This is a genomic window from Lachnospiraceae bacterium JLR.KK002 (assembly GCA_036941025.1).
Classification (GTDB): domain Bacteria; phylum Bacillota; class Clostridia; order Lachnospirales; family Lachnospiraceae; genus Petralouisia.
In genome coordinates this window covers 3,640,001-3,755,343 of sequence record JAYMNP010000001.1, presented here as the reverse complement: position 1 = coordinate 3,755,343, position 115,343 = coordinate 3,640,001, and the positions used below count along the sequence as shown (strand labels likewise).

Here is a 115,343-nt window from a genome sequence, read left to right as displayed (position 1 = left end):
TCGTAGGAGGTAATCAGAATATCTTTCTCTTTGGCTGCCGCAAGGAGATGTGCCCGTTCTTTTGCTGTTCCGGTCAGAGCCACTGCATGAAGCTCCGGTGCAAACTTTTGGATTTCATTTTTCCAGTTGTACACAAGAGAGGCCGGACAGACAATCAGGGCAAAATTTCGGGATAACCCCGGTTCCTGCCGCTCTTTTTCCGTTTCCTCCATTTCCTGTTGTTCTGACAGCAGAAATGCAATCACCTGCAGAGTTTTTCCAAGGCCCATATCGTCTGCCAGGATTCCGCCAAACCCGTTGGCCTTTAAGGTCTTCAGCCACAGAAACCCCTGTTTCTGATATTCCCGCAGCACTTTTTCCAGAGAGTGGGGAACTTCAAAATCATTGTCCTCCACTGTTTTCATATTTCGTACCAGTGCCTTAAAATCTCTGTTTTTAACCGCATGAAAACCATTCCTGTCCTTCAGCTCTGCGTCCAGATAAAGGGCCCTGTATCTGGGTACCGAAATGTTTCCCTGTTCCCAGGCTCCGGCAGAAACAGAAAGACCTTTCTGTATATTGGACAGCACGGCCAGCCCATCGTCTTCCATACTCAGAAAATCTCCGCTTTTCAGCCGGACAAATCTGCGCTTTTTCTGGTAGGAAGAGAGGATTTCCAGCAGTTCGGACAGGGGCATTTCTTCACTGTTCAGCGTCAGTTCCAGCAGTTCACCTTTCAGGGACACGCCCACAGAGACTGCCGGAGCCGGATTTACCTGAATGGATTTCAGCCCGTCGCTGACATAGACTGTCCCCAACCGGGCCAGTTCCTCCAGGCCCTCGGTCAGGAGTGCATACAGTTTTTCATCGTCTCCGGACAGAATCATCTGCTTTTTATGGACGTCCGTATTCTGAAACCAGAGACGCACCTGTTCTTTCTGCTTCAGTTCCGCCAGCTCGTCCCGGTTCTCTATCACACGTGGTTTATCCAGAATATTATATTTTAACTCATCATACAGCACATACATCTCACATATTACGGTCTGCCTGTCCGGCGCATCCAGGTAGATTTCATATTCCGGCTCTGGCGGCAGGTACATTTTTTCCTGAAAGCTCTGCCTGTTCACCTGACAGTGCTCCTCCAGCACCGGCAGAAGATTCCGGCAAAAAGCAGGCAGTTCCCCTTTGGATATAAAAAAACTTTCATATTTATAGCTGCTCATATACTCCCAGAAAGGCCGGATATCCCGAACATGTTCCATGGAATCCCGGTAAATCACTCCGTCTTTCCACAGATAGGCATAATCGCTTCCATACGTATAAAATACTTCCTCCGCCTCCAGCAGCGCCCCGTCCGGCTGGCCCTGCACCGTCAGCCTGGGCTGATAAGGCTCATCGGAAAGCTGCCAGTTCTCTCCCTGGATGTAATTCAGTTCCACTGCAAAGGGTTCCGTTCCCACCGCCTGAAAAAAGCGGTCCATATTGCCGCTGTGAAGGGGAACAAAACGGTTCGCATTTTTGTCATAATAATTGCGTATCTGTCTTCCCCGGTTCTGATTCTCTACTTCCAGCATAAGGAACTCCGCCAGCGCTCTGCCCGTTTCCGTAAAGGCCTCCGGCGTATGGTAGAATTCCAGTTCTTTTCCGTAGGAAGCCCGTTCTCCCCGGCGCAAAGCGTCGGTAAAGGAAATGATATTTTTCAGTACATATTTCCTTTTATTTCCAATTCTGAATTCCGCATAAATCTGTCCGTATGACACGGACAGCCGAGGCTCCAGCTCCACGGTCCCGTTCATTTCCATCTGCCTGTATGCCAGACGTTCTCTCTCTTTATACTGGTTCAGCAGATGGGACAGCCCGTAGCTGCTGCTCCGTCCCGGCATGATTCCTTTACCGGCAGAAGATTCGGCGGATATATTTTTACTGTCCCTGTTCTGAATGTACTGCAGTAAAACTGCCGCGCAGTGCTTGCAGATTCCTTCATAACTGTAAAAAGCCGGACAGGTGCAGGTGATATGGGTAATTTCCGACTGTTCTTCATCCACACTGGCCAGTACCTGATACTGATTGATACCGCTGCCCTGAACTTTTGCCTGAATCCCCACCAGTTCCCGGCCCTCATCGTTTTTTGTTTCACATCGGATGGATTTCACGGAGCCAAGCCGCAGAAGCTCCTGCCCTCTGGTGTAACATACATTTTTTCCGCACAGTTCTTTTACCAGTTTTTTCTCAATCATAGGTTGCCTGCCTTTGCTGCTTCATATTATTTTAATTCCAAATGTACGGTATAGCCACGATTTACTATCAACCAGCGTATGTAAAATTCTGACTATGTAAATGATACTTTTCTCTGTTACATAATAAATTTTATAATTACGATAGTATTCTTTCCGAACACCCAATTCTGCCAACAATTCATCTTCATCCAGTTCATTTCTTTCTGGAAAATTCACCAGAGAATTTATTTTTGTGCGAATCCCCCTTATTGTATTTTCAGCAGCAGACGAATTTCCCAGTTCACAGGCAATGTAATCGCCAATATCTTCCATATCTTTCTCCGCCAGCTCCGTAATCTTAATTTGATATTGTCCCATTACTGTATTTCTTCTCCAGACGATCACACACAACATTAAAATCTTTTGTCTGTCCTTTTTTTATCTGCCTCAAACCCGCTATTACAATTTCCCGCACTTCCTTTTTCTGTTTTTCCACTTCTCTCTGATAGTCTTCTTTTATTACAAATGCCATGGTAATTTATCCTTTCTTTCTACTCTTATTTTAAAATGGCGGCAATAAACTAATCCCCAGTTTTTCTAACAATCCATTAACTTAAACTGCTAATTCTTTTACCATCATAAGGACATTTTTGCTCCAGACAATGCTTTTCTTATTTCACTTCCTTCATCAGAAAACTCCGTCAACCAACGTTTCAACTTATTCAGTTTTCCCGATTTGACTATACCCTCTGGCGTTTTTATCTCACTGATACTTTCCAAATCCATATTAATTTTTTCAAACTGCTTTTTTATATCTTCCTGCCCATTTTCAGACACTATATCTAAAATATCTTCTTGTATTTCAACAATATCCCCCTGTATCTCCATAATAATATTTCTAATCTGCTGTATATTAACAACATTCGATTGAGTTGCACTACTTTCCGAAGAAACATTATTCGTAAAAACAGGTTTAACTGTAATATGGTTCATATATGAATAAGGACCTGTTTCCTCTGGTTTCATTATGTCTATTCCTTCCAATAACTTAAGCACATTTACCTGTTTAAAACTCTCATAGCATTGCATAGTTTCTACTTTCTTATCCAGAGCTTTACATAACTTACTATAAGCAAATGTATATTGACATTCCGGTTCACAATTACAGGGAACAAACTCCTCTACATTAATCTTTTTAAAATCACAATTAATCTCATCTATAGTTTTTCTTATAGTATAAAGCAGTTCTCTTGCATGAACGGAATTTTCTCTGGCATTTACTTTTATTTCAATTTTCTTTTCTGCTATTGAATCTCTCATTATAACACTTGCATATGCTGTTTTGTGTATTAAATATACGCCTTTTCGCCAACACATGGATTTGCCATTAATAATTGCAATATATTCATTAATATTGACTATAAATCTGGTCATAATACCAGCTGGTATAAAATCATAACTATATTGTATTCTAATACAGGAGGTATTATTAAAATCCCATCCATCTGGACACTCAATTGAAGTATTTTCCAAAAGTTCAGCCACTAAATAACTCTCCTTATTTAGTTCATAACATAATTGAAATTTTTCCATAATCTTTAATAAAAAAACATGCTTATCTTCAGGGTATAATTCAAAATCCTTCCATATTAATGGCAAATCACTTATTTTTAAAACACCATTTCTATTTCGAAGAACATTTTCCTGTGAATCCAATATCTTGTAAACGGCTGAAGTTGCCCACTCTGGCGACAATATTACAATACCTTTTAGAAAGGTATCATTCTGATAATGCAAAATAACGCCTAAATCATGCAAATATTGGCTCAAACTTTTTCCTTCTTCTACACCGGCATTATGCTTAAAACATATTTTTTTATACTCATCATATGTAATATATTTCTTATCACTTATTTTCTCTATCTCCTCACGAACATCATACCATGACTTCAACCACTTTTCTTTTGTAATCTGCAAAGCACTTGCATGCTTAACTATATATGTCCTCAATCTTTTTATATTAATATTATCTTTACAACTTATATCTAAAATCGCCTGTATCTGTGGATATTTTTCTTTATATTCCTTAAAATCTATTCTATTAATCCTGGTAGTATTTTTATCACACTTATTTATACAGATAATTATTGGACTATCTTCCGCAAAACTCTCTATCGTTTTCAACCAATAATCTATTCTTCCGTATTCTTCTTCTGCTCTGGCATCCCATACAAAAATATAAAGAGACCGTTTTGTTAGAAAAAACTGATGCGTAGAGTGATAAATCTCCTGACCACCAAAATCCCATATATTTAATGTATATTCCTTCTTGTTTTTATTATATACCCATCTTTTTACATCTATGCCTTCTGTTGAATCCTTTTTTTCTTTATAAATATTATTTGTAATCCTATCCAGCAAACAACTCTTTCCAACATTCCCCTGCCCTACAATAATCATTTTAGATTCATTAAAGAAATACGTTTCTTGTTGATTTTGTTGCCTGCAAATAAACGATATTAAATTATAAGGCGATTGCTTCTTCATTTCTTCAGGGATGCTAGCTGCAAGAGGAGTCATGGCAATATTAAAAAATTTCAGCTCTTTCAAATTCAATAACGACTCTGGAATCATTTCAACTTCCGACCTTACCAAATGTAATCCTTTAAGTGAAGTCAAATTTCCCATCTCAATTGGTAAACTTTTAACTTTAGAGCCTGATAAAAAAATTTCTTCTAACTTTTTCATTTTGCAAATTTTTGACAACTCATTCGTATTCGAGCATTCAATACCAATTGCCCTGATATTTTTATTAATTAAATTATTGGGTATACTTGTAAAGCAACATCCAAAACAATCTAAATACCTCAATTGCGGTAATTGTTTTAATGCTTTAGGTATCCGGACATCGGTAATATTGCAAATAGACAAAGCTTCTAAATTTGTTAACTCTCCTATTTTTTCCGAGATTTCAAGATATGTATTTATATGATCATTTTTTTCAGCTCTGTTTCCCAAATATAAAACTTTTAAAGAATGCAAATTCCATAACTCATCAGGCAATTCTTTCAATCCACAATTAGACAGATCTAAAGAATCCCATTTGTTCTCCCTGGCGTCTTTTAATAACTCTATTATTTGATCTTTATCAAGTGTTTCATAATTTCTTTCGTAACAAAGTATTTTATCATAGTGAACTCCAAATGTACCTGATATCGTTATTTTTCTTGCTGAATATTCTTCTGTATCCAACTTTTTTCTCCAAAGTATTTCCATATTACTCTTCCCTCAGTCAATTTCACTCTCTGTTTTAATTATTCACACGTAATTCAATAAATCTCCCGCCATTTGCAATTTTTTTACATTTATCCAACATTCTGCTAAAATCTTCATTTATAATTATTACACAAAGGCATCTGCAAGCATAAGGACCAGATCTCCTTCCCATTTCTCATAATGTATATGGCCTCTTTTGTCATATAAAAATAATTATATGATTATTTTTATACAATTATACCCCTGTTATTCCCCCGCGTAAAGGATTTCTGCAAAGATTGGGAAACAAACGTAACTATTCAGCCTTCCGGCTTCATAGTTATGGAATCCGACCCATTTAAAGTTTGCTTTCAGCAAAGGGCCGGATTCCTTGCAGTTTTACACTACTGGCTGCTAACTGCGCAACAAATGCGCAGTTGCAGGCTGAATAGTTACAAACAAACGTAACAAAACAGAAGAACCCTGCTGATTTTCCATCTCACTCCGGAACTCAGCAGGGTTCATTCATTTGTTATCTAATCTTAAACTACCTGTTTCTTGGCCACAAAAATCGGAAAAGTATCGGTACCCTTCAGCTCTTTGCCTTCGGAAACCCTTACTTTCTTATCTGTAATAATGTATTCTGCCTGAACGCCTTCTTCAATGACAGTATCCTGCATCAGGACTGCATTTTTAACTTTGGCTCCCTTGCCGATCTTCACTCCACGGAACAGAATGCAGTTTTCAATTTCTCCTTCGATAACGCAACCGTCAGCCACCATAACGTTCCGTGCAGAAGCACCGTTTACATAGCGGGTGGGGTTATCGTCACGTATTTTTGTATAAATGGGGCTCTCGCCAAACAGTGCTTCCAGATTTTCATTATCCAGAAGTTTCATATTTGCATCGAAATAACCTTTCAGACAGTCAATCCGTGCAGCATATTCTTTGTACTCGTATCCCATTACTTTCATTTCATCCAGATGTGGAACCAGAATATCACGCTCCAGATAAGTACTGCCCCTCTTAAATGCTTCGCTGATAAGGTTAATCAGATACTCACGCTCAAATACATATACATTCATGGAGAAATTCTTCGCACCGGTTTCCTGGGAATTGATATGTATCCTCTTTACACGGTCGCCTTCCAAATCAAGGGTATAATACATGCCCTTATTCAGTTCGTCCGCTTTGAGAATGCTTTCCGGCAGATTTTCCTTCGTATATGCAATCGTAACGTCCGCCTCACTTGCAATATGAGCGTCCAGCAATGCTTTAAAATCAAAATTAAATGCGATATTGGTATCTGACATCACCACATATTTTTCTTTCTGAGATTTCAGAAATCCAACAATACTGGCAATCATGCCTACCCGACCGGTGTAAACACCCATATTTTTCTGAGCAAAGGGCGGGAAAATATTCAGTCCGCCGTTCTTACGGGACAAATCCCATTCACGTCCGGAACCGAGGTGGTCCAGCAATGAGAAATAATTTTCACGCACCAGCACGGTAATATTATCAATACCGCAGTTCACCATACTGGACAGTACGAAATCTATCATACGGTAACGTCCTGCAAAAGGAATGGAAGCCATCAGACGCTCGCTGGTCAGTTCTGGTACAAGCTCATCATAGGCATTGGGGAAAATAATGCCCAGTGCATTTGTGTTATTGGAATTTGTCATTGTTTATCACCATCCTTTACATTATCACTGACCATGGCATTGGGTCCGATGACAGCATCGTCGCCTACATAAACGCCAGGCCCAACGGTTGCCACGCCTGCTTCGTCGCCTTCCGGCATCTGTCCCACCATAGCATTCTGTCCGATAATTACATTTTCTGCTATGATGCAGTGTTTTACCTGAGCGCCTGCTTTGATAATGGTATTGCCCATTACCACTGCGTCTTCCACATAAGCGCCTTCCTCCACCTTCACACCTGCAAAGAGGATGGAATGCTTCACATTTCCTGAAATATTGCACCCGTCTGTAATCATGGAATTTTCCACATGGGCGCCCGTATTGATTTTATGTCCGGTCATACCGCTGTTCCGGCTGTAAATCTTCCACTTTTCATCGAAAAGGTTAATGCCGCTGTGTTCCGGGTCCAGAACCTCCATATTTGCTTCCCAGAGAGAAGAAATGGTTCCCACGTCTTTCCAGTAGCCGTTAAAGTGATATGCGTACATTTTCCGCCCGTCCTTCAGCAGGTTGGGGATAATGTTATTGCCGAAATCATTTTCCGAAGCGGGGTCTTCCTCATCCTCGATAAGATATTTCCTGAGAATATCCCAGTTGAAAATATAAATTCCCATAGAAGCCAGATTGGATTTAGGCTCTTTGGGCTTTTCCTGAAACTCTGTAATTTTGTCATCCTCATCTGCCACCATCAGACCGAACCTGGAGGCCTCCTCCCAGGGTACCTCCATAACAGCTACTGAGAATTCTGCCCCTTTTTCCTTATGGAACCGAAGGAAATCGCTGTAATCCTGTTTGCAGATCTGGTCACCGGAAAGAATAATGACATATTCCGGGTCATAGCGGTCAATAAAAGAAATATTCTGATATATTGCGTTTGCAGTTCCTTTATACCAGTCAGAGCCGGATGCCTGCTGATAGGGCGGAAGTACGTGTACGCCTCCGTACAGACGGTCCAGGTCCCAGGGCTGTCCATTTCCAATATACTCGTTCAAAATCAGCGGCTGGTACTGTGTCAGAATACCTACCGTATCAATTCCGGAGTTCACACAGTTTGACAGTGGAAAATCAATTATACGATATTTCCCGCCAAAGGGAACTGCAGGTTTTGCCAGCTTCTGGGTCAGTGCATAAAGGCGGGAACCCTGACCACCGGCAAGAAGCATTGCAATCATTTCTTTACCCATTTTTTCTCTCCTTTTCCTGTTAATTATTATCTCAACATGCACATATCTGTCTCTTATACGTCCGGCTTCCGGATGATTTGTACAAATATGCCATAGCTGATAACCACATAACATGACATTTTCCAACAATTTTCCTTTTCTGGCAAATAGCGGAATAACCTATTGTTATTATTGTACAGGATTATATGTTTTTTGTAAATAAATTATTGCGATTTTAATAAAAAACCAGCAACCACCCGGCCATAGCCTGTAAGACAGGTGAATCATGCTCGGATGTATGTGCACAGAATACAGGCTATGAACGGAGCGCCCCTTTTTCGTTTCTTATGACAGGTCTGTAATTTTCCCGGCAAATTGTATATAATAGAAACTGTACCTGTCTCAGTTAATACATAAAAATACGTATCGCACGAGTGCGCATTTGGAGGACAATATCATGCCTGGATTTACCACTCATTATCTGTTTGGCCTGAACACCTGGAAGCAGATGGCTCCCAATTCTCTGAAACAGACCATACGCCAGAATCATGCTGCTTTCAGCCTGGGGCTGCAGGGGCCCGATCTGTTTTTTTATTTCCTGCCTTCCTATCTTATCCATAAAAACAATATTGGCTCCGTGGCCCATACGGAGCAGCCAAACTCCTTTCTCCATCATCTGCTGAACAGCCGCAGGCTGTTTTCCGACAAAAAAGAACGGCAGATTGCCGAAGCCTATATTGCGGGCTTTCTGGGCCATTACCTGCTGGATACCCACTGTCACCCCTATGTCTACTGGAAAACCGGATTCCAGGAAAAGAATAACCGATACCATGGCCGCCATATGAGCCTGGAAACAGAAATCGACACAACGCTGCTGGCATTATACCGACGCTGTCCGCCTGCCGCTTTCCGTCAGAACCGGGTAATTTCCCTTTCACCTGCGGAAATACGCACCATTTCCAGGATACTGTATAATGTATACACTCAGACTTATCCACATATTGCTGTACATCGTCTTACCATGCACGCCGCCATCCGCTCCATTCAGCTTGGTACCAGATTTTTTCACGACCCTGCCGGATGGAAAAAGCCTGTCATCAGCAAACTGGAGCAGTGGATTCTGGGATACCCGCTGTTTTCCACCATGATTCCGGATGAAAAACCTTCTGTCCACAAAGACCCTCTGAATCTGCGCCACTGCCTGTGGAACAATCCCTGGGCCCCCTCCCTGTTCTCCGACGCTTCCTTTCCGGATTTGATGGAAGCTGCCGGAGAACGGTACAGGGAAACGCTCACTGCTTTGTATGCACTGTTTCAGGAACGGCCTTTCACCCCCGCGGAGACCCTTGGGATTCACAGGCTGTCAAAAAGCCTTGGAAATAACTCCTACCACAGCGGTCTTGATGCGGGAATACCCAGTTAAATTTGGAATTCCACATATTTTAACGCTTCACAGCAATATAGTTTTTTTCTATAAGACAAAAAAATCCTGAATCTGGCCCAGTATGGTATTTACAAGCCGGGTTCTGGCCTCTACGCTGGCCCAGGCAATATGAGGCGTAATCAGCAGTTTTCCGCTGTCTTTGATTTCTTTCAGGGGATTTTCCGGACTCATGGGTTCCACACAAAGCACATCCAGTCCGGCCGCCATAATTTCTCCGTTTTTCAAAGCGTCTGCCAGATCCTGTTCTGCCACAATGGGGCCTCTCCCCAGGTTCAGGAAAATGGCAGACTTTTTCATTTTTTCAAAAGCCTTTTTATCCATCAGCCCTTCTGTTTCCGGCGTCAGCGGGGCATGAACGGATACTATGTCAGATTTTGCCAGCAGTTCGTCCAGTTCCACCCGCTGGTATCCCGGCTGATTATTTTTTCCGGAGGTGGAATAGTAAATCACATTGCAGCCAAAAATTTTTGCTGCTTCCGCCACCCTTCTGCCGATGGCGCCCATGCCGATAATTCCCCATGTCTTCCCGTCCAGCTCTGTAAATTTTTTATCAAAATGAGTAAAAATCCGGTCTCCCACGTATTTTTCCGATTTTACATACTTGTCGTAATAGGGCAGATGTTCCAGCAGGTAAAACAGCAGTGCAAAGGTATGCTGGGTCACGCATTCGGTGGAATAGCCTGCCACATTGCGCCATGCAATTCCCCGTTTATCCAGATAATCTTTGTCCAGATTATTAGTACCGGTTGCCGCCACACATACCAGTTTCAGATTTTTGGCATTCCCGATGGTCTGTTCATTTACCGGAACCTTGTTTACAATAATAACATCCGCGTCCCTTACCCGCTGACCGGCTTCTTCAGGTGTGGAAAAGTCATATTTTACCACTTCTCCCAATGCTTCGTATCCGGATAAGTCCATGTCTTCTCCAATTGTCTTTGCATCCAAAAATATAATCTTCATTTTATTTCCTCCTCTATGGTTAGTTTGATTGAAAACCGTTCTTTTTGCGATTCTGAAATTTCCCCTGTGGAACCGTCCGGTTTATTGCCGGCTTTTATGGGAAACCCTGCGGCATTTTCCGGATTATCACTGGCTTTTATGGGAAACTCTGCGGCGTTTTCCGGATTATCACTGGCTTTCATGGCAAGCTCTGTGATATATCCGCAGCCATTCTGTACCTGGTACTCAAAATACCCCCTGGGCGGCTCTGCAAATCCTTCCATAATGGACATAATCGTCCCGCCATGGACTGTAAATCCCACGGTTTCCCATTGATGTTCCTGTGCGGTACGGATACACCGGAAAAAGGCTTCCCGGCACCGGCGCCGGAATGCATCCGGCTCCTCTCCTCCCGGAAATCCTGTCTGTCCGCCACTGTCAAGAAATTTCTGATATGCAGGATTTCCATTTAGTTCCTGATAATTTTTATATTCAAATTCTCCAAAGTCCATTTCCCGCAAATCCGTTTCCGCAATGACCCGCCCCTTCTGGCTGAATACCTCCGGAAACAATGCCCGCGCGGTTTCCAGACAGCGGCGGCTTGGACTGACAAACATTCCTTCCGGCTCAGGCAGCAATCTGCCTCTCTCTCTCAGCCGTTCTTTTTCGGATTCCGGAATTCCCTCGTCGGTGCGTCCCACATACCGATGTTCCCGGTTGCCTCTGGTGGCTCCGTGGCGGATGAAATATATTTTCATGACAGGCTCCTTTTATTCTTTCCCTTTTACATTTTATCTGTTCAGTTCCTCCGGCGCATCGCTGTAATACTTCTGATTTTTACTTCCGGGCTTATCCGGTATGGTCATTTTCAGCTGTCCCGTTTCCAGCAGCGGATTCACATAATGAGACATCACGTAATAAATGGTTTTTATGCGAAGGTAGCTGGCAATTTCACTCCGGCTTCTGGGTATACTGCAAAATTCAATGATACCCTGCACTTCACCATCTGACAAAATTGCCATATCCATTCTGAGTATCTCCTGCTGTTCCTCTCTGTTATAAAAAGTAACGCAATGCCACTATCTGAAATACGTCTGTCCATCCGGTACCCATCTGGCATGACTGCCCTTCTGGCTTTTACTGATTACCAGTTTCCTCTCCATCTGCTCTTTCAACTCTGTCACATGGGAAATAATACCTACCAGACGGGTATCTCCTGCCAGCTCATTCAGAATTCCGATGGCTCTGCGTCTGGCTTCTTCATCCAGGGAACCGAATCCCTCGTCGATAAACATGGTGTCCAGGTGTACCCGGCCTGCAGTATTGCGAATCACATCCGCCATGCCAAGGGCCATGGAAAGGGCTGCCAGAAATGACTCTCCCCCGGAAAGGGTTTTTACGTCCCGCACCCGGTCCGTTACCAGATCGTACACATCCAGATCCAGCCCGGCTTCTCCCTGTCTGCCAAGATTTTCCAGCTCCCGGCACCGCAGAATAAACTGACTGCCGTTTATCTTCACCAGCCGCCGGTTGGCCTCCCTGATAATGGAATGAAAATAGCGGCGCTGCACATAGGTCTGAAAATCCATCCGGATATGCTGTGCCAGATTGCCGTTGGCCGTTTTATCCAGATTGCTGACAAGCTCATACTGTTCTTTTAAAGATTTTCGCTGGTGTTCCAGTCTGCCAAGCTGCTGCCTGGCCTGGCTGTTCCGGCTTATGAAAGAAACAAGCTGCAATTTTTCCTGCTCCAGTTTCTGAGCCTGCTTCTTTAACTGCTGCTCCCGTTCCAGCACAGGAGCGGTATCCACCGGTTCCTTTCCCTCCGACTGCTGCTTTAACAGTTCCAGATTTTTCTGCTGTTCCGTCAGGATTCCCTGATTCCGGGCCAGTTCCTGCTGCAGCTTCTGTAAAGACTTCTCTGACCGGGACTTCTCGCTTTCCAGTCCGGCTTTTTCCTGTTCCGCCTGTTCCAGATGCTGTTTCAGTTCACGCTCTGAGGAAAAAGGCAGTTCCTCCAGCAGGGACTGTCCGGCCTGGGCGGCAGTCTCAAAAGCCAGCTTTGCTTCATACTGTTTCTGCGTAAATGCTTCTTTCTCCTGCTCCAGTCTTTCTTTCTCCTGCTGTAACTGCTGCTGCCTTTCCTTCAACTGCTGCAGTTTCTTTTCCTGCATTTTTCCTTCTTTTAACCGGGCCTTTGTCTGCTCCGCCTTTTCTCGGCAATCAGTCAGGGCCGAAGGAATCATTTCCGGATGAAATGCTCCGCCAAACATTCGTGCACCATCCTGTTCCAACCGGTATTTCTCCTTCTCGCAGGTTTCCTGCACCTTCTGAAATACTTCCCTGCACAGATTCAAGTCCTGGTCTGCCTGTTCCCGCTCCTTTTTGGCCTGTTCCACCTGTCGCCGGGTAACTGCTCCCTCGGACAGTTTCGCTTTTTGGGGATGAATCCGGGAACCGCATACGGGACAGGGTTCTCCCTCCCGGAGGGTTTCTGCAATCATTCCCACCTGTTCTCTGATAAAGCGCTGATTTTTTTCCTCGTATTCCCTGCTTTTTTCCTGAAATATCTGCAGAGATGTCTCTGTCTTTCGCCGCTGTTCTTCCCGCTTTCTTTCCTGATGATTCAGGCGTTTTAACGTTTCACTCATTTCTTCCAGCAAAGACTGACGGTCTGCCAGGGATTTCACCTGTTCCTCAAGCAAGGGCAGATTTACCGCTGTTTCTTCCAGAATCTGCTGCTGTTTCTGTGCCTGTTCCTGGGAAACAATTACCGTTTCCAGTTGCTGCTGCACCTGACGACAGTTACTTTCTACCTGTTTCTGGTGTTTTTGAGCCTGCGCTGCCGCCTGCTGTTTTTCTTTCAGCAGTGCATACTTCGGCAGATAACTGCGCCATCCGGCAATCTGCTCCGACAGTTCCGGCATTCGCCTCTCATATCTGCAGGTACTCTCCTGGAGCTCCACGATCTTTTTCTGCTCCTGCTCCTTTTGCTGCCGCACCTCTTTTCTGCCTCTGGCAATCTCACCCTCTGCTTCTTCTATCCGCTGAAATAACTGATTGATTTCCCTGGCCTGCCGGAGCTTCCAGGCATTTTCTTCCAGCTCTTTCCGAAGTGTCTCCTCCCTGGACCGTACTTCTGTTTCCCCGGCCTCCAGCTCCCGAATCAATGCGTCCAGACTTTCCAGTATCTGCTCCGGGTTTGTCTCCAGCAGACCGCGGCTTTCCTCCCATAAATTTCCGGCGGTACTGTCCGGCAGATACCGTACCCCCTGTATTTCATGGTCACAGAGCTTCCGGTTATCCTCAAGCTGCCCGTACAGGCATTTGCTCCGCTCCCGCAGTTTCATCTGGAGGGCAGCATAAACCCCGGTGTCAAATATTCTGGCAAATATTTCTTTCCGCTCTCTGGAAGAAGCATGGAGAAGCCGCAGAAATTCCCCCTGGGCAATCATGGCAGTCTGGGTGAACTGGGATGCTCCCAGGCCCAGAATTTCCACAATTTTCTCATTGATTTCCCTGATTTTCCCTGGAAATTCCTGTCCGTCCGGCAGCCACAGTGCAGCGGAAGCGGATTCTTTCGTCATGGCGTATGTTCCTTCTTTGTTCTTCCGTTTGCTCTGCCTCCGGTAATTGGGGTTGCGGCGAACTCTGTATTCTTCTTTCCCGCAGGAAAACGTAAATTCCACGAACGTGGGCGTTTCCGGCTCCGCGTACTGGCTGCGCATCATATCTCCTTCCCGCAGCCCGCCGCTGGTCTGGTCGTACAATGCATAGGTGATGGCGTCAAATATGGTGGTTTTTCCGGCTCCTGTGTCTCCGGTAATCAGAAACACCCCCTGGTTTCTGTCCCGAAAATCCAGAACTTCCTCTCCGGCATAAGAGCCAAAGGCTGACATAACAAGTTTTATGGGTTTCATCGTTCTCCTCCCGGTTCTTCCGGAATGTTTCTTATTTTCATTGTTCTCCTCCCAGTTCCTCCAGAACTTCTCCGATTAACCGTTCCTCTTCCTCTCCCAATGGCTGCCCCTGCATTTCCTGATAAAATCCCCGGAAAGCCTCCATGGGACTCAGAAAACTGCAGCTTTCCTCCTGGATTTCCAGAAGATTTCTGGTTCTGGTATTGTCGATGTTAATCTCCAGCAGATGTTCATAGACCTCCTCTAACTGCTCTCTGGGATGGTAAGGCTCCTTTTCATCCGTCAGGGTAACGCTGACAAAATCCCGGCGGTTTTCCTGGGTGGCTCTTCCGATAATTTCCTGCAGAAGTCCCCGTTCCCGCCGCACGTCATATACAGGCTCCAGGGGTATGGTTTCTATACGGATTTCTTCCCCCTTTTGTCCCAGCGCGGCCATGGTAATGGATTTCTTATGATGTTCCTCGCTGACAGAATATTTCAGGGGCGTCCCGCAGTAGCGGATATGAGGAAATTTTACTTTCTGAGGGCCGTGAATATGTCCCAGGGCAGCGTAGTCAAATTTTTCCACCACGGAGACGTCAATATTGTCCAGTCCTCCCACCATCAGCACAGACTGTTCCGAATCGCAGGTCTGAGTTTCCTGCCCTGTCCCGGTATAAAACTGATGGGACAGCAATACATTCCGTTTGCTGTAATCAATTTCCTCCCGCAGCAGGATTTCCCGCACCGCGCTTTCATAATCTGTCACCGTCCCTTCCTCAAACAGATGCCTCACATAGCCGGGCTTTAAAAAGGGCAGCAGATAGAAATTCACCTCTCCCCAGTCGTCCTCCAGCACAATCTTTTTCAGATGTTCCTCCGGCCGGGTGGGAGCCATTACCGACACATATATCCGATGCTTTTCCAGAAAAGAACTGGCGTAATTCAGCCGCTGGGCATTATCATGATTTCCGGCAATCACCAGAACCGGAATCTGAGGGCTCAATTCTGAAAGTTCCTGCAGAAATCTGTCAAAAATAGTATAAGCCTCTCCGGAAGGCACTGAGCGGTCAAAAATATCGCCGCAGATTAAAATCACATCCGGCCTGTGCAGGCCGGCCTGTTTCACAATCTGAGAAAGAACCGCCTGCTGATTATCTCTGAGGCTGTAATTGTATAATTGTCTGCCAATATGCAAATCCGACAGATGAAATATCTTCATATGCTATCTCCTCTCCGGCAATGCCGGGAATGTTCTTTCAGCAGTTTCTGACAGCCTGTCCATGATTCCTGTCATTCTCTTATCTGCCACATGCCAGACCCGCTGCAGGGGCCAGGGCAGTCCCAGAATATAGTCCCGGTCCTGTTCCTCCAGGCATTCAAGCTCTTTCAGAAATAATGCTTCATCCTGATACCGCTTCCGGCCAAAATCACAGGGAATATATTCAGCAGAACCATTCTCCACCGGTTCTGCCACTTTCCGGAAATGCACTTTTCCGTACCTCCCGTATTCTTTTACATAGGTGACTTTTTCCAGGGCAGTGCCTGCAGACGGTTCTTCCAGCAGAATCATCCCCTGCTCCAGATAATAACGCCATACCCTTTCTGCCACCTGTTTTTGGGACGCCGGGTAATCAATGGTTTCTGCAATCTGTTTTACGGTATAGCCCAAATCCGCCAGATGGCGGATGGCGCCGCCGTTTGCCATATCCTTTACAAAATCTGACAATGCCTTATTGAAATACTGCTGTCCCAAAAGCTGTCACCTCTTTTCACCGCATCCCGGATACTGTATTAAATCGTCTGTGTTTTACTGCACCCCAGATAACGTTTTAAATCTTCCATCTGTTTTCTGGCCTGCTGGTAGCCCTCCTCGTACAGTTTTGTCAGTTTTTCCGGGTCTGATTCCGTTCTTCCCACTCCGTGAGTGGTTTCCGGTGCGATTACAAACACCTCTCCCGCCTGTTCCCGCTCCATCAGCTTTTCCATACAGGCATTGTACCGTTCCGGTCTGGTTCTGATGTCTTCCACGATATTGGGATACTTTTTGTATAATTTTCTGGAAATATCCCCTGCTTTCTCCGGCTTTTTCACGTAACCCCGTTCTCTGGTGAGAATTACAATATTTTTATCACAGCCTTCTTCCATGGCATGTTCGTAGGGAATGGAGTCCGAAAGGCCGCCGTCCAGATAATACCGTCTGCCTACTTTCACCGGCTGAAACAGAATAGGCAGTGCGCAGCTTGCCACCAGCACGTCAAATTTCTCGTCTCTTCTGGGAACCTCCAGATATTCTGCTTTTCCTGTGTGAATATTCGTCACGCAGGCTTCCACTTTTCCCGGAAATGCCTCAAAGGCTTCATAGTCAAAGGCTTCCAGTTTGTTGGGCACTTCGTCAAACACAAAAGGAATGTTGTAATAATTCCTGTGTTTCAGCAGATGACGAATCCCCATATAGCGTTTGTCATTCATATATTTCTGAGCGATGGTCAGGTTCCTCCCTTTCTGCCCGGACAGGTAGGATACCCCGTAGGCAATTCCTGCCGACACCCCGATAAAATAATCGGGCATAATCTGTTCCTCTAAAAAAGCATCGGTGACGCCGCAGCTGAACACAGTTCTGCTTGCGCCGCCTTCCATGGTAATTCCTAATTTCATAATAACCTCATTTCTGTGTATAACATTTTGTCTGAACCATACAGCTTTTTTTACAAAAGCATATACCATAATCCCGGATATTCAGATATCCTTCTTCCAGCAATCCGGTATGATACGATTGCCGCTCTCTTTACATAATTCATAACGCTCCAGGGATTACAGACTTCCGTATTTCCAAACAGATAACCATCATACATGGTGTTTTTCCATATACTGAGTACAAGGGTTTTCCCAAAACGCCTGGACCGCGTAAACAGATTGACAGCCCCGCCTTTATCCAGCAAATCTTTTATAAAATATGTTTTATTTATATAGTAATATGATTATCTATCATACGTTTGTATCGCTCTATACCAACACTGATTGGTTTCTGTTCTGACATATATGCACCTCCAGTTCCGTCCCGTATATTCTATCGGATTTTCCCCGTATTTACAAGTAACAATTCGGCCTGCGACTTCCCTGTTACAGAATCCGTCTGAATTCACACCTTCTTACGGATTTCGCAGCAGATACAGATTCCTGGTCTGAACTGTTACGTTTACATTTTTCATCTTTTCCGGAATTTCTTGTCACCAGACCGTTTATCATGTATAATACATCAAAAGGGACTATAACCATACATTGAGGAGAGTGATTTTCATGAGTCAGTTACAGGAAATTCGTATGACCTATTCCGGTCTGCTTTCACAGAAAGACGGTAAAAAAATCGTCCGGATCATTTTTGAACGGGGAAAAGATTATGCAGAAGGAATTGTGCCTTCCGGTGTAATGGAAAAATCCTCCGGTTTCACACCGGAAGAACTGAAGCAGCTCAGTGAATATCTGATTTGCAACACAGATGATATTCTCACGAAAGCCAGGGAAGTGAACCCTCTCAGAAGCTGGATAAAAAAAGAATAACGTAAAGAAGCCCCTGTGCAGCCCGCACAGCACCTGTGATATTCGTTATCGGAATCAGTATCAGAACTTCTTTTTTGGCTTCGGCGCCGGCAGTTCTTCATACATGGCCTGAAATAATTCTGTCAGAAATTCTCTGTCATCCACATCTTCCACCAGTATCATTTCTTTTGCTCCTTTATACGGCGGCTCCAGAGGAGCGTCGGGAAGCAGTCTTCTGGCGGCTTTCACCGGTTTCACCAGAAACCGGTCGTCACAGATATACGCCGCAATTTTTCCCCGATAATAAATAATATATTCCCCCATCATCATACGATGGGTAATTTCTTCCAGACCAGATAACTGTTCCAGTATAAAATTCAGATATTCTTTGCCAGTGGCCATTGATTTTTCTCCTTCTCCTACTGGTTCGACTGATATCCGCACTTCGGGCACACATTCCCTTTCCGGTAATTGTAACCGCAGCGGTAACAGCATTTCACCTCATGCTTTTCCTTCGCCAGGTAGGCAATACTTCTGGACTCCGGTTTTTCTTTCAGATAGGACACAAATTTCCCCATAATATCTCCCAGAGCTTTCAAATCCTTCGGAGCAATTCCTCCCGGAATTTTAGTTCGGACTCCGTTGCTCCTGTCCAGATACAGTCCCCGGTTCAGAAGGCCTGTCATCCCTTCAATCCCCCGGATGGAACGGACTGGTATCATTTCACTGTTAAACACACTGTTATAAAAAATATGGTCCGGCGTCAGAATAAAACCTTCCTTTCCGTTTTTCCTTGCGGAGGAATCACAAATCAGAATGGGAAATTCATAGCGATCCCGGCCGGCGCCGTAGGTGTTCAGAGCCCTTGCCACAAGTTCTGCCTCTCTGGGGCCCCAGTCTCCGTTCATTACTTTCCGCACTTCATAGAAATGAAGTCGTTCGGAATCCCTGATTTTCCCCTTTAATTCTTCTCTCAGTTTTTCCACCAGCAATTCGCACTCATCCATTTTTATTTTAGTCAGACGCTTGTCAATCATCTCCAGCGTATTTGTTTTCAGTTCCGGCAGGAACGCTCCTCCTTCGATTTTCTCATAGGCCTCCGCCGCCTCATCAAAGGACATTCTCATAATATTGGGGCATATTCTGTCAATGACTTTTTCATCTATGGCACGGACTTTCTTCTCAATCATCTCAATGGCCGGCTCTGCCTGCTCTCTGGAAAATCCATCTTCTTTCAGTTTTTTCAGCATACGCATCAGACCGTTCCGGTCACTTTTTTCCGCCCGGCTCAGCATGGCGCTGATTTCCCGCTTCTCTGTAAGTCTCCGTTTTCCCTCCAGCACTTCCTGGTAGGTGGAAATATCCGCGTCCGCAAACTTGTCCAGCTTCTCTTTAAAGGTCTGGTACTGGCTGCGGTTCATATGTTCCGGCACAAGGGCAATCAGTTTTTTTACCTCCTCCTGTCCCTTCTGCTTCTTCACCTCATCCAGTGAATCCAGAAGTTCCTTCTTCACCGGTTCCGGAATTTCCCCCTGAGAAATCTCTTCCATCACACGTTTGATTACTCCGTATGGCTTATCCATACTTTCTGCGGCTTTCTGGCGCAGTTCTTCTTCCTCTTTCCGGAAAATTTCCTGTTTTATCTGCTTGGTAAATTTCTCTTTTTCAATCCAGTCCAGACGTTCGTCCGACTGAATCTGGCTGCGCAGAGTTTTTAACTGGAACAGGGACATTTTCTCCAGCGTCCGCATACGCGCCTTGTACCGTTCCCGGAAATTTCCTTCTTCCTCTTTAGGCGCTTTTTTTTCTTCCTGCTGTTTCCGGAATTTCAGAACAGATTCTTTTTCCCGGAACAGGAACTTCTTTCCGGAAGTTTCTTTGGGCAGAGCAGTTTCCTGACCGGACGAATCTCTGAGAGGGGTCTCCTTTTCTCCTGTATGTTCCGCCGGTTTTTGGGCGTCCTGTACCTTTGATTCCCTCTTCTTCCTTTCAGCAGCCTGCGCCTCTTTTCCGGTTTCGGCAGAGAGATGTTCCGATTCTTCCCTGGCGGATTCGGAGCGGGTATTCTCCTGTTCCGGCTGTCGAGGAGATATTTTTTCCTGGTCCCCGCGGCCGGAGGATATGTTCTCCTGTTCCGGCAAAGCTGTCTCCTGCCGGCCCGCAGAAGTCTCGTCAGATACCCGTGACGTGTCTTTTTTCTTTTTTCCGGATTTCCTGCTTTCTTCTTTTTCCCGCTGTCTTCTTTCCAGCAGTTCTTCTATTTTTTCCCGGTAAGGCTCCGCTTTCAGAGGCGGGTAAAATCCATCCTCTATCTGTTCCGTTATGGCCTGCAGTTCTTCCTCGCTTTTTTCTTCCAGTTCCGCGCAGGCTTCCTCAATGGGGGGCAGTGCATGTTTTCCCCGCCGGGCTTCGAATTCGTTAAAATTACAGTTGGAGGTATGTTCCGCTCTGCTGCCCAGCAGCTCCTGATAATCTTCATAGGCCTCTTTGTCGCCGCCGAATTTCATGGCATAGCTAAGCCCTTCCCGCAGCAGCCTGCCCGGCTTCGGAGTATAAAACAGGTTGCAGTTGCTGCAGGTATAACTTCTGGCCAGATATACTTTTCCTTCCTCCGTCTCTACCGGAAACTCCCGGCCCTGAGGATATACAGCCATGTACAGTTTTCTTCCGCAGCCCGGACACTGATAACCGCTTATGTAGAAATTATTGCCCAAACGGGCGGTATTACGCTCCGCAGCTTTGATTTCACTTTTGGTAAATGTGGCCTTCTCCGCGCTCCAGCGGATGTTATGCCACAGGCCAAGGCCCTTTTCTTCCGGGGCTTCCTGCTCCTTTTCCTCTTTTACTTCCTCTGCCTTCCGCTTTCCTTCCTCCAGTGCGGCCTCCACTACTTCCTCGTAAGTCATCTGTATATTATTTCGGTAAAACCGGAAATAGTTGTCCTGAAATCCCGGTGTTATTTTCATATCCTTTAATATGGCGTAAAACAAGCCGTTTAACTGGCTGTAATCCTTATCCACTTTCAGCCCTTTAATCACGCCCCATTTTCCAAAGGCGTACAACGTCATATTTAATACATTGGTGACCACTTCATTTTCCGCCACCGGCTCCATATCTTCTTCCTTATTTGGCAGCTCAATCACATTTGTAATAACTTTTCCATTGTCAAAATTAAAAATCAGAGACCGGACATTTCCGGAGAGAATCAGGAAATTATTCAGCACCACAAAATTCCCTGTCCATACCACGTTGACCCCCATGGTGTTCAGCATCCGGCCGAATACTTTCTTCAGTTCACTGTTTGCTTTTAACTGAATCATGGCTTACACCTGTCCTTTCTGCTCTACCACAGCCCCAAATGGCATCAGAGCCAGCTTCGCCAGCTTAAACATCTGCAGTCCGAAGGGAATCCCAATCAGTGTTACGCACAGCAAACAGCCCCAAATGGCAAATCCCGCTGCCATGGGAATTCCCGATACAATCAGCCAGATAATATTAACCAGCAGGGAAACTGCCCCGCCGCCATAACGCACTTCTTTTCCAAAAGGGCAGAGACTCAGGCCTGCAAACTTAAAGCACTGCACGCCCACCGGAATCCCCACAATGGTAATACACCACAGACATCCGGCCAGCAGCCAGCCCAGACTGCTGAACAGTCCGCCAAAAATCATCCACAAAATATTTCCCAAACAATTCATATCATTCTGTCCTTTCTCTTTCGTTTCAGTGCCTGCTTTTTAAAATCATAACGCCTTTTGCAGGAAGAACTGCCTGTTCTCCGCGGCCGTATATTTTTCCTTCTGTCAGTTCCAGACACTGCTCCGGTATGGAAATTTCCTGTTCCTTCTCTCCGTGGTTCAGTAAAAACAGATATTCCGCCTGTTCTCCCGTTCGTCTGACTGCCTCCACTTCTTCCGGCAGCTCCGCCGCCGATGCAATCTGCTGTTCCCGGCAGAGTTCCCGGATAAAATCCCGGTAAAATTCATCTCCGGAACAGGTTCCCACATAATATGCCTTTCCCATTCCAAAGGAATTGCATGTGACCACCGGGGTTCCTTCGTAAAAATCTTCCTGATACTCCGCCAGCGTCTCCGCCCCTTCCAGGTGCATGATATCACAGAGAATTTCAGCGGAATATTCCTGATTCCTGTATATAAACCGATTATTTCTGTGCTCCGGCAGAGCATCGCTTTCTTCTACCCATACGCCCAGAATATCCCGAAGTCTGCCGGGATAACCGCCGGTGATAACCCGGTCATTTTCGTCCACATATCCGCTGAAACAGGTAGTGACAAAGGCGCCGCCTTTCTTTACAAATTCCCGTATCCGTTCATCCACGCCGGGTTTTGTCATATATAAAAGGGGAGCAATTACCAGCTTATAGCCGGACAAATCATCTTCTTCCCCGATAATATCCACGGGTATATTCTGCCGGTGCAGGGCCGTGTAATAATGGAGCACCTGCTCCTTATAGTTCAGATTTACACTGGGGCCTGCGGAATACTCTGCCGCCCACCAGTTTTCCCAGTCAAATATCAGGGCTGTCTCTGCACGGATACCGGAGCCGATAATCTCATTTCCCATCTGCTCCAGCTCCCGGCCCAGCTCTGCCACTTCCCGGAACACTCTGGTATGTTCATGGCCTGCATGGCTGATAACCGCGCCATGGTATTTTTCACAGGAGCCAATGCTGCGCTTCATCTGGAAAAACAGCACTGCGTCGGAACCGTGAGCCACTGCCTGATAACTCCAAAGACGCATGACGCCCGGCCGTTTCAGTGCATTAAAAGGCTGCCAGTTCTGCTGACTTGGAGTCTGCTCCATCAATATGAAAGGTTTTCCGCCCCCTGCGCCCCGCATCAGGTCATGATAAAAGGCCGTCTGGCTGAAAGAATCTTCATTGGAGGGATAGTTATCCCAGGAAATAAAATCCAGATATTTTCCCCATTTCCGGTAATCCAGAGGTTTGTAAGCCCCCATCAGGTTTGTGGTCACCGGAATGTCCGGGGTATGTTTTTTTACTGCTTCGTATTCCAGCCGGAAGCATTCCAGAATACTGTCCGAGTTAAATCTGCGATAGTCCAGGCTGATGGTCTGGGCCGTGGTCCGCTCTGATTCCATATGCTCGCTGCGCAAATCCGGCAGCACAATTTCTTCCCAGTCATAAAAGGTATGTCCCCAGAAAGCAGTAGTCCAGGCATGGTTTAGTTTTTCCAGAGTACCGTATCTTTTTTTCAGCCATTCCCGAAAGGCCTTTTCGCAGTTTTCGCAGTAACATTCCCCGCCGTATTCATTGGAAATATGCCATGCAACGATATTATCGTAATTCTGATACCGCTCTGCCAGCCGTTCCGCCAGTTTCACCGAATACTTCCGGTATACCGGACTGTTGGGGCAGGAATTGTGCCTTCCTCCGAATTTCCGCCGGACGCCCCGTTCATCGGTTCGCAGAATTTCGGGGTATTTCCTGGCCATCCAGGCCGGATGGGCCCCGGTACTGGTGGCCAGACAGACTTTCATATTATTTGCCCTGGCCAGTTCCATAATTTTATCCAGTTTATCAAAACAGTATGTCTCCTCCGAAGGCTGCAAAGCCGCCCAGGAAAATACATTTAATGTCAGAGTATCAATGTGCGCCAGCTTCAGCAGACGCATATCTTCTTCCCAGGTTTCCTCCGGCCACTGTTCCGGATTGTAATCCCCGCCATAAGCGATTTTATCCTGGTTCCACACTTTATCCCACATCTGTTGTTCTCCTTTGTCTATCTGAATTTATATATTTTTGCAGAGCTTTTCTTTCTGTCTGGTAATCCATGACAAATCACTACGCTGATTTGTCATGGACCGGTACATGTATGGTGCCAGAGCATATGCCCCATCGCCCCAGGCGATCTGAAATGGGCATATGCAGTTACTGTTACTGTTCGCACTCAGGTCTCCTCCCATCTCGCCTTCAGGTCTCCTCCCATCTCGCCTTCAGGTCTCCTCCCATCTCGCCTTCAGGTCTCCTCCCATCTTCGATGGGGCCCTCCTCAAGGCAAACGATGGGGCCCTCTTCAAGGCAAACGATGGGGCCCTCCTCAAGGCAAACGATGGGGCCCTCCTCAGTGCATATTATACCATATTCATGCAAACACACAAAGATTTTTCTTGCAGATTTCCTTCCTGAGGTATAAAATATTACTGTTCCACTTCAAACTGTCACAAAGGAGTGATACTATGCCGCAGAATATTGATACCATTATTTTTGATTTAGACGGAACTTTACTGGATACTTTAACAGATTTGACCAACAGCGTAAATTATGCCATGGAGCGCTTCGGCTTCCCGCTCCATTCTGAGGATGCAGTCCGCCAGATGGTGGGAAACGGCGTTACGGTCCTTATGGAAAAAGCCATCCCCGGCGGACATGAGTTCCCGGAATTTGACCGCTGCCTGAAAGAGTTTCAGGAACATTATGCTGCTCACAAAAAAGATTTTACCAGGCCTTTCCCCGGTATTATAGATTTCTTAAAAAAGGCTTCTGAATCCGGTTACAAACTGGCCGTTGTGTCCAACAAATTTGATTTGGCTGTCAAAGGCCTGTGTGAGGATTTCTTTACGCCCTACATTACCTCAGCCATCGGGGAATCTCCGCAGGTAGCCCGCAAACCTGCTCCGGACACGGTGTTTGCCGCCATGAAAGAACTTCAGTCCCCGGCGGAACGCTGTGTGTACGTGGGTGATTCCGACGTGGATATTATCACCGCCGGAAATTCCGGCATTCCCTGTATCTGCGTAAGCTGGGGCTTCCGCAGCCGGGAGTTTCTCATGGAACACGGGGCAGAATACATTGCTGATAATGCGGAAGACTTGTGGAAGATTCTGGGTGAGATGGAGTCTCAGTAACGTACAGAGTAAAACGTCCGGTTTCCCTGAGGTTGAGGGAACCGGACATTTTACCCTGATGTATACAATGGAATGTATCCGCAGGTTCTTTTCTTAAGGCATGGTTTTCTTTTCCAGGGGAGGGTGTAAATATTTCTGTGTCTATGGAGGAAAAATCCTTCCGATAAAAATTGGTAGTGTAAATAAGTTTGTGTTTTTGGAAATAAATGGCTCCCTTTTGGTAAGAATCAGGATATGCAAATTCTTATCGAAAAGGAGTGTTTTTATGCCAGTAGCAAAGGAACAGATTCGACAGATTATCTCAGAAAACAACTTAAACAGCGTCACCGATGTCTATGCCCTCCTCAGGGACAGTTTTAAGGACATTCTACAGGAACTGATGGAGGCTGAGTTGGATGCGGCCCTCGGCTATGAGAAAAACAACAGGGGAGACTTGCAGACGGACAACAAACGCAATGGGCATTCCCCCAAAAACCTCAAGAGCCAGTATGGAGAATTCCAGATTGACGTGCCCAGGGACCGGAATGGGGAGTTTGAGCCGAAGCTGATACCGAAATACCAGCGGGACATCTCGGGGATTGAAGAAAAGGTGATTTCCCTGTATGCTCGCGGGATGAGCACCCGGGATATCCATGACCAGCTGAATGACCTGTATGGGATCGAATTATCAGCGGAGATGGTCAGCAGGATTACAGATAAGATTCTTCCACAGGTCAGGGAGTGACAGTCCCGCCCCCTGAACCCGGTATACCCATTTGTATTCATGGACTGCATCCACTACAAAGTCCGGGAGGATGGGCGGATACTAAGCCGTGCAGCCTATGTTGTGCCGGGCGTGACGACTGAAGGCTACAAGGAGATCCTGAGCATTACCGTCGGGGCAAACGAGACCGGCAGGTTCTGGCTGGGGATGCTGAACGACCTGCACAACCGGGGCGTGAAGGACGTGCTGTTTTTCTGCGTGGACGGACTGCCTGGGTTCAAAGAGGCCATACAGGCGGTATTTCCAAAGGCAGAGATACAGCGGTGCGTCATCCACATGCTGCGCAACTCGTTCAAATACGTCAGTTACAAAGACCTGAAAAGATTCGCCTCCGACTTCAAGGCGACCTACAATGCCCCAAACGAGGCGGCGGCCTGTGCAGAACTGGAAAACGTGAAAGAAACATGGGGGAAGAAATACCCCTACGCCGTCAGCAGCTGGGAGAACAACTGGGAAGACGTCAGCCCCTTCTTTCAGTTCCCGGATGAAATCCGCCGGATTATGTATACCACCAACATCATAGAGGGGCTGAACCGCCAGTACCGGAAAGTGACCAGGACAAAGAGCGTGTTCCCCAGCGACGCGTCCCTGGAGAAGATGCTATATCTGGCAAGCCGGAATGTCACGAAGAAATGGACGCAGAGATATCGGAACTGGGACCAGGTCCTGAACCAGCTGACAGTCCTGTACGGAGAGCGTCTCACGCAATACCTGTAAAAAAAACCGGGATGGCAATATTTGGAAACACCTGCCATCCCAGCCTTATTCCATCGGCATTGATAGTATTGCCAGAAAATCCCAGTCTTATTCCGGAGGCCGGGTGTGGGCAGAGCCCACGAAAGTGGCAGTCAAATACAATGCCTGTTTGCCATACAAAAAATCAGAAAAAATGTATAGAATCCGCCAGACTGGTTATACTATAAATAGAAGAAATAATTCGACAGCCCTAAAAACACAAAACCGACAAAATACTCTTACATATCTAATTCTTATCAGGAAAGTCTAAAGTTCATAGACACAAGATTTTTTACAGCCTCTCAAGAGCCAGCCTGCGTATTTTTGCGATCCGGTAATAATAACTTTTTAAAGAGACGTTATTCTGTTCGCACCATGCCTGGTTTGTCAGGCCGGAGGCCCTGCATTGCCGGATCACATCGAGCCAGTACTGAAATTTTACCTGCTTATCCGGAGTTAAAGTGGAAATGTCCATGAATATTCTCCTTTATCCAGATTTAGAGTTTTGGGAGTGGACTCTAAAAACTCTAACCCTAAGTTTACAGGAGAACGCCATATGTTTCACTACACGTTCTTATTTGACGCTTACACTATATCTGTCTGGCATCTTTATATTTCCATTTTCTATTCATATCTTAAAATTTATCTTGATTTTTCTTAGTCAGAGTTTCTATTCCCTTTTGACGTTCCAATTTACATATTACATCAGTTACCCGACTGTATACATCAAGAAAATCAGGTTTATTTTTTATACCCTTCATTTTATTATAAGCTTCACCCAACCTGGCAATCTGAGTTTTAAATGCTTCAAAATCCCCCAATTTCCTACCTGTCTCGGTCCATATTTGATGCAGTTCATCTATATCAATTTTTGTAATAAAAGACATCACATAAATATCCAATACATCCTTCATTCTTCTACATACACTCTCTCCTGAAATTGCATATAATTTGTCAGACAGCATTTTGGATAAACTTGCTCCTGTAATGGATATTCCATTCACATAGGAAATGTAAGGTCTGCTAAATCGGTTCTGCCTGACGCTTAAATCAATACTTGCGATCTTTTCTCCAATTTCATTGATAATTTTAAAACCGGCAGATTTTCTTTCAGCGAATGTTCTGTTGGCCTGGACATCTAAGGAAGAATCCACTTCTTTAACCGCATTTCTCAATGCTATTTCCATTCCCTCCATAGTTGGAAATTCACCAATCCAGTCTCCATCTATATCTCTGGTCGCTCTTTCAACCTTTGATGGATTATTATCCCTGATTGCAAGATTAAGAACCATCGCCCCTTTGAACACAATCGGCACACCTGCATTTGACAGTTCTTCCATCACCCTGTATAAAAATTCCATTAAATCCAAACACATCACCTACTCTTCATAATATTCAAGCGCCCATACCTTATATTTTTCAAATCTCTTTTTCAAATGCGCTGGCATTTCAAGTCCATCAAAACTCTCATTGTGTGCATCATAATAATTTGCCAAACTCTCCGTGATAATCTGCTCATCTCCATTTTGCTCTAAAAGGTCAATGATAGTCTGATTTACAGTAGTGCATAATAGTCCGTTTCGTTTTTCACACACAAGGGTCTCAAGAGATGGCACCAAAATCTGTTCCGCCCCATCTATATCTTGCTTTTTATCGACAAATATCTGTGCTGCCGATCTACATCCGCCATTTGTCAGACCCAAAAAATCCGCCGCCGTGTCAAAGGCAAGTACACATTCCACATCTGCTAATAAATTTCTTAGCTGGTCATTGTATGTGAAAACTGCCATTTATGCTCTCTCCTCTCCCATTAATTGTGTCATCTATTACTATTCTTACATCTCCAGAAACTTCCATAAAGAATAAATCTCTCCTAAATATTGTTCTGTGAATTCTCTTGCTGCACAAGCATATTTTACTGTATTCCGCTCTATTTTTTCTCCATACTCTTTCGTTCTTCTCTTATCATCACATATGTTTATGAATTCTTTCAAATTAGTTCCATTTTTCTGGCTATCCATCCATTTGTCAATATCAGCGGCATTCATTTTAGATTGATCCTGCATCTCTTTTATAATTTCAACCGGGTTATTGGAAAGAAAATAATGCAGTTCCATATCTGGCAAATAACTTTGAAATTGAATCATATTTTCGATATCTTTTAATCCCTTCTCACGGTATATCACCGCTTCATAATCACTCAATAACAGCTCTAAAAGCCTATAACAATCATATTGAAGATATATATGAATTTTATGTCCATCCTCCTTTAATCGCATACTATTGCATATATCAATATAGCTCATTTTCTTATTTCCCATCTGCGTAATTTTTTGAAACTGTTTCCCACAACTACATTGATAAAGACTGTTATCATCCTCTGCCGGCCGAATAATCTTCCCACATGCAGCACATCTAAGAAAATTATGCTTTTCTTCTATGCATACCAAAAACCTCTGCCATTCCTGTAAGTCGTCACACAGCCGCAAAAAATAAGAAAATGGATCTTGGCTGAAAAGCATCCTATCATTTTTATGATAATAATTTGTATGTTTATATATCGAAACTGCTGCCATTTCTATAATACACTGTTTCCTGTCATCCAGACTGTATATGCTGCCAGAAAAATAAAAATTCATTAAAAAGCTAATTGCAGACAGACAGCCATGATCATTCTTTTCATATTTCTTTCTTATTTCATCATGTGCCACCGTCTGAAACAACCAACTATTATTCAGTAATGCCTTGATTTCTGCAAAAACTGTCTTGACAGCAGGGTTTGCAATTTTAAAAAATGGCGCGAACTGATGTATTTCATCTGCCATCCGAAAATAATAAGCAAGCGGATAACCAATATCATGAAATAGCGCACTAACCAGAAAACTTTTGTAAATAATTTCTTTCAGCATCTTCCGTTTGTTTTCCTCGGACTCTGCTGTTATCGCTGGCAGAATAAAATAAGCATACTCATTGTTTTTGTCCATAACGCAGTCTGCAATGCAGTCGTCAAAATGAAAATCTTTCAAAAGCAAAAGTCCCAGATAAGCATTGCGGAACTGATGCTTGTAATGTTCCCGTATTCTTTTGGGCGCTCCTTCCGAAGAATGTTCCAGAAAAATACCATTTTCAATTGCTGCATAATTATTAACCAGTAAATGCTCCATACCTTTAATCCCTACAAATCTGGTAAGAATTTCATATACATTTTCAATCAGGTATACCTCTTTGGCTGCCTCTTCTTTATTATAAATTACTTGAAGGCTTTTATAAATTTTGGAGATTCCCTCTCTCGTCATCTGACACATCGGAAACTCTTCCACTTTATCCGGCTGTTCTGAAAACTCTGCAAAGATATCTTTCGCTTCTCTCTGGAAAAATTCATACATCTTTTCATCATTTAATTTTCTTTCCATTCCGCATCCTCTCTACAATCCATCTGCTTTTTACTTATAGGAATAATATTCTTCCCTATATTCCTGCGGCAATATAAATGCGTCAATATTATCAATCAGCTTCTTCTGATATCCAATCATGCTGGCATTTACCTGATCTGACACAAATTCTTTATAGCGTATTTTCATAAATTTTTTGTCTTTTAAATCTTTTAAAATATTCTCTGCGTCTTTTTTCCAATTAAATTTATGGTCGTCATAATCTTTTGAAATAAATTCCCAATTATGTAAGTCGTTTAATACAATGCTGACATTCCTATCCCCTCTTTTTAAAAAATCTTTAGCATCATTCAGGCATTCCACTGTTTTGCGTATTTGGGAAGCATCGAATGTAGTAACATAAAGTTCCTCAATTTCTGATATTTCTCCATTTTGGCGCATATTGTAGAATTCATTTAACAAAAACCGTTCCATATCTGTTAACCCTGGAGAACAATCTATCACAAACAGATTATTAATTTCGCAAGATATACACTTTTTCAGAAAAGAAAGCAAATCCTGTAAAAAAATAGAACCACTGATATCTGAATGCTGCCAGAAACGTCCACGAACATCATAATCCTGCCTTCGGTTCGCAACCGGATTAAGAAGAACCGCATACAAAACGGTGCCCTTATCTTTGTCTTCTAATATCTTATTGCATACTCTCTCATAATAACGCTCCTCATATTCGTCAAAATACTTCGGTTTTATTTCATCTGGAAATAATGCATAAGACATGCTTGTACCCAATCTGTCAATATCAATAAAAAAAATATTTTTATAGAATTTGTTCTGTGTGCAGTTATGCACACAATTTGCCAGCGCCACAGAAGTTTTTCCTGTTCCCCCTTTAAATGAATTTACCATAATAATCTTATTATCTGTATTTTTACCCATTATTTTCCTCCAATTTTGTATATAACTTCTGCATTTTTCTTATTGTATTCTCATCCAGCAAATGTATCCTCTGATCTGCGCAAATGCATTGGCGAAGTATCTCTATATTGTACAAATCAGATTCTGAAAATGTACGGACAGCATATTCATCAATGTCGTTTCGCTCTCTGATAAATTCCAGCATCTTTTGAAACTGCATAATTGCCGCAATATCTGCCGGGCTTGGCTTTTGTGGTTTTCCCTCTGCTTCTTCATAGTCCAACTGATATTTTGCGATTTCTGTCCTTTGCATATAATCCAGCATTAGCGCTGTTGGAATATTATCCGTTTCCTCATATAGCATCATCAGAAACTTTCTCTTGAACGTCTTGCTTTTATTTAAAAGCAAAAGTATATCTTCTATCAGCTTCCTATAATGATTCTCCCGCTCTGCATCCTCTTCCTGGTTATTTATAAAAAGCCTGCATTTCAAACAAATACTCTTGTTATGACAGGAAATCGTCAGATAAGGTATTTCTGATGTCTCGCCTTTGTCAGATAAAATACATGTTATATCATCTAATCCTGACACCTTCTCTAAAAACGGCTTTAAAAACACTTCCACAGAAGCTTCCCCGTCTTCTTTTAACAGCTTACGCTGACAACCCGCATGAAAATTCACTAATAGCATTTCCTGGCCTGACAAAATGCTGTGGTGCATCTGGAATTCTGACAAATGATACATATGCTGCATCAACTGCGGATTCGAAGAAAGAAGCACGACTGTACGATGTGAATCCGCGCTTATCTTCTGACGTATCTGATTTAATACAGACTGGTTTAATTCTTTTGTATCCCAAAATGCCAGTTTTACATCCTGGTTTAATTCCATATAGTGCATACTGTCCCATAAAATTTCCAGCACCTGAACTTGTTTTTCATCAAACATTTTCCCTACTTCAAACTGCTCAAAATCAAGCATCAGACGGTTGGGCTGATTGCGCCATTCCTTCAGTTTTGGTTTCTGGTACAGAATACTGCTATCTGCTAAAAAAAGGAGATCCGCATCGCAAATCATATGTTCGATATCATATTCCTGCCCATTGCTATACATTTCTTTCGTAAAACGGAATAGCACCTGAGGATATTCCACATCCATTTCCATATTTTCCTGCAATTGTTTTTTTAATTCTTCCTCTTTGTCACTGACGATATTCAGAATCACTTTATGTATCATGCTTTTTTCAGATTCCGCAAATCCCTTCAGCTTTCTTGTCATAGACATAATTTCACTAATATCATTGATGCCTACAATTGTTACATATACTTCAGATAAATATTTTTGACGCTCCATATAATCCAGCAAATCCTCATTCAAAAGGCGGATATTTATCCACGAACCTGCTGTATGTTCCCTTGTTTTCTCGAATATAATCTCCTGATTCATATTTTGAATACTGCTATAGTCAAGCTGATACAATTCTTCCTGTAACAACAAATAACAGACGGGAAACTCCATCACTTCCCTGCGGATCATCGCCCTGACTGTCTGTTCCCAGAATTCTCCTGCCTGAACAGCCAGTAATTCTCTGAATTCCTCATACTTTCTTTGCAATGAAATGAAATAATATCCCGCCAATGGATGATAAAAGGGCATCGAAATTTTACCATTTTCTTCTTTACAAAAGATCCTTTGCAAACGGCTTAGAAAATCCATGCCAAGGCACATCCGAGCTATTCCTTTATCCGATACACATCTTCCCATTAAAGCAAAATAGCATCTGACCAATTCTTCCTGACTCTTTGCGTAATGCCATAAATAAACTGGCGTATACTTACTGCCCTCTTCCTTTGCTTTCAAAAACAATTGCTGCAATTCTCCAAGTTTTTCCCGCAAAAACACTCTTTTTTCTTCCGTAAGACTCAGCAATTCCATTAATTCTCTGATTGTCTGAAACTCTGTTTCTATTTCCTGTTTCTCTGGATAAGAATATTTTTGCCTGCTGGCTGACAGTATTTCTTCCTCTTGCTTTACCCCTGAAAGGTTTTTTTCCACCTGCTGCATAGGTTCCTGTAAAAGTTCCTGCATTGCATATTCGTAAGAATTTTCATAATATTGATCCTCCTGCTTTTCCTGCGGCAAATCTTTGCGTTTTCTCCCGCCTCCTTTGAACAATTGTTCTATCTTTTCATCATATGGAACATTTTTAAATACACTTTTCAAGTCATTCTTTGACAGCCACTTCATAATATTCTGCCGGATTTCTACTGGAAATTCTACTTTTTTTTCTGTAATGCCTCCCATCAATTTTGTCTCTGCCAGTAAGGGATCTGAATTCCGTATTAATTTTTTTAAGTATTGCTTTTTCTTTGCTTTAGCTAAATACTTATCTAAATCCTTTGCATTGTCAGACTTTATACTCCACAGATCTAACTTATACAGCTTTTGAACTATTTTTGAAAATTTGAAATTTCCAGATTTATCAATACAGGAATCCAGATATACAAATAAGTCTTCCAAAACTATCTGTCTTGATTCCATAATGGTTTCCAGCACTTTTTTACAGTCATTATCCGGTTCCTGTCCAAATGCGGCTGTCAGACAATGCCAGAATATGTCCCTGTCTTCTGGTATCGCAGGATATTCCACAAAATCTTTCAGCGAATCAATCATCCTGACACTGTCATTGGAAAACAACACAATTCTTGACACATTTATGTCATTACGCAAAACCACCGCCTGTGAATACTCTTTCCTTTCAAACCATGCCATCGCGTAATCAGCTTCCTGTTTTAAAAATCCATCTACCAGGTTTTTTTCAATGTCTACAATAGCAATAAAATATTCCTTCCGACCTTTTGTCAGTAATTCAATATAGGCCCGCATATACCTGACAAATTTCCCTTCTATCATAAAAGCGTAAATTCCCCTTTCTCCTCTGGAAGTGTAACCACATATCCGCTGTCTGAAAGCCGAATCAGGCAATTAATTTCATCCAGATTATCAATCAAAGCCTGCTCATTCTGCCTGAATTCCTGAAACGGAACTTTCATATGCATTTTTTTTAACATCTTATCCATCTGATCATTCTTCTGAATACAAATCCCATATTTTTCCTGCAAAGAATCCAAAAAATTATCCAAATACGCGTACGTACTCTCTTCCTTTGCAAGATACAGCCTTACCAGAAATTCCAACAGGGACGGAGACAACGCAAAATATTTATGTCTGGAACGGGTCTTGGGAAATACAAATTCAATATCCTTTCCGCATGTATTAAGCGCCGAGGAAATTTTACTCAAAGCAGAACCTTTTCTGGCCTTGCTCATATCAATATAGCACATCACAAATTCTTCTGCCGAATACGGTTTTTCTTTTACCCCATCTAACGCAAACACTTTCCGAATAGACGGATACAGGGATGGCTTCGCATCCAGCTTAAAGTTGGAATTAAATACCTGCCTCACAAATTGTATCATTTCTTTTTTTCCATTTTTTCCTATTACAAAAATTTCATCATCTGAATTCTCAACCACAATATCCTGATCGTCCACCTGTTCCTCTTTCAAACATTTAATATAAAATTCTTTCAACTCTGTTTGGAACACAAAACGGATTTCCGAATAATTCTGTACACAAGCAAGGTGGTAGGCCTCGCCGTTGGATAAATGGCTGGAACCCTGACACAGCACATATCCCCGATTTGAAGTAATCGCTTTCTTATTTATAACAAATTGGATTACATAAAAATCCAACAATGTAGCCAGATAATCATATCGTTTATAAAAATCCAGATTTCGGAAAAATCTATGTTTCAACAGCTTGTATAAATCTTCCCTGAAATTCTTTCGGACATTCCTGAAATTACCTGATTTCAGCATATCAAGTTCGTAATTTCTTTTTTCTTCCCTTTTCCAGTCATCTCCGCCAAAATATTTCTCACAAATAGTGCTCATAAGATAACTCACCCCGTCTGCGCCACCGTACAGATACTCAAATAGTAAATTTTGCACTTCGCAGAAAACTTCCTCTTTCTCAATCCCCGGTATCATACAATAAAGGAGATGCCGCAGATTATATGAGGCGCTGCGCAGCATTTGCGGCTTCAATGGGAAATAATGATGGCTATTTTCACTAAACGAAATCATATCTTCTCCGGAAAACCGCTGAAAAAAATAATTAAACGACTCTTCCAGCTGTTTCTTCTTTTGCTCATCATCTTCTTCGCATATAAGGATTTTTTTATCAAAAAAATCTTTATATCTATACTGTTGTTCCTTTCCCCGCTTATCCTCCAGAAAAAATTCTGACAGAAAATTGTTAACTAACAAATATCTTGGCGTCTCTGGTCCCGAAATACCTATATAGGAAGCAAGTTCCCTCTCATTTACTTTATCGCCTGTGCCCATAGTCAACCCTCTTTTCTTATTTTAACCACTGTACTCTGTCCTTTCAAAAAATGATTTAAATGTTGGACACTCAATGAAAAATTGCACAATTCCTTCTGTCCCTGATCGTTAAATCTGACATGCATCCTTTCATAAGCGCCATTTTTTTTCTTCAAAATTTTCTGGTAAAATGAATTAATCCGGTATTCTTCCAATGACTTGCTATTATGGCTCAAATAATAGTAACCGTCTGCCATCATTAAATAACGGAACAATTTGTAATCTACCACAAGCGTAATCGCGTCAATTTTTTCATCTTCCTGAAATACATAACTGATGGAAAAACGATTTTGTTTCTCCGGCTTATGTGTTTCCATATCTAAATTTCCAAAATCCAGGCCATACCTGTGCCAAATCATGTCTATATTGCCAAGTTCAAATTCTGTCTGGATATCATCTCCAAACATCACCGGCGTATCCGCCACTTTCATGGCAATGTCGCTCTGCCCACGCCTTGTCAATCTTCCAAGGCCGCGCTTTAAGTAATAAAGCTCCTTGCTTTGGATCTCTGCCGAATCAATGAACGGCGTTCCCTGAAAAAAAGAAATAACATTTTGAAATTCCGTCAAATAATCTACTGCAAGCAGTTCATAAGGATTCTCTTTGCCATAAAAAAATCGTTTTCTCTTTTCCCTTCGGCATTCTTCCACTGAATTATATTTTAAGCCATCGTCTTTTGAGTTTTTAAACGCAGGATCCATACGGCTTATATTTAAAAGCACTTTATCCAAATGTTCTCCTTGATTAAAAACAGCATCTACAAAAAAATCTTCTGGCTTTTCCCTTTCTCCGCGTTCTCTGCAGCTATCACCAAATGTCACCATATAAGCCAACAACGACAACAATTCCCGGAATGTTACATGCTCTCCTATCAAACAGATTGCGTCACATATAATTCGCACACTTTCCATTCCTCTTTCTGACAACAGATAAGTTAGATTTTCCTGAAACGCACACTTTCCACAACACACACATTCCCTGTCTTCGCATGGTTTTCCGTCATAAGATAAAAAATCCCGCACAATTTTTTGAAATATCTTTTTATCCCGTGCAAGATTTCTTTTCTCAAAGTTTATAATTTTCACTCTCTCATTCTTCTGGGTAAGTTTTTCCATCAAAGATCGTTGATACTTAATCACACATTTTGTAAATATACCCACATTGGCTGCAATAATAATTCGCTCTTTTGTTTTGCCATCAATAATATCAGCAATTCTTTTCAATATTCTCTCTTTTTCCGTCTCTGGCTCAGCTGAAAAATCCATATACGGCTCGCAAAATCCGTATTCATCCAATTTTTTTCGCAGTGCCCGGATTAGCCGGGATTTTCCATCTCCGGCTTCTCCTGTCAGCAAAATAAATTGCAATTTATCAAGATGCAAAAGAATATCCTCTTCTTCTGGCAACGTAACTTGAAATCCCCCATCTGCTCTGCGTTCATCCATCATATTCACATGTCCTTGATATACAGAACAGTATTTTAATAAGTCGTCGATTTTTTCTGAAATATTCATACTTTTCACCTTTACCTGGTATTTTAGCTATAATTATATTCCATTCTTATTTTTCTGTAAAGGAAATTAATCCTATCATCAATTTACCAAATTGTAAATTGAGCAAATGCGATAAAAACAGTTTTTAGCCTGGCAAACTGTCCCTCAGACAGAGAACTCCCAGCCCACCCGCGGATTCGGATGGATACACGTCAAACCCTGGAAGCGACCTGTCCCCTCTCGCCTTAAGTAAGCCTTCACCTTCTCCCCATGCCTGTAGAGATTAGTAATGGATTTTCTCATTGGAACCCAACGCTTTGAAGTGGTTCCGTCATGATGACAGACCTTTTTGCAGACTTTAAATTCCTTTGGGTCGTTAATTGTCATCTCAATACGCAGGCTGCTGAATTAGTGTCTGCTGATTAAGCAAATATTTGCAACTTCCAACTCTTACATCTGCTCCAGTTACACCAAAATCGGATCAGATACAAAAGAGCATAAAGTATTCGCCTCTGAATCTTGAATAGATTCATCACAAATACAGATAATGCGACAGAAGTTAACTGCGTTTCCTCCAGCTTGGTGGTAATACAGTCCATGCCATAGCAGCGTTTGCTTAAGCTAAAAGTACGTTCCACTTCGATTCTGTCAGTATTATCCTGATACTCTTGTTTTTTATCAACTTTTACTGCAGCACTTGGTCTGCCCAGTTTTGGTCCTGACAGACGGATCCCATGCTCTTTGCAATAACTCCTGTTTTCTCTGGTCCGGTATATCTGATCTGCCAGCACACGTTTCGGATAATAACCGGTGCGTTCCTTGAAGCGTTCTACCGCTTCAATCAGGCAGGTGCTCTCGTTATATGCTTCAAACGATATTTTTTCGATGCGTCCGTATCCTTCACTGTCAAGGCTTAGATCAAACTTTGCACCAAATTCAACTGGGGCTTTTACTTTCCCCCTGACAATAGGACGAAGCCATGGCTGCGAGATGCTTACGATACGATGTTCCACTGAGTGTACTTTGTTATCGTACATGTACTTCTGCTGCTCGTACAGCGTGATGATAGTCAGATACAAACTAATTTCTTTATCTGTCATCGCATATCCGTCGCTCATGAACTTTTCCAGATATCCGATGTCTCTTGCAACGTAACCAAGCTGTTTGCGCAGTGCCTTCCTGATTTTCTTTGCACTATGTTTTTTACTTTTGGCAAATGAAAGATAATCTTTTCTGGCACGTCTTCTATAGCGTCTTGGCAGTGGAAGACCATAGGATTTGCAAAAACGGTAAATGATGGTTTCCAGTTTCTCCCTTGCTTCGTTCAGGAGTGAAATATCCTGGGGATAACGGATGTCTGCCGGTGCACAGGTTGCGTCCAGTGTCAGTGTTCCTTTGTTTGTGTCTTCTTTCAAAGCGTCATTATCGCCGGAGTTTCCGGAAGATGGTGGTGTATTGTTGTCATCATCTTTGTGAGCAAGAAGATACTCATTTACTTCCATCAGCATTTCAGCAGAAATGCGTTTGCGAAAAAGAACCAGTGTGCTTGCATCAAACGGAGCTTCTTCCTGATAGCCGGGAAGTCCGATAAAGTACTGCAGATATGGATTCTCTGTGATCTGTTCCACGAGTTCACGATCAGAATACTGGAACTTGGTCTGGATGATCAGGGCTCCTAACGCCATCCGAAATGGCTTGGCAACATTACCCGTACCACTCGGGAACAGTCTGGCATATTTTACTTCAAATTCATCCCATGGGATTCGGTCAGCCAGTTTGATCCAGCGGTTATCCGAGTTCATGTGGAGTCCCATAGGCTGGTTGAAATCGAGAAACGAGTGGTGTAACTTGTTAATAGGTTTGTACATTGATTTAGCCCCTTTATACATAAAATATGCAGAATAACTGCAAGAAAAACGGTTTGATTTTATCAAAATCCTTGCAGGTATTATACCATAAAATGCGGTAAAAGTCGGTAAAATCAAGTGTTTTAAACCTAATCAGCAGACACGAATTAATTTACCATACATCTTAATACTGATAGACTTCATTTTGAATTTGATTCTCCAGCCAATCGGAGGTTTGCAATAATCGTAGACTGCTTCTCCCGTAAATTTTAGAACGGAACGTGCCACAACCAGATATCATTATATACGGCAGAAGGCAGGATTAGAAAAATAAAAGTAATTTTTAGCCGGAAGACAATCTGGCTTTCCATTGACCAAATGACAGAACTATTTCAAAGGAATAATAATGTAACAAAAAACACATAAGAAATATTTTTAAGGAAAGAGAGTTGATATGGGAAGCAGTTTAGGCAAAATCTGCCTGTACTATTCCCATATAAAAAGCCGGAAATTCCGCTGTTTTTACGTCTTTCCGGCTTTGATTCACTGCTCCATTTTCTTCCTTCACCCGGCATTTTTTCTTATACGCTGCTTAGTCCAGCAGCATTACAACCAATGCCGCAATTCCCACTGCAATGGTAATCCCGCCGAATAAACAGCAGATTCTCCAGTAATTCTTCTGCTTTCCCTCATTTCCTTTATTCCGATAACTCATGATATAGGAAATAATGGCCATAATGGCAGAAATACTCAGTGCTGTTCCCAGATAGTCCAACAATTTCATACTTTTCCTCCTGTATATATGCTTTTCCTGATTCCGCTCCGGCTCAGTTCAGCCCCCGGAAGCCTTTCCCGATAATCTCACTGCTGTTGGTAATCATCATAAATGCATCCGGCTGATTCCATTTAATATAATTTCTGAGCTGAACCGCCTGGCCCCTTTTCATAACTGTCAGAATCACATATTTTCTGTTATGGGTATACGTCCCCTCCGCCTGAAAAATCGTGGCGCTCCGCACAAGCTCTTCATGAATAAAATCGCAGATAGGTTCCGGGTCGTCGCAGACAATGGTAAAATACTTGCACAGATTGATATTCTCAATGGTGGTATCAATTACCAGGGATTTTGCCATCAGTCCGCAGAAAGAAAACAGGCCGGTCTGGGCGTCAAATATAAAGCAGGCTGCCACGGTAATCATCAAATCCACCAGAAACAGAGCTGTCCCGATGTTGACGGTACTGTGCTTTTTCAGCACCATGGCTATAATGTCCGTACCGCCGCCGCTGGCCCCGATATTAAATAAAATAGCGGAGCTTAACGCCGGAAGGATAATGGCAAATATCAGTTCCAGTACCGGCTCATTCGTCATGGGGCGTGCCATGGGAAAATATTTCTCCAGCCCGCTCAGTCCCAGAGAAATCAGAATGCTCACATAAACGGTCTTGATGCCGAATTCACGTCCCAGCGCGACGAAGCCCACCACCAGCAGCGCCATATTGATGACAAAATTTATGGTGCCTGCACTGAGGGGCGTCACTGCGCTGAAAATGACCGCCATACCGGTGACTCCGCCAAAAGAAAAATTATTGGGGAATTTAAAAAAATGCACTCCCACCACCAGCAAAATTGCTGCGACTGTAATCATTGTATATTCAAATAACGCCAGCTTTACCTTATGTTGTTCCATAACCTCATACCTCTGCTCCTGTATCCTGCAAAAATCCTATTCCCCGTCTGTCTCTGGTTCCGGTGTCTCTCCGTCTGTCTCCGCTTCCGGCGTCTCTCCGTTTGTTTCATTTTCCGAAGTTTCATCTTCTGTTTCTGGTTCCGGTGTCTCTCCGTCCGCCTCAGTGTCTTCTGTATCCTCGTCCATCATTTCTTCCTCTTCCTGATAATATTCTTCCTGGGAAACTTCTTCCAGGTTTGCATTTTCACAGAGGAAATTTACCACTTTTTCCCGCACAATCTGCGTAATAATGCCGGCTTTTCCATAATCCGCTTCAAATTCTTCCACAGATTCATATTCATATTCTTCCGCCAGGGCTTTTGCTTCTTCCTGATAGCTGTCTTCTGTCACTGCAAGTCCTTCCTGGTCCGCAATGGCCTGAACCACAAGATACTCATTTGTCTGAGCTTCGGTTGCTTCTTCTACTGCACCTTCTCCCATTTCATCCAGAAATTCATCATATTCCATGCCCATCAGAGATGCATAAAACTGGTAGCCCTCCACGGTCTCATTATAAAAGAAATCATACAGCGCCTGAGGATAGCCTTCCACTTTTGCATTTTCCACAGCCAGTACAAGGGCGTCCTCACCTGCCGCCGAATCAGATTCCTCCTGAGCAGAAATCATTAAATCTGCATTTAAGTATTCCTCATATTCCGCTGTGGTATTATAATCTGAGACTTTTTTCACAAACTCATCATTGTATTCCGGAACAATGACTTCGCTGATTGTATTGATGGTCACCGTAAATTCCGCAGTCTTCCCGTTCAGCTCCGTATCCATTTCATTGTAATCCTCCGGAAAGGTTACCGGAAATGTAAATGCTTCTCCGGCATTTTTATCAACCAGATTTTTTTCAAACTCTTCCAGGAATTCTCCGGAGCCTATGACCAGATCAAAATCCTCTCCGGTTCCGCCGTCAAATGCTTCTCCGTCTATCACTCCGGTAAAATCAATATTGACGCTGTCCCCTTCCTGAGCCGCCCGATCTTTGATTTCCTTATACTCCGTATTTTCTTCCACCAGCTGCTGAATGGAAAATTCCACATCATCCCCGGACACCTCCGGTATGGGATACTTCACGTTCAGCCCTTTATACTCTCCCAGTTTCACATAATCTTCCGCTTTAAAATCCAGCACATCTTCCCCGGCTGTCTCTCCGGCGTCGTCTGATTCTTCTGTTTTTTCATCTTCTGTCTTCCTGGAAGCGCTGTCTTCCTGATTCTTTTTGCTGTTTCCGCAGCCGGTAAACACTGCCATTCCCAATAACAGCAGCAACGCTGCCAGATAACGTCTTTTTTTCATACTTTCCTCCATTTTTCTGCCTGTTCCGCAAAGATTTCCTATTACAACAACGCTATTTTAACACAAGATTTTGAAAAAATCATGAAAATTGTAATTTTTTTGAAGAATTGAAAACAGCAAATCGTTCCTGGAGGTGTTAAGCGTACTTCCTGGTCAGCCGGTAACCAGACATGCAAAGGATTGATCTGTGAACAGAATGTGGACAAAATGAAACGGATATCCAATAAAAACTGCCGGAAGAAGAATTCCTGAAAAATTCCTTCTCCCGGCAGTCCTCGATTCAAAAATTTTAATTTCCCTGCGGTCCGCAGTAAGGAGCCAGCTCCAGCCGCACAAACCAGCCCTGTTCATGGTCGCATACCGGACAGGTCATGGGTGCTTCTGTTCCTTCATACACATAGCCGCAGTTCAGGCACATCCATTTTGTCTCCACTTTGGACACAAACAACTGGTTTGCCTCCAGCAATCTGGCAAATTCTCCGAAACGGTCTCCGTGAATTTTCTCAATCTCCGCAATTTTGTGGAATTTTGCAGCAGCTTTGCCAAAGCCTTCTTCCTGAGCTTTGTCCCCAAAATGCTGATACACGTCGTCATGTTCTTCATACTCGTTATGCTGGGCCATTTTCAGCAGTTCCGTCATATTAGGGCTTAAATCCACGGGATAGGTACCGTCAATTTCAATGGTCTCTCCCGCCAGTTCCTTCAACTGATTGTAGAAAACTTCCGCATGTTCCTTTTCCTGGTCTGCAGTAAACCGGAATATTTTTTCAATCACATACAGCCCCTGCTGATGTGCCTGTCCGCCTGCAAAAGTATAGCGGTTTCTGGCCTGGCTTTCTCCGGCAAATGCGCGCATTAAATTTTTCATGGTTTCACTCTGCTTAAAATCTGTTGCCATAACTGTCTCCTGCCTTTCTTTCCATCCATTTTCCGGTGGACATTTACGCAGGTAGTATGTGCAGACATGGAAATTTTATGCAGGAACTGTCCATTAAATTTGCCTGGCTGCCTGAAATACCGGTTCAGATTCCGCTCTGAAATACTGTCAGGCATTTGCCTGCTCCTGACGCTCAAATCCATGAATCCAGTCGGCTTTCAGAAAGTAAATCAAAAATATAACGGAGCTCAGGCTCCAGGTCAGAGGATAGGCCCAGAACACCGTACGAATCACCGGAACCAGCTTCACCGCAACGGTAATATAGGTAATCCGAACCACACACCAGCACAGCAGCATAACCACCATGGGCACTATGGATTTCCCTGCGCCCCGGAAAATCCCCGCCAGGCAATGGGAAAATGCCAGCAGAAAATAAAAAAGCGTTACGGTTCTGGCCTGAGTGGTGCCAAACCGGATGACTGCCGGATTGCTGTCAAAAGCCTGAATCAGTGTGGGAATAAAAATATAAATACAGATTCCCACGATTTCCGCGGTAATGATGGAGCAGAAAATCCCGAATCTGGCTCCCTTTCTGGCACGCTCATACTCTCTGGCTCCCAGATTCTGGCTGATAAAGGTAGTCAGCGAAAGGGCAAAACAGGTGATGGGCAGAAAGCCAAAGCCCTCAATCTTGGAATATGCGCCGCAACCTGCCACAGCAGTCATGCCAAAAACATTGATATTGGACTGAACCACCACATTGGCCAGCGCGATAATGGAATTCTGTACTCCTGCCGGAAGTCCGTTGGAAATAATCTGGCGCATCATCCTTCCGTCAAACCTGATTTTACTCAGTTCAATCCGGTATTCTTCCTTTGTCCTCATCAGCCGTACCAGGCACAGAAAAGCACTGAAAAACTGTGAAATAATGGTAGCGGCTCCCGCAGCTCCCACTCCCATGTCCAGCACCGCAATAAACAGAAGATCCAGCACAATATTGGTAACAGAAGAAATAATCAGATAAATCAGCGGATGTCTGCTGTCTCCCACAGACTGCAGAATTCCCACAAAAACATTGTACATGACAAACCCTAAAGACCCTGCAAAATAAATTCTGAAATACAAAACGGAATTGGGGAACACCGTTTCCGGCGTCCCCATCCACGTCAGAATCTGAGGCGTAATCAAAACTCCTGCAACCGTCAGAAACACGCCCGCCGCCAGACCAAAGGCCACCAGCGTATGGACTGCCGCAGATACTTCCTCTGCCCTCCTGGCTCCGTAATAACGGGCAATGACCACACCTGCTCCCATGGCAATCCCGCTGAAAAAACCTACCATCAGAAAAATCAGGTTCCCGGAGGAACTGACTGCCGCAAGGGCATCGCTGCCTATAAAATTTCCTACAATCAGGGAATCTGCCGTATTATAAAGCTGCTGAAACAGGTTGCCCAGAAAAATCGGTATGGCAAAAGCGATAATCTTTTTCCAGATACTCCCTTCTGTCAGCAGCGTAGATGTTTTGTTCTGCATACGAATGATTCCCCCTCCTGTCTAAGATATTACAATTCCGCAGGAACCCCGCATTTTCAGAGGACATTCATAAGCACTCTGGGAACCGTTGGTGTCTATGTAGGAAATAGGACATTTCCTGCAGTCTCCTACGGTAAATTCTTCCGAAACCTCGAATTCCAGCACTGCTTTTTTCTTCCCGTGGGGGGATTCCTTCTGATTGATGTTTTTCCAGCTTAAAATCTGGCTGCAACCTCCGCATTTGTCCATACCCAGAGATACCATTCTGCCACAGGTAGGACAGGAATAATACATTTGGTCCATGGAGCCTCTCTGCTCCACCACTTCCGCCGGAAACTGTCGAATTAACTGTGCTCTGATATCATCCTTATCCATAATTTTCCTCCTTTTAACTGATATACTGATCCAGCTGGTGGGATACCTCCAATACACTGCCTAACAGAGATTTGGCATGTTCCGCATTGTCCAGGTTCTGCACGCTCAAATCTGCCGCCTGTACGGAGGAAGCTGTCACTTCCTGCGTGGTGGCGGAAAGGTGCATGATATTCTCCACTATCTGGTTATTTGCCTCTGACAGACTGCCCAGCATCTGGTCTATCTGAGCAATATCCTCAGTCAGAATATTTACATTTCCATTCATTTTATCAAAACTTTCGGAAGCCTGTTCAATCATCTTCTCCTGGTACTGCGCTGCATCCACAGACCTGGACACTGCCCCTGCCGCGGCCTGGGCGTCTTCTGACAGCTCATTGAGGATAGACGCTATGCTTTCCGTTTCTTCTTTGGTCCGCTCCGCAAGCTGGCGGATTTCATCTGCCACCACTGCAAATCCTCTGCCGGCTTCCCCCGCCCTGGCACTTTCAATAGACGCATTCAGAGCCAGCAGATTGGTCTGGCTGGAAATTTCAAAAATAGTATCCGTAATGGTTTTTACCGCTTCGGTGCGCTCCTGCAGTTTCTGCATGGACGCCGCCACTTCGCCGTTGGTGCCTGCAATCACATCAGACTGCTGCTTCAGATGATGCATAATCTCCAGACTCTGGCTGTTTAATGCTTCTGACTGTTTTGCCACCTGCACCATATTTTCCGAATGCTCCAGCGTGGTTCCGATGGAATCCTGAATATTCCGGGTCTGGATGGTCTGGGTCTGAATATTCTCCGCTGTGCTCTGATTACTGTCGGAAATATCCTTCATGGCACCGTTTACAATTTCTGTGGAAGCGTTCAGTTCATTTACAATCTGCACCACTTCTTCAGTACCTTTCCGCACTTCTTCCGCCACTTCCAGTACATTTTCCATTACCTTTTTCTGGCTTTCCTGCTCCCGCGTCAGGCTGTGCCTGGTGTCATGGTTAAATTTCTCCGCAAGCTGGGCCGTATAATAAATCAGGAACAGCATAACCGCTATGGCAACCGTAGCCCAGACCTGCTCCTGGGCTGCCTTTCCCTCATAAGTATGCGCAATCAGAATTTTATAGACCGTAATTCCCACATTCAGCATAAAACATGCAATACAGGATATAGCCGAAAATTTCCGGTTAAAAAACAGGATACAGGCGATATATGGAATCGCAGCCATAAACCGGACAAAAGAATCATCAAATGCCAGGGACATAAAAAACGCCACAATAAAGAGTCCCACAAACGTAAGATAACGGACATTGACGCCGTCAGGATCCCGTTTATTCCAGAACAGAGAAACCCCTGTAACCGCCATCACAATCACGGTAATGGTTCCGGCAAACCCCGTGGTCCGTTCCCCCTGCGCACAGGAAATCCAGACAAGGCACAGAATAAAGAAATAAAAAATCATATTACCAAAGGTCAGGAAATGATTTGCCCGTTTAATCTGATCTTCCTTCTTCGCATATGGATACTTTTTTCTTACACGTTCTTCCACAATCTCACCTTCCTTAAAAAATTTTTGCATATTTCTGTATGATTATAGCATATTTTAAGGAAAATTTAAATAATCTGTTCAAAATTAGCATAATATTGCTACAAAAAAACGCGTCTCTTATTCTATATAACCCAAAAACACGTTCCCGGCTTCTTCAAACATGGTGTTGCTGTCCTGTCTTCCCATTTTACGCACCACATTCAAATCCGGATAATACAGAAGCGTGTTATGTTCGTCATAGCCCACAATCAGCACCGCTCCCTGTTCTACCATGGCGAATACGGGAGTATTCAGGTTTACATAATACAATACCTGTTCTACCCCGCATCCTGTCAGATCAATCACCTTTCTACCGTTTAATGCTTCCTCCAGTATCTGTCTGGGCGTCTCTCCCTGAGCAACCAGGTCATCCACGTCGATATTAATTTCTTCCGTTCTCAGCAGATACGTCAGGCAGCGGGAAGCCGGATTGTCGCTTACTCCTGCCAGATCCACCGTACCCGGTCCGATGGCAGGCTGGACGCTTTTCCGGCCCCTCTGCCAGATATACTTCTGTTCCTGGCCGATTACCACGCCCATGGACTGGTCGGCAGAAATAATGGCTTCCTTCAGGGAAGGCGTGGAGAGAAGGATTTTCCCGCCGCTGTATACGTAATAGGTTTCCTGCTCACTGCCTGAATCCAGCTTTACAACTCTTTTTTCTTTCAGCACCACTTCCTTCGGCACCACCACCTGAGGCTGTCTTGCCGTTTTCTCCGAAGACGCTCCAAGAACAATCCGTACCTGGCACTGCTTTTTCTCAGTCTGGGTGGTTTCCAGAATAATTTTCCTGGAAGATTCCAGCTGCTGATTCTTTATCGTATCCTGCTCCACACTCTCATAGCCTGTTTCCGTGCGGATTTCCCTGTCCAGGAAAATGGTTTCCTGTTCCACATATGCTTTTGACACATAATATCCGCTTTTCTGGTAATCTTTAATCACCTGAGATTTTTTATCCACAATCACAATCCGGTACATGGGAATTCTGGTATTCCCGGCGGCATCTGTGACAATATCTTCTTTTCTGGCGGCTCCGTACACAAAATCGCTTTCCACGAATCCCACAGGTTTCAGATATTCTCCTTCATCCCCCTCAATGGTACGGCTTTCCTCCCCTTCCAAATCCATAATTTTCAATGTATGGGCCTGGTTCTGTTCCCCTTTTTCCTGCCAGGCAATATAGCGTCCGTCCTCGGACACCGCATAACTTCCCGTTTTCAGCCCTTCCATCACCTGTCTGGCGTCTCTGGCCGCAAGGTCAATGCGGTACAGCACGTCATCGGCCAGCAGATAGAAAATATTGCCGTCGCTTACATAGAAAAGATTTCCCCATTCCGCTTTCAGCATCTCCGGAGATTTGTAATAGGGAATAAACAGTTCTTCTTCGATGGTATTTCCCACGCTGTCATAGTGAAATACGCAGATTCCCGTCTGCCCCTCATGGAGCCCCCGGTTCATATATCCGTACACTACAAAATCCATGCTTCCCGTCTCATCAATTTTCATAATCTGAATCTGATGTGCGGAATGGTTCTCCCGGTCGGAAATTCCTTCCGGGCTGCGGAAGCTGTACACCTGGGAAAGGCTGTTTCTGTCGCTGTTGTAACTCCACAGTTCTCCCTCCTGAACAAAGGCAATGATATTCCCTTTTTCATTTGTCATATGCTCCACATCGGAAGACCGAATCCCCAGAAGCATTTTATTCCGCTCCACCCTTCCGTTTTCTCCCCGGAAAATCTGATTCATGGTACGCTCAAAATTGAGCAGATACATGCGGCCTGCCTGCTGGTCATAGCGGACCCTGTAATATTCTTCCACGTTATAATATTCCACTTCCCCGTTCTCTCCTGCGGCTGTCAGCACATAGGGAAGGATAATGGTATTGTAGGAGCTGCCCATTTCTTTAACGGAAGGTACCGGCTGTTCCAGGCGCTCTCCCTCAAAATCCGCCCAGCTTACCTGCCGCAGGCTGGAGTGGATGGTCACTTTCTGCAAAGTGGTATTGTCCCCCATACTGTCCGGCTCCAGGTAAGTGGCAAGGTTGTCCGCATACTCCTTATCAAAGGTCTGGTCATGGAAATCTTTTACAAACTCCAGGGATTCCCCGATATAACAGTCGCTTTCTCTGGCAATTCTGGTGTAGTAATACACCTGCTTTTCCTGGTATTTTACAGAGAGCACCAGCATATACTCCGTATCTTCTTCCAGAATATTCTGGAACTGCAGAGACAGATGTATTTCACCGTTTTTTTCCGAAAAATCAGCCAGATTTCCATTTTCAATCAGCCGCTCCATATTCATGGTACGCACTTCATAGGCCACTTCGTCAATCTGATTCTGGCATGTTTTTATCACCACAGGCAGGGACAGTTCCTTACCCAGAGGAGTGATGGTATCGCGCATTCCTGTTCCGTCCCTTTCGGATGTGTATCCGTACAGCTCATTGATTCTGGTATCTTCCCGCTGTAAATACACCACAGGCAGGGTGGCCGGGGCCATTTCCGATGTCATATCCATACTGTCCTGATGGCTGAACAGCCCTGTAATTCCGACGGTTACACAAAAAACCAATATTAATACAACTGTCTTTATCAAGCCTTTACGCATTCTGTTTGTCTCCCTTTCCATCCTGCAGTACAGCCAGTGTGGGCTCTGCGTGCAGAAATTCCATTACTTCCCGGTATCCCCTGCTGTCTTTTGCCTTTCCTTTTTTCACCGCGCGAATCAGGATATTTTTGGGCGTATGCTCCATATCAATAAATTCCAGAATCTGCACCTGATAGCCCCTGCTCTCCAGAATCTGCCCTCTGAGGGCGTCGGTAATCAATGCTGCCATCCGCTCTCTGATCAGGCCGTAGCCCAGCACCGGGGCCAGTAAATCATTCCGTATCTGGCGGTTCAGCTCGTGCTGGCAGCAGGGTACGGACAGAATTACCCTGGCGCCCCAGCGAATGGCCCGGTCCAGCGCATAATCGGTGGCTGTGTCGCAGGCATGGAGGGTAACTACCATGTCCACCTGGGTTACTCCTTCATAACCGGCAATATCCCCCACCTGAAATTCCAGTCCGTCGTATCCGTATTTTTCCGCCAGGCTGCTGCATGTCTCAATGACATCTCGTTTCAAATCCAGTCCGATAATATGCACCTGATATCCTTTTAATTCTTTCAGATAATGGTACATGGCAAAGGTCAGATAGGATTTGCCGCAGCCAAAATCCAGGATGGTCACTTCCCGGTCCTGGGGAAGCTGCGGCAGTATATCTTCAATAAACTCCAGAAAACGGTTAATCTGGCGAAATTTATCATATCTGGATTTAATAATCTTTCCTTCTTTTGTCTGCACGCCCAAATCCACCAGGAAATCCACTTTCCGCTCCGAATCCAGAATATAATTCTTCTTCCTGTTATGGGACAAATCCGTCTGTTTATGTCCCGGTATACAGTCCGGACAGCCGCCCTGCTGTTCTCCGGGCATTCTGCCGGCAGGACAGGCTTTTTCCTTTATGGTAATTTTTCCCTTTTTACTCACCAGCACATTAGCCTGTCCCTGCTGAGAAGTCAGAGCAAGCTGGCGGTATTCTGTGATTTGTTTCTCAATCTCTGCGGCTGCTTCCTCCATGGAATAATTCCTGTGGAAGACTTTCTGCTCCCGATATTCGCTGGCCTGGAATACCAGGCTGTTTTTTATCAGAACCGGACGGAAAACGATTCTGGCGGCGCTTTCCCGGCGGCGGGGGCCGCTGATAACCGCGTGAACAAGCTGTTCGTTAAAATATTTTTCCAGTAACTGGTGCAATTCAATCATAATGGGCCTTTCTCAATTTCAGTAACCATCTCTTCCGGCTCTGTATTTATCAAACATTATACACATTACTCCTGAAAGGTCAATCCTTTTTAAAAAGAACTCCCCGCAAAACTTACACAGTCCCGCAGGGAGTCTCCTTTCAGATACATGCAGCTCTGTGCACGTCTACCACCAGCGGCGGCAGCGTTTATGGCGGCATCTTCTCTGATACATTTCGTTAAACAGCAATACCTCTATCAGATTCTGCAGACCATTATTCCCCTGAGGCGGCCTGCCCGGAGGCGGTGGCGGCGGTCCCCAGCCCGGCCCCGGAGGCGGTGGCGGCGGTCCCCAGCCCGGTCCTGGCGGCGGCCCCGGAGGCCTTCTCTGTTCCACCATGCGGCCTTCTAACGGAAGTTCCTCGGCCTGCATATCGTCTGTTTCGTACTGTTCTGCCTCGTAAGGACCTGCCTCAAAGCTCTGGATATTCATCTGGCCGCCTGTGGCCCCGTCATAAATCCGGTTCACAATCTGCCGGAGCATGAGTTTATCCGGATATTCGTCGAACATCAGGCTGCCTTCATATTCCATCTTGTCGCATTCTTCTTCTACCAGCGCCTGGATGGATTTTACTTCTTTGGGATACATGTCTTTTAATTTCTGCATATCTTTTTCATATTCCAGTTCTTCCAGATATACATTCTGCATGGGATATGCCATGTAAAAAGGCATTTTGGGCATATTCCTGTCCGGCATCCGGTAAAACATTTCCTGTCTATAATCCACTGCTTTACTCCCATTTTTTCTGTCTCTATACTATATGCCCCGTTTCCGGTTGTGCTACACCGGATTGTCTGTTTCTTCCACAATAACACATTTGACGATATTTTTCTACTTTGCTATACTTATGATAACAGTTCGGCCCCGGCCTGTCCGGTGTAAACCGTGCCGGCATACATGAGTACACGACCCATACCGTGGTTATGGGCAAGGCGGCTGCTATCAGGCTGTTAATTTAATGACAATTCACAGAACGGAGGAAATTATGAAAGACACCAGTGCTATTCTTCTGGTCAGTTTCGGCACCAGCTATGCGGACAGCAGAAGGAAAACAATTGATAAAATACTGGAAAGAACTGCAGAAACCTTTCCGGACTATAAGATTTATCAGGCATGGACCAGCAAAATGATTCTTAAAATCCTGAGAGAGCGGGATAATCTCATCATTCCCACCATTGAGGAAGCCATGGCCGGACTGCAGGAAGACAACATTCGGACACTGATTGTACAGCCCACCCATTTCATCAACGGACTGGAAAATGAGCTTATGACGGAACTGGTCCGGCAGCATACTTCTTCCGAGCTGGACGTCCGGTTCGGCGCTCCTCTGCTCAGCAGCACCCAGGACCAGCAGCACGTCCTTCAGGCACTGTTCCGGGAATTTTCCTGGCTGCCGGAGGAAGAAGCGCTGGTATTTATGGGACACGGCACCACCCATTACGCCAACTCCGTGTACGCCGCCCTGGATTACATGATGAAAGATATGGGGCACCGCAACTTTTTTATGGGAACAGTGGAGTCTTATCCCGATCTTGATACTTTAATCCGGCAGGTAGCCCGCACCAATGCAAAAAAAGTCCATCTTGCGCCTTTTATGCTGGTGGCAGGAGACCATGCCAACCGGGATATGGCCGGTTCAGAGCCGGATTCCTGGAAGTCCCTGTTTGAAGCCGCAGGATACGAGGTGGAATGCCATCTGCGGGGACTGGGAGAATATAAGGCTATTCAGGATATTTACCTGAAACACCTCCAGGCAGCAATTGAGGGACAGCAGCCTCATTTTTTCCAGTAGGTATTTCCCTTCCGCGCCATAATTCCCTCGGAAATCATATCTCTGCGGATGGTACAGAAATCCTCGTGGAACCGGGCAATCAGCTCATTGATTTCCTTTTCTTCATATATTCTGCCGGGCTCAAACTGCCCGGCAATTTCTTCCAGACAAATCCGTTCTTTTTTCCGCTGAGCAGGAATGGATTTCAGCCTGCCATATTCAAAAAATGCGGAAATTACTTTCCTGCGGTAAGCCTCCTCCCGTTGTTTCTGTTCCTGTATCTCGTCCGATTCTTCTTTGATGATATCCAGAATATTGGCCATGAACACTTCCTGACGGATGGAATACATGGTATAATACTGCTCTTTGTAAGAAGTTACTGCTTTCACATCCTCCAGCTTTTTCAGATGAAAGGAAATCGTCGCAGGGGTAAGGCCGAGACGCTCTGCCAGACGCTCCACGTACATGTCTTCCTGTATCAGGGATTTCAGAATCTGCAGCCGGGACTTGTCCGCCAGGCATTTAAACAGTTTTACCGCATCGGTTTCCATCATTGTCCCGCCCTCCATAATTTATTAAATTTTCCTTTAATTTCTTCTATAGTTTCCAGTTTAATCGTTTCTGTCACAACCTTCTCCACATCCTCATGCTGTTTTGCTTTCTCTTTTGAAATCTTCCAGTTCGTCAGGGTCTCTTCCAGCTTTGCCAGATATTTTTCCCTTAACTGCTCTTCCGATTCCTGTCTGCTTATGGCTTCAAAAACTGTTTTGCAGATACCATAGATATTAATTCTGATTTTCATCAGATTGGCCTCGTCCTTCCGGTGAGTAGCTGCCAGCTCCCCTTCTTCCCGACGGAGTTTTTCCACAGAATCATCCAGATATTTCAGATATTCGTTCATTGTTTTCCTGCCTCCCTGTTTTAATTTTATATTTATCTAATCAGATATGGACACTATACCACCTGCTCAGGAAGATGTCAATATCCATTTTGATATTTATCTAATTACTTGTCTTCCAAGAAAGAATCCTGCTTTGCAGGATTCTCCGCGTGCGAGCGGATTGCGCAGCAATAGACTTCCTCTCCACGAGCTGCGCATCCCACCCGAAGGGCTTTATCTTACAGGAAGACACTTTCACGCTTTACCATGACAAAGTCTTTCCTGTAAGATAAAACAAAATCCCCCGGAAGGCCGAAACCTCCGGGGACTTTTGTTTTATTATTAAATACAGATTTAATATACGAAAACTGCTACGCCGAATGCCGGCAGGGGATATGCAAAGGAGAACGGACGGTTATCGCATTCCTCCTTTTCCGCTTTGTACACCAGCGGACGCTTTTCGCCCTCTCCGCCGTATTTCTTATCATCGCTGTTAAAAATCAGCTTATACTGCTTTTTCAGCGGCACTCCTACACGGTAATCTTCCCGCGCTACCGGTGTAAAGTTGCATACAAACAGCAGGTTATTTTTACCGCTGCGGCTCTTTCTCACAAAACTGAAAATACTTCTGAAATTATCGTCCGCATTAATCCACTCAAAGTTATCAAACCGGGTATCTGCTTCGTACATGGCCGGATATTTGGTGTAAATGTGGAGCAAATCTTTTACATAAGTCTGAAGCTGAAGATGTTCCGGTTCTTCCAGCAGGAACCAGTCAAGTTCCCGTTCCTCGCTCCATTCCCGGAGCTGGCCGAATTCCTGTCCCATAAACAGCAGTTTTTTGCCGGGATGGCCCATCATAAATCCATATCCTGCTTTCAGATTGGCAAATTTCTCTTTTCCTTCCCCTGGCATTTTGTTAATCATGGAGCACTTCAAATGTACCACCTCGTCATGAGACAGCACCAGAATATAATTTTCACTGTGGTTGTAGCTCATGGCAAAGGTCATCCGGTTATGATTGTCTTTCCGGAAATATGGGTCAAGTTTCATGTAATCCAGGAAATCATGCATCCAGCCCATATTCCATTTATAACTGAAATTCAGACCGTCATCTTCCACTTTTCCGGTCACTCTGGGCCATGCGGTAGATTCCTCCGCAATCATAACGGTTCCCGGATTTCTTCCCAGAATCAGCGTATTGATATGTTTGAAAAATTCGATTGCTTCCAGATTGTGGTTGCCGCCGTATTTATTGGCTACCCACTGGCCGTCCTGTTTGCCATAATCCAGATACAGCATGGAAGCCACTGCATCCACCCGCAGGCCATCCACATGGTAATGCTCAATCCACATCAGCGCACTGCCAATGAGGAAATTCTTCACTTCATTTTTACCGTAATCAAAAATCTTGGTGCCCCAGTCGGGATGTTCTCCCTTTTTCGGGTCTGCATATTCATAGAGGCAGGTGCCGTCAAATTCTGCCATACCATGGGCGTCTCTGGGGAAATGAGCCGGAACCCAGTCCAGAATCACGCCGATTCCATGCTTGTGCAGATAATCTACCAGGTAAGCGAAATCCTCCGGCGTTCCATACCGGGAAGTGGGAGCGTAATAACCGGTTACCTGATAGCCCCAGGAACCGTCAAAGGGATATTCTGAAATTCCCATCAGCTCCACATGGGTATATCCCATTTCCTTTACATACTCTGTGAGCCTTACCGCCAGTTCCCGGTAAGTGTAAAATCCTTCATCTTCCCTGCCCGGATGACGCATCCAGGAGCCGGGATGTACTTCATAAATAGCCATGGGCTGTGTATGCACATCTTTGCACGCCGCGCGCTTTTCCATCCATTTGCTGTCTGTCCACTTAAAGGCATTGATATCTGCCACTGCGGAAGCATTTCCCGGCCGCAGTTCCGCATAATTTGCAAAAGGGTCTGCCTTGTAGAGCTTTCTGCCGTCCGGAGTTTCAATATAGAATTTATACAAAGCCCCCAGCTGCACCCCAGGAATAAACAACTCATAGATTCCCATAGGCTCCAGACGGGTCATTTCATTTGCGTCTTCTTTCCACTCATTAAAATCTCCTATTACGGAAACTTTTGCCGCGTTGGGCGCCCACACTGCAAAATACACACCTTTTTTCCCTTTTTCCGTAACGGGATGTGCGCCCAGTTTCTTATAAATATCATAATGTGTTGCCTGTCCAAAATAGTACATATCCAAATCTGAAAAACGTTCCATCACTATCACTCCTGTTTCCAATATTTTATTCCTCAAAGTCTTTTTCTCTCAGATAGAGATATCCTTCGGGGCTGAACTTCTTTCCGCCAAATAATTTTTTCAATCCACCTCTTTCCGCACTGCTGATGGCCATATCCACAATTTCTTTCACTTCCGTTAATGTTGTGGCCTCATCCAGTTTCTGTATGTTGCTGATACGGTTGTAAAGTGCTAATATCCCCATATCATCAATTTCACATTCCTGCTCCTCTGCATATGCCTTTGCAAATTCCACCAGTTCATCGCTGGTAAACACAGGTATTTTTATCCGCTCTGTAAATTTTTTTGCAAAATTCACATCCTGGCTTAACACCTTCTCAATTCCTTTTCTGGTATCCTCCAGAATAAACAGAAGCCCGTCCGTATTCTGCTCCATCAAAAGAGAAAGTCTTGTGGCTGTTTCCGGAGATATTTCTCCTGCTTTTTCTATAATCAGATAGCCCCCTGCTATTTTTTTCAGCAGTTGGCTCAAATCCTTCTGATTCAGGGATTCTCCTGTAATTTTTCCAACTTTTCCTGCAGGATGGCTTCCGCTTTTCTGCACTGCCTTAATAATATCCGTTGCCAGCACCGTCTTCCCGCTGCCCCGGCCGCCCATAATCAGAATATTTCCGCTGGCGGAACTGCTGTCTTTCCCTTTCCGGTGCAGAGCGCCCTCTAACACCTGGCAAAGCTGCTGCTCCATTCCGGTTACCGGAACAAAATAGGAAAAGATTTCTTTCTGTTCCTCACTCAGCTTCCGAACCGGTTCTTCGGCAGGTTCCAGACGAATCTCCGGAATCCCTTCATGCTCTCCGGGAGACGTTGTTTTCACAACGGGAATATAAGAAGTTTCTTCTTCCAGTTCTGTCCTTACTTCCGGAATAGCCATTTCTTCCGGCCCGATTCTCACTTCCGGAATCATCGGTTCCTCCGGCCTGGTTCTCATTTCCGGAATCATCGGTTCCTCCGGCTCGGTTCTCACTTCCGGAATGGCCATTTCCTCCGGCCCGGTTCTCACTTCCGGAACCGGTACAGCTATCTCTTTTGCCTCCATCCCTGCTTCTGCAACCGGTTTTAGCGGTACCTGATTTTTCTCCTCCCTGGCCGCCTTTGCTGCCTGAAATACAGAGGCCAGATATCGTTCCGCATCTTTTTTCTCCGCTGCAGCCTCCGGAATCTCCACAGCTTCCAGGTTTTCTGCCGCAGGAATCCGGGGTTCTTCTTCCGGAACCGGAGATTTTTCTTCCGGAATCCGGGGTTCTTCTTCCGGAACCGGAGATTTTTCTTCCTGAATTCGGGGTTCTTCTTCCGGAATCGGAGATTTTTCTTCCGGAATCCAGGGTTCCTCCATATTCAGGGGCAACCCCTGCACTTCTGTTTCTGAATGTGCTGCCGGCTCCAAAACGACTCCCGGCACTTCTGTTTCCGGATGTACTGCCGGCTCCAGGACTGCTCCCGGCATTTCCGAAACCTGAGACAGTTCCGGCACTTCTGAAACCTGAGACAGTTCCGTATCCGGAATCGTCTGCGGCAGTTCAGGATACGATTCCGCTATCTCCGAAATTTCTTCCTGCACATATGCCTGTTCCGGCACTTCTGAAAATGTCTCCTGGGGATACATCTGCTCCGGGATTTCCGAAAATGTCTCCTGGGAATACATCTGCTCCGGGACTTCCGAAAATGTCTCCTGGGAATACATCTGCTCCGGAATTTCCGCCTCCGGATATGTCCCCTGCATGGAATACTCCGGCATATTCTCAGGGTAGCCCTCAGTTACTTCCGGCTCCGGCATATTCTCAGGGTAGTCCCCTGGCACAGCTTCTTCCGTCATGCCCTGTTCTTCCGGTTCAAATCCTTCTGTATTCTGCAGATAACGCTCTGCAAGCAATTCCTGGGGAGACACCCCTGCATTCAGTCTGGGAATGATCTGATTCAGCCGTTCCATCAATTCTTCCGCCTCCTGCAATGCCCGCGCCTTTGCAGATTCCAGCCTCCGCTGCTGGGCAACCGCCATGGCTGCTTCCGCCGCACGTCTTGTCTTCTCCCATTCTGTCAGAACATCTTCAATATTAATCTGCCCGTTTATCTGGGGTTCGTGCCAGCCTCCGCCGGGAACGGAAAGGCTTATCTGCCCGTCCCGGTCTTCTGCCAGCATTTCCTGAAAATCATTTTTCAGAGAACCGTCAATTTCCTCATCGGTCTCAATATGGCCATACCGTTCTTCTTCCGGTACCGGTTCTTCCTTTTCCTGAGACACCTGCAGATATGGAATTTCCTCCACCATTTTCTTGATATTATCCATAGTATCTGTAACGGTTTCTCTGGTGTCGGCATCCAGAATCTGCTGCATACTCTTCGCCAGTTCTTCCTGCAGGTTCAGCGTGTTAAACCGCCCGGTGTTGGAAGTAATATCCGGTATCGGAACCGCTTCCTGAACAATCTCCTCTGATTCGGGCTGTTCTGCCGCTTCTTCCACCGGTTCCCCCCAGCTCATCTTGAACTGGCGGTACTTCTCTTCCTGATACTTATTCAAAGGCTGGTACAGCATTTTCAGCTCCAGCGCTTTCTCCACATATTTTCCATCCCCAAACCAGAGTACCAGGTCGTCGCAGACTTCCACGCACCGCTCGCTGTTCCCGGAACGATGGTACAGATAGGCCAGTTCAAAGGCCCATTCTTCCTTATACTCCCTGTCTTTGAATTCTTCCAGTATATCTATCAGCTCCGGCAGAGAAGCCCCTTCCAGCTTCGCAATCTGGTAACGGAGCACATATTTCAGATTATCCTGTGGGGCCACCTCCAGAAATTCCTCGTAATATTCTTTCGCTTCTTCCAGTCTGCCCATCTTCATGGCAACCAGCGCCAGCCGGTAAATAATATTTCTTCCTACGGTCGCCCTGTCATAAGCCATGAGAAGAATCTCATGACTGTTCTCGTACTGTTTATTTCTGTCATATATTTCGCCAACCATACAAAGGGTTGCCGCACTCTTTACTTTCCTCCAGTTAATGGTATCTGCAATCTCCGCTGCTGTCCGGTAATCCTTTTCCTGTACCAGATTCCTTAACTGTTCCAGCTTGAGCTTATATTCGTATTTATCCAACGGTTTCACCTCAAATTTATCAAAAAGGTATAAAACTCCTGATTATCAGCCTGTTCCTTGCATTCTACCATATTTCACCCATAAATGTCAAAGTCAAATACTCCGCCTGCGGGGCGAGTGCGCATCTTAATTTGTTTCTACAGGAAGGCACTTTCACACTTTAGCGTGACAAGGTCTTTCCTGATAGAAGCAAAAAAACAGAAGCGCCCCTCAGGGTACTTCTGTTTTTTATGAAAAATTACCGGACTTTCAGAACAGGGACAGATCTTATGGTCTGTCTGCCTTATTTTTTTCATCCCTGTTCTCTTTTTTCGATTCCCTCAGCTTTCTCTGCTTTTTCACCGAATCTTCTTCCGGGAAACAAATCAGCCTGTTGGTTGCAGGGTCCAGCCGTTCCGCCCTGATATAACTCTCCGTATCCCTGGGAAGCTGCTTTTTCTTCAGGACCCAGGACAGAATATTTTTAATCACATAGAAAATCACCGCAAATACCGGAACACCGATAATCATGCCGGGAATACCGAAAATTCCGCCGAAGGTCAGAATGGCAAACACCACCCAGAAGGAAGATAATCCGGTGGAATCTCCCAGAATTTTTGGTCCGATGATATTTCCGTCTATCTGCTGAAGCACCACAATGAAAATAATAAAATACAGTCCTTTTATGGGATTTGCCAGCATAATCAGGATGGCGCTGGGCACTGCTCCAAGATAAGGCCCGAAAAAGGGAATTACATTTGTCACGCCTACAATTACGCTGACCAGCACCGTATAGGGCATTTTCATCAGATACAGGCAGGCAAAGCAGAGCAGTCCGATAATCAGAGAATCCAGGATTTTCCCGGAAATAAAGCCGCCGAATATTTCGTTGCTTTTATGGACGGTATGAATAATAGCGTTGGCTTTTTTAGCAGGAAAAACAGCATAAGTAATTTTCTTGCTCTGGCCGATAAAATCTTCTTTGCTCATCAGCACATAAATGGAAATAATAATGCCCACCACCACGTTAAACACCAGTTTTACGGCTATAATCACACCGGAAGTCAGTCCGGCAATGATATTCTTGGTCTGGGGAAGAAATTCTGTCTGTGCCCAGTTTTCAAAAAATTCCGTACCCTTTGTCAGTGCCGTTTCCAGATAACCGGAAATCTCGCTGTCCGAGCTTACATACTCGTTGAGCCAGTCCATAAAACTGTTGACCTGTCTGGGCAGAGTGCCAATCATGCCATTGATGCTCCGGTAAAGTTCCGGAATTACCATCTGCAGCAAAACGCCGATAATCACTGCCACAAACAGCAGCGCTCCTGCCACGCTTAAGCCGCGCACCATTTTGTCCGCTTTCTTCGGATTCTTCATTTTCTCCCGCATATAAGGCAGCAAATGGCGTTCCTCAAAATTCACAATCGGCGTCACCAGATATGCAAGAATCAGTCCGATAATGATGGGCTGCAGAATTACCATCATTTTATCCACAATTTTTGTAAATCCGTGATATCGGTAAATCAGAAAGAAAAATAAGATACTGGCCACAATGACCAGAAAGGAAGTCAGCCCCACAGCCATATAGGGCCTGATATTCCAGTTCGATTTTTCCTTTCTCTGTTTATTCTCCTGTTTGTCCAAAATAAAACTTCCTTTCTTCCCGCAGAGCCTCTCCTTTATTTCATCCGCCCCTGGACAGGCTCTCCGAAGCTGTCCTGCCCGGCGGACCGTTTTTGCAGCAGGCTATCCCTTATAATAATTAATCAGGCAGCCTTTTAAAATAATTGTGCGTTCATCTTCGGTCAGTTCACCCATGCCCAGGGTAAATTCTTTCAATTCTCCGTCTTTCACCACATAGGCCGGAATGTCCGTTTTCCTGTCCTCCACTGCCTGGCGGATATCCGGAATAAAAATATAATCTTCATTTGAGAAAGGCAATTCTCCCTCTGAAATCAGGAAGGGAAGCATACCCCAGTTAATCAGATTGGAGCGGTAGCGTTTCGTTGCATACTCGTTGGCGATATTCGCCCATCCCCCCAGCACCTTCTGGCAGGAGGCAGCCTGCTCCCTGGCGGAACCGTCTCCCGGTTTTACGGCAAAGATAGTGCTTCCAAATCCCAGCAGTCCGGCTTCTGATTTTTCTCCAAAGGCTTTTTCCGGAAATACTCTGTGAATGGCTTCCATGACCGGCCCCAGTTCTTCCACTGCCTCTATGGGGCAGGTACCTGCTTCCAGCGCCTTCTGGGCCTTCTGAATCTCTTTGGCCCGTCCCACATAGGCGGGATCTTTTCTGGACAGGGTGAACTCTGCCAGACCCAGAGGATTGGAGCGGTAGGAGGAAGTCTCTCCGGAAGGAATCAGCTCGTCCGTGGTGGTAACCGGGTCATGAATCTCGGAAACCACTTTTAATACCATATTCTGAGGCAGTTCGCTCATGGCCGGCCAGTCTTTGATATTGGGGCCGAATTTGATTTCCTGTGCGGGATCTGCAACCCCTTTGCTGTCGAACACCCGGTTCGCATAAATTCTGCTGTCAAAATGATATTTCGGATTAGTGTAGTATACGTCCATGTCGGTAGCTGCGGTAAGATATCCCTTATTTGCCGCTGTGGCTGCAATGGAACGGGCGTCCATCAGAGCCACGGAAGCAATCTGTCCGCTCTGGAGCTTGCTTCCTTCCCGGTTGGGGAAGTTCCTGGTGGAATGGCGGATGGAGAATCCGTTATTGCCCGGTGTATCTCCGGCGCCGAAACATGGCCCGCAGAAAGCCGTTTTCAGAATGGCGCCTGTTTCCATCAGTGTCTCTGCCGCACCTGTCTTCATCAGTTCCATATAAATGGGCATACTTGCCGGATATATACTCAGCGTAAACTCATCGGAACCAATGCTGGCTCCTTCCATAATATCCGCCGCCGCCGCAATATTTTCAAATCCGCCGCCGGCACAGCCCGCAATGATTCCCTGGTCCACATAGAGTTTCCCGTTCCGGACCTTATCTTTCAGAGTGAAATCCACCGCTCCGTCCAGACTCACCTGGGCTTTCTTCTCGCAGTCGTCCAGAATGTCCATAAGATTTGCATTTAATTCCTCAATGGTGTACGTATTACTGGGGTGGAAGGGCATGGCAATCATGGGCTTCACTTTACTCAAATCCACTTCTATCATGCCGTCGTAATAAACAGCCTGGCCGGGATTCAGCTCCTTAAATTCTTCTTTCCGTCCATGAATTTCATAGAATTCCCGGATTGTGTCATCTGTTCTCCAGATAGACGACAGACATGTGGTTTCTGTAGTCATAACGTCGATACCGATGCGGAAATCTGCACTTAAGGATGATACGCCGGGGCCCACAAATTCCATCACTTTATTATTCACATAACCGTTGGCAAATACTTCTCCGATAATGGCCAGAGCCACATCCTGAGGGCCCACTCCCTTCTGAGGTTTTCCGGTAAGATAAACTCCCACCACGCCCGGCATATTGATATCATAGGTTTTGTTCAGAAGCTGTTTTACCAGTTCCGGCCCTCCCTCTCCCATGGCCATGGTACCCAGCGCCCCGTAACGGGTATGGGAATCGGAGCCCAGAATCATTTTGCCGCCTCCTGCCAGCATTTCTCTGGCATACTGGTGGATAACTGCCTGATGAGGCGGTACATAGACGCCGCCGTATTTTTTGGCGCAGCTCAGCCCGAACATGTGGTCGTCTTCATTGATGGTCCCTCCCACTGCACACAGGGAATTGTGGCAGTTGGTCAGTACATAGGGAACCGGAAATTTCTCCAGTCCGGAGGCCCGTGCAGTCTGAATAATACCCACAAAAGTAATATCGTGGGACGTCAGTTTATCAAATTTAATTTTTAATTTCTCCATATTTCCGGAAGTATTGTGGTCTGCCAGAATTCCATATGCAATGGTGCTTCCGGCTGCTTCCTCTCTGGTTACTTCCTTACCGGTTTCTTTCCGGATGGCTGCCGCTGCCTGGGGGCCGTCGTCAATCAGCGTGGTACCGTTGACCAGATAAACCCCTCCGTCGTGTAATTTTATCATATTATTTCCTCCTGAATGATAATAAAGAATCTTTCCTGCTGAATGATGAAAGAAGCCAATGGAAACCTCCATCGGCTTGCTTCTCCTTACTAAAGTATTATACGGGTCTGTTACTGAAATTGCAAGGTAATTTTATTTTGAAAGGCCCTGGCTTGTAACTATTCAGCCTTCGGTTTCATAGTTACTGAATCCGGCCTGTTCCAGTTTGCCTTCGGCAAAGAGGCCGGATTCTTCTCAACCATTACACATTCTCACGGACTTTGCAGCAGGCGCAAAGTCCTGGGCTGAACTGTTCCCTGACTTTCAAAGTATGGATGACCATGGGGCCCGCCAGCCGACAGGCTGTGCATAATTTGGGTTTATCTGCAAAAGAACTCTTTTATCTTCCGGTACAGCAGCTTCATTTCCACCGGTTTGGTCAGATATTCATTCATCCCGATACTGGCCGCATACCTGCTGTCCTCCTGTGAAGCATTGGCTGTCAGGGCCATAATAGGCACGGTACCGGCGTCCTCCCGGTTCAGACCCCGGATTTTTCTGGTGGCCGTCAGTCCGTCCATCACCGGCATACGGATATCCATCAGTATAAGACGGTACCAGCCCGGCCGGGAAGCCCTGAATTTTTCCAGAGCCACCAGACCATTTTCTGCGGCGTCCACCACCAGGTTCCAGCCTTCCAGAATGGTCTGCACAATCTCCAGATTGATATCATTATCCTCCACCACCAGCACCCGCTGGCCCTGAAATCCTTCCGGTTCCACCTCCGTTACTTCTGCTTCTCTCCGGGGAAATTCCTCTGTGATTTTAAAGGGAAGTTCCACCTCAAAAGTGGTTCCCTCCGCAATTTTGCTTTCAAACTCTATGGTACCGCCCATAAGCTGTACCAGATTTCTGGTAATGGAAAGGCCCAGACCGCTGCTCTCAAACACCCGCCCTTCCGTGGCATTTTCCTGCTCAAAGGGCTCAAACAGCACTTTCTGAAATTCCTCGCTCATTCCGATTCCATTGTCTTCCACCTGAATCTTAAGAACTGCCTGTTCTCCACTCTTTTCTGTCTGCCGGGCGGTCAGGGAAATACGCCCTTCCTCTCTGGTAAACTGTATCGCGTTACTCAGAAGATTCAGAAGAATCTGCTTCAAATGCATGGCGTCGCCCAGATAAGCCTCCGCCACATTCTCTTCAATGGAAATATGTAACTCCTGCTTCTTTTCCTGCACCTGCACGGTTATCATGGAAGTGATTTCCTGCATCAGTTCCCGGAATCGGAACTCCTTCTCCACAATGACCAGTTTCCCGCTTTCAATTCTGGACATATCCAGAATATCATTGATCATAGACAGCAGAAATCTGGCAGAAAGGCCTATTTTCTCCAGGCACTCTCCAACCTTTCCGGAATCCTCAGGGCTGGCGGAAGCAATGGCAGACATCCCCATAATGGCGTTGATAGGAGTACGAATGTCATGGGACATTCTGGAAATAAAGTCTGCTTTGACCCGGTTGGCACTTTTGGCTTCCTCCAGTGCTTTCTGCAGTTCCTGCTTCTTCTGCTCATCTTTATTCCGGATTGCATTGATATCACGGGCAAAAATCATAATGCGGAAATCATTCTGATTCTCGGATACAAGCTGAATCAGGTTGGAATACCAGTGGCATTCCCCTCCTGTTTTCTCTCTCCGGTACTCAAAATACACCTGTTTTTCTTCTTCCAGCAGATGTTTCTGCAGGGTATACACCGACATGTTTTCAAGGTACTTTTCCCGGCATTCCGGGCAGACCTGTTCTTCCGCAATCTCCTCCACCAGTTCCCGGTAGCTCTTATCCATCAGTACTCTGGCCAGACCTGTATCCTCATACCGGAAATTATAAATTTCCCCGCGTACCAGATCCGCTTCGTAAATGTCGTCATACATGTTACGGATACTGATGGCAAATCGCTTGCTGACTTCCACCTGCTGCAGAACAGCATTCCGAATCTGTTCCTCCATGGCCTTTTGGTCGTCAATATTCCGGCTCAGAGAAATCTGCATAATATCCTCACTGTAAGGATTCTCAATACGGATAACATGGGTATCCGTCCAGTGGTAACTGCCGTCATCTCCCATCTGGAGGTGTTCCATGTATCTGGATCTCCCTCCCTCTCCGTACAGCTTCAGAAGACTGCTTCTGCTGAACTTCTCCACAAATGCCTCCCGGTAATCCGGATGCATGGTGGCTGCGCCGCTTTCTATCAGACTGTCAAAGGTTCCGGAAACAGGCGCGCAATGGCTGTCAAATCCTGCATACTCCACCATAAAATATGTATTTTGGGTAAGATTTACAGAAATTACCATGGTATAAATCTGAGATACTGCAATCTGCATCTGCTGCCTGCCAAGTTCTTTCTCCTGGTCCAGTTCTTCCATCATGTGATTGCTGATAGACACCAGACAGGCAGGAATCTCATCATTCCACATAATCTTTGTGGCAGACATATCCACAAATTTTCCAAAAGGCATGTCATAACTGGTTATGAAACTGCTCTCCCTGTCTCCCATAAGACATCCGGGACAGTTCCGGCAGCCGCAGTTCCATACGTCCTCACAAATATCTCCCAGTTGTATAAACGGCCTGATTTTCCTGAGCCGGTCATTCACGTATAAAATCTCATGGCTGTCCTGCGCCATGACAAAAACAGAAGCACCTGTTATATGATCCAGCACGTTTTCCATCTGGTTTTTCTTTTCCATAAAGTTTCCCATTCCTCGTGTCATATGATGCGGAATCTGTGTGTTGGGGTACATCCGCCGCATTTTACTTTGTTACAAAAATATGGTACTTACATTATAGAGCCTTTTTGCTGTTACTGCAATAAAAATTTATACTTCATTTTCTGAATCCGGCAGCCTCCGTACTTCCGGCTCCTGCTTAAAACGAATGGTGGCTTTAAACAAATCTCCGTCAAGATAGATTTCAAAGTTCCCTCCCATCAGGCCCGTCAGGCTTTTGGCAATGGAAAGGCCCAGGCCGCTGCCTTCCGTACTTCGGGAAATATCTCCCCGGATAAAACGCTCTGTCAGCTCATCCGCCTGTATGTTCAGGGGATTTTCCGAAATATTTTTGATGGAAAAGGACACTTCCTCCCCGTCTGCTTCCATATCCACATAGACCCGTGTATGTTCCATGGCATATTTTGCCACATTGTTGTAAAGATTTTCCAGAACACGCCAGATTCTTCGTCCATCCGCCATAATTACCACCGGCTCGCTGGGCAGTTTTGTGATTATGGTAAGGTTCCGGGCCTCGAATTTCTCATTGAACTCGCCCCCTGTCTGGTATACCAGCTCCACCAGATTAATCCGCTCCATTTCCAGCCTGATATTTCCGGAGCTGACCTTGGAGGCCTCCACCAGATCTTCGGTCAGCTGTTTCAGACGCTGGGATTTGCTGTCCAGCACCGCAATGTAATTCTGTACCCGCTCATTGGGCAGTTCCTCTCTTTTCAGCAAATCCACATAATTGATAATGGACGTGAGAGGCGTTTTAATATCATGGGAAACATTAGTTATTAAATCTGCCTTTAAGTGTTCGTTCCGCATACTGGCGTCCACTGCATGAAAGAGTCCGTCCCCGACAGCATTGACTGCTTCTGCCAGCCGCCGGTTATCTCCCGTCAGTTCTTCCAGGGCAATTTTGTACTCCAGATCTCCGTCGGAAATGTTCCGGATTCCTTCCAGAACCTTGTTGCGCTGAACGCCTTCCCGGATAATCAGCACGCCTTCCACTGCGCACAGCAGCAGGAAACACAGCGTTCCTCCTGTCAGCAGAGACTGGTCATAAGCATTGGCCAGCATAAGGGAAAAAATCAGAAAACATGCTGCCAGGTGCAGGCCAAACCAGAACAGCATCTTGGCAGAAGATTTTCTGGTTGTAAACATCATTCCGATGCCTTTTGCAAACCAGTGCAGAATGCTGCTGCTCCAGAGAACGCCCGCCCGGATTCTCCGTATAAAGCTAAGATAAAAAATCAGCAGAAAAGCTGTGTTGAAAAATGTCAGCACCCCGAACATAATCAGCAGCCCGGCCATCTGGTCGCTGCCAAATCTTGCAAACACTTCTCCAATCATCACAATGCAGGCAATCCCTTCCAGAACTGCCAGAATATATAAAACTTCCGTGGGTATACGGTCAAACAGATTCAGATATACTTTTCCGCCTTCTTCCCGCCTGCCCGCCGCCATGCTGAGATAAATCAGCGCAATCAGGCACATAACCAGACTGACAACCATCCCCAGAATGCCGAGATATATCCAGGGATGCAGCCGGTTATATTCTGCTTTTGCATCCAGAAAACTGTCCTGATGGGGAAACGACGTATCCACGCTGATAAACAGTACGCTGCCTTTTCCTCCGTACCTGGGCTCCAGCCTGTTGTAAAATATATCCTCCATTCCTTTTACATTGGTTTTCAGACGGATATCATGTTCCTGATAAAAGAGGTATTTTCCCTTTTTTTCTCCGTATTCTTCCAGCTGCATATTGACAGGTTCTGAAATATTCGTGTAAATGACGTCTTCATTTCCCCTGCTGATCAGGTAGCTTACATTGGTGCCGTCTTCCGTCAGATTATACAGATTCAGGCATTTTTTATACTGGTTGACTTCCTCTCCGATATTGTCAAGGGTATATTCCAGTGCGGCATAGGCGCTGCACATCTGCTCCATGGAGTACCTGCCTTTGAGAAAACTGTCCCATATTCCCGTCCCTTCCAGCGGCAGGTAATCCTCATCCGGAAATTCATAACTGATATTCTTCTGCACGTAGGACATATCCATGCTGTTTAAAAGCAGGGCCAGTTCTTCTCCGTCCAGCTCATACAAATCGCCCGTCATAACTTTTCGGATAATCTTATCCATTTTTTCGGAAGTCTCCGAATCCTCTGCCATCTGTTCGGAGGAGGTCTCCGCCACATCCATTTCTGTGGACATACTCTGCCCCTGAAGTTCCCGCATTACCCTGTTCCGGGAAACACTGTCTGTTCCTGCGGCAGACATCTGATTCATTCCTGAAGAGGGTACGCTGTAAGAACCACCGTAATAATGTTCCACATTCTGAATAATCACATCCTGCAGTTCTCTGGTCATTTCTCCCAGACCGGAAACTGTGATTTCCTCACTCAACACGGAGTTGCCGTTTTTATAAATATTCCGTTTCTGGTAAATTTCCCCGTCCACCGTATAAGAAGAGCTGAATTCAAAATCCGATTTGCTGTATCCTCTTGACCATTCGGATAAATCTCCCAGATGATACCGGATTCTGCTCTGCCCTTTTTCTTTTTTCCCTGCAGTCTGCCCTGCCATCTCCCGGCTGTCATAATAACTTTGGATATCCACTTCTTTTTCGCTGTCATAACTTCCGTCTGTTTCGAATTTTCTCCGCAAATCCGTAAAATCCAGAATTTCTTCTGCTGTCTCCTGAAATTTGGAAGAAAAATAGCCGGAAGACTCAAAGGATTTGTCCTTTACCTCTCCCAGATACAGAATATCTTTCTGATACAGCACAGCCAGAATCAGAATAGACAGTACCAGTATCACCGAGAATACCTGCTCTGCTGCAATCGCTGCAATTTTCAGTCCGGCAGAATATCGAATCTTTGTCACTTCACCACCGCTTTCATTTCTATGACGCTATTTTGATTTCTCTATCTTATACCCCACGCCCCAGACTACTTTCAGATATCTGGGTTCCTTGGGATTTATCTCTATTTTTTCTCTGATATGACGTATATGTACCGCCACCGTATTATCTGCCCCGATAGCGTCCTCGTTCCAGATGCTTTCATAAATCTGGTTGATGGAAAATACTTTTCCCTGATTTTTCACCAGCAGCAGCAGAATATTGTATTCGATGGGGGTAAGTTTTACCGGTTCGTCGTCTACGGTTACTTCCTTCAGGTCATCATTAATTACCAGGCCTCCCACCTGATACACCCGTTTACTGCTTTCCGCCGCATTTCCCAGCTGAGTATAGCGCCGGAGCTGGGATTTCACCCGTGCCACCAGTTCCAGGGGATTAAAGGGCTTGGTCACATAGTCGTCCGCACCGATGTTCAGCCCCAGAATCTTGTCCGCATCTTCGGATTTGGCTGACAGAATGATTATGGGAATGCTGCTGTCCTCCCGGATTTTCAATGTGGCCCGTATGCCGTCCAGTCTGGGCATCATTACATCTATAATCAGAAGATGCACTTCGTGCTCTTTCAGTACCTGCAGGGCCTGCTCTCCGTCATAGGCTTTGAGAATACGGTATCCTTCCTGCTGCAGATATATCTCTATGGCATCTACAATTTCTCTGTCGTCATCACAAACCAGAATACTTTTCATTTCATTCGCCTCGCTTTTTTCATCCATTATACCCGCAGGAACGGAAAATGGCAAAATTCTCCGGCTGAACTCACACTTGCCTGTGATATTTGTTTTATTATATCAGCGGATTGTTAAATTACAGTTGGGAATTTTATTAAGATTTTTTGAAATTGGCCGCCGGCATAAGACTGGCAAAATGCCCGGCCGGCTCGTAAATGAGCGGCCTGAACACTTTGAGGGCCGGGACATTCCCCTGACCGGGAATATGATATTTTTCACCGGAAACGCGCCTCCTGCCTGAAAAGTTTTCAGTTCACAGGATTCAGGATTTTCTTCCAAACAGAAAATGGCGTTCCTTTTTTTCCTGAGGGTGCTGTTCTCCCCCTTCTTTTTCTTCTCTCCATTTAAAGTATTCTGCATCCAGATCCACATGTATTTCCGGCAGCAGGGATTCTCCATCCAAATCCCCGGCCGGAGCAGACTCCGGCGTTCCCCCGGTTTCTTCTGCTGCTGCGGCTTTCAGCTCCTTTAACTCTGCCTCTGCCAGAGCCGCAAGACCTGCGCCTGCCTGGGCCAGAATGTCCTCCACGTCTGTTTCCATGACGCTTTCTGACCGGGCTCCGGAAACAGGCTCGGACATATCCTCCACTTCCGGCTCTTTCGTCCGGTTTCGGGCTGCTCTGCGGCGCAGATTCTCCGCAAATTCTTTTCCGGTCACCCGAATCATGCTGTCAGATTCTTCCTTTTTATGTTCCGATTCCTCTGAACCGAAATCATAAGATTTGCCTGTACGCTCAAAATAAGCCTGATTGATTTTAATTTCAGGCTTCACAGCAGAATAGGATTTGCCTTCGTTGGGAATCCGTTTTTCCTTCTTCCCTTCCACCTGATGGCGGTGTTCCTGCTCTGCCTGTTTATTTACTTCCTGAATCAGCTTCACGTATTTGTCCGTATCGGCAAAGTCCCGGAGCTGTCCTGTGAGCTCTAACTGATTGCGCCGCACGCGTTCCCGATGCGCTTCCATCTCCGCATTCATTTTATGGAAAATATTCCGGACTTCGTGGCTGGCGTCATCCATAATATAGCAGATTCGATTAATGGCGTCATCCGTATACATAATCGAGGCCGCATAAATATCATCCGCATGTCTGCTGGCCTTCTGAACAATTTCTTCACCGCGCTTTTCACAGCGGCGCTCTGCCATTTCATGCTTCTGGGATGTGACCTCATACTGGTCCATAGCCTCATAAACTGCCAGATTCAGTTTCTCCAGCAAATCAAAGACCGCCTTTTTTTCCACAATTATTTTCTCACTGTTTTCTCCGTACGGCGGGCTTTCTGAAAACAGCAGATGTATGCTTTTTAAAATATGTTCTAATTTATCCTGTACACTCATCATTCAATTCCCCTGTTCTGACTGATTAATTTTAACAGAATTCCTTTCCCGTTGCAAGAAAATTTCGGCAGCCTTACTTTTTCCATATCTTCTCTAAATTTTATGCACCGGCCGCCGAAACATACCATTGTGGAGCCGGATATCAGCGTCATCTGCGACAGAAACAAACTTACTGACCGGGGCTGCAGCGGCGCGCCGGACTGGGTAATTGAGATTGTCTCCTCCGGCAATTCCAGCCATGATTATGTGCGGAAACTGAATCTCTATGCAGACGCAGGGGTACAGGAGTACTGGATTGTGAATCCCATGGAAGAAACCGTTCTGATTTATCATCTGGAAGAAAGTAAATTTAAAGTACGTTCCTGTACCTTTCAGGACATGCTGGACGTAAACATTTTTGAAGACCTCCGGATTGACTTTTCATCTCTGGATTTGAAGTGACAGGTCGTTCCGTATCCCGTACAAAAGGAAGCATACGTCAGAATCGGAAATCACGCTGTCCGTTGTGGATATTTTTCAGATAATCCTCAACCTTTTCTCTGACTTTCGGATTGGTAATCACATCCAGTTCCTTTTCAATCAGTTTATCTCCGATTACTTTTGTCTCTTCCGCAGCATAATCTTCCAGATATTCTTTCAGGGTCATCAGTGCATTGGGATGGCAGCAGTTCACAATCTGTCCGCTTTTTAATAATGTCATAAACCGGTCTCCGGTTCTGCCTTCCCGGTAACATGCGGTGCAGAAACTGGGCACGTAATTCATTTCCATCAGCCATTTTACCACTTCGTCCAGGGTGCGGTTGTCGCTCACATCAAACTGAGCGGAGTTCTCTTCCTCCGGTTCCGGCTCCGCATAGCCGCCCACGCTTGTTCTGGAACCGCCGCTAATCTGGGAAATCCCCAGGTGGAGCACTTTCTCCCGGCAGGCCTGGCTCTCTCTGGTAGACACAATCATGCCGGTATAGGGCACCGCAATCCGGATACAGGCTACAATTTTGGCAAAAGTCTCATCGGTAATTCCATTGTCAAATGCATCCGGGTCGATATCGTCCGCCCGGCGCAGTCTGGGCACGCTGATGGTATGAGGGCCAACCCCTTTATATGCTTCCAGATGTTCCGCGTGCATCAGGATTCCGGCAAAATCATACCGATAGTTATTCAGGCCGAACAGTACGCCCAGGCCCACGTCGTCAATGCCTCCCTCCATGGCCCGGTCCATGGCTTCCGTATGATAGGCGTAGTCATGTTTCGGCCCGGTGGGGTGGAGTTTTTCATAGGATTCTTTGTGGTAAGTCTCCTGGAACAGAATATAGGTGCCGATACCGGCTTCCTTTAACTTCCGGTAATTTTCCACTGTGGTGGCGGCTATGTTCACATTGACGCGCCGGATGGCGCCGTTTTTATGTTTAATCCCGTAAATGGTATGGATACATTCCAGAATATACTCGATGGGATTGTGCACCGGGTCTTCGCCGGCTTCCAGCGCCAGCCTCTTATGGCCCATGTCCTGCAGCGCGGTAACCTCTTTTATAATTTCTTCCTGAGTCAGTTTCTTCCGGGCAATGTGTTTGTTTTTTGCGTGATAGGGACAGTATTCGCATCCGTTGACACAGTAATTGGACAGATAAAGAGGCGCGAACATTACGATACGGTTTCCGTAAAAATCCTTTTTAATCTGTTCTGCAAGGGCGAATATTTCCTGGTTTTTATCCTCCAGTTCACAGTCCAGAAGCACCATGGCCTCTTTATGGGAAAGGCCTTTGCGCTCCCTGGCCTTTGTGAGTATTTTGTCAATCAGTTCCCGGTCCTCTTTATGTTTTTCTCCGTATGTCAGAGAATCCAGAATTTCCTCATGACTGATAAATTCTTCTGCTTTCGGCGACATGATATGATACATATGTTTCCTCCCTGTTTTTTTATAAATTTTCGGGAAAATCTCCCCGTTCTGTTACAAGTTCATACCCAATCTTTTCCATCCTCCGCCCCAGACATTCTCTGCATTCGGCGGCTTCCTCGCCGGTACAGATTTTGTTGTCATACAGCTCGTATTTTTTCCGCACGGAGACCGGCGACAGATTGGGCATTACCACATTGGCCCCGGCCTGAATCCCTTTTTCCCGGCCCTGGGGGTCTATGGTTCCCAGGGATGTGGTGGCTGGCAGCAGCAGTTTGGGCAGCATAACCCGCAAAAGCCCGGTCAGAAACAGCGTCAGTTCCACTGTTCCCCCCGGCTCCCCGGCAAAGGGCGTTTCGTGATGGGGGACAAAAGGACCGATTCCCACCATATGGGGTTCCAGCTCCCGGATAAACAGCATATCTTCCGCAAGCTGTTCCGGCGTCTGGCCGGGGCTTCCCACCATAAATCCGGTTCCGGTCTGATAGCCGATTTCTTTCAGTTGAAACAGGCATTTCTTCCGGTGTTCCAGAGACAGTTCCGGCGGATGGAGTTTCCGGTAATGGGTATCTTCCGCTGTTTCATGACGGAGAAGATACCGGTCGGCTCCCGCCTGAAACAGCCCCAGACAACTTTCATAAGAACGCTCCCCCAGAGACAGGGTTACGGCGCAGTCCGGCCAGTTCTGTTTCATGGTACGGATAATATCCTCAAGCATTTCCTGGGAGAACCATCCATCCTCTCCTCCCTGGAGCACAAAGGTACGGAATCCCAGCTCATAGCCCTGACGACAGCATTCCAGAATCTGGTCTTTTGTCAGCCGGTATCTCTGAGCATTGCTGTTGCTTCTGCGAATGCCGCAGTAGTAACAGTCGTTTTTACAGTAATTGGTAAACTCAATCAGCCCTCTGGTGTAAACTTTATTGCCATAATATTTCTGCTGCCATTTCCTGGATTTTGCAAAAAGGTATTCTGCTGCTTCGGGGCTGCGGTTTGCAATCAGCCAAATCCATTCTTCTTTTGTGAGATGTGATGTTGCTTCCAGTTTGTCAATCAGTTGTCCGGCCTGTTTCATGGTCCCTCCCTGAAAATATTTCCTGATAAGTAAAAAGCGGACAGGTCCGCTTCAACTCCCTGAATCCCTCATTCTTGAGGGACCTGGGCGCTTTGCCGCGCCATTTGCGGTGCGTCAGAGCATACGCAGTATGCTGAACGTATCGCGTTTAAGCACAATTACGAAGTAATATTTTCCTCCTGTGCGAGTACCATCGCTTCGCTGGGTTGCCAGGTGCCAGTGGCACCTGATCGGCAACGACCGAAACGGAGTGTAGAAGACCCTGCGCATATTATTTTTTATCTTACATGAAGACACTTTCACGCTTTAGCGTGACAAGGTCTTTCCTGTAAGATGAAAAAAGTGTCCCATCTGAGCAAATCTGCAGAACATTAAAATTGATTATTCTGTGATTTTCCCCGATGGGACAGCACTGCCTTCCCGGCCCGGCTTTCGCCTGGCCAAAAAGAATCCTGTGATATGGAAATTCTGTAATATCTTCCTTTTGCTTTGCTGTACCGTCCCCTTCAGGCGCTCCTTGTGGTCTGGTCTGCTTTTATCTTCTTTTATTGCAGGAAAATGATTCCTTTTACTTTACAGGGGTTTCCGGTCAGAATTTCTTTCCGGTCACCTGTTTTTCCTATGGTAGCATGGTTTTGTGAAATTTTCAACAGGATAAATATAAATAATTTTCGTTTTTCACTGCAGCCCGTTCCGCTTCCTTCTCCGTTTTTTCACACTTCTGACTATCAGAATAATCAGCAGAATCAGTAAAATGAAAACCCCTGCTCCAATACAGAAAACTGCAACTGCAATTTTATTGGGATTGCTTATAACGGCCCCGATGCTGCTGTCATCTCTGATTATCTTACGGTTCTGAGTAGTACTGTAATATTCCGGTATTTCAGAATCTCCGCCCTTTTTTTCAAAGGAGTTCAGATATTCGGCCACACAGGCCCAGGCCTTCAGTTCCTGTCCGTCAATATACACAATATATTCTTCCATCTTATCCATGGGAATCTCATTGCCCTGAGCGTCCTTTGGCACAATAGAAAGAATTCCGTGGGACTGGTCTGTCACTGCTCCCAGCATCTGTCCGCTGTAAAGATCCGCTACCATCCGGTACAGTTTATCGTCCTCCAGTTCCTGCACCTTTCCGGACATGTCCTGCAGCTCTGTTTCCGTCACTCTGTTCATCATCATCCGGCTGGGATTGATGGTATAGGTAAGACCGCTGCTGTACAGCTGGGCTGTGGACATAATGGGGGAAATGGAAGCGTCCACTTCCGCCATGGTTTTCAGTTCCTCTCCTGTCAGATATGCGCTGATCAGAGGGTAACCCGGTACCCCGTCCGGCCCGATTCCCAGCGAAAGCACCTGAAATGCATCTGACACCGTGATATCTTTATCTTTGTAAAACGTATCGCGGATACAGCCGCTGGGAACCACTGCAATCTCTGCCGGATTTTCATCGCCTGTATCATGGCTGTTGACCACATACAGGTAAGCGTCTGTCAGAAGATTTCCCAGGGTTTCTTCCTGCAGCTTTTCACCCAGACCATTCATTTTTGTAAATTCCCAGGGATTGTGCACCAGTATCTGATCTCTGGTAAATCCAAACCTGGACAGATATTCAGAATCAATGGTAAGGCCCAGTTCCTCCACTTTCTTTCCCGCGTCCGCATGTTCCTTATAAGTTTCATCCATCAGGGTAAGCTGGTAGTCTTTAAGGCTCCAGCGGCCGTCTTCTGTCTGAACCATGCGCAGAGAACCCACGCGGGCGCCGTATTCTCCGGTGGATACAATGGCCGTATCCCCATGGATGATGGGCTCCTTAAGAATACTGTGGGTATGGCCGCTGATAATCAAATCCAGTTCCGGTACGCCTTTTGCCAGAAGTTCATCCTCTGATTTCTTCTCGTCCTCCCAGGTACCGCTGTGAGAAACGCATACAATCATATCCACATCTTCCTGGCTCTGAATCTCCTCCACCGTTTCCTTTACCGCTTCCACCGGATCACGGAATGTCAGTGCGCAGGTAGGCGCGCAGGCCAGAGCGTCCTTGCCGAATACGCCTGTTATGGCGATTTTGACGCCGCCTTTTTCTACTACAATATATGATTTGATTCCATAATCTTCAAAGGCTTCCTGCAACACGGCACCGTCTTCCGCCTGTTCTCCGGCCAGTGTGGCTTCCCAGTCAACGTTGCAGACCACCAGAGGCGGTACCCTGTCACCGCTTGCTTTTGCCTGACGGAGCATATCTGCAAGACCCTGGCTGCGGTAGTCAAACTCATGATTTCCCAGGGTGGTGGCGTCAGCCCCCAGATACCCCAGCATCCGCAGTTCCGCTGCCTGTGTGGTATACACGGTCTGATACAGGGTTCCCATGGAAAAATCCCCGCCATCCAGATACAGCAGATTTTCTTTTTCCTGCCGCTGTTCTTCCAGATAACTCATGATTCTGGCGGCACCTCCCACATCCTGTCCTTCTCCGTCTTCCTCCAGATAAAAGGGTTCCAGATGGGAATGGAGATCATGGGTAAACACCACATTGATTTCTTTTGGTTCTTCTGCCAATACACTCACTCCTGACGCTGCAATCCCAATCAGGGACAGCAGCAGTATATGCCTTATTTTTCTAATTATCCTCATAAACCTGTTTCTCCGCAATCCTTGAATTTGCAACAGTTCAGCCATAGCCTGCGTTTGCGAATGGCGCGGGCTTTACTGTTACTTAAATTTCTATCAGCTCATATTCCCGGCTGCCGATACCGATTTTTTCTCCGTGTTCCACACAGGATTTCCAGTTGGTATCCGGATGTGTGATATGGAAATGATCGTGGTTCTCATCATGGTCATGTTCTCTGTTCTCATGGAGAATGCTGCCGGCAATCACAGGCTGCCGGTTGCAGGCATCCGCACAGGCCACATCCAGCGCCACCGGGTCAAAGGAAGCAAACATCCCCACATCGGGAATAATGGGAATATCATTCTCCGCATGGCAGTCGCAGTTGGGGGATACGTCGCACACAATGGAAATATGGAAATGGGGACGTCCCTGGAGTACCGCTTTGCTGTATTCCGCCATTTTGCAGTTCAGCACGTCGTTGGATTTTCCAAAGCTGGGCTCAATGGCGTCTTTGGGGCAGACGCCGATACACCGACCGCAGCCCGCACATTTCTCGTGGTCGATACAGGCCTTTTTATCTGTAACGGTAACTCCCTGATGGGCGCAGACTCTGGTACACATGCCGCAGCCCACACAGTTTTCCTGATTTACATATGGCTTGCCCTCGCTGTGCATTTCCATTTTTCCCGCTCTGGAGCCGCAGCCCATACCGATATTTTTCAGGGCTCCGCCAAAGCCTGTCATTTCATGGCCTTTGAAATGATTCAGGGAAATAAAAACGTCGGCGTCCATGACCGCCCGCCCGATTTTAGCCTCTTTTATGTATTCTCCGTCTACAGGTACCAGAACTTCGTCCGTTCCTTTCAGACCGTCTCCGATAATCACATGGCAGCCTGTGGAAAAGGGGGTAAATCCGTTCTCATATGCAGTGTCCAGATGATCCAGTGCATTTTTCCGGCTTCCCACATACAGGGTATTGCAGTCTGTCAGAAATACTTTTCCGCCCAGCTCCTTTACCACGTCCGCTACGGCTCTGGCATAATTGGGACGCAGGAAAGCCAGGTTGCCCAGTTCTCCGAAATGTATCTTAATGGCTGCATATTTATCGGTAAAATCAATGTCTTTGATACCCGCTGTCAGAATCAGACGTTTTAATTTGTCCGGAATGTTTTCTGTAAATGAGGTTTTAAAGGTTGTAAAATATACTTTTGATTTTTCCATATGAAATTCTCCTTCTCTCATAATAATATTCGCTGACTGCTCCGATACCCGGCGTTTCCACGGGGTATATCCTATTCTACATCACTTGCAGTTTTTTTTCAATTTCTTCATAATTTCTTTCGAATTCTTTATGTTTCTTTTAGAAATTGTCCACAATTTGCACACATTTATATTCTATACTCAGTATATCAAATGAAGTTGATAGCTCAGACAGGCGCGCACCGTTATCAGCTTCGACAAACAACAATATAACTTCCATATACAGAAAGTTATCTTACATATATCGGTGCCACCGCCCAAGATGTGGCACCCCATGAAACATTTCATAAATTTACTCCCCCAAAAAGCGTTGCCTTTTGGCAACGCTTTCCTTCCGTCCATTTTCAGGGAACCGTTCATCTGCAGAAATCAGTCATGTTCCTGATATGTGATATTCCCGTCAATCAGCACATATTCTATATTTGTATCCGATACCATGGGATTGCCGTCTGCAATTACAATATCTCCGTCCTTACCGGCTTCCAGAGAACCCGTCCTGTCATCCACGCCGATATGTTTTGCCGCATTGATTGTGATTGCCTGCAAAGCGTCAAATTCATCCATTCCGGATTTCACTGCAAGGCCTGCGCAAAGGGCCAGATACTGCTGGGGAATCACCGGGGAATCGGTGATAATGGACACCTGACAGCCTGCTCTGGCCAGATCTCCCGGCGTCTCGAAACTCTTATTTTTCAATTCAAATTTGCTGGCATGGGTCAGTGTGGGGCCTACTGCCACAGGATATCCTTCTTTTGCCAGGTCTTCCGCAATCAGAGAACCGTCCGTGCAATGGTCAATGGTAAGGCCCACCTGAAATTCTTTTGCAATACGGATAGCGGTATAAATATCATTTGCCTGGTGGGCATGGGCTTTCAGAGGCAGTTCCCCTTTCAGAACAGGAATCAGCGCTTCCAGTTTGGCGTCCCAGGCAGGCTGTTTCAGTACATCATCTCCCGCCGCCTCTTTTCTTTTCATATATTCTCCGGTTTTTTCCAGCATAATCCGCAATATGGAAGCAGTGGTCATCCGCGAATAAATATCCTTGTCCTTGTAACAGCGTTTGGGATTCTCCCCGAATGCGCATTTCATGGCTGCTTTTTCTTTTATTACCATATCGTCAATTCGTTTTCCTGTGGTTTTGTATACCGTAAAGGTTCCTCCCAGCACGTTGGAACTTCCCGGCCCTGAAGCCACGCAGGTTACGCCGCCTTCCATTGCAAGGCGGATACTTTCATCCTGGGGATTCAGCCCGTCCACTGCGGAGAGCTGAGGGGTAACGGAATCTGTCATTTCATTATAATCCGCACCTTCAAATCCAATGGCATAGCCGTCCAGCCCCAGATGGCAGTGGGCCTCCACAAAACCAGGATATACCTCAAGGCCTGACGCATCCAGCACCTGGATATCCTGAAATTCTTCTTTTTCCAGTGCGGGCTCAATTCTGGTGATTTTCCCCTTTTCCACCAGAATATCCGCCACATATGGTTCTCTGTGAATCCCATCGTGAACAGTTCCCTGTTTTATTAATATGGTATGTTTCATGTTGCATTCCTCCTGAAGGGTTTTTACATATTATTGTATCACAATTACCATGCAGTACACGTCTTTTGCACTCAGGTTTCTTCCGTACATATTATACCACAATTGTCACCCAATACGCATTTTTTTGTACTCAGGTTAAATCCCTTATTATTGATACAGACCCATCAGCTTTTCTGCCTGTATATCCAGACTTTCCCCATAATCCGGCACACACGCAAGAACCGGGACTTTTCCGCGGCGTTCTATGACTCTGCGGTTGTCCTGCTCCATTGCATTCTCCGGGTGGAAATGGTTCAAAATCACACCTTTTGCCTCAATCTTTCTCATTTTCAGGTATTCCAGGGTCAGTATGGTATGGTTAATGGTGCCCAGACCTGCGTCTGCAACTACCAGACAGGGAAGCCGAAGTTCCCTGATAATATCCTCCAGCCACAGTTCATTTCCTGCCTCCTGACGCAACGGACACAGAATCCCTCCGCTGCCCTCCATGGTAATGTAGTCGTATTCCCGGCACAATGCTTCATACCTCCGGCATACCACGGAGCGTTCCATCGGATTTCCTTCCTGAACAGCTGCCAGGTGCGGAGAAACCGCCTGCTCGTAAATATAGGGAACCATGGATTCCAGTGGCTGGGCAATCCCGGAAACAGTTTTTACCCAGTCTGCATCTCCGGGTATAAGCCTTCCCTGGCTGTCTCGCTCATTTCCGCTGACCGCTGCTTTATAATATGCCCCTTTCACACCTGCTTCCTGCAAAATTTTTACCAGCAGGGCAGTAATGTAAGTCTTTCCCACATCCGTACCTGTTCCGGTTATAAAGATTCCCCTGCTCATACCTTTGCCACCTGATAGCCCAGTTCTTTCAGCATTTCCATATCCTTTTGGATGGTGATTCCCGCTGTGGTCAGCATATCACCCGTAATAGCCGCATTTGCGCCGGACCGGAAACATTCCCTTCCCTGGTCAGCCATCAGTCCTCTGCCTCCCGCCAGGCGGATAAATGATTCCGGCAGAATAAAACGGAACACCGCCACAATCCGGCACATATCATCTTCCGTAAGCCGGGGATTTTTTTCATACGGAGTGCCCGGAATGGGATTCAGCATATTGACCGGAATGGAATTTACCCCCAGATTCCGCAGAGCCAGTGCCAGGTCAATACGGTCTTCCATGGTTTCTCCCAGCCCCATAATACCACCGCTGCAGACACTCAGTCCGGCCGCTCCTGCAGCTTCCAGCGCCTGAATCTTATCCTGCCAGGTGTGGGTGGTACAGACTTCCGGAAAATATTTTTCGGAAGCCTCCAGATTATTATGTACCCGTTCTGCTCCGGCTGCTTTAATTTTTCGGAAATCTGCTTCTTCCAGCAGTCCGAAAGACACGCAGACTGAAATGTCCGCTGATTTTTTTATCTGCCGGATACTCTCGCAAATCTGTTCCACTTCTTCACTGCTCAGTTTTTTTCCGGATGTAACAATGGAATATCTGGGTACGCCTCGCCGGCTGTTGTACTCTGCCTGTTTTACCAGTTCCTCCGTGCCAAGCAGAGGATAGCTCTCCGCATGGGTCTGGTAAAAAGAAGACTGTGCGCAATATTTGCAGTTTTCAGAACATTTTCCACTCTTTCCATTGATAATTGTACATAAATCGAAATCGTTTCCGCAAAAAGCCCGGCGGATTTCATCGGCTCCTTCGCACAATTCTTCCAGGGGCTGCTCTGCCAGAAACAGGGCTTCCTTTTTATAAATCTGATATCCCTTCAAAACTTTTTCTTTCAGAATTCCAAGTCTGTTCTCCATAATTCTCCTCCGCTTTACTGTCAGAAATCTCTGTTCCGGATTTTACTCTGCCAGAGTACCCAGAATACTCCGGGAAGCCGGTACAAGACGGACAGCCAGTCCTGCTGCCAGAAAACAGAGCACCATATCTCCCGGCATGTCCAGAGGGAAACAGTCCGCCAGCACCATGGCAAAAGCTGTTTTCTCCCCCACATAGTAATTCAGCATCATATATTTGTATACCAGTCCGATTGCATATGTAACCACGAAACCTCCAAAGGCTGCAATTAAATACTTTCCATATCCCCGAATTCCGGATTTTTCCACAATCAGCCCCACCAGAAAAGCCGCCAGGATAAATCCCATCAGATAGCCGAAACTGGGCCGGAAAATATAGGCGATTCCGCCTCCTGCTGCAAAAATCGGCAGACCGCACAGCCCCAGCAGTACATATACGCCTACGCTGACTGCCCCCATTTTATACCCCAGTATCATTCCCGCCAGCAATACAAATAAAAACTGCAGGGTAAAATAGTCCATTCCCGGTACCGGAACCTGAATAAAAGCCCCTGCCGCTACCAGTGCTGTGAACATACCCCCGCAGACAATTTCTTTCACTGTTAATTTTTTTCCCATAATTTCCTCCTGTGCATTCTTCTTTTTCTCTTTCTGAGACAACTATACACAGGATTTTTTCAATTGTCAACTATTTTATTTTGTTGGTTTACATTTGTGGTGGCCATTTCCGTGATGGTCTTTTCCGCTATGGTGGCTGCCGCCTTCATGGCCGCAGCCTGATTCCATCTCTGTCAGTTCTTCTTCTCCCACCGCTTCCTGTCTGCCGTTTTCATATTGAGCCAGGAGGCGTCCAAGCTGGCACATGGGAATCGACTGGCATTCTTCCGCTGTCAGTTCTGAATTATACCGGGAGAGAAGCTGATACATCTGATATTTTCCCAGAGACATGTCATTCTCATGGGCAGACCTCACCGTGTCCATATCGGCGCTCCGGCACATACCGTGGTAATGGGTGGTTACTTCGCTGTTTTCCAGACCGGAAAGAAGCTCCTCTGCTTTTGATGAGGCTACCGTAACCGTCAGTTCCGCATCTCCCGTAAGATACTTCTGCATGGCCCTGCTTCCTACCAGCATCTCCACCGCCTCCAGATAATCCTTTCCCTCCAGTTCCAGATGTTCCAGAACAACCGCCCCTTCTTCATTCCGGCTTTCCGCAGCAGTCACACGATTTCTGCGGTTCAGTGTCAGTTCCACGGAAGGATTTACATCCACGCTCACATAAGATACCGGCATTTCCTGAAAATACCAGTTCCCGATTCCGACGCAGAGCAGCAAAAGGGCACAGGCCGAAACCAACGGTGCCAGGCTGACCCGGATAGAGCCTTTTACGGTTTTCCGCCTGTTCTGATTCAGATATTCTGATACGGACTGTTTCATCTGCTCTGTTGCACGTACCTGTCCAAACGCTTCCCGAATCTCGTCATGCACTGCCGCCACCTCCTAACTTCTGTTTCAGAATTTCCCGTCCCCGCGATAAAAGAGAATATATGGTATTTTCTTTTTTATGCAGCATAGTTCCTATTTCCCTGGCAGTATACCCTTCATAATAATGGAGATAAATTACGTCCTTGTATTTTGCCGGAAGCGCAAGCACTGTCTCCAGTATCTCCATCTGCTCCGGCTTCACACTGGCAGCTTCCTCTGCAAGCACTTCCAGCGGCACCGTCCCATGGCGAAACAGCTTTCTTTTCAAATCTTTACAGGCATTGAGTGTCACCCGAATCAGCCATGCTTTTTCATGTTCGGAATTTTCAAAGACCGCAGAATGGAGGACATACTTCAAAAATACCTCCTGAAGCACATCCTCCGTATCCTCATAGTTATTCAGATGTAAAAGGCAAATTCTCCGTATCATATCGGCGTACGTCTCTATTGCCTGTTCGACCTCCTGTTCGCCACGCATAAAGTATCCCCTTTGTTCTTCTTACCAGTGATGTCCTCCATGGTGTCCGTCGCCATGGTGTCCGCCGCCATTTCCATTGCCGCCGTTACCGTTCCAGTTGTCACAGATTCCGTCTCCGTTGGTATCAACATAATTGCCGCAGTGTCCGCTGCCGTTATGAGTACAGTAATCGCAGATTCCGTCTCCGTTGGCATCCGTATAATTGCCGCAGGCTCCGTTATGGGCGCAGTGGTCGCAGTATCCATCCCCATTGGCGTCCACATAGTAAGGACAGACAGCCGCTGTTGTACCGGCATCCGGATTCTCTGTTACATCTGCCGGCGCTTCCGTATCCGGAACATCGCTGTCATTGTTTTCATTTTCAGCAGGCGGTACATCGCTGCTGTCTTCCGGTTCATCTGCCGGCGCCACCACGGGCAGTATCACATCTTCCGGTTCAGTTACCTCTTCGCCTTTTTCATTGATTGTCTGAACAGCCTGTTTCAGCATATCTTCCGCTCCGGACTGTCTTACTTCCGCCTTCTGCTCCACCTGTTCCTTTTTCAGCGGTGCTTCCTGATTCTGCATACTGAACGCTGCTGCCGGAATGGTAATCCCAAGAACCGCGGCACAGGCTAATCCTGCAATCAATGCTTTCTTACGGTTTTTCATAATATGACCTCCTGATTTTCTCTGAATCATTATCATTTTTTATTTTCTACTTATAATACGATACGTTTTGGAAAATTCTTGCATCTCCGCAAAATAATTTTTTATTTTTATTATAACATAATCCGGACTGTTTTTCAGTAACATTTCAGTCCGGGCTTCCCTGTTACGTTTTTCATCTGAAAAAATAACAGGTATGGAATCTTTGCATTTTCTATGGTATAATGTTGATATTATATTGCCCCGTGCATAAACTGCACAGCAGCCGTGGCAGATTCATAGTTACTGCTCACACCGGAAGGAACGGAACAGTAACAATTCACAAACAGAAAGTGTAGAGAACAGCAATATGAGCGAAAACAAAGATTATCCTGTAACAAATTCAAATCAGAACAGAATAACAGATTCCGCCCGAAACCGGCAGAAGATTGCAGAACTGGAGCAGCGTATTGCCGAGCTGGAAAAATCTCTGCAGGAAGCAGAGGAGACCAACAGAGCAAAAAGTATTTTCCTGTCCAATATGTCTCACGATATCCGCACTCCCATGAATGCAATTATCGGAATGACCTCCATCGGACTGTCCCATATTGATGAAAAAACGAGAGTGCAGGACTGCCTTCTCAAAATCAAAACGTCCTCCACTCACCTGATGAGTCTGGTCAATGATGTGCTGGATATGTCCCGTATTGACAGCGGCCGGCTTTCCTTAAATGAAGAAGAATTTTCTCTGGCGGATCTGGTTCACGACATTGCCGTCATTGTACGTCCCCAGGCAGCCCAGAAGAATCAGAACCTCCAGATAGAAATCGGTCTGATTCAGGAAGAAAATCTCATCGGAGATCCCCTTCATCTGCGGCAGATTCTGGTTAATATTATCGGAAATGCCGTAAAGTACACTCAAAAAGAAGGAGAAATTCTGATTCAGTTCCGGCAGCGGCCCGCAGAGCCGGATTCCACCGGACGCAGGCAGGTATGGTTTGACTTTGTCTGCAAAGACAACGGAATGGGCATGAGTCAGGAATTTCTGGAGAAAATCTTTCTTCCTTTTGAAAGGGTAACCAACGCCGCCACCAGCAAAATCGAAGGAACCGGCCTTGGCATGTCTATTGTGAAAAATCTGGTAGACCGTATGGACGGACAGATTCGGGTGGAAAGCCAGGAAGGGAAAGGCAGTACGTTCCATGTAACCCTTCCGTTTACGGTGGCTCTCCAGAATCGGGAAGAACTGAATCTCCCGGCAGGGCAGCAAATCCTGGTGGCAGAAAACATGGAAAGCAGGCTGCCCCCGATTCTGGAATACCTGAAAGACGGAGGACTGGTGCCGGTTCATATGAAGCGCGGCGTGGATGTGGTTACATGGCTGACAGAGGAGCAGTATGAAAACCGTATGCCCTGTGCCATGCTGCTGGGACAGGAACTGGACGACATGCCGGTTCTGGAACTGGCCTCCCATGTACGCCATCTGGCAGGACAGGATTTTCCGATTCTTCTGGTATCGGAATCAGACTGGGCCCAGATGGAATATCAGGCCACCCGTGCAGGAATCAATGCTTTCGTTCCATGCCCGCTCTTTAAAAGCAGGCTGCTGGAGACCATTTCCGGTCTGACAAACCGGGAAGATATGGAAGAAGACCCCTACGCCAGCCCTGACATGGATTACAGCCAGTACCGTATTCTGCTGGTAGAGGATGTGGAGCTGAATCAGGAAATTGCGGTGGAAATTTTCTCCCTCATCGGCGTTCAGACAGAGGTGGCCGACAACGGCGCCCAGGCTGTGGAAAAATTTGCAGCTTCTCCGGAAGGCTATTATGACGTTATCTTCATGGATATTCAGATGCCCGTTCTGAACGGCTATGAAGCTACCAGAAAAATCAGGCAGCTTTCCAGAAAGGACGCGGAAAGTGTCTGGATTGTGGCCATGACTGCAAATGCCTTTGTGGAAGATATCCGTCTGTCGCGGGAAGCCGGAATGAACGAACACTGTTCCAAACCCGTAGATCCGGAACGTCTGCAGGAAATTTTACGCAACCGACTGAAACATAAATAGCGGTCAGGACGTCCGAAGCACTGCTTTGATGCCCTGATCAGATAACAGAAAAGAGTAGAAGGATTATGCAGCCATATCAGGAAGAATATATTGCCAGTTTAAAAGATATTTCTGCCCTCAGAACCCGTAAAAATCCGGGAAACCTCTCTTTTGACGAATATCTGGAGGAAGTCCTCCGGGACCGTATGCGGGCAGAGCAGAAAATAAAGCGTAATATGGAATTGCTGCGGGGAGAACTTTTCCCGGTTCTGGATCATATACATAACGCCGGTGAAGATAAACTGCAGGAGCTGCAGGACTTTGCAGACGCACTTTTATCCGGAAATAACAAAGACGCGCTGGATGCAGGGCTTTTCTGCCAGATTCACAAAGCGCTGCTTACCCTTGCCCGGCTGACCAGAGACCGAAATGCCATGATTCGGGAATTATACTGGCTGGGTATGGCCCACAACAACCAGTGCAACAAGCTGGTGGGACTTGACCTTTCCATCACGGAAAAATATACTTCTCAGATGCGGCTCTGTTTTACAGAAGCAGCCGCTTACCTGAAATATTATGATGAAATTGACGATACGGAGACACGGGGCTATATTCTGCGTTCCCGTGCGAATATGTCCCTGGGGAAATTTAAGTCTGCCAGTGAAAAAATCCGTATGATAAAGCGTACTCTGGAGATTCTGCAGGATAAGGAATACCAGAAAAAGGCTCCGGATCTCCCCTGGGATAAATACATTTACCTGACCCATCAGCAGATGGCGGCCAGCATTTCCCACAGCAGGGAAGCCACCATGACTTCCGAGGACGTGACCGATATTATGGAATCTGTCTATATTGTCCATGAGCGGAGGTTTCAGGAGGCTGCTTCCCGGAATGAACCCCCTCCCATCCGGCCACGTTTCGCCTATTATGCCATAGAATATTACTGCGGGCTGAACACTCTGGACGGCCTTTTGAATAAAATGGAACTTTTAATGGATAAAACAGATTTGACTGATTTTTCCACAGACAGCATGTATGGCATCATTTCTCTGCCTGCTTTTTACTGTCAGTATTTAACTGATTATCCGGAACGGATTCCAAAACGGACGGAATATCTCGAAAGCCTTTATCACCGGATTTTAAAGTATGTGGATTCTGTTCCGGAGGACTTTCAGAATGAGGCCCTGTTCCTCTATCTCCGTCAGCTTTCCGCCACCTTTCTGGAAACCGGAAACAGTATATCCTATAAAGATTTTCTGATGAAAATTCTGATGCGTTTTGCACCGGAAATCTTTGTTCATTCCTGGATTGTGGGTAAAGGCGCGGTTACCCTCTGCGGGATAATTCTGGAAGAAGAACCGGAGTTTTTCGACGATATTGACATGTTCCGGGAAATTTCTGACTCGGAAGAAAAGAAACAGCGCATTCTGAATTATGCCATGGAAGCCGGTATGCTGCATGATGTGGGCAAAGTGAACTTCATCAATCTGTATTCCCAGGCAGGACGCCAGTGGTTTGAAGAAGAATATGAAATGGCTCACCTTCACACGCTGGCGGGGGAGGCAGCCCTGTCTGCCAGGGAATCTACCCGGCCTTATGCAGCCATTGCTCACGGACATCATTCCTGGTACGACTGTACTCATGGATATCCGGATTCCTATCACCGGCTGGAATGCCAGTACCGTCAGATGACAGATATTATCGGCCTGATTGACTGGCTCCATGACGTTACGGATATGCAGTGTCTGTATATGGGATTTGACAAGACTTTTGACGAAGCCGTTGAGACAGCTCTTGGGCTGGAGGGCAAGCGGTTCTCTCCCCTTCTGACTGCCCGGCTGAGAGAGGAAAAAATTGCCGGACAGATTGAACGTTCTTTTTCCGAAGGACGCCGGGAGGCCTGGAAGCAGATTTATGACGGAATGAAACAGTAAAAAAACAGGGGCCGCAGCCCCTGTTTTTTTACTGTTTCACATCAATACGAACCAGTGCTTTTTTCAGCGCAATTTCCGCACGGGCTACGTCCACTTCCGCACCATGGCTGCGGAGACGTTCTTCCGCACGGGCTTTGGCCGCCTGTGCCCGGTTCACGTCAATCTCGTCGGGCCATTCGGCAATTTCCGCAAGAAACGTTACTTTTTCTCCCAGAATCTGCACAAAGCCTGCATGGACTGCCGCTTCTTTTTTGCCGTCCGCTTCTGTAATGGTTACAATTCCGGGAGCCAGTACGGTAGTCAGAGGGATATGGTGTTTGTATACACCCATCTCTCCGTCCACGGAAGTGAATTCCACCATGGAGGCTTCCCCTTTGTATAACACACGGTCCGGCGTGATGATTTCCAACTGAAAGTATTTATTTTCCTCTGCCATGTGCTCACCCCCCTATTTCATGCGGGCGCGAACTTCATCAATTGATCCTGCATTCAGGAAATGGCCTTCCGGAACATCGTCATGTTTTCCTTCCAGAATTTCCTTAAATCCTCTGAGGGTTTCTGCAATAGGCACATATTTTCCGTCCATTCCGGTAAACTGAGTTGCCACAAAGAAAGGCTGAGACAGGAATCTCTGTACTTTTCTTGCGCGGTTTACCACCAGCTTATCGTCTTCCGACAGCTCGTCCATACCGAGGATTGCAATGATATCCTGCAGTTCCTTGTATCTCTGTAAAATCTCCTGCACGCCGCGGGCCACTTCAAAATGCTCCTGTCCTACCACACGGGGGTCCAGAATACGCGAGGTGGAATCCAGCGGATCCACCGCCGGGTAAATACCAAGCTCCGCAATAGAACGGGATAATGTGGTAGTTGCGTCCAGATGGGCAAATGTAGTTGCGGGAGCCGGGTCTGTCAGGTCATCCGCCGGTACATAAACTGCCTGTACGGAAGTAATGGAACCGTTCTTTGTAGAAGTGATACGCTCCTGCAAAGCACCCATTTCTGTCTGCAGCGTAGGCTGATAACCTACGGCGGAAGGCATACGTCCCAGCAGTGCGGACACCTCGGAACCTGCCTGGGTAAAACGGAAAATATTATCAATAAACAGCAGCACGTCTTTTCCGCCTTTGTCACGGAAATACTCTGCCATGGTAAGTCCTGTCAGGCCTACACGCATACGTGCTCCAGGGGGCTCGTTCATCTGTCCGAACACCATACAGGTCTTGTCAATAACCCCGGACTCTTTCATTTCATAGTAAAGGTCGTTTCCTTCACGTGTTCTCTCACCTACGCCGGTAAATACGGAGTATCCGTCATGCTCTGTGGCAATGTTATGGATTAATTCCTGAATCAGCACGGTTTTGCCCACGCCGGCTCCGCCGAACAGACCAATCTTTCCACCTTTCTGGTAGGGGCAGAGCAGGTCAACGACTTTGATACCGGTCTCCAGCATTTCCGTGGAAGTAGCCTGTTCCTCAAATGTGGGAGCTTTTCTGTGAATCGGCATGTATTCCACATTTTTCGGCGGCGCTACTTCGTCAATGGGCTCGCCCAGCACATTGAACATACGTCCCAGTGTCTGCTCGCCAACCGGAATGGTAATAGAGGCTCCCGTTGCTTCCGCATCCATGCCCCGGACCAGTCCGTCTGTAGAACCCATGGCAATACACCTTACCGTATCATCACCCAGATGCTGAGAAACCTCCACAACCAGACGCTTTCCGCCTTCCAGCGGAATATTGATTGCTTCGTTGATTTCCGGCAGGCTGCCTTCAGAAAACTTGATATCCAAAACAGCACCGATAATCTGAGTGATTTTACCTATATTCTTATCTGCCATAATTTCACTCCTTAAAATTGTTGATGGCTGAATTTCACCTCAGCCTGATTTCATATCAGAAGTGCCTTACCGGCACTTCTGCCCGCGGCTGCCTCGCCGCCTCCGGCAGCTTCTTCCTCTGGCCCGGCCTGCGATAATCCCTCAGACTTCTGTTTCCCTCAGCCTGATTTCATATCAGAAGTGCCTTACCGGCACTTCTGCCCGCGGCTGCCTCGCCGCCTCCGCGGCTTCTTCCTTTGAGGCAGCCTGCGATAAACAGGCCATGTTCTTAAAGCGCTTTGCGCTTTAAGATATGGCCTCGGCGCCGGCAATAATCTCTGTCAGCTCCTGTGTAATAGAGCCCTGACGCGCTCTGTTATATTTCAATGTCAAATCACTGATCATTTCTTCTGCATTGCTTGTTGCGGAATCCATCGCCTGCATTCTGGCGCCGTTTTCACTGGCAACCGCTTCCACCAGCGCACCATAGAAAAGGCTTGTCATGTACTTGGGTATAATTAAATCCAGTGCCTCTTCCTCATTGGGCTCATAATTCATCAGCACATTGCTGTCCGCCTCTTTCAGTTCTGCTTCGTCAAATTCCACCGGAAGCAATTTCATCAGAGTGGGTTCATGGCTGACGGTATTTTTAAAATGGGTATATGCAAGGTAAATTTCCCCGATTTCCCCTCTGGTAAAAGCACCCAGAACTTCCTTGCAGATTGCGGAAGCATCTTCATAAGTGGGGCCCTCGATTACGTCCGAATAGTCCCCCTTCATCTCATAGCCTTTCCGCTGCAGGGATTCCTTCGCCTTACGCCCGATAATGTAAATCTGAGCTTCTTCTCTGGGAATACCGCTGTCGGTAACCAGCTTCACAATATTGGAATTGTATCCGCCGGCCAGTCCCCGGTTGGAGGCAATGGTAATGATTGCTTTCTTCTGAGAGCTTCCCGCTTTCAGATAGGGATGGCTCATATTTCCTGACCTTGCAAGCATTGAGGTTACAGTCTGATACATGTAATTAAAATATGGATTGGACTGCTCCGCACGGTTTTTCGCTTTCTGCAGTTTAACGGTAGAAACGAGCTTCATGGCTTTTGTGATTTGCTGCGTACTTTGTATGCTGCCTTTTCTTCTTTTAATGTCCCTCATGGACGCCATAAACATTCACCACCCGTCTACTTAAATTGTGCCTTACATTCCTCAATGGCTTTTACAAGTACGGTTTCCGTTTCTTCTTTGATTTCTTTATCTCTGCGGATTGATTCCGGAATTTCCGGATATTTGGTATCCACAAATTCAAACAGCTCCTGCTCGAATCTGAGAATGGATTCCACAGGTACATCCAGAAGATATTTCTTCGTAGCCGCATAAATAATCATAACCTGATATTCTACCGGCATGGGTCTGTACTGAGGCTGCTTTAACATTTCACGGATTCTTTCACCCTGTGCCAGCTTCTCCGTAGTATCCGCATCCAGTTCAGAGCCGAACTGAGCAAATGCTGCCAGCTCACGGTACTGTGCCAGCTCCACACGGATGGGAGCCGCAATCTTCTTCATAGCCTTAATCTGTGCGGAACCGCCTACTCGCGATACGGACAGACCCGCATTGATTGCCGGGCGGAAACCTGCGTTGAACATTTCTGTTTCCAGATAAATCTGACCGTCTGTAATGGAAATTACATTCGTGGGAATATAGGCGGAAACGTCTCCTGCCTGTGTCTCAATAATGGGCAGTGCTGTCAGAGAACCGCCTCCTAATTTTTCAGATAATCTGGCCGCACGTTCCAGCAGCCTGGAGTGCAGGTAAAATACGTCTCCGGGATACGCCTCACGTCCGGGCGGACGTCTCAGAAGCAGGGAAAGGGTACGGTATGCGGTAGCATGTTTGCTCAGGTCATCATAGACAACCAGCACATCCTCGCCTTTTTCCATCCACTCCTCACCAATCGCACATCCTGCATATGGTGCAATATACTGTAAGGGAGCCAGCTCGCTGGCAGTGGAAGCAACCACGGTGGTATAGTCCATAGCGCCAAACTCTTCAAATGTCTTTACAATAGTTGCAACGGTAGAAGCCTTCTGTCCAATGGCAACGTAAATACATTTTACACCCTGTCCCTTCTGGTTAATAATGGTATCCACCGCAATGGCTGTTTTTCCCGTCTGGCGGTCTCCGATGATCAGCTCACGCTGTCCCCGTCCGATAGGCACCATGGAGTCAATAGCCTTAATACCTGTCTGCAGCGGTGTATCTACGGACTTTCTGGAGATAACACCGGATGCCACTCTTTCTATCTGTCTGAATTTTGTGGTTTCAATGGGGCCCTTTCCGTCGATGGGCTGTCCCAGTGCGTTGACTACGCGTCCGGTCATGGCGTCGCCTACCGGAACCTCAACCACTCTTCCCGTTGTCTTAACGGTATCCCCTTCATTGATATTCTTATGGTCGCCCAGCAATACGGCGCCCACATTATCTTCTTCCAGGTTCAATACCATTCCATAGACTTCTCCGGGAAATTCCAATAACTCGCCCTGCATGGCATTTTCAAGACCGTGAATACGGGCAATTCCGTCTGCCACCTGAATTACCGTACCGACGTCCGATACTTCAAGCTGAGACGCATACCGTTTCACCTGCTCTTTTATAACTGAACTTATTTCCTCCGGTTTTAAATTCATGGAGCGCATTCACCTACTTTCAACTGTATTTTTGATAATTCCCTGGTAAGGCTCTGCAGTTTATGTTTCACACTGCTGTCCACCACTCTGTCACCAATCCGAATTACCATGCCGCCGATTAAACTTTCATCCACATCGTAATGCATTTCAAATTCCACATAGCGGGTGGTTTCCAGTAATTTCTGCTTAATCTGCTCTTTCTGACTGTCTGCAAGCGGCATGGGTGCAGTCACATAAGCAGTGCCGATGTTTTTATATTCCTTTACCTGGTCAATGAAATATGTGAATACAGATTCCATTTCACCATAGTGACCCCTGGAAACAAGCAGACGCATAAGCCCGGTGATTTCATCATGGGCTCTGCCCTTAAAAATCCGTTCCAGAATCTCTATTTTTTCTTCTTTTACGATTTTCGGGTGATTCATCAGTTTGGAAAGCTCGTTGTCTTCACGAAGAATCTGCTGTATGCTTCTTGCTTCTTCCAACATTTCATCCACCTGACCAGATTCCACAGCAAGCTCAAACAGTGCATCCCCATATGTTTTGGATACTAGCTTTGCCATGTGCTCTCACCTATTTCCTTCAATGTCTCCTCCACCAGCGCGTCCTGAATGGATGTATCAATGGAGGCTGTCACTACCTTGCCTGCCATCATGGAAGCAATGGTAATCATTTCCTGTTTTGCCTCGTCCATAATACGTTTCTTCTCCAGCAATGCTTCTTCGTTGGCACGTTTTATGATACGGGCAGCTTCTTCCTTCGCCTCATCTACAATCCTGGTTTCATTTTTCAGGGCTTTCTGGCGGGCCTCACTTAAGATTTCCTCAGCTTCTTTTTCGATTCCTCTGATTTTTGCATCATATTCCGCTTTGACAGCAGCAGCTTCTTCCCTGTCCTTCTTTGCGGTGTCAATATCATTCTTAATGCGGTCCTGTCTGTCCTTCAACATCTTCTTTGCCGGATTAAACAGCAGATAAGACATTAAGGTAAACAGAAACAATATGGCAAGAATCGAGAGAACCGTGTCATGCAAAAGCTGCGGATTTAAGCCAAATAACTGTTCCAAGGCCTGTCCTCCTTTCATCTGATTTGTGCTGCTTTCTGCACATTAAGGGATGCCCTTATTTTAACGGCTGCACAAACATCAGAAGGATTGCAACCAGCAAACCATACAGACCGGTTGTCTCCGCTACCGCCTGACCTAAAAGCATGGTAGAAGTAATGTCTGATTTTGCTCCCGGATTTCTTCCTACTGCGGATGCCGCATGTCCTGCTGCGATACCCTGTCCAATACCAGGTCCGATACCTGCGATAACCGCAAGACCTGCACCGATTGCTGAACAAGCTCTGATTAATTCTGCTCCTGTAATGTTATCCATAAGATTTTTCCTCCTTGCGTTTTCTTATAATTATTTCATTAATAAACTGGTTACGGATGTTACTCTTCCTCTCCGATTGCATTGCTGATGTATGTCATGGTCAGCATACAGAATACATACGTCTGGATACAGCCTGAAAATACATCAAAGTACGCATGTAATGCTCCTGGCCAGAAATATGCACCCTTTGACAGCAGCGCATAAATCAATGCCATAATAATGGTTCCTGACAGTACGTTTGCAAACAAACGCAGAGACAGAGAAATCGGCACTGCGATTTCACTGATCAGGTTAATCGGAAACCAGATTGGCAGCCATGGCGGCAGCGGGGAACACATATCTGTCCATATGGCCTTTGGCGTCTGATATTTAAACTGATTAAAATGAATCAGGATAAAACTCAGCAGCGCCAGCGGCAGGGTTACACCGTAATCCGCTGTGGGCGGCCGCAGTCCGAACAGGCCGGAAAGGTTGGACACCAGGATAAATATAAATATGGTTCCCACATAGTTGACAAATTTCCCGCCGCTTTTTCCCATAACGCCGTGAACCATGCCGTCCAGTTTTTCCACAATCAGTTCCACCACATTCTGAAAGCCTCCCGGTACATCTGATGCATGTTTCATGGCACGGTTGGCTGCAAGCGAAAACCCGATCAGAATTATCATAACAATTAAAATGCTCACATGGGTTGTGGTAATCCAGAAGGTATGTCCAAACAGCTCGTAGGAAAACAGACCGTGTACCATAATATCAATGTCTGCTCCGGAAGACAGTAAAATTGAACTCTGCACTCTCTCACCTCCTTTTATTTTCATGGCTGCAGGCGCTTTTCTCCTGCATGGCAATCATAAATTTATGTGTAACAGGCTGCAAATAAGCAGATACTTTCAGCCCCATCACCCCCGCAAACATGGCAAGTACGTTGCCCAGTTCAAAATACCAGACAACGATAACCCCAAGAACTACTGCCAGATAGCGCAGCACGGCATACAGAGACGCTTTTCGGTAAGAGCGTTTCTCTGCCATGGCCTCCACCGTATCAAGGATAACCACAGCCATATTGACTGCCAGCCCCATGGCCAGAATAATTCCCGCCCAAAGCCCCACGCTATACTGCACCTTATCTTCCACGAACCATACGCCGACAATCTGAATCATAAATCCGTAGAGCACTATGCCGAGCAACAGTTCCGGAAGGGCCTGATTAATCCTTCTTAACATGAACGGTATCCTTTTCTTTCTGATTATGCTGCTCCCCGGAAGTCCCATGACGCCGGGAAGATGTATCTTCGGAATAAATTTTCCTGGCCATAATGAAAATATTGCGGAATCCGGCCAGAGCTCCCACTGCAAACAACGGAATCGTAATCCAGTCTATGGAAAATTTCTTTCCGATGTAAACCCCTGCCAGCACACACAAAAAAATTGGTACCAGCATGTTGATTCCAAACTGCGTAATTAATGTGAGAGAACGATATACGCTTTTTTTGTATTTCACATGGGTACCTCCGCTGTCATACAGTAATTTCCATACATATGAAATTATTATATCCATTTTTTATGAAAATGTCTATCCATTTCTTGTATTTTTCACGTAACAGTTCCGCCATGGCCTGTTTCTGTGTGAATCATGCCCGCATGATTTAAATGGCGCGAGCTGAATTGTTACAGAACCATCTTCACTTCCCGGTTTGTATGGGTATACTGATAATACCGCACGCCTGCCGCATCCAGCATCCGCCTGGAAGCAATCACCGAAGGAGTGTCCCTGTATTTGTCACTGTCATATACCACGGTCCTGATACCTGCCTGGATAATCGCCTTGGCGCATTCATTGCAGGGAAACAGGGAAACATAGAGTTTCGCCCCTTCCAGGCTGCCGCCCCGGTAATTCAGAATAGCGTTTAATTCACTGTGGGTCGTATAGAAGTATTTATTGTCCAGGGGCTCCCCTTCCCGGTTCCAGGGAAATTCATCATCGGAACATCCCGCAGGGAACCCGTTGTAACCCATGGACAGAATTTTATTGTCCGGACTGACAATGCAGGCTCCCACCTGTGTGCCCGGATCTTTGGAGCGCATGGCGGAGAGCATTGCCACTCCCATAAAATACTCATCCCAGCTAAGATAATCCTGTCTCTTACTGCTCATATTACACCTCGCTTATTTTGTGCCGAAAATCCGGTCTCCCGCATCTCCCAGACCGGGAACGATATAACCATGGTCATTCAGCCCCTCATCCAGGGCTCCCACATACAAATCCACATCCGGATGGGCCTGCTTCATGGCCTCCACCCCTTCCGGCGCTGCGATAATACAGAGAAAATGTATATTTCTGACGCCTTTTTCCTTCAGCATCTGAATAGCAGCTACTGCGGAGCCTCCTGTGGCCAGCATGGGGTCCACTACAAACACTTCCCGCTCCGGACAGTCCTCCGGCAGTTTACAGTAATATTCCACGGGCTCCAGCGTGTCCGGATCCCGGTATAATCCGATATGGCCCACCTTTGCCGCCGGAATCATGGCCAGCATTCCGTCCACCATGCCAAGGCCTGCCCGCAGAATGGGAACTACCGCCAGTTTCTTTCCTTTTAATTCCCTGACAGTTGCAGTACAGATTGGCGTCTCAATCTCTATATCCGTAAGTTCCAGATTCCTGGTGGCCTCATAGCACATCAGCATGGCAATCTCTCCCACCATTCCCCGAAAATCCCTGGAACCGGTAGAACTTCTGCGCAGCCAGCCAATTTTATGCTGAATCAGCGGATGTTCCATAATTGTCACTTTTCCCATATGTTTCTTCTCCTTCGTTTATTAGATTTACCAGCTTTCGTATGGTTTTATTCAGGGTTTCATAGCAGATTCCATAGGACTGCAGCGTCCCTCCATAGGGATTGAGAATCTCCAGCTCATCTCCCGTTAAATCTGTCAGTACCTCCACATCCACGCCGGCGCTTTCTTCATATTCTTCCAGTATCTTCTGTTTCTGAGCAGCTTCCATGGTAATAATCAGATGTTCCGGAACCAGATCTTCCGGGGCAAGCTGTTTCGACATCTGATTTTCCCCATTGATACCGTTGCTGATTAACACCGCCTCCACCTTCTGGTTCAAAGGCTCCGGAAACAGCACCACCAGTCCCCGGCTCTCTATTTCCATGGGAAATTTCAGGATATATTCTTTCATAATGGCCTCTGCCATAGGTGCACGCGCTGTACCGCTGTTACATACGAAAATAATTTTACTGTATCTTTTCATACCCGCCACCTTTCCGGTCTCCGTTTATACTTCTATTACATGATGTCCGGCCGCTTTCAGCAGACGGTTCATAATCGCCTGTCCGATTCCGGCTGTGGAAAAACTTTCTGAATATATGATTTCCGCATTCAGCTCATCAAATTCCCTTAAAATTCTGTATAAATGCCGGGCAATGGTATCCTCATCCGCCCTGGTTCCAATGCTTTTTACAATGCCGTAACGGTATCCGCCTCTGGTCTCATCAGTACTTATAATTCCCACCGTTCTGCCTTTTACTTCCTCTTTCCCGGCCAGTTCATTGATTTTTTCCCGTACTTTTTCTCCGGCTCCGGACACCAGAATCAGTTCTCCTGCAGGGGCATAATGCCTGTACTTCATTCCCGGTGCTTTGGGACGAATCTCCGAATCTTCCGGATTAAGTCCCGGATCTGTCCGGAGTTCCCCGATTACACCCCGTATCATTTCTTCCGTAATATAGCCAGGCCTTAAAATCATGGGGATTTCCTCTGAAAAATCCACAATAGTAGACTCAAGGCCAATCCCCACCGGGCCTCCGTCCAGAATCATGGGAATCCGGCCCTCCATGTCCTGAGCCACATGTTCCGCTTCGGTGGGGCTCGGCCTGCCGGAACGGTTTGCGCTGGGCGCGGCGATAAATCCGCCGCCTGCTTCTATCAATGCCAGCGCCACCGGATGATCCGGCATACGCACCGCCACTGTCTTAAGGCCTCCGGTGGTTTCCAGCGGAACAGTTTCCTGTTTTTCAAAAATCATGGTCAGCGGCCCCGGCCAGAATATTTCTGCCAGCTTCCGGGCCTGTTCCGGCACCCTTACAGCAATTTGTTCCAATGCTTCCATACTGGAAATATGTACAATCAGCGGATTATCCGAGGGACGTCCTTTGGCTTCATAGATTCTGCGGGAAGCCTGTGGGTTCAGGGCATCCGCTCCCAGTCCATATACTGTCTCCGTGGGAAAGGCCACCAGTCCCCCCTGACAGATAATCTGACCTGCTGCATGGACGTATTCTCTGATTCGCTCTTTATTCTGTTTGCCTTCCGTAACATTTACAATTACTGTTTCCATATGATTACCTGAATGAATTCACACATTTTTATGGATGTTGCAGCAAATGCAAAATCCTGGTCTGAGCTGTTATGTTCCTTCTTTCCTGCCCGTCCGTTCTGTTTCTGAGTCTTATTATCCCATAATCAGGTAATCTTCGCAACCACTACATCATGTAGGAAAAGAACCATTTTCACACTATTGCAAAAATGGTTCTTCCTGATGCTTCTTATTCGGCAGTTGAATATAATCTATATTGTTTTTATATCCCGGTCAGTTATCCTGTTCCTATCAGCACTTTCTTTCCCTGAAATGCAAAACCATAACGATGAATCCGTGCTTTTGGAATTCCCCGTACAAGGAGCTGCGCTGCATAGTCTTTTTCCTCAATCTGGCGAAGGGCAGCTTCCACCGTATCCTGCAGCGTGGCTTCTTCGGTCTGGTCAAACACCTTAAATTCCAGTAACACCGCATCATCCTCTTTCGGATTTCTTGGCTCAAGCATCACATCATATCTGCCATAACCGCTCTCCCTGTTAGAGGTAATCACGTAACGTCTTCGCAAATCCACAAGCAGTCCAAGCACAAATCCATGGTAAAAACGTTCCGGCGTTCTGGATGAAGGTCTTTTTCCCGTATCAAAACTGCTGAATATTTCCAGGCTGATTTCATTCATATAGACATTCATTCCCCTGATATCACCCTGCAGCATTGCTCTGACAAAATCATTGTAATCTGCATCCACACTCCGGAACCATCCGCGCACCATACCATGAAACATCCGCTCCACCTCATAATTGGTAAGAGCCAGCTCATATCGGACCTCTTCACCATATTCCAGTTCTTCTTCTCCTTCATGATTCAGCACTTTCAAATATCCGGCTGCCAGAAGCAGGCTCCAGATTGCGGTCTCATTTTCATCCAGCTGATGATACGCAATTTGCTCATCCACAGGCGTCCGAATACTTCTTCCCTGCAGCAGTTCTTCAAACTTCTCCTTTATACTGCGGTTTCCCTCCCGCAGCAGCTTGCTTACCAGACTGTTTGAACTGGTATTCGCCCAATAAGTATGATACTTTCCGGTATCCAGAAAATTCAGAACAGACCATGGATTATAGATACCGGAATTTCCTCCGAAAATAAAACCGTCATACCAGCGCTTTACTTCTTCCTGTTCTGGTCCCAGACCACATTCATCCAGTGCTGCAAAAACCTCTTTTTCTGTAAAACCAAAAGAATCAGCGTACTCCTCCGATGTGGCAGAAACCACTTTTAAATTGTTAAGGTCCGAGAAAATGGACTCCTTACTGACTCTGGTAATTCCAGTCATAATGGCCCGCTCCAGCCATGGATTGGTTTTAAACATGGCATTGAACATACTCCTGGTAAAAGCAGCCAAATCCTTCCAGTAGCCGCCCACATACGCCTCCTGCATGGGAGTATCATACTCGTCCAGAAGAATAATAACCTTTTTTCCATAGTAGCGATACAGATATTTTGAAAGATAATGTACAGCCATTGTGGCGTCCACATCATCCATATCTGTGGTAATCCGGCTGAAAAACTCCCGTTCTCCCCCTTCCAGGCATTTTTCTTTCAGGAGAAATGAATATTTCATATATAATTCTGCAATCATCTGGCATATCTTTTTTCTGGTATCGGCATAATTAGCTTCTTTCACATTGGCAAACGACAGGCTAATCACAGGATATGTTCCCTGCAGCTTCTGATAATTTTTATCCTTCCAGATGGAAAGCCCCTCAAACAAATCTCCTCTGTTCTGATAATCCACCGAGAAGAACTGCTCTGTCATACTCATATTCAGGGTCTTTCCAAAACGACGGGGACGTGTAATCAGAGTTACATCATCTTTTCTCTCCCACCATTCACGGATAAAGTCTGTTTTATCCACATAAAAACAATGATTTGTAATCATTTTTTCAAAATTCTGCACCCCGATTGCTACCGTTCTCGCCATAACTGCCTCCTGAAAAAATTTCTTTTTATCAGTATAGCTGATTCTCCCCCGGATTGCAATTCCGTAAAAGGCTTCCTGTTATGGTGTTCCGCCCTGGCCCAGATATTCCAGGATTCCCTCTTTCACCGCCTCCGCCACCTTCTTCTGATATTCTTCCGTGGCCAGAAGGGCCGCTTCCTGGGAATTGCTCAGAAATCCGCATTCCACAATCACCGTGGGCGTTGGTGTTTTTTTCAGAAGATAATAGCTCTCATTTGCTTTCGCCTGCCGGTGGTTCTGAGGGTCCAGACTGGCCACCATGGTCTTCTGCAGGGTTTCCGCCAGTTTTTTCCCTTCAACAGACTGGCCGTAATAGAACACCTGAGCTCCTTTGACCGATTCGTCCGGATAACTGTTCTGGTGGATACTCACGGTAAATACCGGTTTTGTCTTCGTGATAATCTCGCAGCGTTTCCGCATGTCTTCCACCTTTTTGTTATTGGAGGACTGCTGATACAGGCCGTTTTCATCGGTACGGGTCATGACAATTTTAATCCCTTCCTGCTCCAGCAGCTTCTGCAGTTCTCTGGAAATTTTCAGGTTGATATCTTTTTCCTTCTCTTTGTTAATCCCGATTTTTCCGGGGTCGTCGCCCCCGTGTCCGGCGTCGATTACAATACAGATTTCTCCCTTCTGCGCCCGCATATTTTCCACCATATGGGCTCCCTCTCTCGCAAAAAAATATGCTCCCACCAGCAGCACCAGAGCCATCACAACTTCTATTCTCTTCTTCATATCCGATTCACCTGATTGTCTTTATCAATAAGATATGTCGGAACATAAAAGACTAGTACAGAAGTTTCCTTTCCCTCTTTTATTTTGCAGATTTTCTTCCCTCCAGTTTCCGGTTTAACCGTTCTGCTTCCCGGTATTCTTTCCAGAAAGAGAGCAGCAGCACTCCAAGATACACAAAAGCAACGGCCCCCACCATGCCAAGCACCTGTTTCAGACTGCCAAAGGAAAACCAGCCAAACCGGAAACCGCTGAACAGTACCACAATGTTCACATAGACATAATAGAGCAGAATCCGCACCAGCATGGATTTCCCGGATACCTCCCGCTCACCGTCCGCAGGTATCACCAGACTGCCCAGAGTGCAAATCAGAGAGAGGCCCAGAATCTGCCAGAGGATTTCCACCTGAAGATTCAGTTCCCGTCCATAATATACCGTAATATACAAAGCTGTCACAAACAGGATTCCCGTGGTAATCTTCACGAACAAAGACAGCATTGCCTCCAGTCGTTTCAGCATAATCTTTCCCTCCTTACACACCCAGCTTCTCTTTCAGCATCCCCACATACTGTCTGGAAATAATCACTTTTTCTCCGTTCTCCAGAAGGGCTTCATAACGTCCGCCGAAGGCCGGGGCCAGCCTCCGGATTTTATTCAGATTCAAAATGGAAGATTTGGATACCCGCAGGAACTCCCGTCCCGGCAGTTCTTCCAGCAGTTCATAGAGCCTGCTTTTCACCTGATATACCTCCGAACTGCAGTACGCAAACACTTTCTGATCCACTGCTTCAAAATAATACACATCTTCCGGCTCCACAAAAAACATGTTGTTGTCCTGATATACCGTAAGTTTGCCGCCGCCCTGTTTCATCTGGTTAATCAGTTTCATCAGATCTTCATTCAGAGAACTGCAGCGGATGATAATCTCATCTTCTTCCTCCGGCCCCGTATCCAAAATAGTCACTTTCATAATTAGCGGTCACTGATATCCTTTCTTTTCTGCACCAGTACAGTCAATATAAATGCAATTATACCACAGCCGGCCAGAAATAACACCTGAAAAAGGGAATCCACCGCTTTCCCGCCCATTTCCACCGTAATTCCCATGTATTCCCGGTATTCCGTCAGCAATTCTGCCGGGGTTCCCGCAAAAGTGGTTTCCAGCGCCTGTTCACAGCAGACGGTTCTCATCAGGGAGGCCCCATGAAATATGGGAATATATTTCAGCACTGCGGCCACACCTTCCGGCAGATTTCCCATGGGCAGATAAATGGCCCCCACAAATCCCACCAGCGTGCCCACCACAGTTCCGATTCCGGACCAGGCGCTGCTGCTTTTTACAAACAGCGTAAAGAAATACATTACCACTGCAAATACACACACATTCAGCACAATCAGACCTGTAATCCGCGCCAGGGCTCCAAAAGTCAGCCATGTTCCTCCGGTGGCTGCAATGTAACAAAGGGCGGCTCCCAGCGTCAGCATACACATAAGCACCCCCACCAGTACTGCCGAGGCCACATAGGACAGAGCAATCACACCCTGACTCACCGGAGCGGAATACAGGCTGGCCAGCCTGCTTTCAGATAAATCTGACACCCGGTTTCCAAGAACTGTCAGCGTAACAGTAACTGCATTTACAATCAGGATTCCCGCCAGTGTCCAGTACTGCACCAGTTCTTTCGCATGGGCTGCATCCAGATCCTTATTCCGGGCGCCACCGTACTGGTTCAGCAGATTTACCACACTTTCTTCATTCATATTTCCCAGAAATACCCCCATCAGCATCAGTACAATCAGCATGGACAGCAGTGAAAAAAACACTGCCCCTCTGTCTCTTAAAAATATCAGGCAGTTTCTCCTGGTCAGACTGAAAAATTTTTTCATGGCAATCTCCTTCCTGCGGCAGCTCCCACTGTTTCATGATTCTCCTGAATCTCCGTCACGTTCAGAAATACATCGTCCATGGTACCCTGCACCACCTCAAATCCCGCTATTTTCTGCTCCAGAGACTTTACCAGGGGAATGGCGGACAACGTATTGTCCATCCGTACCAGAATCCGTTCTTCCCGGAGCGCCCAGTTCAGGTTCCGGACGTCCAGTTCTGCCTGAATCTCCTGAGTATATTCTTTTTTGGGTACCAGATACAGTTTGTCTTTTGCATATTTTTCTTTCAGAAAAAAGGGCGTTCCATATTCCACAAAATGTCCCCGGTGCATAATCCCGATATGGTCTGCTTTTGCCGCTTCTTCCATGTAATGGGTGGTCAGAAATACCGTCATGTTCAAATCCTTTCGGAGACTGTGCACCGTTTCCCACATGGTTTTCCGGGTGGCCGGGTCAAGGCCTGTGGAAGGCTCATCCAGAAACAGAATATCCGGCGTGTGCATTAAGGCCCTTGCAATCTCACATTTTCGTTTCTGACCGCCGGACAGCTTTCCAAAGGGGCGTTTCAGTACATCCCCAAGCCCCAGAATTTCCGTTACACGGGCGAGGTTTTTCTTTAATTTTACCGTATCTTTCTCGTACAGGCCTCCTCGAATCAGCAGGTTCTCCTTTACGGTCAGTAATTTATCCAGACAGTTATTCTGATACACCACACCGATGTGATTTTTGATTTCCTCATTGTCTTTTCCCAGCTCAAACCCCTGAATCAGGGCTTTCCCTCCGGTGGGCTCCTGCAGGGTACAGAGCATATTGATGGTAGTGGATTTTCCCGCACCGTTCACGCCCAGAAATCCGAACAGCTCTCCCTGTTCCACGGAGAAGCTGATATCATCCACGGCCTTCACATCTCTGTAATATTTTTTCAGATGTTCCGCTGTTATGGCTGCTTTCATTTTGAATCCCTCCTTTTCCAGTTACTTTACCAGATAACAGAAGGAATACAAGGGCCGGATGGGTAACATGCAAAAGAGACAGGTCAACCTGCTAAAATAAAAGGTAACCTGCCTCTTTCTGTTCATCCTCTATCCCCAGAACTCATATTTGTTTCCCGGAAATCCATAACGGTTCCCGCCAGAATTATATTTCGTGGAATAGCTCAGGGCATTTGCCCTGGCATTATCGGCAATCTGCTCTCCCAGGAAAGCTGTTTTCGCGGTAAAGGTTCCGGACGCCCCGAATAATTTTTCCAGACTGTCCACATCCGCTTCCTTTAATTTGTCTTTATCCACACTTAAAGTTCCGTCTTTTTTGATGGTAATTCCCGCTGTTTTAAAGGCCTCGCTGTTCTCTGCGGCAGCATCCTGCAACATTTTACAGTAATAATAATCCATGGAAGAAGTACCGGACTTTAAATCCTTCAACGTACTGTTGTAGCGCTCCAGCAATTTTTCCACATGCTTCTGTATTTCCTCGCTGCTGCCGCTTTCTTTCGCCCTGGCAAACATGGAATCCTGCCCCTCCGCCAGAAATGCCTGTGCGCTCTGTGCCAGTTCCTCCGCTGCCTTTTCCAGCTTTTCGCAGTTCTTTTTCCGGAGCGGATTTGTATTTTTATCCACCCCGAACATATCTTCCAGGCTGTTCGTATTTTTGTTCAGATAATCAACCAGCGACATATTTACCGGTACTCCGGCTCTCCTTGCTGTTGTATTCAAAATCTGGTCTGTCACTCTCATCTTCATACCTCCGTTTCTGTTTCCTGCTGCAGCATTACCATAACTTTAAATGTATTTTGGCTTATTCTGATATCCATACTTCCCAGACAGCGCTCTGCAATCTCCTTTACATTTTTAAGACCGATTCCATGCTCCGTCTGCCCGGAAGACTCTGACCTTTTTCCGGTGGCGGGAAGCTCGCTGCCTTCCTCCCATTTCACCGCTCCGTCAAAGGTATTTTCCACCTCCAGCAGCAGAAACTGCTGTTTTCGTTTCAGGGAAAGGCAAATTCGGCGCTGCTGTTCATCCGCAAGTCTTTCACAGGCCTCCAGCGCATTATCCAGCAGATTGTTCAGAAGAATTCCCAAATCAAAAACCGGAATGGTGTCCTCCGGCCTGTAATAAAATTTCACCTGAAAATCAATTCCCAGAGCGGCAGCTTTCCGGTATTTGTCATTGATAACCACATCTGTTACCGGATTTCCCGTGGCAAACCGGTAGTCCAGAGTTCCCATGGTGTCCTCCAGCTTATCCATATACTGCTCTGCCGCCTGGTAATTCCCTCCGGCCGCCAGCCCTCTGATACTGGTCATATGATTTCTCATTTCATGGCGAACCTTACGGAGGCTTCCATAAAAACGTTCCGCTTCCTCCAGACGCTGTTTCAGCAATTTCATCTGCTGTTCTTCCACAAAATGTTTCTGCCGCTCCTGCTGCAGATGTTCATACCGCTGAAAAATGCAGATAGCTGACACTTCTCCCGCCCAGAGCAGCAATGCAATCACAGGCACTTTCCACAGCATGTCTTTCCTCTCCTCAAACAGAAAAAACATTCCCTGTTCCATTTTTATCATGGACAGCTCCAGCACAATCCGGGCCAGCATTGCTCCTGCAATGTTGAGGACAGACAGGAAAATCACATCCTGCCACTTCATGTCCCAGGATTTTCTGACTGTTTTTCCCAGAATTTCAATCATGGTGAAAAGCACCAGCCCGTAGACAAATACCAGAACTATCTGGCCCAGAGCAGTATTCCGGTAAACCAGACTCAGATAGTCCGGGGCCGCCGAATCCAGGGCCGCAAAAACTTTCTCACTGCCATACTGGTATATGCTGTTGGAAATCAGGAAGCTCAGCCCGTGAAACTGATAAAACAGCAGCAATACAAACACTGGTTTTTCCAGGCGCCTCTGATACCGCGCAAAAGCAAAAACCAGAATCAGAACCGCCGACAATGTATACCGCACCCATGCGGGTACTTCCGGCCACAGACCTGCCAGAACATTGACAATTGCCAGAATTCCCGTCAGGACAATATCTGAAACATGTTTCCCGGAACAGAAAACATGCCACATCACTGAAAAGCACAGAACCTGCACTATAATATGCAAAATTCCGGAAAGGCTGAGCAGCCATTCGTAATTTGCCTGATTCAATGGTATTCCTCCGCAATATAATTCAGGTACGCTTTCACAAACTCCTGATATTTGTATTTTGAGATTAACAGGGTATCGCCGTTTTTCATCCGCACCTCAGTCCGGCTGTACCGCTCCACATATTTCATATTTATCAGATAGCCTTTGTGTATCCGGAAAAATTGATTCGGAAGTTCTTCTTCAAGACGGCTGATTTTCCCATAAAAAATGATTTTCTCCTGAGCCAGGCACAGAATCACTTTGCGGTTGCTGCTTTCTGCATAATAAATATCTTCTGTAAGCACTTTTCTGGTGGTGGTCCCGGTGCGCACCAGCAGTTCCCCGGAGGATTCCCCCTTTCTGTCTGACAGACAATGATATTCCCGCACCGCCTGTTCCAGTACTGCTGCAAATTCCGGTTCCTTTATGGGTTTTACCAGAAACCAGAACGCATGAACGGAAAAGGCTTCCATGGCATATTCCGGATAGCCTGTCACAAAAATCAGCAGGGGCAGGCTTCCCAATATGCCTTTTCCCTTTTCTTCCGTCCGGTTTCTGACTTTCCTGGCCACTTCCATTCCATCCGTTTCCTTCATGGAAATATCAAGGAACAGAATATCCGGAAGTTCCTGCTCCAGATGTTTCAGCAGTGCCTCCCCGGACGAAAATTCTGTTATCCTGCAGTCCGGCTCATACAGTTCTGTCAGTTTACGCAGATAACTGCGCACATATGTTTCATCGTCACAGATTGCTATGTTCAATTTCTTTCACCTCATGACTTCCGGGAACCTGTTTCCGGTCATTTATGTTATCGGCGCTTTTTTTCCGGTTTTTCCGAAAATGCAGTGACCGGACATTTGGCTGTTGTGACTGGCCTGCCGCTTACATTTACCTATAATCATATCTATCTTCTTTTTCCCGGTATATATTCTCTGTCTTTTCTGTTTTTCGGCTTTTTTGGCTTTTTTATAAGAAAAAATGCCCGGCATTTTGTGGAAAACAATTTTGGGAAAATCCGCACAGAGTACGCCTGGCTGTTGTTAAGAGAACAAAGTGGGCAAGCCCACTTCAGCTCCCCTGTCCCTCAGTCTTGAGGGGATTGCACATTTTGTCGCGCCGAGTGCGGTCACGTAGTGACATCTTCCATTCGCACGAGTGCGCATCCCGCCCGGCCCAAACAGACATAAAAACTGGTACATAATCGTTTCCTCCTTCGTAAAACCCGCCGCGCTCATGATTTTTCTTCATGAACGCGGCGGGTTTTCGTTCCCTAGTTCACATATTTAATAATCGTATCCCAGGCGGAAGGCCGCTCCAGCCCCAGCTTCCAGTAAGCTGCTCCGGCCAGATTATTCTGCTTCATGACTTTCAGCTTCTCCTCCAGAGAAGCCTCGTTCTCAATCCACATTTTATACGTCTTACCTCCGTTTTCATACTCCGCAATGAACTGTCCGTCCTCGTCAGACCAGATGGGCTGGGCACCGTTAGTGGTATAACGGTTTTCCACCGTCTGCATACCTTCCTCCGTACAGGTAAAGGTATAGGGCAGATAATCCTCGGCAGCAGACTCCACATCCTCTCCGGCTCCTTCTTTCGGCGTCAGCTCCCAGATTCTGCTATAAAAAGGCATACCCAGAATGGTCTGTTCCGGCGGAACCTCTTTCAGGGTATTCTCCACACCCTCCCGCACAAAACCAATCGAAGCTACAGAGCCAATATCCTCAGAACCGCTGTAATGTTCATCGTACCCCATAATGATCACGTAATCCGCAAATAACGCCTGCTCTGCCCGGTTATAAAATGCAGTGTAATCTGTGGGCACATAATTATCCACGGAAAGCACCAGATTATTATTCTCACATTTCAGAGACAGTTCCCGGATAAACTGTATATATGCGTCCCCCACCTCGCCGCTCAGTGCCTCAAAGTCCAGATTAATTCCGTCCAGATCATATTCAATAGCCGCTGCAATAATCTGGCTGGTGAGGTAATCCCTGGTGGAACTGTGAGTCAGCACATAGGTACTGTCTGCATCCGGATTTTCCAGATTGCTGATTAACCCCCATACTTCCACATTGTTCTGGTGACAGTAATTAACGTAATCCCGGCTGGCCAGCGAATAAATATTTCCGTCGTTGTCATTCAGGTAAAACCAGGTGGGAGATATTACATTCACCCCTTTGGTGGACTGCAGAATACTGGAAATCTTTCCATTTGCTTCCTGGCTTGTCACCTGATGCCATCCCAGGCTCACCGGTCCCTCTTTCAGTAAATGGGAAAATACAGGCTCCTCAAATTCCCTTGCCAGAGTTTCCGTACCTGTTTCTCCCAGCCTTTTATTCTTCAGCCAGCCAATCATGCCATCTTCTGTGCAGACTCTGCTCCAGTCTTCTCCCGTATCCAGAATAGTCACCCTGCTGTCCTTTTCCAAATCTGCCACGATGGGGCTCTTAATACCGCCTTTCACACGGATTTCCGTCTTTTTCCGAACAGGAGCGGTCTGAATCTCTCCCCAGACTGAGGTGATTTTCACCCGATTGGGGCTCTGATACATGGCAAAATCCATATTGGTATATTTCTGTACAAAATCAAGCGCCAGATACATATGCTCTCCATCCACCCGGACAATCACATAGTCTGTGCTTTCATTTTTCCTGGTCACCGCATATTCCATGGCGCCTGCATTTACGGAAACAACATCCGTACCTGTTACATACCGCAGAATATTTTCGTTGTGATCCCAGTAAAACCGCTGATTCAGGTATTGCTGCACCAGTTTATAGTCCATATATACATGGCCGTCCCAGTATTTTGCCTGTTCTTCCAGAAGCTGATTGTCCAGAACCACCGCCAAATCCTCTTCATTCTGAACATTATAATATTCATTCAAATCGGCGCGTTCCTTACTGGGGCTGTATTTCTTAATCACCACGCTGAGCAGGGCCAGCAGAACCACCACTGTGATAAAAATAACTGCTGCCAGTACCGGCGTCATCCGATTCCGGCGCCTGCGTCTGTTTCTTCGGGAAGACCTGCGCGGACTCCGCCTGGCGGCTGCCCGTTCCCTCCTGCTTTCCGTATCTTCTGCTTTTCCTTCATTTCTCCCCGCCATTTCTTCCGGCGTCCTGTCCGTATCTGACATTTCATCCTCCTATGTAGAAAACCCCTCATGTAAAAACACAAGGGGTTATTCTCAAATTTTACTCAGTATCTGCAATGCGTCTTCCTTCAAAATCAGTTCATAATGTTCTTCGCAATACGCCCTGATTGCAGATGAATATTTTTCCTGATGTGCATATTCCGCCAAAATATTACATACCTTGTTGAATTCCTCCGGTGTATGCTGACTCTTACTGATAATCAGGTAATACTTCCGGTTCAGTTTATTTTTATACAGCACGTTGCAGCCATTATAGAATCCTTTCAGCACCCGTGCCAGCCGGTTTACTTCATCCAGCTCATCAAACACAAACAGCTTGGTGATGTCCACCACAAGAGGTTCTTTCTCTTCCTGCTTCTGTCGGATAGCCTTCTCAAGGGGAATAAAATCGTTGTCACAGTTGGCTGTTTCCGCCCCCTTGCTCTGCTCCTGCAGTTTGCGGACCAGATCCAGAATATCATCAGCTCCTGCTGTCTCGAACACTCTGTCGCTTTCCTCCCCTGTATATTCCTCCCTGGTATCGTCTTCCGGGTCGCCCGGTGCAAACTGGGAAAACCTGGTGTCCAGCTCTTCCGGATATTCCACCTTCGTTATAATCAGTATAATTGTATCCGCTGACAGAGGAATGGCTTCAATCATTAACGGAATGTCCTCTGCCTCAAATCCACATTCATAAGCTGCCTGCTGCATCATGTCCCGGAAAAGCATTTTGGCCTTCTCGGTTCCATACGCCAGTTCGCTTAACTTGAGCTGCCGATCCGCCAGATCTTCTCTGGTGAGCGTGCAGCGAATCTGGTTCTCATTTACCTTTTCAATTTTCATGTAATCCCTTCCTTCTTCTAAATGGCCACATCGGGAATTTATATATAAATACAACAATGAACAATATAAATTATACAGAAATCCAGTTATTTTCTGCTTTTTTATGGTACTCAAAGTATATTACATATTCTTGTATTTCGTCAAGTCGTACTCTCCCCGTTTTTCTAAAAAAAATATTAATTTTCTAAACATTTTTCAAAAGCTATTGCATTTGGTAATATTTGTATGCTATAAATGATTCAGAGATGTCAGTCCGGTTCCGACAGAAAGGAGCCCACAACATTTTTTTCGGCCTGCGGCTGCTTTTCCTTACCTATTATAACACTTTTTTTCTGAAAAGTAACCCGTCGCAGGGTCGGGAACTTATGGCAGAATTTTTCCAGATGATGGTTCTGCCAGTCTGTAAGGTCTTAAAGACACATTTCATCAAATGTTATCATGTATTTCCCCGTTTCTGTATCATCTTATTTCGCATACCGGTGCCTGAATAACGTATCGGGCTCAATAAATATAGTATGTGGAAATCCGATAAAATTAACCCGGAAACACGCAGACGTCTGACTGCTCATATTCAGATACATTTCATAAAACGTCGGTATTTCGGACTCTGTTCCTGCCCCGCCGGGGCATGATGGAACTTCTTACTATACATCTCAGCAGAAAGACCTTTTCAGACAAGCCAGAACTTTCGGAAAATCACTATTATAAATTGCTGTGCTGGCAGTTATGGAATATTCCATTCCATACTTTGGGATAAGAAAAAAGAACCTGGATTTTCCAAATGTTCTGTTTATTCCGGAAATATCTGAAATTTCCGGAAACATCTGTATGGGACAGCCCGTACCGCTGTTCCATCTGCAGATTTTGTTATATCACGAAATAACTTCATAGTCATGAAGAAGCAAAGGAGGGGGAATCGTTCAGGTATTTCATTTTGGATAAGTAGAGAAATCTTATTCACGAATCATATATAAACCGGATATTTTCGGCATATGCCGGATATATCCGTTACATTTGAGCAAAAGAAAAGGCGGGGTAATCACATGATTTCATATATGGTGATTACTCCGTTCCTTTATATTGCTCCGGACTTATTTTGCCAGAAAATCATTGATTTTATTTACCAGTGCATCCGGCTCTATTCCATGCACCATTGCCGCCTCTGCAATTGTTTCCATCTGGGATGAAGGACATCCAAGACAATGCATACCGATTTCCAGTAAAATCGGCGCAACATTTTCATCAATCTGAAGCAGTTCACCAATCATGGTTTCTTTTGTCACCTGAGCCATTTTTCTTACCTCCTTATCATTCATATACATCTTACAGTACATGCATTTTTATATTATAATACCATTCTGCCTGTTATGCAATGTTTTATTCAAAGAGTTTTTAAACAGAATCCGGCCCCTTTAAGATTTGCTTTCAGCAAAGGGCCGGATTCTCTGACCAAATTTATACTTATGCTCTGTCAGATTAAAGATTCATAGAGTTTTGTAATATCTTCCACACTGGTTTCTTTCGGATTTCCAGGTCTGCAGGCATCATCGTAAGCTGACTGTGCCAGGAAAGGAATGTCCTCTTTTTTCACAATTTCTTTTAAATCCTGCGGTATTCCCACATCCTGAGAAAGTTTCTTTACTGCCTCCACAGCAGCTTTCCGGTATTCTTCCTGACTCATGGAATCAACACCTTCCACACCCATGGCTCTGGCAATTTCACGGTATTTTTCTCCGGTAGCTTCCGCATTATATTCCATAACGGTAGGAAGAATAATTGCATTTGCCACACCGTGAGGGGTGTCATACAGTGCACCCAGCGGATGAGCCATGGAATGTACAATTCCAAGTCCCACATTGGAAAATCCCATTCCGGCCACATACTGTCCAAGGGCCATTCCTTCTCTGCCTTCCGGTGTATTTTCCACTGCGCCCCGCAGGCTTTTTGCAATAATTTCAATTGCCTTAATATGGAACATATCTGACAATTCCCATGCACCTGCTGTAATATAGCCTTCAATCGCATGGGTCAGCGCATCCATACCCGTAGCTGCTGTTAATCCTTTGGGCATGGAAGCCATCATATCGGAATCCACGAAAGCCACAACCGGAATATCTTTTGGATCCACGCACACCATTTTACGATTCTTTGCATCATCTGTAATTACATAATTAATGGTTACCTCTGCTGCTGTTCCTGCTGTAGTAGGCACTGCAAAAACAGGAACGGATTTATTCTGTGTAGGTGCAACACCTTCCAGACTTACCACATCAGCAAAATCCGGGTTATTGATAATGATACCGATGGCTTTTGCGGTATCCATGGAAGAGCCGCCGCCAATGGCAATCAGGTAATCTGCGCCTGATTTCTTACAGGCTTCCACACCTGTCTGTACATTTTCGATGGTTGGGTTCGGTTTGATGTTGGAATATAATTCATATGCCAGCCCCGCTTTATCCAATACATCCAATACTTTTTTTGTTACCCCGAATTTTACAAGATCCGGATCTGAACACACAAATGCTTTCTGAAATCCTCTTCCCTTTGCCTCTGTGGCAATCTCCTGGATTGCACCTGCCCCATGATACGATGTCTCGTTTAATACAAATCTGTTTGCCATTTTCCCTCTCCTTTCTGGTCATACGGTTCCACAATTGAAACTGTATTTCTATTATCTCTGAAATCTTCTGAAATTTCAATAGTTCTTTTCCAGTTTTCACACTTTTTTGGTGACAGTTCAGCCATAGCCTGTGTTCAGTGTAAGTCATGCCTGCATGTATGCGCGGAGAATGCAGGCTGTTCAAACATGGGCCGTTCAATAGCATACTTATTTAAAATTCATATATCAGGTTACAGGAATCCGGCGCGTCCTCGTCGATATATCCCGTATCCCGAAAACCTGCTTTCTCATATACCCGCATGGCTGCTTTTGCCTCTTTTTTCACGCATACTTCCACACAGGAATATTTCTGTTCTTCTCCCAGAATCTTTAAAATTTCCTGCAGAGCTTTTGTTCCATGTCCTTTTCCCTGAAATTTTTCGTCAATCATAAACTGCTGCAGATCATAACAGGCCGGTTCTTCATCCAAATCCCGAACCATGGCAAGTCCCACCAGTTCAGTTCCGTCGGATATGGCAAATACTTTTGCCCTGTCCTTTCGGTACACATATCCTCTCGCCAGAATTCCTATGGACCGGGCCACAAAAAATTTCTGTTCTTCCGCTACCTTTAACTCTGCTGCCTGAAGCCAGTTATTTTCATCAATTTCTTTTAATACTGTCATTTTTCCTCCATCTTATCCGTTCGCTCTGATTACGAATGTTTACAAATAAAAATATGTTTCGGTCTGATTTTATCTGTTTTTCTGACGGAATGCAAGGGACAGGTAAGGTAATATGTATAATTCTGATTAGAGCAGACAGGGTCTTTCCTGTAGAAATCGAGCAGAGAAGAAACATCTTCCTCCTGCTCGTCGCGCGCCCCGCCGCATAACGTCATAATTCCGCTGCACGGGGCTGTACATAAAAAAGAATGCGCTTACGCATTCTTCGCGCGCGAGCGGATTGCCTGGCAATAAATTTCATCTCCGCGAGCTGCGCATCCGCCCGGAGGGCTTTTCTCTTATAGGAAATCTATATACTTTAGCACTTCACAGTGACACGGTGTTTCCTATAAGAAAAAAAGCACCCCTTTACGGAGTGCTTTCTTTTCTGAAATGCCCGTTTTACGGGCCCTCATGAATGAGACATCGGGGATTCGAACCCCGGACAACTTGATTAAAAGTCAAGTGCTCTACCAACTGAGCTAATATCCCATGATATAATATTATCTGAAAATATCTTACTGACAAGTGCCCAGTTCCGGAATCGAACCAGAGACACGAGGATTTTCAGTCCTCTGCTCTACCAACTGAGCTAACTGGGCATTGACTGAAAAATTGCGGGGACAGGATTTGAACCTGTGACCTTCGGGTTATGAGCCCGACGAGCTTCCAGACTGCTCCACCCCGCGCTGATATTTAAACAAATAAAATACAGCAACTCTATTTTATTTGCCTAATGGATGGAGAAGGATTCGAACCTTCGAAGGCGTTGCCAACAGATTTACAGTCTGCCCCCTTTGGCCACTCGGGAATCCATCCATAATATGAAAATACAAAATTTTCAAGAGCCGATGATCGGACTCGAACCGATAACCTGCTGATTACAAATCAGCTGCTCTGCCAATTGAGCCACATCGGCCTGCAATCTTCGGATTACATCATCAATCAGAATACAGTATCCTGATTAACATGAACAATGGGACCTACAGGGCTCGAACCTGTGACCCTCTGCTTGTAAGGCAGATGCTCTCCCAGCTGAGCTAAGATCCCATATTCAAACGACCCAGAAGGGACTCGAACCCTCGACCTCCGCCGTGACAGGGCGGCGCTCTAACCAACTGAGCCACTAGGCCATCTACAAAAGTATAGCAAAAACATTACACTTTGTAAAGTAATATTTTCTGTACCCTGAAAAACCCATACAGCCTACAGCCCTTACATCTCCTCTTCCCGTCTTACATCTTCTTCCTTCTTTCTTCCTCTGGTCAAGCCCTCGACCGATTAGTAGCAGTCAGCTCCATCCATTGCTGCACTTCCACTCCTGCCCTATCTACCTCGTACTCTCCAAGGGGTCTTACTTCTTTCGAATGGGACATCTCATCTTGAGGGGGGCTTCACGCTTAGATGCCTTCAGCGTTTATCCCGTCCGGACTTGGCTACCCTGCCATGGCACTGGCATGCCAACAGATGCACCAGTGGTCCGTCCATCCCGGTCCTCTCGTACTGGGGACAGCTCCTCTCAGATCTCCTTCGCCCGCGCCGGATAGGGACCGAACTGTCTCACGACGTTCTGAACCCAGCTCGCGTACCGCTTTAATGGGCGAACAGCCCAACCCTTGGGACCTGCTGCAGCCCCAGGATGCGATGAGCCGACATCGAGGTGCCAAACCACTCCGTCGATGTGAACTCTTGGGAGTGATAAGCCTGTTATCCCCAGGGTAGCTTTTATCCGTTGAGCGATGGCAATCCCACGTTCTGCCACCGGATCACTAAGTCCTACTTTCGTACCTGCCCCACCCGTCGGTGTCGCAGTCAGGCTCCCTTCTGCCTTTGCACTCTCCAGATGGTTTCCGTCCATCCTGAGGGAACCTTTGAGCGCCTCCGATACCCTTTCGGAGGCGACCGCCCCAGTCAAACTCCCCGCCTGGCATTGTCCCACCGCCGGCTTACGGCGGCTGGTTAGAAACCCGGTACTGCAGGGGTGGTATCCCAACAGCGGCTCCGCATGGGCTGGCGCCCTTGCTTCTTAGCCTCCCACCTATCCTGTACATGCAGCACCAGATCCCAGTACCAGACTGGAGTAAAGCTCCATGGGGTCTTTCCGTCCTGGCGCGGGTAGCCAGCATCTTCACTGGCATTTCAATTTCACCGGGTGCATTGTCGAGACAGTGCTCAGATCATTACGCCTTTCGTGCGGGTCGGAACTTACCCGACAAGGAATTTCGCTACCTTAGGACCGTTATAGTTACGGCCGCCGTTTACCGGGGCTTGGATTCAGAGCTTCGCACCGCGATACCCTGAAGGGCACCGCAAATACTAACCCCTCCTCTTAACCTTCCGGCACCGGGCAGGCGTCAGCCCATATACTTCACCTTCCGGTTTTGCATAGACCTGTGTTTTTGCTAAACAGTTGCCTGAGCCTTTTCTCTGCGGCCTGCTTCCGCAGGCACCCCTTCTCCCGAAGTTACGGGGCCATTTTGCCGAGTTCCTTGACAATGCTTCTCCCGTCGGCCTTGGGATTCTCTCCCCATCCACCTGTGTCGGTTTACGGTACGGGTACAGGATAAACAATAGCGGCTTTTCCCGGTACGCGCTCCACATGCTTCGCTACTTTCTTTCGCTCCGCATCACAGCTTCGGCTTAACGGGGGGATTTGCCTCCCCGCCACCTCTTCTGCTTGCACCGGGCTTTCCGTTCCCGGCTCATGCTTCCCGCATACGTCCCCACAGTTCTGTTATCCCGCAGTACAGGAATATCAACCTGTTGTCCATCGGCTACGCCTTTCGGCCTCGCCTTAGGTCCCGACTTCCCCAGGGCAGATCAGCTTTACCCTGGAATCCTTGGATATTCGGCCGGAAGGATTCCCACCTTCCTCTCGCTACTCATTCCGGCATTCTCTCTTCCCGCCTCTCCACAGCTCCTTCCGGTACTGCTTCTTCGTGGCGGCAATGCTCCTCTACCGATGTATTACTACATCCCGCGGCTTCGGCGGCGTGTTTCAGCCCCGGACATTTTCGGCGCAGGACCTCTCGACCAGTGAGCTGTTACGCACTCTTTGAATGCATGGCTGCTTCTGAGCCAACATCCTGGTTGTCTTTGAAATCCCACATCCTTTCCCACTTAACACGCACTTGGGGGCCTTAGCCGGCGGTCCGGGCTCTTTCCCTTTTGACTGTCCAACTTATCTCGTACAGTCTGACTCCCATGAACCATCTTTACGGCATTCGGAGTTTGATATTCTTCGGTAAGCTTTGACGCCCCCTAGGAAATTCAGTGCTCTACCTCCGCAAGACTCTCATGAGGCTAGCCCTAAAGCTATTTCGAGGAGAACCAGCTATCTCCGGGTTCGATTGGAATTTCTCCCCTATCCACACCTCATCGCCACCCTTTTCAACGGATGTGCGTTCGGCCCTCCACTCCCTCTTACAGAAGCTTCAGCCTGGACATGGATAGATCACCCGGTTTCGGGTCTGCGCTGTCTGACTGTGGCCCTTTTAAGACCCGGTTTCCCTGCGGCTCCGCACCTTCAGTGCTTAACCTCGCCGGACAGCGCAACTCGCCGGACCGTTCTACAAAAAGTACGCGGTTCCGCTTCCGCGGTCCCACAGCTTGTAAACACAGGGTTTCAGGTTCTCTTTCACTCCCCTCCCGGGGTTCTTTTCACCTTTCCT

Annotated in this window: 93 protein-coding genes, 7 tRNA genes, 1 rRNA gene and 1 pseudogene (2 of these 102 running past the window's edge); 8 read left to right on the top strand and 94 right to left on the bottom strand. The window is 46.1% G+C overall.

The window, feature by feature from the left end; genetic code table 11:
* The 6 genes from VSQ32_18225 to VSQ32_18200 form a co-directional block, all read right to left on the bottom strand.
* Positions 1-2,216 carry the 5' portion of an SNF2 helicase associated domain-containing protein gene (locus tag VSQ32_18225; GenBank protein ID MEH2944726.1) on the bottom strand. Its footprint begins 1,081 nt before the window's first position, so 2,216 of the gene's 3,297 nt are visible here — the first part of the coding sequence; its start codon is at positions 2,214-2,216; its stop codon lies off the left edge, out of view.
* Between the two features lie 21 nt (positions 2,217-2,237).
* On the bottom strand, positions 2,238-2,573 hold the full coding sequence (locus VSQ32_18220; GenBank protein MEH2944725.1) for a type II toxin-antitoxin system RelE/ParE family toxin: 336 nt from the start codon (positions 2,571-2,573) through the stop codon (positions 2,238-2,240).
* Positions 2,554-2,727, bottom strand: coding sequence for a hypothetical protein (locus tag VSQ32_18215; GenBank protein MEH2944724.1), 174 nt, complete (start codon positions 2,725-2,727; stop codon positions 2,554-2,556). Before VSQ32_18215 ends, VSQ32_18220 begins: the two co-directional genes overlap by 20 nt.
* Positions 2,728-2,831: 104 nt before the next feature.
* Positions 2,832-5,447, bottom strand: a complete 2,616-nt coding sequence (locus tag VSQ32_18210; protein MEH2944723.1) for a COR domain-containing protein — start codon at positions 5,445-5,447, stop codon at positions 2,832-2,834.
* Positions 5,448-5,992: 545 nt separating this feature from the next.
* A complete protein-coding gene (gene glgD / locus VSQ32_18205) occupies positions 5,993-7,138 on the bottom strand; it encodes a glucose-1-phosphate adenylyltransferase subunit GlgD (GenBank protein ID MEH2944722.1) in 1,146 nt (381 codons plus the stop codon).
* Positions 7,135-8,340 carry a glucose-1-phosphate adenylyltransferase gene (locus tag VSQ32_18200; GenBank protein ID MEH2944721.1) on the bottom strand — a complete coding sequence of 402 codons (1,206 nt, stop codon included), beginning with the start codon at positions 8,338-8,340 and terminating at the stop codon, positions 7,135-7,137. The genes glgD and VSQ32_18200 overlap by 4 nt, the downstream gene beginning before the upstream one ends.
* Positions 8,341-8,776: 436 nt before the next feature.
* Here VSQ32_18200 and VSQ32_18195 point away from each other — a divergent pair, with 436 nt between their 5' ends.
* Positions 8,777-9,742 (top strand): zinc dependent phospholipase C family protein, encoded by a 966-nt coding sequence (locus VSQ32_18195; GenBank protein ID MEH2944720.1) that lies wholly within the window; start codon positions 8,777-8,779, stop codon positions 9,740-9,742.
* Positions 9,743-9,790: 48 nt separating this feature from the next.
* On the opposite strand, the gene VSQ32_18190 is transcribed toward VSQ32_18195, so the two are convergent.
* Genes VSQ32_18190 through VSQ32_18155 form a run of 8 tightly spaced genes read right to left on the bottom strand, consistent with a single transcriptional unit; the run spans position 9,791 to position 17,546 of the window.
* Positions 9,791-10,726 (bottom strand): D-2-hydroxyacid dehydrogenase, encoded by a 936-nt coding sequence (locus tag VSQ32_18190; GenBank protein MEH2944719.1) that lies wholly within the window; start codon positions 10,724-10,726, stop codon positions 9,791-9,793.
* On the bottom strand, positions 10,723-11,463 hold the full coding sequence (locus tag VSQ32_18185) for a histidine phosphatase family protein (GenBank protein ID MEH2944718.1): 741 nt from the start codon (positions 11,461-11,463) through the stop codon (positions 10,723-10,725). Before VSQ32_18185 ends, VSQ32_18190 begins: the two co-directional genes overlap by 4 nt.
* A 33-nt stretch (positions 11,464-11,496) precedes the next feature.
* Positions 11,497-11,733: a hypothetical protein gene (locus VSQ32_18180; GenBank protein ID MEH2944717.1), complete on the bottom strand. Its 237-nt coding sequence runs from the start codon at positions 11,731-11,733 to the stop codon at positions 11,497-11,499.
* Between the two features lie 51 nt (positions 11,734-11,784).
* Positions 11,785-14,625 (bottom strand): SMC family ATPase, encoded by a 2,841-nt coding sequence (locus VSQ32_18175; GenBank protein ID MEH2944716.1) that lies wholly within the window; start codon positions 14,623-14,625, stop codon positions 11,785-11,787.
* 37 nt (positions 14,626-14,662) lie between these two features.
* Positions 14,663-15,826, bottom strand: a complete 1,164-nt coding sequence (locus VSQ32_18170) for an exonuclease SbcCD subunit D (GenBank protein ID MEH2944715.1) — start codon at positions 15,824-15,826, stop codon at positions 14,663-14,665.
* 3 nt (positions 15,827-15,829) lie between these two features.
* Entirely contained in the window at positions 15,830-16,360 is a 531-nt protein-coding gene (locus tag VSQ32_18165; GenBank protein MEH2944714.1) for a hypothetical protein, read from the bottom strand.
* 38 nt (positions 16,361-16,398) lie between these two features.
* Positions 16,399-17,262: a patatin family protein gene (locus tag VSQ32_18160; protein MEH2944713.1), complete on the bottom strand. Its 864-nt coding sequence runs from the start codon at positions 17,260-17,262 to the stop codon at positions 16,399-16,401.
* A gap of 50 nt (positions 17,263-17,312) precedes the next feature.
* Positions 17,313-17,546, bottom strand: a complete 234-nt coding sequence (locus VSQ32_18155; GenBank protein MEH2944712.1) for a hypothetical protein — start codon at positions 17,544-17,546, stop codon at positions 17,313-17,315.
* A 358-nt stretch (positions 17,547-17,904) separates the two neighbouring features.
* Here VSQ32_18155 and VSQ32_18150 point away from each other — a divergent pair, with 358 nt between their 5' ends.
* Positions 17,905-18,165, top strand: coding sequence for a hypothetical protein (locus tag VSQ32_18150; protein ID MEH2944711.1), 261 nt, complete (start codon positions 17,905-17,907; stop codon positions 18,163-18,165).
* A gap of 60 nt (positions 18,166-18,225) precedes the next feature.
* Here VSQ32_18150 and VSQ32_18145 read toward each other — a convergent pair whose 3' ends face one another.
* From VSQ32_18145 to VSQ32_18130, 4 genes are read right to left on the bottom strand one after another with little or no spacing between them, the layout of a single operon-like run.
* Positions 18,226-18,546 (bottom strand): TfoX/Sxy family protein, encoded by a 321-nt coding sequence (locus VSQ32_18145; protein ID MEH2944710.1) that lies wholly within the window; start codon positions 18,544-18,546, stop codon positions 18,226-18,228.
* 17 nt (positions 18,547-18,563) lie between these two features.
* Positions 18,564-21,464 (bottom strand): hypothetical protein, encoded by a 2,901-nt coding sequence (locus VSQ32_18140; GenBank protein ID MEH2944709.1) that lies wholly within the window; start codon positions 21,462-21,464, stop codon positions 18,564-18,566.
* Between the two features lie 3 nt (positions 21,465-21,467).
* Positions 21,468-21,842, bottom strand: a complete 375-nt coding sequence (locus tag VSQ32_18135; protein MEH2944708.1) for a YccF domain-containing protein — start codon at positions 21,840-21,842, stop codon at positions 21,468-21,470.
* Between the two features lie 25 nt (positions 21,843-21,867).
* Positions 21,868-23,889: a beta-galactosidase gene (locus VSQ32_18130; GenBank protein ID MEH2944707.1), complete on the bottom strand. Its 2,022-nt coding sequence runs from the start codon at positions 23,887-23,889 to the stop codon at positions 21,868-21,870.
* A gap of 474 nt (positions 23,890-24,363) precedes the next feature.
* Between VSQ32_18130 and VSQ32_18125 the strand changes: the two genes are divergently transcribed.
* Positions 24,364-25,032, top strand: a complete 669-nt coding sequence (locus tag VSQ32_18125) for an HAD family hydrolase (protein ID MEH2944706.1) — start codon at positions 24,364-24,366, stop codon at positions 25,030-25,032.
* A gap of 265 nt (positions 25,033-25,297) precedes the next feature.
* Positions 25,298-26,512 (top strand): annotated as a pseudogene (locus VSQ32_18120) (IS256 family transposase).
* A 310-nt stretch (positions 26,513-26,822) separates the two neighbouring features.
* Here VSQ32_18120 and VSQ32_18115 read toward each other — a convergent pair.
* From VSQ32_18115 to VSQ32_18025, 19 genes are all read right to left on the bottom strand, one after another.
* On the bottom strand, positions 26,823-27,005 hold the full coding sequence (locus VSQ32_18115; GenBank protein ID MEH2944705.1) for a hypothetical protein: 183 nt from the start codon (positions 27,003-27,005) through the stop codon (positions 26,823-26,825).
* 160 nt (positions 27,006-27,165) lie between these two features.
* Positions 27,166-27,891, bottom strand: coding sequence for a nucleotidyl transferase AbiEii/AbiGii toxin family protein (locus VSQ32_18110; GenBank protein ID MEH2944704.1), 726 nt, complete (start codon positions 27,889-27,891; stop codon positions 27,166-27,168).
* An 18-nt stretch (positions 27,892-27,909) separates the two neighbouring features.
* Positions 27,910-28,320, bottom strand: coding sequence for a hypothetical protein (locus VSQ32_18105; protein MEH2944703.1), 411 nt, complete (start codon positions 28,318-28,320; stop codon positions 27,910-27,912).
* Between the two features lie 45 nt (positions 28,321-28,365).
* Positions 28,366-29,943 (bottom strand): hypothetical protein, encoded by a 1,578-nt coding sequence (locus VSQ32_18100; GenBank protein MEH2944702.1) that lies wholly within the window; start codon positions 29,941-29,943, stop codon positions 28,366-28,368.
* Positions 29,944-29,973: 30 nt separating this feature from the next.
* Positions 29,974-30,861, bottom strand: a complete 888-nt coding sequence (locus VSQ32_18095) for a hypothetical protein (protein ID MEH2944701.1) — start codon at positions 30,859-30,861, stop codon at positions 29,974-29,976.
* Positions 30,854-33,754 (bottom strand): hypothetical protein, encoded by a 2,901-nt coding sequence (locus VSQ32_18090; protein ID MEH2944700.1) that lies wholly within the window; start codon positions 33,752-33,754, stop codon positions 30,854-30,856. The genes VSQ32_18095 and VSQ32_18090 overlap by 8 nt, the downstream gene beginning before the upstream one ends.
* Positions 33,751-35,250, bottom strand: coding sequence for a hypothetical protein (locus VSQ32_18085; GenBank protein MEH2944699.1), 1,500 nt, complete (start codon positions 35,248-35,250; stop codon positions 33,751-33,753). Before VSQ32_18085 ends, VSQ32_18090 begins: the two co-directional genes overlap by 4 nt.
* Before the next feature lie 2 nt (positions 35,251-35,252).
* Complete coding sequence (locus VSQ32_18080; GenBank protein MEH2944698.1) at positions 35,253-36,803, bottom strand: hypothetical protein; 1,551 nt, start codon at positions 36,801-36,803, stop codon at positions 35,253-35,255.
* A gap of 401 nt (positions 36,804-37,204) precedes the next feature.
* The gene (locus VSQ32_18075) at positions 37,205-38,650 is read right to left on the bottom strand and encodes an IS5 family transposase (GenBank protein MEH2944697.1); all 1,446 of its coding nucleotides are present in this window, start codon (positions 38,648-38,650) and stop codon (positions 37,205-37,207) included.
* Between the two features lie 571 nt (positions 38,651-39,221).
* Positions 39,222-39,413, bottom strand: a complete 192-nt coding sequence (locus VSQ32_18070; protein MEH2944696.1) for a hypothetical protein — start codon at positions 39,411-39,413, stop codon at positions 39,222-39,224.
* A 43-nt stretch (positions 39,414-39,456) separates the two neighbouring features.
* Positions 39,457-40,317, bottom strand: coding sequence for a YitT family protein (locus VSQ32_18065; GenBank protein MEH2944695.1), 861 nt, complete (start codon positions 40,315-40,317; stop codon positions 39,457-39,459).
* A 36-nt stretch (positions 40,318-40,353) separates the two neighbouring features.
* Positions 40,354-41,661 carry a trigger factor gene (gene tig, locus VSQ32_18060; protein MEH2944694.1) on the bottom strand — a complete coding sequence of 436 codons (1,308 nt, stop codon included), beginning with the start codon at positions 41,659-41,661 and terminating at the stop codon, positions 40,354-40,356.
* 289 nt (positions 41,662-41,950) lie between these two features.
* Positions 41,951-42,559, bottom strand: a complete 609-nt coding sequence (locus VSQ32_18055) for a rubrerythrin family protein (GenBank protein MEH2944693.1) — start codon at positions 42,557-42,559, stop codon at positions 41,951-41,953.
* A 147-nt stretch (positions 42,560-42,706) separates the two neighbouring features.
* Positions 42,707-44,071 (bottom strand): MATE family efflux transporter, encoded by a 1,365-nt coding sequence (locus VSQ32_18050; GenBank protein ID MEH2944692.1) that lies wholly within the window; start codon positions 44,069-44,071, stop codon positions 42,707-42,709.
* 21 nt (positions 44,072-44,092) lie between these two features.
* The gene (locus VSQ32_18045; GenBank protein ID MEH2944691.1) at positions 44,093-44,446 is read right to left on the bottom strand and encodes a hypothetical protein; all 354 of its coding nucleotides are present in this window, start codon (positions 44,444-44,446) and stop codon (positions 44,093-44,095) included.
* Positions 44,447-44,459: 13 nt separating this feature from the next.
* Positions 44,460-45,971: a methyl-accepting chemotaxis protein gene (locus VSQ32_18040; GenBank protein MEH2944690.1), complete on the bottom strand. Its 1,512-nt coding sequence runs from the start codon at positions 45,969-45,971 to the stop codon at positions 44,460-44,462.
* Positions 45,972-46,088: 117 nt separating this feature from the next.
* Positions 46,089-48,617: a hypothetical protein gene (locus VSQ32_18035; protein MEH2944689.1), complete on the bottom strand. Its 2,529-nt coding sequence runs from the start codon at positions 48,615-48,617 to the stop codon at positions 46,089-46,091.
* Positions 48,610-49,815: an SAM-dependent methyltransferase gene (locus VSQ32_18030; GenBank protein MEH2944688.1), complete on the bottom strand. Its 1,206-nt coding sequence runs from the start codon at positions 49,813-49,815 to the stop codon at positions 48,610-48,612. Before VSQ32_18030 ends, VSQ32_18035 begins: the two co-directional genes overlap by 8 nt.
* 165 nt (positions 49,816-49,980) lie before the next feature.
* Positions 49,981-50,580: a hypothetical protein gene (locus VSQ32_18025; protein MEH2944687.1), complete on the bottom strand. Its 600-nt coding sequence runs from the start codon at positions 50,578-50,580 to the stop codon at positions 49,981-49,983.
* Positions 50,581-50,839: 259 nt separating this feature from the next.
* On the opposite strand from VSQ32_18025, the gene VSQ32_18020 reads away from it, so the two are divergent.
* Positions 50,840-51,646: a sirohydrochlorin cobaltochelatase gene (locus VSQ32_18020; protein ID MEH2944686.1), complete on the top strand. Its 807-nt coding sequence runs from the start codon at positions 50,840-50,842 to the stop codon at positions 51,644-51,646.
* Here the strand turns inward: VSQ32_18020 and VSQ32_18015 are convergent.
* From VSQ32_18015 to VSQ32_17970, 10 genes are all read right to left on the bottom strand, one after another.
* Positions 51,631-52,179 carry a metalloregulator ArsR/SmtB family transcription factor gene (locus VSQ32_18015; protein ID MEH2944685.1) on the bottom strand — a complete coding sequence of 183 codons (549 nt, stop codon included), beginning with the start codon at positions 52,177-52,179 and terminating at the stop codon, positions 51,631-51,633. The two genes, VSQ32_18020 and VSQ32_18015, sit on opposite strands and share 16 nt — an antisense overlap.
* The gene (locus VSQ32_18010; GenBank protein ID MEH2944684.1) at positions 52,176-52,526 is read right to left on the bottom strand and encodes a hypothetical protein; all 351 of its coding nucleotides are present in this window, start codon (positions 52,524-52,526) and stop codon (positions 52,176-52,178) included. Before VSQ32_18010 ends, VSQ32_18015 begins: the two co-directional genes overlap by 4 nt.
* Before the next feature lie 333 nt (positions 52,527-52,859).
* Positions 52,860-54,752 (bottom strand): 1,4-alpha-glucan branching protein GlgB, encoded by a 1,893-nt coding sequence (gene glgB, locus VSQ32_18005; protein MEH2944683.1) that lies wholly within the window; start codon positions 54,750-54,752, stop codon positions 52,860-52,862.
* A gap of 25 nt (positions 54,753-54,777) precedes the next feature.
* Positions 54,778-57,876, bottom strand: coding sequence for a hypothetical protein (locus VSQ32_18000; protein MEH2944682.1), 3,099 nt, complete (start codon positions 57,874-57,876; stop codon positions 54,778-54,780).
* Between the two features lie 267 nt (positions 57,877-58,143).
* The gene (locus VSQ32_17995; GenBank protein ID MEH2944681.1) at positions 58,144-59,499 is read right to left on the bottom strand and encodes an AI-2E family transporter; all 1,356 of its coding nucleotides are present in this window, start codon (positions 59,497-59,499) and stop codon (positions 58,144-58,146) included.
* 102 nt (positions 59,500-59,601) lie between these two features.
* A complete protein-coding gene (locus VSQ32_17990) occupies positions 59,602-61,908 on the bottom strand; it encodes a hydratase (protein ID MEH2944680.1) in 2,307 nt (768 codons plus the stop codon).
* A 359-nt stretch (positions 61,909-62,267) separates the two neighbouring features.
* Positions 62,268-64,634 (bottom strand): ATP-binding protein, encoded by a 2,367-nt coding sequence (locus VSQ32_17985; protein ID MEH2944679.1) that lies wholly within the window; start codon positions 64,632-64,634, stop codon positions 62,268-62,270.
* A gap of 129 nt (positions 64,635-64,763) precedes the next feature.
* Positions 64,764-67,544: an MFS domain-containing histidine kinase gene (locus VSQ32_17980; GenBank protein MEH2944678.1), complete on the bottom strand. Its 2,781-nt coding sequence runs from the start codon at positions 67,542-67,544 to the stop codon at positions 64,764-64,766.
* Positions 67,545-67,571: 27 nt separating this feature from the next.
* Positions 67,572-68,267 (bottom strand): response regulator transcription factor, encoded by a 696-nt coding sequence (locus VSQ32_17975; GenBank protein MEH2944677.1) that lies wholly within the window; start codon positions 68,265-68,267, stop codon positions 67,572-67,574.
* A gap of 304 nt (positions 68,268-68,571) precedes the next feature.
* The gene (locus tag VSQ32_17970; GenBank protein ID MEH2944676.1) at positions 68,572-69,648 is read right to left on the bottom strand and encodes a hypothetical protein; all 1,077 of its coding nucleotides are present in this window, start codon (positions 69,646-69,648) and stop codon (positions 68,572-68,574) included.
* 48 nt (positions 69,649-69,696) lie between these two features.
* On the opposite strand from VSQ32_17970, the gene VSQ32_17965 reads away from it, so the two are divergent.
* The gene (locus VSQ32_17965) at positions 69,697-70,086 is read left to right on the top strand and encodes a Uma2 family endonuclease (GenBank protein MEH2944675.1); all 390 of its coding nucleotides are present in this window, start codon (positions 69,697-69,699) and stop codon (positions 70,084-70,086) included.
* A 37-nt stretch (positions 70,087-70,123) separates the two neighbouring features.
* Here the strand turns inward: VSQ32_17965 and hydG are convergent, their stop codons facing one another.
* The 11 genes from hydG to VSQ32_17910 all read right to left on the bottom strand — a co-directional run bounded on the left by hydG (position 70,124) and on the right by VSQ32_17910 (position 82,437).
* Complete coding sequence (gene hydG, locus VSQ32_17960) at positions 70,124-71,542, bottom strand: [FeFe] hydrogenase H-cluster radical SAM maturase HydG (protein ID MEH2944674.1); 1,419 nt, start codon at positions 71,540-71,542, stop codon at positions 70,124-70,126.
* 19 nt (positions 71,543-71,561) lie between these two features.
* The gene (gene hydE, locus VSQ32_17955) at positions 71,562-72,614 is read right to left on the bottom strand and encodes a [FeFe] hydrogenase H-cluster radical SAM maturase HydE (protein ID MEH2944673.1); all 1,053 of its coding nucleotides are present in this window, start codon (positions 72,612-72,614) and stop codon (positions 71,562-71,564) included.
* A 678-nt stretch (positions 72,615-73,292) separates the two neighbouring features.
* Complete coding sequence (locus tag VSQ32_17950; GenBank protein MEH2944672.1) at positions 73,293-75,248, bottom strand: bifunctional UDP-sugar hydrolase/5'-nucleotidase; 1,956 nt, start codon at positions 75,246-75,248, stop codon at positions 73,293-73,295.
* 82 nt (positions 75,249-75,330) lie between these two features.
* Positions 75,331-76,446: a DUF362 domain-containing protein gene (locus VSQ32_17945; GenBank protein ID MEH2944671.1), complete on the bottom strand. Its 1,116-nt coding sequence runs from the start codon at positions 76,444-76,446 to the stop codon at positions 75,331-75,333.
* Between the two features lie 408 nt (positions 76,447-76,854).
* The gene (locus tag VSQ32_17940) at positions 76,855-78,027 is read right to left on the bottom strand and encodes an amidohydrolase (GenBank protein ID MEH2944670.1); all 1,173 of its coding nucleotides are present in this window, start codon (positions 78,025-78,027) and stop codon (positions 76,855-76,857) included.
* Positions 78,028-78,174: 147 nt separating this feature from the next.
* A complete protein-coding gene (gene bioD, locus VSQ32_17935; GenBank protein ID MEH2944669.1) occupies positions 78,175-78,861 on the bottom strand; it encodes a dethiobiotin synthase in 687 nt (228 codons plus the stop codon).
* Positions 78,858-79,826 carry a biotin synthase BioB gene (gene bioB, locus VSQ32_17930; protein MEH2944668.1) on the bottom strand — a complete coding sequence of 323 codons (969 nt, stop codon included), beginning with the start codon at positions 79,824-79,826 and terminating at the stop codon, positions 78,858-78,860. Before bioB ends, bioD begins: the two co-directional genes overlap by 4 nt.
* Positions 79,827-79,868: 42 nt before the next feature.
* Positions 79,869-80,441, bottom strand: a complete 573-nt coding sequence (locus VSQ32_17925; protein ID MEH2944667.1) for a biotin transporter BioY — start codon at positions 80,439-80,441, stop codon at positions 79,869-79,871.
* Between the two features lie 75 nt (positions 80,442-80,516).
* Complete coding sequence (locus VSQ32_17920) at positions 80,517-81,311, bottom strand: hypothetical protein (GenBank protein MEH2944666.1); 795 nt, start codon at positions 81,309-81,311, stop codon at positions 80,517-80,519.
* Positions 81,304-81,786 (bottom strand): RNA polymerase sigma factor, encoded by a 483-nt coding sequence (locus VSQ32_17915; GenBank protein MEH2944665.1) that lies wholly within the window; start codon positions 81,784-81,786, stop codon positions 81,304-81,306. The genes VSQ32_17920 and VSQ32_17915 overlap by 8 nt, the downstream gene beginning before the upstream one ends.
* A gap of 21 nt (positions 81,787-81,807) precedes the next feature.
* Positions 81,808-82,437, bottom strand: a complete 630-nt coding sequence (locus tag VSQ32_17910) for a hypothetical protein (GenBank protein MEH2944664.1) — start codon at positions 82,435-82,437, stop codon at positions 81,808-81,810.
* 346 nt (positions 82,438-82,783) lie between these two features.
* On the opposite strand from VSQ32_17910, the gene VSQ32_17905 reads away from it, so the two are divergent.
* Both VSQ32_17905 and VSQ32_17900 read left to right on the top strand, forming a co-directional pair.
* On the top strand, positions 82,784-84,481 hold the full coding sequence (locus VSQ32_17905) for an ATP-binding protein (protein MEH2944663.1): 1,698 nt from the start codon (positions 82,784-82,786) through the stop codon (positions 84,479-84,481).
* 65 nt (positions 84,482-84,546) lie between these two features.
* Complete coding sequence (locus VSQ32_17900; GenBank protein MEH2944662.1) at positions 84,547-86,394, top strand: hypothetical protein; 1,848 nt, start codon at positions 84,547-84,549, stop codon at positions 86,392-86,394.
* Between the two features lie 28 nt (positions 86,395-86,422).
* Here VSQ32_17900 and atpC read toward each other — a convergent pair whose 3' ends face one another.
* From atpC to VSQ32_17720, 36 genes are all read right to left on the bottom strand, one after another.
* Positions 86,423-86,830, bottom strand: coding sequence for an ATP synthase F1 subunit epsilon (gene atpC, locus VSQ32_17895; protein MEH2944661.1), 408 nt, complete (start codon positions 86,828-86,830; stop codon positions 86,423-86,425).
* A gap of 12 nt (positions 86,831-86,842) precedes the next feature.
* Positions 86,843-88,234: a F0F1 ATP synthase subunit beta gene (gene atpD, locus VSQ32_17890; GenBank protein ID MEH2944660.1), complete on the bottom strand. Its 1,392-nt coding sequence runs from the start codon at positions 88,232-88,234 to the stop codon at positions 86,843-86,845.
* Between the two features lie 285 nt (positions 88,235-88,519).
* Positions 88,520-89,377, bottom strand: a complete 858-nt coding sequence (gene atpG / locus VSQ32_17885) for an ATP synthase F1 subunit gamma (protein ID MEH2944659.1) — start codon at positions 89,375-89,377, stop codon at positions 88,520-88,522.
* Positions 89,378-89,394: 17 nt separating this feature from the next.
* The gene (gene atpA / locus VSQ32_17880; protein MEH2944658.1) at positions 89,395-90,900 is read right to left on the bottom strand and encodes a F0F1 ATP synthase subunit alpha; all 1,506 of its coding nucleotides are present in this window, start codon (positions 90,898-90,900) and stop codon (positions 89,395-89,397) included.
* A complete protein-coding gene (atpH, locus tag VSQ32_17875; protein MEH2944657.1) occupies positions 90,897-91,463 on the bottom strand; it encodes an ATP synthase F1 subunit delta in 567 nt (188 codons plus the stop codon). Before atpH ends, atpA begins: the two co-directional genes overlap by 4 nt.
* A complete protein-coding gene (atpF, locus tag VSQ32_17870) occupies positions 91,451-91,966 on the bottom strand; it encodes a F0F1 ATP synthase subunit B (GenBank protein ID MEH2944656.1) in 516 nt (171 codons plus the stop codon). The genes atpH and atpF overlap by 13 nt, the downstream gene beginning before the upstream one ends.
* A gap of 55 nt (positions 91,967-92,021) precedes the next feature.
* Positions 92,022-92,279 (bottom strand): ATP synthase F0 subunit C, encoded by a 258-nt coding sequence (gene atpE / locus VSQ32_17865; GenBank protein ID MEH2944655.1) that lies wholly within the window; start codon positions 92,277-92,279, stop codon positions 92,022-92,024.
* 59 nt (positions 92,280-92,338) lie between these two features.
* Positions 92,339-93,073 carry a F0F1 ATP synthase subunit A gene (gene atpB, locus VSQ32_17860; GenBank protein MEH2944654.1) on the bottom strand — a complete coding sequence of 245 codons (735 nt, stop codon included), beginning with the start codon at positions 93,071-93,073 and terminating at the stop codon, positions 92,339-92,341.
* A 4-nt stretch (positions 93,074-93,077) separates the two neighbouring features.
* Complete coding sequence (locus VSQ32_17855) at positions 93,078-93,503, bottom strand: hypothetical protein (GenBank protein ID MEH2944653.1); 426 nt, start codon at positions 93,501-93,503, stop codon at positions 93,078-93,080.
* Positions 93,487-93,780 (bottom strand): AtpZ/AtpI family protein, encoded by a 294-nt coding sequence (locus VSQ32_17850; GenBank protein MEH2944652.1) that lies wholly within the window; start codon positions 93,778-93,780, stop codon positions 93,487-93,489. Before VSQ32_17850 ends, VSQ32_17855 begins: the two co-directional genes overlap by 17 nt.
* Positions 93,781-93,947: 167 nt before the next feature.
* On the bottom strand, positions 93,948-94,433 hold the full coding sequence (locus VSQ32_17845; protein ID MEH2944651.1) for a dCMP deaminase family protein: 486 nt from the start codon (positions 94,431-94,433) through the stop codon (positions 93,948-93,950).
* Between the two features lie 12 nt (positions 94,434-94,445).
* Positions 94,446-95,075 carry a uracil phosphoribosyltransferase gene (gene upp, locus VSQ32_17840; GenBank protein ID MEH2944650.1) on the bottom strand — a complete coding sequence of 210 codons (630 nt, stop codon included), beginning with the start codon at positions 95,073-95,075 and terminating at the stop codon, positions 94,446-94,448.
* Positions 95,032-95,538 (bottom strand): phosphotyrosine protein phosphatase, encoded by a 507-nt coding sequence (locus VSQ32_17835; protein ID MEH2944649.1) that lies wholly within the window; start codon positions 95,536-95,538, stop codon positions 95,032-95,034. Before VSQ32_17835 ends, upp begins: the two co-directional genes overlap by 44 nt.
* Before the next feature lie 24 nt (positions 95,539-95,562).
* A complete protein-coding gene (locus VSQ32_17830) occupies positions 95,563-96,624 on the bottom strand; it encodes an L-threonylcarbamoyladenylate synthase (GenBank protein ID MEH2944648.1) in 1,062 nt (353 codons plus the stop codon).
* 256 nt (positions 96,625-96,880) lie between these two features.
* Positions 96,881-98,581 carry an AAA family ATPase gene (locus tag VSQ32_17825; GenBank protein ID MEH2944647.1) on the bottom strand — a complete coding sequence of 567 codons (1,701 nt, stop codon included), beginning with the start codon at positions 98,579-98,581 and terminating at the stop codon, positions 96,881-96,883.
* A gap of 78 nt (positions 98,582-98,659) precedes the next feature.
* Positions 98,660-99,355, bottom strand: a complete 696-nt coding sequence (locus tag VSQ32_17820; protein ID MEH2944646.1) for an N-acetylmuramoyl-L-alanine amidase — start codon at positions 99,353-99,355, stop codon at positions 98,660-98,662.
* A 79-nt stretch (positions 99,356-99,434) separates the two neighbouring features.
* Positions 99,435-99,872, bottom strand: coding sequence for a DUF3021 family protein (locus tag VSQ32_17815; GenBank protein ID MEH2944645.1), 438 nt, complete (start codon positions 99,870-99,872; stop codon positions 99,435-99,437).
* A 13-nt stretch (positions 99,873-99,885) separates the two neighbouring features.
* Positions 99,886-100,323, bottom strand: coding sequence for a LytTR family DNA-binding domain-containing protein (locus tag VSQ32_17810; protein ID MEH2944644.1), 438 nt, complete (start codon positions 100,321-100,323; stop codon positions 99,886-99,888).
* A gap of 2 nt (positions 100,324-100,325) precedes the next feature.
* Positions 100,326-101,240, bottom strand: a complete 915-nt coding sequence (locus tag VSQ32_17805) for an ABC transporter permease (protein ID MEH2944643.1) — start codon at positions 101,238-101,240, stop codon at positions 100,326-100,328.
* Positions 101,237-102,193 carry an ABC transporter ATP-binding protein gene (locus tag VSQ32_17800; protein ID MEH2944642.1) on the bottom strand — a complete coding sequence of 319 codons (957 nt, stop codon included), beginning with the start codon at positions 102,191-102,193 and terminating at the stop codon, positions 101,237-101,239. The genes VSQ32_17805 and VSQ32_17800 overlap by 4 nt, the downstream gene beginning before the upstream one ends.
* A gap of 129 nt (positions 102,194-102,322) precedes the next feature.
* On the bottom strand, positions 102,323-102,973 hold the full coding sequence (locus tag VSQ32_17795; GenBank protein ID MEH2944641.1) for a hypothetical protein: 651 nt from the start codon (positions 102,971-102,973) through the stop codon (positions 102,323-102,325).
* Between the two features lie 2 nt (positions 102,974-102,975).
* Positions 102,976-104,388: a GHKL domain-containing protein gene (locus VSQ32_17790; protein MEH2944640.1), complete on the bottom strand. Its 1,413-nt coding sequence runs from the start codon at positions 104,386-104,388 to the stop codon at positions 102,976-102,978.
* Positions 104,385-105,128, bottom strand: a complete 744-nt coding sequence (locus VSQ32_17785; GenBank protein ID MEH2944639.1) for a LytTR family DNA-binding domain-containing protein — start codon at positions 105,126-105,128, stop codon at positions 104,385-104,387. Before VSQ32_17785 ends, VSQ32_17790 begins: the two co-directional genes overlap by 4 nt.
* A 509-nt stretch (positions 105,129-105,637) precedes the next feature.
* The gene (locus VSQ32_17780; GenBank protein ID MEH2944638.1) at positions 105,638-107,509 is read right to left on the bottom strand and encodes a glycosyl hydrolase family 18 protein; all 1,872 of its coding nucleotides are present in this window, start codon (positions 107,507-107,509) and stop codon (positions 105,638-105,640) included.
* 51 nt (positions 107,510-107,560) lie between these two features.
* Complete coding sequence (locus VSQ32_17775) at positions 107,561-108,349, bottom strand: adaptor protein MecA (protein MEH2944637.1); 789 nt, start codon at positions 108,347-108,349, stop codon at positions 107,561-107,563.
* A gap of 1,091 nt (positions 108,350-109,440) precedes the next feature.
* Positions 109,441-109,641, bottom strand: a complete 201-nt coding sequence (locus VSQ32_17770) for a DUF1858 domain-containing protein (protein ID MEH2944636.1) — start codon at positions 109,639-109,641, stop codon at positions 109,441-109,443.
* A gap of 179 nt (positions 109,642-109,820) precedes the next feature.
* Positions 109,821-110,969, bottom strand: a complete 1,149-nt coding sequence (fucO, locus tag VSQ32_17765; GenBank protein ID MEH2944635.1) for a lactaldehyde reductase — start codon at positions 110,967-110,969, stop codon at positions 109,821-109,823.
* A gap of 211 nt (positions 110,970-111,180) precedes the next feature.
* Positions 111,181-111,633 carry a GNAT family N-acetyltransferase gene (locus VSQ32_17760; GenBank protein MEH2944634.1) on the bottom strand — a complete coding sequence of 151 codons (453 nt, stop codon included), beginning with the start codon at positions 111,631-111,633 and terminating at the stop codon, positions 111,181-111,183.
* Positions 111,634-112,091: 458 nt separating this feature from the next.
* Positions 112,092-112,164: transfer RNA gene (locus VSQ32_17755), tRNA-Lys, on the bottom strand.
* Positions 112,165-112,201: 37 nt separating this feature from the next.
* Positions 112,202-112,274 (bottom strand) — tRNA-Phe (locus VSQ32_17750).
* 13 nt (positions 112,275-112,287) lie between these two features.
* Positions 112,288-112,361 (bottom strand) — tRNA-Met (locus VSQ32_17745).
* Positions 112,362-112,409: 48 nt separating this feature from the next.
* Positions 112,410-112,491: transfer RNA gene (locus tag VSQ32_17740), tRNA-Tyr, on the bottom strand.
* 27 nt (positions 112,492-112,518) lie between these two features.
* Positions 112,519-112,591, bottom strand: a tRNA-Thr gene (locus VSQ32_17735).
* A 58-nt stretch (positions 112,592-112,649) separates the two neighbouring features.
* Positions 112,650-112,722 (bottom strand) — tRNA-Val (locus VSQ32_17730).
* A 9-nt stretch (positions 112,723-112,731) separates the two neighbouring features.
* Positions 112,732-112,805, bottom strand: a tRNA-Asp gene (locus tag VSQ32_17725).
* 128 nt (positions 112,806-112,933) lie between these two features.
* Positions 112,934-115,343: ribosomal RNA gene (locus VSQ32_17720) — 23S ribosomal RNA — on the bottom strand (it continues 498 nt past the right edge of the window).

What these genes read in the sequence shown, in the direction of transcription:
- VSQ32_18220 (MEH2944725.1), bottom strand. Translation starts at nt 2,573, where the DNA reads ATGGGACAATATCAAATTAAGATTACGGAGCTGGCGGAGAAAGATATG.
- VSQ32_18215 (MEH2944724.1), bottom strand. Translation starts at nt 2,727, where the DNA reads ATGGCATTTGTAATAAAAGAAGACTATCAGAGAGAAGTGGAAAAACAG.
- glgD (MEH2944722.1), bottom strand. Translation starts at nt 7,138, where the DNA reads ATGACAAATTCCAATAACACAAATGCACTGGGCATTATTTTCCCCAAT.
- VSQ32_18200 (MEH2944721.1), bottom strand. Translation starts at nt 8,340, where the DNA reads ATGGGTAAAGAAATGATTGCAATGCTTCTTGCCGGTGGTCAGGGTTCC.
- VSQ32_18195 (MEH2944720.1), top strand. Translation starts at nt 8,777, where the DNA reads ATGCCTGGATTTACCACTCATTATCTGTTTGGCCTGAACACCTGGAAG.
- VSQ32_18190 (MEH2944719.1), bottom strand. Translation starts at nt 10,726, where the DNA reads ATGAAGATTATATTTTTGGATGCAAAGACAATTGGAGAAGACATGGAC.
- VSQ32_18185 (MEH2944718.1), bottom strand. Translation starts at nt 11,463, where the DNA reads ATGAAAATATATTTCATCCGCCACGGAGCCACCAGAGGCAACCGGGAA.
- VSQ32_18180 (MEH2944717.1), bottom strand. Translation starts at nt 11,733, where the DNA reads ATGGATATGGCAATTTTGTCAGATGGTGAAGTGCAGGGTATCATTGAA.
- VSQ32_18175 (MEH2944716.1), bottom strand. Translation starts at nt 14,625, where the DNA reads ATGAAACCCATAAAACTTGTTATGTCAGCCTTTGGCTCTTATGCCGGA.
- VSQ32_18170 (MEH2944715.1), bottom strand. Translation starts at nt 15,826, where the DNA reads ATGAAGATATTTCATCTGTCGGATTTGCATATTGGCAGACAATTATAC.
- VSQ32_18160 (MEH2944713.1), bottom strand. Translation starts at nt 17,262, where the DNA reads ATGAAATTAGGAATTACCATGGAAGGCGGCGCAAGCAGAACTGTGTTC.
- VSQ32_18150 (MEH2944711.1), top strand. Translation starts at nt 17,905, where the DNA reads ATGAGTCAGTTACAGGAAATTCGTATGACCTATTCCGGTCTGCTTTCA.
- VSQ32_18145 (MEH2944710.1), bottom strand. Translation starts at nt 18,546, where the DNA reads ATGGCCACTGGCAAAGAATATCTGAATTTTATACTGGAACAGTTATCT.
- VSQ32_18140 (MEH2944709.1), bottom strand. Translation starts at nt 21,464, where the DNA reads ATGATTCAGTTAAAAGCAAACAGTGAACTGAAGAAAGTATTCGGCCGG.
- VSQ32_18135 (MEH2944708.1), bottom strand. Translation starts at nt 21,842, where the DNA reads ATGAATTGTTTGGGAAATATTTTGTGGATGATTTTTGGCGGACTGTTC.
- VSQ32_18130 (MEH2944707.1), bottom strand. Translation starts at nt 23,889, where the DNA reads ATGTGGGATAAAGTGTGGAACCAGGATAAAATCGCTTATGGCGGGGAT.
- VSQ32_18125 (MEH2944706.1), top strand. Translation starts at nt 24,364, where the DNA reads ATGCCGCAGAATATTGATACCATTATTTTTGATTTAGACGGAACTTTA.
- VSQ32_18115 (MEH2944705.1), bottom strand. Translation starts at nt 27,005, where the DNA reads ATGGACATTTCCACTTTAACTCCGGATAAGCAGGTAAAATTTCAGTAC.
- VSQ32_18110 (MEH2944704.1), bottom strand. Translation starts at nt 27,891, where the DNA reads ATGGAATTTTTATACAGGGTGATGGAAGAACTGTCAAATGCAGGTGTG.
- VSQ32_18105 (MEH2944703.1), bottom strand. Translation starts at nt 28,320, where the DNA reads ATGGCAGTTTTCACATACAATGACCAGCTAAGAAATTTATTAGCAGAT.
- VSQ32_18100 (MEH2944702.1), bottom strand. Translation starts at nt 29,943, where the DNA reads ATGGAAAGAAAATTAAATGATGAAAAGATGTATGAATTTTTCCAGAGA.
- VSQ32_18095 (MEH2944701.1), bottom strand. Translation starts at nt 30,861, where the DNA reads ATGGGTAAAAATACAGATAATAAGATTATTATGGTAAATTCATTTAAA.
- VSQ32_18090 (MEH2944700.1), bottom strand. Translation starts at nt 33,754, where the DNA reads ATGATAGAAGGGAAATTTGTCAGGTATATGCGGGCCTATATTGAATTA.
- VSQ32_18085 (MEH2944699.1), bottom strand. Translation starts at nt 35,250, where the DNA reads ATGGGCACAGGCGATAAAGTAAATGAGAGGGAACTTGCTTCCTATATA.
- VSQ32_18080 (MEH2944698.1), bottom strand. Translation starts at nt 36,803, where the DNA reads ATGAATATTTCAGAAAAAATCGACGACTTATTAAAATACTGTTCTGTA.
- VSQ32_18075 (MEH2944697.1), bottom strand. Translation starts at nt 38,650, where the DNA reads ATGTACAAACCTATTAACAAGTTACACCACTCGTTTCTCGATTTCAAC.
- VSQ32_18070 (MEH2944696.1), bottom strand. Translation starts at nt 39,413, where the DNA reads ATGAAATTGTTGGACTATCTGGGAACAGCACTGAGTATTTCTGCCATT.
- VSQ32_18065 (MEH2944695.1), bottom strand. Translation starts at nt 40,317, where the DNA reads ATGGAACAACATAAGGTAAAGCTGGCGTTATTTGAATATACAATGATT.
- tig (MEH2944694.1), bottom strand. Translation starts at nt 41,661, where the DNA reads ATGAAAAAAAGACGTTATCTGGCAGCGTTGCTGCTGTTATTGGGAATG.
- VSQ32_18055 (MEH2944693.1), bottom strand. Translation starts at nt 42,559, where the DNA reads ATGGCAACAGATTTTAAGCAGAGTGAAACCATGAAAAATTTAATGCGC.
- VSQ32_18050 (MEH2944692.1), bottom strand. Translation starts at nt 44,071, where the DNA reads ATGCAGAACAAAACATCTACGCTGCTGACAGAAGGGAGTATCTGGAAA.
- VSQ32_18045 (MEH2944691.1), bottom strand. Translation starts at nt 44,446, where the DNA reads ATGGATAAGGATGATATCAGAGCACAGTTAATTCGACAGTTTCCGGCG.
- VSQ32_18035 (MEH2944689.1), bottom strand. Translation starts at nt 48,617, where the DNA reads ATGCGTAAAGGCTTGATAAAGACAGTTGTATTAATATTGGTTTTTTGT.
- VSQ32_18030 (MEH2944688.1), bottom strand. Translation starts at nt 49,815, where the DNA reads ATGATTGAATTGCACCAGTTACTGGAAAAATATTTTAACGAACAGCTT.
- VSQ32_18020 (MEH2944686.1), top strand. Translation starts at nt 50,840, where the DNA reads ATGAAAGACACCAGTGCTATTCTTCTGGTCAGTTTCGGCACCAGCTAT.
- VSQ32_18015 (MEH2944685.1), bottom strand. Translation starts at nt 52,179, where the DNA reads ATGATGGAAACCGATGCGGTAAAACTGTTTAAATGCCTGGCGGACAAG.
- VSQ32_18010 (MEH2944684.1), bottom strand. Translation starts at nt 52,526, where the DNA reads ATGAACGAATATCTGAAATATCTGGATGATTCTGTGGAAAAACTCCGT.
- glgB (MEH2944683.1), bottom strand. Translation starts at nt 54,752, where the DNA reads ATGGAACGTTTTTCAGATTTGGATATGTACTATTTTGGACAGGCAACA.
- VSQ32_17990 (MEH2944680.1), bottom strand. Translation starts at nt 61,908, where the DNA reads ATGATAAAATTACACGACGGAGGGGTTTATCTGGTCAACGGTACCACG.
- VSQ32_17985 (MEH2944679.1), bottom strand. Translation starts at nt 64,634, where the DNA reads ATGGAAAAGAAAAACCAGATGGAAAACGTGCTGGATCATATAACAGGT.
- VSQ32_17975 (MEH2944677.1), bottom strand. Translation starts at nt 68,267, where the DNA reads ATGAAAAGTATTCTGGTTTGTGATGACGACAGAGAAATTGTAGATGCC.
- VSQ32_17970 (MEH2944676.1), bottom strand. Translation starts at nt 69,648, where the DNA reads ATGATGAGTGTACAGGATAAATTAGAACATATTTTAAAAAGCATACAT.
- hydG (MEH2944674.1), bottom strand. Translation starts at nt 71,542, where the DNA reads ATGTATCATATCATGTCGCCGAAAGCAGAAGAATTTATCAGTCATGAG.
- hydE (MEH2944673.1), bottom strand. Translation starts at nt 72,614, where the DNA reads ATGAAACAGGCCGGACAACTGATTGACAAACTGGAAGCAACATCACAT.
- VSQ32_17950 (MEH2944672.1), bottom strand. Translation starts at nt 75,248, where the DNA reads ATGAGGATAATTAGAAAAATAAGGCATATACTGCTGCTGTCCCTGATT.
- VSQ32_17945 (MEH2944671.1), bottom strand. Translation starts at nt 76,446, where the DNA reads ATGGAAAAATCAAAAGTATATTTTACAACCTTTAAAACCTCATTTACA.
- VSQ32_17940 (MEH2944670.1), bottom strand. Translation starts at nt 78,027, where the DNA reads ATGAAACATACCATATTAATAAAACAGGGAACTGTTCACGATGGGATT.
- bioD (MEH2944669.1), bottom strand. Translation starts at nt 78,861, where the DNA reads ATGAGCAGGGGAATCTTTATAACCGGAACAGGTACGGATGTGGGAAAG.
- bioB (MEH2944668.1), bottom strand. Translation starts at nt 79,826, where the DNA reads ATGGAGAACAGACTTGGAATTCTGAAAGAAAAAGTTTTGAAGGGATAT.
- VSQ32_17925 (MEH2944667.1), bottom strand. Translation starts at nt 80,441, where the DNA reads ATGGGAAAAAAATTAACAGTGAAAGAAATTGTCTGCGGGGGTATGTTC.
- VSQ32_17915 (MEH2944665.1), bottom strand. Translation starts at nt 81,786, where the DNA reads ATGCGTGGCGAACAGGAGGTCGAACAGGCAATAGAGACGTACGCCGAT.
- VSQ32_17910 (MEH2944664.1), bottom strand. Translation starts at nt 82,437, where the DNA reads ATGAAAAACCGTAAGAAAGCATTGATTGCAGGATTAGCCTGTGCCGCG.
- VSQ32_17905 (MEH2944663.1), top strand. Translation starts at nt 82,784, where the DNA reads ATGAGCGAAAACAAAGATTATCCTGTAACAAATTCAAATCAGAACAGA.
- VSQ32_17900 (MEH2944662.1), top strand. Translation starts at nt 84,547, where the DNA reads ATGCAGCCATATCAGGAAGAATATATTGCCAGTTTAAAAGATATTTCT.
- atpC (MEH2944661.1), bottom strand. Translation starts at nt 86,830, where the DNA reads ATGGCAGAGGAAAATAAATACTTTCAGTTGGAAATCATCACGCCGGAC.
- atpD (MEH2944660.1), bottom strand. Translation starts at nt 88,234, where the DNA reads ATGGCAGATAAGAATATAGGTAAAATCACTCAGATTATCGGTGCTGTT.
- atpG (MEH2944659.1), bottom strand. Translation starts at nt 89,377, where the DNA reads ATGGCGTCCATGAGGGACATTAAAAGAAGAAAAGGCAGCATACAAAGT.
- atpA (MEH2944658.1), bottom strand. Translation starts at nt 90,900, where the DNA reads ATGAATTTAAAACCGGAGGAAATAAGTTCAGTTATAAAAGAGCAGGTG.
- atpH (MEH2944657.1), bottom strand. Translation starts at nt 91,463, where the DNA reads ATGGCAAAGCTAGTATCCAAAACATATGGGGATGCACTGTTTGAGCTT.
- atpE (MEH2944655.1), bottom strand. Translation starts at nt 92,279, where the DNA reads ATGGATAACATTACAGGAGCAGAATTAATCAGAGCTTGTTCAGCAATC.
- VSQ32_17855 (MEH2944653.1), bottom strand. Translation starts at nt 93,503, where the DNA reads ATGTTAAGAAGGATTAATCAGGCCCTTCCGGAACTGTTGCTCGGCATA.
- VSQ32_17845 (MEH2944651.1), bottom strand. Translation starts at nt 94,433, where the DNA reads ATGAGCAGTAAGAGACAGGATTATCTTAGCTGGGATGAGTATTTTATG.
- upp (MEH2944650.1), bottom strand. Translation starts at nt 95,075, where the DNA reads ATGGGAAAAGTGACAATTATGGAACATCCGCTGATTCAGCATAAAATT.
- VSQ32_17835 (MEH2944649.1), bottom strand. Translation starts at nt 95,538, where the DNA reads ATGAAAAGATACAGTAAAATTATTTTCGTATGTAACAGCGGTACAGCG.
- VSQ32_17830 (MEH2944648.1), bottom strand. Translation starts at nt 96,624, where the DNA reads ATGGAAACAGTAATTGTAAATGTTACGGAAGGCAAACAGAATAAAGAG.
- VSQ32_17825 (MEH2944647.1), bottom strand. Translation starts at nt 98,581, where the DNA reads ATGGCGAGAACGGTAGCAATCGGGGTGCAGAATTTTGAAAAAATGATT.
- VSQ32_17820 (MEH2944646.1), bottom strand. Translation starts at nt 99,355, where the DNA reads ATGAAGAAGAGAATAGAAGTTGTGATGGCTCTGGTGCTGCTGGTGGGA.
- VSQ32_17815 (MEH2944645.1), bottom strand. Translation starts at nt 99,872, where the DNA reads ATGCTGAAACGACTGGAGGCAATGCTGTCTTTGTTCGTGAAGATTACC.
- VSQ32_17810 (MEH2944644.1), bottom strand. Translation starts at nt 100,323, where the DNA reads ATGAAAGTGACTATTTTGGATACGGGGCCGGAGGAAGAAGATGAGATT.
- VSQ32_17805 (MEH2944643.1), bottom strand. Translation starts at nt 101,240, where the DNA reads ATGAAAAAATTTTTCAGTCTGACCAGGAGAAACTGCCTGATATTTTTA.
- VSQ32_17800 (MEH2944642.1), bottom strand. Translation starts at nt 102,193, where the DNA reads ATGAAAGCAGCCATAACAGCGGAACATCTGAAAAAATATTACAGAGAT.
- VSQ32_17795 (MEH2944641.1), bottom strand. Translation starts at nt 102,973, where the DNA reads ATGAGAGTGACAGACCAGATTTTGAATACAACAGCAAGGAGAGCCGGA.
- VSQ32_17780 (MEH2944638.1), bottom strand. Translation starts at nt 107,509, where the DNA reads ATGTCAGATACGGACAGGACGCCGGAAGAAATGGCGGGGAGAAATGAA.
- VSQ32_17775 (MEH2944637.1), bottom strand. Translation starts at nt 108,349, where the DNA reads ATGAAAATTGAAAAGGTAAATGAGAACCAGATTCGCTGCACGCTCACC.
- VSQ32_17770 (MEH2944636.1), bottom strand. Translation starts at nt 109,641, where the DNA reads ATGGCTCAGGTGACAAAAGAAACCATGATTGGTGAACTGCTTCAGATT.
- fucO (MEH2944635.1), bottom strand. Translation starts at nt 110,969, where the DNA reads ATGGCAAACAGATTTGTATTAAACGAGACATCGTATCATGGGGCAGGT.
- VSQ32_17760 (MEH2944634.1), bottom strand. Translation starts at nt 111,633, where the DNA reads ATGACAGTATTAAAAGAAATTGATGAAAATAACTGGCTTCAGGCAGCA.